The 99,966-nt window shown below is 60.4% G+C and carries 95 protein-coding genes and 9 pseudogenes; 66 read left to right on the plus strand and 38 right to left on the minus strand.

The window, feature by feature from the left end; translation table 11 throughout:
- From RBB16_RS04910 to RBB16_RS04930, 6 genes are all read left to right on the plus strand, one after another.
- Positions 1-1,991: Ig-like domain-containing protein (locus RBB16_RS04910; RefSeq protein ID WP_306045102.1), on the plus strand; the 1,991-nt coding region annotated here is incomplete at its 5' end.
- Positions 1,992-2,293: 302 nt separating this feature from the next.
- Positions 2,294-4,450: a type I secretion system permease/ATPase gene (locus RBB16_RS04915; protein WP_306045103.1), complete on the plus strand. Its 2,157-nt coding sequence runs from the start codon at positions 2,294-2,296 to the stop codon at positions 4,448-4,450.
- A 58-nt stretch (positions 4,451-4,508) separates the two neighbouring features.
- A complete protein-coding gene (locus RBB16_RS04920) occupies positions 4,509-5,393 on the plus strand; it encodes an IS256 family transposase (protein ID WP_306045104.1) in 885 nt (294 codons plus the stop codon).
- A 58-nt stretch (positions 5,394-5,451) separates the two neighbouring features.
- Complete coding sequence (locus RBB16_RS04925; RefSeq protein ID WP_306045105.1) at positions 5,452-6,471, plus strand: type IIL restriction-modification enzyme MmeI; 1,020 nt, start codon at positions 5,452-5,454, stop codon at positions 6,469-6,471.
- Positions 6,468-6,782, plus strand: coding sequence for a transposase (locus tag RBB16_RS20635; protein WP_371931213.1), 315 nt, complete (start codon positions 6,468-6,470; stop codon positions 6,780-6,782). The genes RBB16_RS04925 and RBB16_RS20635 overlap by 4 nt, the downstream gene beginning before the upstream one ends.
- Positions 6,783-7,018: 236 nt before the next feature.
- Positions 7,019-7,912, plus strand: coding sequence for a Hint domain-containing protein (locus RBB16_RS04930; protein WP_306045106.1), 894 nt, complete (start codon positions 7,019-7,021; stop codon positions 7,910-7,912).
- On the opposite strand, the gene RBB16_RS04935 is transcribed toward RBB16_RS04930, so the two are convergent.
- From RBB16_RS04935 to RBB16_RS04945, 3 genes are read right to left on the minus strand one after another with little or no spacing between them, the layout of a single operon-like run.
- Positions 7,793-8,104: a Hint domain-containing protein gene (locus RBB16_RS04935; RefSeq protein ID WP_306045191.1), complete on the minus strand. Its 312-nt coding sequence runs from the start codon at positions 8,102-8,104 to the stop codon at positions 7,793-7,795. The genes RBB16_RS04930 and RBB16_RS04935 overlap by 120 nt on opposite strands.
- Positions 8,105-8,157: 53 nt before the next feature.
- Positions 8,158-9,531, minus strand: coding sequence for an ATP-binding protein (locus RBB16_RS04940; protein ID WP_306045107.1), 1,374 nt, complete (start codon positions 9,529-9,531; stop codon positions 8,158-8,160).
- The gene (locus RBB16_RS04945; RefSeq protein ID WP_306045108.1) at positions 9,528-10,187 is read right to left on the minus strand and encodes a response regulator transcription factor; all 660 of its coding nucleotides are present in this window, start codon (positions 10,185-10,187) and stop codon (positions 9,528-9,530) included. Before RBB16_RS04945 ends, RBB16_RS04940 begins: the two co-directional genes overlap by 4 nt.
- Before the next feature lie 145 nt (positions 10,188-10,332).
- Between RBB16_RS04945 and RBB16_RS04950 the strand changes: the two genes are divergently transcribed.
- The 7 genes and pseudogenes from RBB16_RS04950 to RBB16_RS20645 form a co-directional block, all read left to right on the plus strand.
- Positions 10,333-10,617: a PepSY domain-containing protein gene (locus RBB16_RS04950; RefSeq protein WP_306045109.1), complete on the plus strand. Its 285-nt coding sequence runs from the start codon at positions 10,333-10,335 to the stop codon at positions 10,615-10,617.
- A 187-nt stretch (positions 10,618-10,804) separates the two neighbouring features.
- Positions 10,805-11,191 (plus strand): PepSY domain-containing protein, encoded by a 387-nt coding sequence (locus tag RBB16_RS04955; protein ID WP_306045110.1) that lies wholly within the window; start codon positions 10,805-10,807, stop codon positions 11,189-11,191.
- 38 nt (positions 11,192-11,229) lie between these two features.
- Positions 11,230-11,700, plus strand: coding sequence for a DUF2271 domain-containing protein (locus tag RBB16_RS04960; protein ID WP_306045111.1), 471 nt, complete (start codon positions 11,230-11,232; stop codon positions 11,698-11,700).
- A 13-nt stretch (positions 11,701-11,713) separates the two neighbouring features.
- The gene (locus tag RBB16_RS04965; RefSeq protein WP_306045112.1) at positions 11,714-13,921 is read left to right on the plus strand and encodes a PepSY domain-containing protein; all 2,208 of its coding nucleotides are present in this window, start codon (positions 11,714-11,716) and stop codon (positions 13,919-13,921) included.
- Positions 13,902-14,852, plus strand: a complete 951-nt coding sequence (locus RBB16_RS04970; protein ID WP_306045113.1) for an FAD:protein FMN transferase — start codon at positions 13,902-13,904, stop codon at positions 14,850-14,852. The genes RBB16_RS04965 and RBB16_RS04970 overlap by 20 nt, the downstream gene beginning before the upstream one ends.
- Before the next feature lie 465 nt (positions 14,853-15,317).
- Positions 15,318-15,763: pseudogene (locus tag RBB16_RS20640) on the plus strand (helix-turn-helix domain-containing protein); the annotation flags it as partial.
- Positions 15,764-15,766: 3 nt separating this feature from the next.
- Positions 15,767-16,033 (plus strand): annotated as a pseudogene (locus tag RBB16_RS20645) (transposase); the annotation flags it as partial.
- A 179-nt stretch (positions 16,034-16,212) separates the two neighbouring features.
- Here RBB16_RS20645 and RBB16_RS04980 read toward each other — a convergent pair.
- Complete coding sequence (locus tag RBB16_RS04980) at positions 16,213-16,671, minus strand: hypothetical protein (protein ID WP_306045114.1); 459 nt, start codon at positions 16,669-16,671, stop codon at positions 16,213-16,215.
- A 427-nt stretch (positions 16,672-17,098) separates the two neighbouring features.
- Here RBB16_RS04980 and RBB16_RS04985 point away from each other — a divergent pair, with 427 nt between their 5' ends.
- Together RBB16_RS04985 and RBB16_RS04990 are read left to right on the plus strand one after the other, a co-directional pair.
- On the plus strand, positions 17,099-18,004 hold the full coding sequence (locus RBB16_RS04985) for a Hint domain-containing protein (protein WP_306045115.1): 906 nt from the start codon (positions 17,099-17,101) through the stop codon (positions 18,002-18,004).
- A 9-nt stretch (positions 18,005-18,013) separates the two neighbouring features.
- A pseudogene (locus tag RBB16_RS04990) lies at positions 18,014-18,283 on the plus strand (hypothetical protein); the annotation flags it as partial.
- A gap of 288 nt (positions 18,284-18,571) precedes the next feature.
- On the opposite strand, the pseudogene RBB16_RS04995 reads toward RBB16_RS04990, so the two are convergent.
- Positions 18,572-18,712: pseudogene (locus tag RBB16_RS04995) on the minus strand (IS481 family transposase); the annotation flags it as partial.
- Between the two features lie 349 nt (positions 18,713-19,061).
- Here RBB16_RS04995 and RBB16_RS05000 point away from each other — a divergent pair.
- The 17 genes from RBB16_RS05000 (at position 19,062) to RBB16_RS05080 (ending at position 36,060) form a co-directional block, all read left to right on the plus strand.
- Positions 19,062-19,388, plus strand: a complete 327-nt coding sequence (locus RBB16_RS05000; RefSeq protein ID WP_306045116.1) for a hypothetical protein — start codon at positions 19,062-19,064, stop codon at positions 19,386-19,388.
- Positions 19,345-20,028, plus strand: coding sequence for a lytic transglycosylase domain-containing protein (locus RBB16_RS05005; RefSeq protein WP_306045192.1), 684 nt, complete (start codon positions 19,345-19,347; stop codon positions 20,026-20,028). The genes RBB16_RS05000 and RBB16_RS05005 overlap by 44 nt, the downstream gene beginning before the upstream one ends.
- A complete protein-coding gene (locus tag RBB16_RS05010; protein ID WP_100196091.1) occupies positions 20,025-20,315 on the plus strand; it encodes a TrbC/VirB2 family protein in 291 nt (96 codons plus the stop codon). Before RBB16_RS05005 ends, RBB16_RS05010 begins: the two co-directional genes overlap by 4 nt.
- A gap of 9 nt (positions 20,316-20,324) precedes the next feature.
- Positions 20,325-20,603, plus strand: a complete 279-nt coding sequence (locus RBB16_RS05015; RefSeq protein ID WP_045682577.1) for a type IV secretion system protein VirB3 — start codon at positions 20,325-20,327, stop codon at positions 20,601-20,603.
- Positions 20,593-22,977: a type IV secretion system protein B4 gene (locus RBB16_RS05020; RefSeq protein ID WP_306045118.1), complete on the plus strand. Its 2,385-nt coding sequence runs from the start codon at positions 20,593-20,595 to the stop codon at positions 22,975-22,977. The genes RBB16_RS05015 and RBB16_RS05020 overlap by 11 nt, the downstream gene beginning before the upstream one ends.
- Entirely contained in the window at positions 22,974-23,189 is a 216-nt protein-coding gene (locus tag RBB16_RS05025; protein ID WP_306045119.1) for a hypothetical protein, read from the plus strand. Before RBB16_RS05020 ends, RBB16_RS05025 begins: the two co-directional genes overlap by 4 nt.
- Before the next feature lie 4 nt (positions 23,190-23,193).
- Positions 23,194-24,360 (plus strand): lytic transglycosylase domain-containing protein, encoded by a 1,167-nt coding sequence (locus RBB16_RS05030; RefSeq protein WP_306045120.1) that lies wholly within the window; start codon positions 23,194-23,196, stop codon positions 24,358-24,360.
- The gene (locus tag RBB16_RS05035) at positions 24,357-25,154 is read left to right on the plus strand and encodes a type IV secretion system protein (protein ID WP_306045121.1); all 798 of its coding nucleotides are present in this window, start codon (positions 24,357-24,359) and stop codon (positions 25,152-25,154) included. Before RBB16_RS05030 ends, RBB16_RS05035 begins: the two co-directional genes overlap by 4 nt.
- A 14-nt stretch (positions 25,155-25,168) precedes the next feature.
- Positions 25,169-25,816, plus strand: coding sequence for a type IV secretion system protein (locus RBB16_RS05040; protein WP_306045193.1), 648 nt, complete (start codon positions 25,169-25,171; stop codon positions 25,814-25,816).
- Positions 25,813-26,514, plus strand: coding sequence for a TrbG/VirB9 family P-type conjugative transfer protein (locus RBB16_RS05045; protein WP_306045122.1), 702 nt, complete (start codon positions 25,813-25,815; stop codon positions 26,512-26,514). Before RBB16_RS05040 ends, RBB16_RS05045 begins: the two co-directional genes overlap by 4 nt.
- Positions 26,511-27,836 carry a TrbI/VirB10 family protein gene (locus RBB16_RS05050; RefSeq protein WP_306045124.1) on the plus strand — a complete coding sequence of 442 codons (1,326 nt, stop codon included), beginning with the start codon at positions 26,511-26,513 and terminating at the stop codon, positions 27,834-27,836. The genes RBB16_RS05045 and RBB16_RS05050 overlap by 4 nt, the downstream gene beginning before the upstream one ends.
- 1 nt (position 27,837) lies before the next feature.
- Positions 27,838-28,872 (plus strand): ATPase, T2SS/T4P/T4SS family, encoded by a 1,035-nt coding sequence (locus RBB16_RS05055; protein WP_306045125.1) that lies wholly within the window; start codon positions 27,838-27,840, stop codon positions 28,870-28,872.
- A 20-nt stretch (positions 28,873-28,892) separates the two neighbouring features.
- Positions 28,893-29,312, plus strand: a complete 420-nt coding sequence (locus RBB16_RS05060; protein WP_306045126.1) for a hypothetical protein — start codon at positions 28,893-28,895, stop codon at positions 29,310-29,312.
- Positions 29,312-30,337, plus strand: a complete 1,026-nt coding sequence (locus tag RBB16_RS05065) for a type IV secretion system protein (protein WP_306045127.1) — start codon at positions 29,312-29,314, stop codon at positions 30,335-30,337. Before RBB16_RS05060 ends, RBB16_RS05065 begins: the two co-directional genes overlap by 1 nt.
- Before the next feature lie 305 nt (positions 30,338-30,642).
- Positions 30,643-32,016: a TolC family protein gene (locus tag RBB16_RS05070; protein WP_306045128.1), complete on the plus strand. Its 1,374-nt coding sequence runs from the start codon at positions 30,643-30,645 to the stop codon at positions 32,014-32,016.
- A gap of 5 nt (positions 32,017-32,021) precedes the next feature.
- On the plus strand, positions 32,022-33,227 hold the full coding sequence (locus RBB16_RS05075) for an HlyD family efflux transporter periplasmic adaptor subunit (protein ID WP_306045194.1): 1,206 nt from the start codon (positions 32,022-32,024) through the stop codon (positions 33,225-33,227).
- A 1,507-nt stretch (positions 33,228-34,734) separates the two neighbouring features.
- On the plus strand, positions 34,735-36,060 hold the full coding sequence (locus tag RBB16_RS05080) for a ferredoxin reductase family protein (protein WP_306045129.1): 1,326 nt from the start codon (positions 34,735-34,737) through the stop codon (positions 36,058-36,060).
- A gap of 247 nt (positions 36,061-36,307) precedes the next feature.
- Here RBB16_RS05080 and RBB16_RS05085 read toward each other — a convergent pair whose 3' ends face one another.
- From RBB16_RS05085 to mobC, 3 genes are read right to left on the minus strand one after another with little or no spacing between them, the layout of a single operon-like run.
- Positions 36,308-38,278 carry a type IV secretory system conjugative DNA transfer family protein gene (locus RBB16_RS05085; RefSeq protein WP_306045130.1) on the minus strand — a complete coding sequence of 657 codons (1,971 nt, stop codon included), beginning with the start codon at positions 38,276-38,278 and terminating at the stop codon, positions 36,308-36,310.
- Entirely contained in the window at positions 38,271-40,619 is a 2,349-nt protein-coding gene (locus RBB16_RS05090; RefSeq protein ID WP_306045131.1) for a relaxase/mobilization nuclease domain-containing protein, read from the minus strand. The genes RBB16_RS05085 and RBB16_RS05090 overlap by 8 nt, the downstream gene beginning before the upstream one ends.
- Positions 40,606-41,193 (minus strand): plasmid mobilization relaxosome protein MobC, encoded by a 588-nt coding sequence (mobC, locus tag RBB16_RS05095; RefSeq protein WP_065267419.1) that lies wholly within the window; start codon positions 41,191-41,193, stop codon positions 40,606-40,608. Before mobC ends, RBB16_RS05090 begins: the two co-directional genes overlap by 14 nt.
- 552 nt (positions 41,194-41,745) lie before the next feature.
- Between mobC and RBB16_RS05100 the strand changes: the two genes are divergently transcribed.
- From RBB16_RS05100 to RBB16_RS05110, 3 genes are all read left to right on the plus strand, one after another.
- Complete coding sequence (locus RBB16_RS05100) at positions 41,746-42,465, plus strand: division plane positioning ATPase MipZ (RefSeq protein ID WP_306045132.1); 720 nt, start codon at positions 41,746-41,748, stop codon at positions 42,463-42,465.
- 10 nt (positions 42,466-42,475) lie between these two features.
- The gene (locus RBB16_RS05105) at positions 42,476-43,111 is read left to right on the plus strand and encodes a hypothetical protein (RefSeq protein WP_306045133.1); all 636 of its coding nucleotides are present in this window, start codon (positions 42,476-42,478) and stop codon (positions 43,109-43,111) included.
- Positions 43,112-43,269: 158 nt separating this feature from the next.
- Positions 43,270-43,440, plus strand: a complete 171-nt coding sequence (locus RBB16_RS05110; protein WP_306045134.1) for a hypothetical protein — start codon at positions 43,270-43,272, stop codon at positions 43,438-43,440.
- Between the two features lie 80 nt (positions 43,441-43,520).
- Here RBB16_RS05110 and RBB16_RS05115 read toward each other — a convergent pair whose 3' ends face one another.
- Both RBB16_RS05115 and RBB16_RS05120 read right to left on the minus strand, forming a co-directional pair.
- Positions 43,521-43,796, minus strand: a complete 276-nt coding sequence (locus RBB16_RS05115; protein WP_306045135.1) for a type II toxin-antitoxin system RelE/ParE family toxin — start codon at positions 43,794-43,796, stop codon at positions 43,521-43,523.
- A complete protein-coding gene (locus tag RBB16_RS05120) occupies positions 43,783-44,082 on the minus strand; it encodes a type II toxin-antitoxin system RelB/DinJ family antitoxin (protein WP_306045136.1) in 300 nt (99 codons plus the stop codon). The genes RBB16_RS05115 and RBB16_RS05120 overlap by 14 nt, the downstream gene beginning before the upstream one ends.
- A gap of 744 nt (positions 44,083-44,826) precedes the next feature.
- Between RBB16_RS05120 and RBB16_RS05125 the strand changes: the two genes are divergently transcribed.
- From RBB16_RS05125 to RBB16_RS05150, 6 genes are all read left to right on the plus strand, one after another.
- Complete coding sequence (locus RBB16_RS05125; RefSeq protein WP_007803312.1) at positions 44,827-45,153, plus strand: hypothetical protein; 327 nt, start codon at positions 44,827-44,829, stop codon at positions 45,151-45,153.
- Positions 45,150-45,524: a helix-turn-helix transcriptional regulator gene (locus tag RBB16_RS05130; protein ID WP_306045137.1), complete on the plus strand. Its 375-nt coding sequence runs from the start codon at positions 45,150-45,152 to the stop codon at positions 45,522-45,524. Before RBB16_RS05125 ends, RBB16_RS05130 begins: the two co-directional genes overlap by 4 nt.
- A gap of 3 nt (positions 45,525-45,527) precedes the next feature.
- Complete coding sequence (locus RBB16_RS05135; RefSeq protein WP_306045138.1) at positions 45,528-46,541, plus strand: ImmA/IrrE family metallo-endopeptidase; 1,014 nt, start codon at positions 45,528-45,530, stop codon at positions 46,539-46,541.
- A complete protein-coding gene (locus RBB16_RS05140; protein WP_306045139.1) occupies positions 46,542-47,225 on the plus strand; it encodes a C1 family peptidase in 684 nt (227 codons plus the stop codon).
- Positions 47,197-47,973: a hypothetical protein gene (locus RBB16_RS05145; RefSeq protein ID WP_306045140.1), complete on the plus strand. Its 777-nt coding sequence runs from the start codon at positions 47,197-47,199 to the stop codon at positions 47,971-47,973. Before RBB16_RS05140 ends, RBB16_RS05145 begins: the two co-directional genes overlap by 29 nt.
- Before the next feature lie 347 nt (positions 47,974-48,320).
- Positions 48,321-49,672 (plus strand): IS3 family transposase gene (locus RBB16_RS05150; protein ID WP_306045141.1). Its coding sequence is split into 2 segments (ribosomal slippage): positions 48,321-48,657 and positions 48,657-49,672, totalling 1,353 coding nucleotides; the frame shifts between segments, so codons are not numbered across the junction.
- A 501-nt stretch (positions 49,673-50,173) separates the two neighbouring features.
- On the opposite strand, the gene RBB16_RS05155 is transcribed toward RBB16_RS05150, so the two are convergent.
- The 5 genes from RBB16_RS05155 to RBB16_RS05175 all read right to left on the minus strand — a co-directional run bounded on the left by RBB16_RS05155 (position 50,174) and on the right by RBB16_RS05175 (position 58,619).
- Positions 50,174-51,349 carry a nucleoside triphosphate pyrophosphohydrolase family protein gene (locus RBB16_RS05155; RefSeq protein WP_306045142.1) on the minus strand — a complete coding sequence of 392 codons (1,176 nt, stop codon included), beginning with the start codon at positions 51,347-51,349 and terminating at the stop codon, positions 50,174-50,176.
- 188 nt (positions 51,350-51,537) lie between these two features.
- Positions 51,538-51,810 carry a WGR domain-containing protein gene (locus tag RBB16_RS05160; protein WP_306045143.1) on the minus strand — a complete coding sequence of 91 codons (273 nt, stop codon included), beginning with the start codon at positions 51,808-51,810 and terminating at the stop codon, positions 51,538-51,540.
- 84 nt (positions 51,811-51,894) lie between these two features.
- Complete coding sequence (locus tag RBB16_RS05165) at positions 51,895-52,827, minus strand: DUF2493 domain-containing protein (RefSeq protein WP_306045144.1); 933 nt, start codon at positions 52,825-52,827, stop codon at positions 51,895-51,897.
- Positions 52,828-53,187: 360 nt separating this feature from the next.
- Positions 53,188-54,216 (minus strand): toprim domain-containing protein, encoded by a 1,029-nt coding sequence (locus RBB16_RS05170; protein WP_306045145.1) that lies wholly within the window; start codon positions 54,214-54,216, stop codon positions 53,188-53,190.
- 8 nt (positions 54,217-54,224) lie between these two features.
- On the minus strand, positions 54,225-58,619 hold the full coding sequence (locus RBB16_RS05175; RefSeq protein WP_306045146.1) for a bifunctional class I SAM-dependent methyltransferase/DEAD/DEAH box helicase: 4,395 nt from the start codon (positions 58,617-58,619) through the stop codon (positions 54,225-54,227).
- 177 nt (positions 58,620-58,796) lie between these two features.
- On the opposite strand from RBB16_RS05175, the gene RBB16_RS05180 reads away from it, so the two are divergent.
- A complete protein-coding gene (locus RBB16_RS05180) occupies positions 58,797-59,093 on the plus strand; it encodes a hypothetical protein (RefSeq protein ID WP_306045147.1) in 297 nt (98 codons plus the stop codon).
- A gap of 237 nt (positions 59,094-59,330) precedes the next feature.
- On the opposite strand, the gene RBB16_RS05185 is transcribed toward RBB16_RS05180, so the two are convergent.
- From RBB16_RS05185 to RBB16_RS05260, 16 genes are all read right to left on the minus strand, one after another.
- Positions 59,331-60,032 carry an RES family NAD+ phosphorylase gene (locus RBB16_RS05185; RefSeq protein WP_306045148.1) on the minus strand — a complete coding sequence of 234 codons (702 nt, stop codon included), beginning with the start codon at positions 60,030-60,032 and terminating at the stop codon, positions 59,331-59,333.
- Positions 60,029-60,430 carry an MbcA/ParS/Xre antitoxin family protein gene (locus RBB16_RS05190; RefSeq protein WP_306045149.1) on the minus strand — a complete coding sequence of 134 codons (402 nt, stop codon included), beginning with the start codon at positions 60,428-60,430 and terminating at the stop codon, positions 60,029-60,031. Before RBB16_RS05190 ends, RBB16_RS05185 begins: the two co-directional genes overlap by 4 nt.
- Before the next feature lie 65 nt (positions 60,431-60,495).
- Positions 60,496-61,140, minus strand: a complete 645-nt coding sequence (locus RBB16_RS05195) for an antitoxin of toxin-antitoxin stability system (RefSeq protein WP_306045150.1) — start codon at positions 61,138-61,140, stop codon at positions 60,496-60,498.
- Positions 61,133-61,552 carry a hypothetical protein gene (locus RBB16_RS05200; protein WP_306045151.1) on the minus strand — a complete coding sequence of 140 codons (420 nt, stop codon included), beginning with the start codon at positions 61,550-61,552 and terminating at the stop codon, positions 61,133-61,135. The genes RBB16_RS05195 and RBB16_RS05200 overlap by 8 nt, the downstream gene beginning before the upstream one ends.
- 75 nt (positions 61,553-61,627) lie before the next feature.
- A complete protein-coding gene (locus tag RBB16_RS05205; RefSeq protein WP_306045152.1) occupies positions 61,628-61,825 on the minus strand; it encodes a hypothetical protein in 198 nt (65 codons plus the stop codon).
- 1 nt (position 61,826) lies between these two features.
- Positions 61,827-62,204 (minus strand): hypothetical protein, encoded by a 378-nt coding sequence (locus tag RBB16_RS05210; RefSeq protein ID WP_306045153.1) that lies wholly within the window; start codon positions 62,202-62,204, stop codon positions 61,827-61,829.
- A gap of 10 nt (positions 62,205-62,214) precedes the next feature.
- Entirely contained in the window at positions 62,215-62,706 is a 492-nt protein-coding gene (locus RBB16_RS05215) for a DUF6878 family protein (RefSeq protein WP_306045154.1), read from the minus strand.
- A gap of 101 nt (positions 62,707-62,807) precedes the next feature.
- The gene (locus RBB16_RS05220; protein ID WP_306045155.1) at positions 62,808-63,326 is read right to left on the minus strand and encodes a DNA repair protein RadC; all 519 of its coding nucleotides are present in this window, start codon (positions 63,324-63,326) and stop codon (positions 62,808-62,810) included.
- 108 nt (positions 63,327-63,434) lie between these two features.
- Positions 63,435-63,875, minus strand: coding sequence for a DNA repair protein RadC (locus tag RBB16_RS05225; RefSeq protein WP_306045156.1), 441 nt, complete (start codon positions 63,873-63,875; stop codon positions 63,435-63,437).
- 125 nt (positions 63,876-64,000) lie between these two features.
- Entirely contained in the window at positions 64,001-65,200 is a 1,200-nt protein-coding gene (locus tag RBB16_RS05230) for a DUF932 domain-containing protein (RefSeq protein WP_306045157.1), read from the minus strand.
- Positions 65,201-65,372: 172 nt separating this feature from the next.
- Entirely contained in the window at positions 65,373-66,668 is a 1,296-nt protein-coding gene (locus RBB16_RS05235) for a reverse transcriptase domain-containing protein (protein WP_306045158.1), read from the minus strand.
- Positions 66,669-67,109: 441 nt separating this feature from the next.
- Positions 67,110-67,514 carry a single-stranded DNA-binding protein gene (locus tag RBB16_RS05240; protein ID WP_306045159.1) on the minus strand — a complete coding sequence of 135 codons (405 nt, stop codon included), beginning with the start codon at positions 67,512-67,514 and terminating at the stop codon, positions 67,110-67,112.
- Between the two features lie 743 nt (positions 67,515-68,257).
- Positions 68,258-69,310, minus strand: a complete 1,053-nt coding sequence (locus RBB16_RS05245; RefSeq protein ID WP_306045160.1) for a hypothetical protein — start codon at positions 69,308-69,310, stop codon at positions 68,258-68,260.
- A 254-nt stretch (positions 69,311-69,564) separates the two neighbouring features.
- Positions 69,565-69,729, minus strand: coding sequence for a hypothetical protein (locus RBB16_RS05250; protein WP_010138195.1), 165 nt, complete (start codon positions 69,727-69,729; stop codon positions 69,565-69,567).
- A 388-nt stretch (positions 69,730-70,117) separates the two neighbouring features.
- A complete protein-coding gene (locus tag RBB16_RS05255) occupies positions 70,118-70,591 on the minus strand; it encodes a hypothetical protein (RefSeq protein ID WP_306045161.1) in 474 nt (157 codons plus the stop codon).
- A gap of 99 nt (positions 70,592-70,690) precedes the next feature.
- Positions 70,691-72,859, minus strand: coding sequence for a ParB/RepB/Spo0J family partition protein (locus tag RBB16_RS05260; protein WP_306045163.1), 2,169 nt, complete (start codon positions 72,857-72,859; stop codon positions 70,691-70,693).
- A 282-nt stretch (positions 72,860-73,141) separates the two neighbouring features.
- Here RBB16_RS05260 and RBB16_RS05265 point away from each other — a divergent pair, with 282 nt between their 5' ends.
- A complete protein-coding gene (locus tag RBB16_RS05265) occupies positions 73,142-73,390 on the plus strand; it encodes a WGR domain-containing protein (RefSeq protein WP_371931216.1) in 249 nt (82 codons plus the stop codon).
- Here RBB16_RS05265 and RBB16_RS05270 read toward each other — a convergent pair.
- Positions 73,366-74,088: a DnaA N-terminal domain-containing protein gene (locus RBB16_RS05270; RefSeq protein WP_306045165.1), complete on the minus strand. Its 723-nt coding sequence runs from the start codon at positions 74,086-74,088 to the stop codon at positions 73,366-73,368. The genes RBB16_RS05265 and RBB16_RS05270 overlap by 25 nt on opposite strands.
- Before the next feature lie 458 nt (positions 74,089-74,546).
- On the opposite strand from RBB16_RS05270, the gene RBB16_RS05275 reads away from it, so the two are divergent.
- The 4 genes from RBB16_RS05275 to RBB16_RS05290 all read left to right on the plus strand — a co-directional run bounded on the left by RBB16_RS05275 (position 74,547) and on the right by RBB16_RS05290 (position 77,727).
- Complete coding sequence (locus RBB16_RS05275) at positions 74,547-75,902, plus strand: AAA family ATPase (RefSeq protein ID WP_306045167.1); 1,356 nt, start codon at positions 74,547-74,549, stop codon at positions 75,900-75,902.
- A complete protein-coding gene (locus RBB16_RS05280) occupies positions 75,899-77,005 on the plus strand; it encodes a ParB N-terminal domain-containing protein (RefSeq protein WP_306045168.1) in 1,107 nt (368 codons plus the stop codon). The genes RBB16_RS05275 and RBB16_RS05280 overlap by 4 nt, the downstream gene beginning before the upstream one ends.
- A gap of 103 nt (positions 77,006-77,108) precedes the next feature.
- Complete coding sequence (locus tag RBB16_RS05285; RefSeq protein ID WP_306045169.1) at positions 77,109-77,336, plus strand: AbrB/MazE/SpoVT family DNA-binding domain-containing protein; 228 nt, start codon at positions 77,109-77,111, stop codon at positions 77,334-77,336.
- Entirely contained in the window at positions 77,326-77,727 is a 402-nt protein-coding gene (locus tag RBB16_RS05290) for a PIN domain-containing protein (protein WP_306045170.1), read from the plus strand. The genes RBB16_RS05285 and RBB16_RS05290 overlap by 11 nt, the downstream gene beginning before the upstream one ends.
- A gap of 48 nt (positions 77,728-77,775) precedes the next feature.
- Here the strand turns inward: RBB16_RS05290 and RBB16_RS05295 are convergent, their stop codons facing one another.
- Complete coding sequence (locus RBB16_RS05295; protein WP_306045171.1) at positions 77,776-78,672, minus strand: recombinase family protein; 897 nt, start codon at positions 78,670-78,672, stop codon at positions 77,776-77,778.
- Positions 78,673-78,897: 225 nt separating this feature from the next.
- Here RBB16_RS05295 and RBB16_RS05300 point away from each other — a divergent pair, with 225 nt between their 5' ends.
- The 10 genes and pseudogenes from RBB16_RS05300 to RBB16_RS05345 all read left to right on the plus strand — a co-directional run bounded on the left by RBB16_RS05300 (position 78,898) and on the right by RBB16_RS05345 (position 88,410).
- Complete coding sequence (locus RBB16_RS05300) at positions 78,898-79,965, plus strand: hypothetical protein (protein WP_306045172.1); 1,068 nt, start codon at positions 78,898-78,900, stop codon at positions 79,963-79,965.
- A 338-nt stretch (positions 79,966-80,303) separates the two neighbouring features.
- Positions 80,304-80,765 (plus strand): annotated as a pseudogene (locus tag RBB16_RS05305) (transposase); the annotation flags it as partial.
- Between the two features lie 36 nt (positions 80,766-80,801).
- Positions 80,802-81,560: pseudogene (locus RBB16_RS05310) on the plus strand (alanine:cation symporter family protein); the annotation flags it as partial.
- Positions 81,561-81,808: 248 nt separating this feature from the next.
- Positions 81,809-82,375 (plus strand): XRE family transcriptional regulator, encoded by a 567-nt coding sequence (locus RBB16_RS05315; RefSeq protein ID WP_306045173.1) that lies wholly within the window; start codon positions 81,809-81,811, stop codon positions 82,373-82,375.
- Positions 82,376-82,455: 80 nt separating this feature from the next.
- Positions 82,456-83,649, plus strand: coding sequence for a glycine C-acetyltransferase (locus tag RBB16_RS05320; RefSeq protein WP_306045174.1), 1,194 nt, complete (start codon positions 82,456-82,458; stop codon positions 83,647-83,649).
- Between the two features lie 8 nt (positions 83,650-83,657).
- Positions 83,658-84,686: an L-threonine 3-dehydrogenase gene (gene tdh / locus RBB16_RS05325; RefSeq protein ID WP_306045175.1), complete on the plus strand. Its 1,029-nt coding sequence runs from the start codon at positions 83,658-83,660 to the stop codon at positions 84,684-84,686.
- A 3-nt stretch (positions 84,687-84,689) separates the two neighbouring features.
- Entirely contained in the window at positions 84,690-84,968 is a 279-nt protein-coding gene (locus tag RBB16_RS05330; RefSeq protein WP_306045176.1) for a hypothetical protein, read from the plus strand.
- A gap of 136 nt (positions 84,969-85,104) precedes the next feature.
- The gene (locus tag RBB16_RS05335; RefSeq protein ID WP_306045177.1) at positions 85,105-86,739 is read left to right on the plus strand and encodes a Mu transposase C-terminal domain-containing protein; all 1,635 of its coding nucleotides are present in this window, start codon (positions 85,105-85,107) and stop codon (positions 86,737-86,739) included.
- Entirely contained in the window at positions 86,699-87,622 is a 924-nt protein-coding gene (locus tag RBB16_RS05340) for a TniB family NTP-binding protein (protein WP_306045178.1), read from the plus strand. Before RBB16_RS05335 ends, RBB16_RS05340 begins: the two co-directional genes overlap by 41 nt.
- Positions 87,619-88,410: a TniQ family protein gene (locus RBB16_RS05345; RefSeq protein WP_306045179.1), complete on the plus strand. Its 792-nt coding sequence runs from the start codon at positions 87,619-87,621 to the stop codon at positions 88,408-88,410. Before RBB16_RS05340 ends, RBB16_RS05345 begins: the two co-directional genes overlap by 4 nt.
- Before the next feature lie 31 nt (positions 88,411-88,441).
- On the opposite strand, the gene RBB16_RS05350 is transcribed toward RBB16_RS05345, so the two are convergent.
- Complete coding sequence (locus RBB16_RS05350) at positions 88,442-89,542, minus strand: XRE family transcriptional regulator (RefSeq protein ID WP_306045180.1); 1,101 nt, start codon at positions 89,540-89,542, stop codon at positions 88,442-88,444.
- A gap of 109 nt (positions 89,543-89,651) precedes the next feature.
- Between RBB16_RS05350 and RBB16_RS05355 the strand changes: the two genes are divergently transcribed.
- The gene (locus RBB16_RS05355) at positions 89,652-89,876 is read left to right on the plus strand and encodes a DUF2188 domain-containing protein (RefSeq protein WP_306045181.1); all 225 of its coding nucleotides are present in this window, start codon (positions 89,652-89,654) and stop codon (positions 89,874-89,876) included.
- 18 nt (positions 89,877-89,894) lie between these two features.
- The gene (locus RBB16_RS05360; protein ID WP_062564076.1) at positions 89,895-90,104 is read left to right on the plus strand and encodes a hypothetical protein; all 210 of its coding nucleotides are present in this window, start codon (positions 89,895-89,897) and stop codon (positions 90,102-90,104) included.
- Between the two features lie 296 nt (positions 90,105-90,400).
- On the opposite strand, the gene RBB16_RS05365 is transcribed toward RBB16_RS05360, so the two are convergent.
- Together RBB16_RS05365 and RBB16_RS05370 are read right to left on the minus strand one after the other, a co-directional pair.
- Positions 90,401-91,243 carry a hypothetical protein gene (locus RBB16_RS05365; protein WP_306045182.1) on the minus strand — a complete coding sequence of 281 codons (843 nt, stop codon included), beginning with the start codon at positions 91,241-91,243 and terminating at the stop codon, positions 90,401-90,403.
- Between the two features lie 236 nt (positions 91,244-91,479).
- Positions 91,480-91,908: a hypothetical protein gene (locus RBB16_RS05370; RefSeq protein ID WP_371931214.1), complete on the minus strand. Its 429-nt coding sequence runs from the start codon at positions 91,906-91,908 to the stop codon at positions 91,480-91,482.
- A 699-nt stretch (positions 91,909-92,607) separates the two neighbouring features.
- Between RBB16_RS05370 and RBB16_RS05375 the strand changes: the two genes are divergently transcribed.
- The 4 genes and pseudogenes from RBB16_RS05375 to RBB16_RS05390 all read left to right on the plus strand — a co-directional run bounded on the left by RBB16_RS05375 (position 92,608) and on the right by RBB16_RS05390 (position 94,708).
- Positions 92,608-92,850 carry a type II toxin-antitoxin system ParD family antitoxin gene (locus tag RBB16_RS05375; RefSeq protein ID WP_306045185.1) on the plus strand — a complete coding sequence of 81 codons (243 nt, stop codon included), beginning with the start codon at positions 92,608-92,610 and terminating at the stop codon, positions 92,848-92,850.
- A 5-nt stretch (positions 92,851-92,855) separates the two neighbouring features.
- Positions 92,856-93,176 (plus strand): type II toxin-antitoxin system RelE/ParE family toxin, encoded by a 321-nt coding sequence (locus tag RBB16_RS05380; RefSeq protein WP_306045186.1) that lies wholly within the window; start codon positions 92,856-92,858, stop codon positions 93,174-93,176.
- Between the two features lie 73 nt (positions 93,177-93,249).
- Positions 93,250-93,546: pseudogene (locus RBB16_RS05385) on the plus strand (transposase); the annotation flags it as partial.
- A 35-nt stretch (positions 93,547-93,581) separates the two neighbouring features.
- A protein-coding gene (locus RBB16_RS05390) for an IS3 family transposase (RefSeq protein ID WP_371931215.1) occupies positions 93,582-94,708 on the plus strand; the annotation gives its coding sequence in 2 pieces (ribosomal slippage) (positions 93,582-93,852 and positions 93,852-94,708; 1,128 coding nt in all).
- 3 nt (positions 94,709-94,711) lie between these two features.
- Here RBB16_RS05390 and RBB16_RS05395 read toward each other — a convergent pair.
- A complete protein-coding gene (locus RBB16_RS05395; protein ID WP_306045188.1) occupies positions 94,712-95,623 on the minus strand; it encodes an IS110 family transposase in 912 nt (303 codons plus the stop codon).
- Between the two features lie 88 nt (positions 95,624-95,711).
- Positions 95,712-96,192 (minus strand): annotated as a pseudogene (locus tag RBB16_RS05400) (IS5 family transposase); the annotation flags it as partial.
- 379 nt (positions 96,193-96,571) lie between these two features.
- On the opposite strand from RBB16_RS05400, the pseudogene RBB16_RS05405 reads away from it, so the two are divergent.
- The 3 genes and pseudogenes from RBB16_RS05405 to RBB16_RS05415 all read left to right on the plus strand — a co-directional run.
- Positions 96,572-96,966 (plus strand): annotated as a pseudogene (locus RBB16_RS05405) (transposase); the annotation flags it as partial.
- Positions 96,967-97,077: 111 nt separating this feature from the next.
- The gene (locus RBB16_RS05410) at positions 97,078-97,848 is read left to right on the plus strand and encodes an OB-fold-containig protein (RefSeq protein WP_306045189.1); all 771 of its coding nucleotides are present in this window, start codon (positions 97,078-97,080) and stop codon (positions 97,846-97,848) included.
- Between the two features lie 36 nt (positions 97,849-97,884).
- Positions 97,885-99,567, plus strand: a complete 1,683-nt coding sequence (locus tag RBB16_RS05415) for a flotillin family protein (RefSeq protein ID WP_306045190.1) — start codon at positions 97,885-97,887, stop codon at positions 99,565-99,567.
- The last annotated feature ends 399 nt before the right edge of the window (positions 99,568-99,966 follow it).

The raw sequence follows: 99,966 nt of genomic DNA on the forward strand, positions 1-99,966 counted from the left end.
CCTATACGCTGACAGACGCTGCCGGCAACGAGAGCGATCCGAGCGGCATCCTGCCGATCACGATCGACACGGGGGCGCCTGCGGCACCCGCGGCGCCGACGAGCTATGCGGACAATGTCGGTGCGATCATCGATCCTGCGAGCACGGCGGCGACGACGGATGACAGCCAGCCTGGGATCAACATCGGCGCCGGCCTGACGGATACGCCGACGCTCTATGTGGACGGTGTTGCCGTTGCGGCGACCTATGACCCTGTGGCCGGGACGCTGACGCCCGACGCACCGCTGGCGGATGGGGCGCATGACTTCACCTATACGCTGACAGACGCTGCCGGCAACGAGAGCGATCCGAGCGGCATCCTGCCGATCACGATCGACACGGGGGCGGTTGCGGGGACGCTTTCCTTTGCGAACCTTGTTGACAGCGGTGTTGCGGGTGACGGGATCACCAATGACAACACGTTCGATCTGTCTCTGACCGGCCAGGAGGCCGGTGCGACGGTTGCCTATGAAGTGTCGACGGATGGCGGCACGAACTGGGTGCCGACGACGGCAGCGCAGGCGGGGATCGCGGACGGGTCGTACCAGTTCCGTGCGCAGGTGACGGATGCGGCGGGGAACACGGCCCCGAGCAACGTGATCTCTGTGACGATCGATACGGGGCCGCCAGCGGAGCTGAGCTTGGAGGGCACAGCCTTCGGCGGCCAGCTGATCAACCCTGTGACGGTCAGTGGGCGGACGTATTACTACTGGGACAGAGATAATTCGGGAGGATCTTCCGGGATTAGTGACGGTTCAGACCCTGATTTAGCAACTCACAACGAACTCGACGCTCTCTTCAACGGAGGCGCAGATACGACCAATTCGAGCAGTACCGTGATAGTGACCAATAGTTCAGGTCAGATCATTACATTGCGGTTGCCCGAACTTGGGGATCCGAGCCATGTGGAGGGGACCACGACGAGTATTGGTGGGTATGAAGCGGATAACAATCCTGGTTATACGGGCCTTCTGGATATCTGGGACGAACTCAATATAGGGTTCACTACCAATGGTATCCCCGCCGGCTGGCCATCGGCCGTGTTTTGGTCAGCATCGTCGACGGGTTCAGAGGTGCATGCTGCTCTGAGCCTTACCACCGGCGCCACGAACAGCACAAACGACGCATGGTCTAGATTTGTGGCGCTGGAGGTGGTGGAGGTGGCCACGCCCGTAGCGATCGACATGGACGGGGACGGGCAGGTGGCTTACAGCACCGCACGGTTTGATGTGAATGGCGATGGCGAGATTGACGAAACCGGATGGGTTGCTGGGAATGACGGCGTGCTGTTCTGGGACCGCGAAGGGGACGGGCAGCTGCATGACAGCGGTCAGTACATCTTCGGCCAGGATACGGGATCTGACCTTGCCGGGTTGCGTCAGGATTTCGACAGCAACCAGGATGGCCTGTTCAATGCCGAGGACGAACGGTTCGCCGAGTTCGGCGTCTGGCAGGACGTGGATCAGGACGGGATGCTGGACGATGGCGAGATGCGGTTGCTGAGCGACCTGGGGATCGTCGAGATCGACCTTTACGGCGATGGCGTGAGTTCCAACCCGACCGATAACGTCCATGTTCAGGGGAGCTCTACCGCGACGCTGGCGGACGGTTCGACCATCGTGATCCAGGACGCGGCGTTCCTGTATATCGGGACGAATGAAATGGTGAGCGCGTCGCATGACGGCGATCCGGTTGTCTCTGATAATCTGGGTGTGTTGAGCGATCTTATCATTGATCTGGACGACGAAGACGATACCGGAATTCTGGATGACTTCGGGAACCTGATCGAGGCAGCGCAGGAGGAGAGCACGGACAGCCCTGTTAAACAGCTCACCGATGACTTCGGAAACGTCATCTCGGATGTCGCATCTAATACTGCTGGCGTGACCGACGCACAGATTGACACATTGAGCGATCTGTATTTCGACACGCTGCCGATGTCTGTTGTCTAACGATGGCAGCATGAACAACGACCCCTTCCCGGTGGCAGCATGGGATGGGGTCGTTATGATGCATCAGTGCCTGAATCTATCGGCCGAGAGGAACTCCACCTTCGCAATTGAACGGATCGAGGGAGCAGGTTGCCCAACTGATGCGGGCTTTACTCACGGAGCCCAACTTGGCCCCTTTCCTCACACTTCGAGGAAAAGGGGCCACTTTTGTTTCAAGTGAAGCCTAACGGCAAGAGATTCAACGACACGGAAAATGTTTCGTCCGTCACACCAACGATCAACGCCGAGATAGGAGAGTAATCTTGTCCAACAATGATGCGACGATTTTGTCATTCAAGTTTCCATTTCAGTCTCTTGAGGCGGCAACAGTCGCATACTTCTCAGTTCTTGATGTTCCGGTCTCCGTCCAGGATCTGACAGACGGGCTGCCCATCAAAGACAGTGGATTAACCACTGATTTGCTGGAGAGAGCAACGAGGCGAGTTGGATATCTTCCTGTCTGGTTTCAAGCAAAAACCATTAGTGAACATGACTTGCCCTGCTGTGTCGCGTTCGGCGAAGATGAGTACCTTGTGGTTATTGAGAAAAACGGTGAAAGCCTATATGTCCTCGATCCAGAACGTCCAGAAACATTCAGAGCCGTGTCCGAGGAGTTCTTTCTGGGACGGTTCAGCGGACGCGCTTTTTCACTTCGCGCAACAGTAGATCAACTGCAGAAAAAACATGTGTCGCAGCCAGCGCCAAAGCATTGGTTCTGGGGACGTCTGGTACTGAAGAAATCGACACTCTTTGATATTTTCATATCCTCACTGTTCGCTAACGTTTTAGCGGTCGTAACATCCCTTTTCGCAATGCAGGTATACGACAGAGTTATTCCCGGGCAGTCTGAAGCTACTTTGTGGGTCTTGGCTGGTGGGGTCGGGATGGCAATTCTTTTTGAGGCCGTTTTAAGAATTTCTCGCTCAAAGCTGATTGACCGACTTGGCCGAAGTTCGGAACTCGAAATTTCGCAAGATGTATTTTCCAGAGTGATTGGAATGAAGTTGGACAGTCGTCCTGCATCTCCTGGCGCAATTGTTAGTATCGTGAGAGAATTTTCATCTATCAGAGAGTTCTTCACTTCGGCCTGCGTTGGAGTAGTATCGGATCTACCGTTTGCCTTTGTCTTTCTTGCTCTTATTTACTTTATAGCCGGCAACGTTGTCTGGGTCGTCATAGCTGGATCAATCCTCATTATTATTCCAAGCATCGTTTTTCGCAAGAGGATGGCTGAGATCTCATCGGAAAATATGGGCGGTATTTCAGCAGCATCTCGATTGATGACCGAAGTTAGCTATAGCTTGGAGTCAATAAAGGTTAATCGAATGGAGGGCTTTTTCCAGCGTCAATGGGAAGAGATTCTGGAGCTTAATTCAGAAAAGACCAGTATTCAACGCAATTTGGGGACGATTCTGAATCAATGGGGGGGCTCAATGCAGCAAGTTACTTATGTTGCTGCAATAATAGCCGGGGTTTACATGGTTTTTGCTGGGGAGCTTTCCGTTGGCGCAATCCTTGCAATTAGCATTCTCTCATCGCGAACGTTGGCTCCATTCACACAATTCTCTCAGATTCTACTTCGATGGCAGAATATGAAGATTGCACTTTCTGCGTTAGACACTGTCATGAATTCCACGCAAGACGAACAACCAGACAAGCAGTATGTTCGAAAAAGTCGTCTCGGCGATAGTGTAGAATTGGATCAGGTCAGATTCGCGTTCCCCAATACAAAGATTTTGGCCTTGACTGTAGACAATCTCAAAGTGCCTTGCGGGGATAGGGTTGCCCTTATGGGGGCAAATGGATCAGGAAAATCTACGCTTCTAAAGCTTATTGGCAAGATTCACGAGCCAATTGATGGTAGAGTTCTAATAGATGGAATAGATGCAAGACAGATCTCTACGAAAGATATAAGAGGAAGCATCGGATATCTCTCTCAAGATGTTAAACTTTATAGAGGTTCGCTTAGGGAAAACCTGATTGGGTATAGGTCTGCACACGATGATGTGAGCTTGCTGGATGCCTTATCATTTGTTGGGCTTGGTGATTTTATTCGTCAACATCCTGAGGGGCTTGATCTCGAGATCTTGGATGGAGGCGATGGCCTATCAATGGGTCAGAGACAGTCAATTGGGCTTGCTAGGATCATCCTGCAGGATCCTTCAATTATTTTGCTAGATGAACCAACTTCTGCGATGGATCAAAGTATTGAGTCAGTCGTTGTCGAGAGAATTGGTAAGTGGATTGAGGGAAGGACGTGCATAGTCGCGACACATCGTCCTAGAATACTCTCACAGGTTAATAGGGTTCTTGTGCTTCATAACGGGCGAATCGTATTGGACGAACCGCGCGAAATAGCACTTAGGAAGCTCTCGACGGGAAATCGCGGCCTGGTTGTACCCACGGCTACCACTAGCTGATGGACTATCCTGAATTTTTTGCGCTGACGTGGTAACTGCTCGAAGAGGAGACCCACGTATGAGCCTCAATAAAGACTTGCAGGACCGCCTGATGGAAGGGCGTTCACCCGGTGACCTGTTTGGCAAGACCAGCATCCTAGCAGAACTGACCAAGGCGCTAGCGGAACGTGCGCTGAGCACGGAGATGGATGTCCATCTCCATGAAGAGCGCACGGAGGAAGCGCCTGAGGGCCGGATCCAGCACCCCAATCACTGCAACGGGCGTAGCCAGAAGACTGTGATCACCGACAGCGGCAAAGTTTTTCTGGACATCCCCCGCGACCGGAACGGCACCTTCGATCCGCTGCTTATCGCCGAGTATCAGCGCCGCTTTCCCGAGTTCGACCGCAAGATCGTCAGCATGTATGCCCGCGGCATGGCCACCCGCGAGACCCGGGGCCATATCGAGGGAATCTATGGCGTCGAGGCCTCGCCCGGCCTGATTTCCGCGATCACCGACGCCGTGATGGAGGAGGTCACCGCCTGGCAGATCCGCCCTCTGGAACCCTGCTATCCGATCGCCTTCATGGACGCGATCCGGGTCAATATCCGCAGCAATGGGGCGGTCTCGAACAAGGCGGTCTTCGGGGCCCTCGCGGTTTTGCCAGATGGCACACGCGACGTTCTGGGCCTGTGGTTTCAGGCCAATGAGGGCGCCAAGTTCTGGGCCAAGGTTATCAGCGCCCTGCGCAACCGGGGCGTCCAGGGCATCCTGATCGCCCTCGCGGACGGGCTGAAGGGCTTTCCGCAGGCCATCGAGGCGGCACTTCCACGGACCCGGATCCAGACCTGCATCGTCCATCTGTTGCCCAATGCCATGAACTTCGCCAGCTACAAGGACCATGATGTGTTACCCAACGCGCCCTCGGCCGTTGTCAGAGTTTCCGCCCTAAAGTTACTTTAAGTCTCCAGTTCTAGATGCAACGCATCACAGGAATTAGGCGAATAAAAAGGCGGCAGAGATGCCATCAGAAACTAATAATGCGATCGGGTCAGGTATCGCCAACTCCTGTGAGGGTGAATCTAGAAGAGCGTGCGCTGTGTTTGCCGGAATGGATGTTCTTGCTTGCAAGGGCGTCCATCTTCAGGGAGATGGATTCGTCCTCTCTAGAAGTGAGGCTTATGAACTGCGGCAGATGAGGGCCGAATCACGAAAGCACATCCGCCCGTTTTGCTCAGCTCCAGATATTATTAAGCACCCTCAAGGTAGATGGGTAATAGATTTATTTGGGCTAACTGAAGCTGAAGTTCAGTATCGGTTTCCTAGAATATATTGGCACCTATTCAGAACGGTGAAGCCGGAAAGAGATGTTCGCTCTCGTAGAAGTCCTGTTAATAGTTGGTGGTTGCATTCAGATCCTCGACCGAAACTCCGTGAGGCTATAACAGGGAAAAAAAGATACATAGTCACTGCTGAGAAGATGAAACATCGAGCATTCCAGTTCGTCGATGCATCAACACTGCCAGATGCGAGGGTTGTGGCAATAGCATCAGAGAGCGCCGCTCTTCTGTCATTGTTGTCGTCCAAGTTCCACATCTTATGGGCATCACATGCTGCGCACTTAAATAAGCAAGGGGAATACTGTAGCTCAAGATGCTTTTCTGGATTTCCTTTCCATTCTGTGAGTAATGCATATTTCAGCCGATTGGAGGAACTCGGAGAACGTCTTGATGAGTGGCAGAAGGAACTTCAAATTCAGAATCCCAAGGCTGGAATTGGCAGAATGTACTCAGAAGTTGAAGCCTATCGCCAACGACGGCAATCCACCAAATTTACAACAAACAAACCAATCGGCCGCAGCGCGCTTTTACTTGCTGAAGTCTTGGATGAAATTGATGTGACAACCGCTGAGGCTTTGTGTGTACCGCGGCACATGAAGAATCGAGAAATACTCGATTTTCTAATTGACCTAAGCGGCTCTGATGCCAAATCTCGCACGGAATTTTTTTTGGATACTCGGGATGATTGCAGGATTACATGAGCAAGACTATATCCATATCCTGTAAGGTCAGAAACCGGTCCTCCAACAACGCAGTACTCAAGCGCAGTTGCAGGTTGAAAGTTTGGCTTGATCCCGAGGTGAGCTGGCTTGCCATACAGATAGACAACTTCAGTCTCCTGCTAACCTCCAGCTTTGCTACGATTCAGAGGCGACTTTTCATCTTGGTCTTTCTCGGCACAGCCATCACTCAAACGACTGGATTCGTCGAGAGCCTGTTGCGCTTTGTCAGTGTGGAATGGCCTGCATTCGAATTCAGAACGCTGAGCAGTGCAGAAGTTCGTCGCTGTTAACAACCCACGTAGCAGTTTTCAGGGGACAGAACATATGGGGGTAGCCATCAATACCCACGATTTCAACAAAGTGAGACCACGATGGCAGATTTGGTTGAATGCGTTTTCGAAAGCTAGGGTAAGAAATAGTGGCGCTTATAACTCTTACATTTCCACCGGGCACATGTGCTACGATATCGAAATCAGGATTAACCTGGAGTGTTGTTGCCGTTAACACAAACCCAGTCACCGTTACCGTGGATGATGCCAATAATGATGGCTTTGTGTCCGGAGTTGAATGGGATGCCGCTATCAGCGGGGGAGGTAATGATACCGGATCGTCAAACTACCTTTTCGATGGTAACGGTTCATCCGGACAGCTCTATGCCACTGACGGAACAACCACTTTTATAATTGGGCAGGATGTCACCATCCTAAAGGCGGGGCTTTCGAATACGTTCGAAGCGGATGTCACCGATGTCATTTGCCTGACCAGGGGCACGCTCGTTCTGACCGATACGGGCTGGACAGCTATTGAAGAGATTGCTGTAGGACGAGGTATCGCAACAGCTGAGGGCGAGATCGAAAAGGTTCGGTGGATCGGCCGAAACCTACTCGGACTGGACGAGCTTAAGCGCGCACCCAAACTCCGGCCGGTTCGGATCACTGCCGGAGCACTTGGTCAGGGTCTCCCCTGGCGGGACTTGCTCGTCTCGCCGCAGCACCGAATGCTGGTTCGCTCAGCGATCGCCCGACGGATGTTCGGATGTGCCGAGGTACTCATTCCTGCGATCAAGCTAACTTCGCTCCCGGGTATCTACATCGACACAAAGATCGAGTGGGTGGAGTACTTCCACATATTATTGAATCAGCATGAGATCATCTTCGCAGAAGGTGCCCAATCAGAAAGTCTCTATACGGGTCCGCAAGCCCTAATAGCTCTTAGCTCTGATGCACGAGAAGAGATTTTGAGTATCTTTCCCGAGCTTAAAGATCAGTCCCATGATCCGCGGCCTGCACGGCATATTCCATCAGGGACGCGTCAAAAAAAGCTGATTGCACGGCACCGGACTAACAGACAGCCACTGCTTCAAGAAATCGAGGACGAACACATGACATGCGAGGAACGCGCGACCGAGTATCGATCGTAATCGCTCTGTTTTTCTTGATCTCACACTCTGTGCCCCGGCATCGCGGGTGATGATCCGGTCACCGGGGTAGAGCGCCTCGACCGGCAGGGCCCCGGCCAGGGTCAGGATCTCGGTTCCCGGCGGCAGCGCCGCGGTCAGCCCGTCATCCGCAACCGGCCCCCCGTTCGGGGCGCGCCGTGGAATATCGCTCATGGAATCGTCCTGCTCATGCCCGGCGATGATGCCCGCCTTGTGTTTCAACAAGGTTAACCCGCCACGGTCACAGACCCAACCTCTTTTTGTTCCCCATCCTCCGGGTCGGCCAGCCGGAATCTCACCTCGAACCCGTCGGCCGCCCCCGGGCGCGGCGACGCGAGGGACAGGCTGTGTCCGCTCCGCACCGCGATGCAGGCGACGATATAAAGTCCGAGTCCGCTGCCCTGCGCCGCCGGAGCGGCACGCTGGAACCTCTCGGTCAACTGGGCGAGCCGGTCGGGGTCCACAACCGGCCCGGCATTCGACACCACCAGATCGCCCCCCGCAGTCAGGGTTACGCCGACCGCTTCATACTGGTCCCCGTGGCGCAGCGCATTGTCCACGAGGTTGCGGCAGACGATGCCAAGAGCGTCGGCATCAAGGGTCGTGGGCACCGGATCCTTCGGCAGGTCGAGCACCAGTGCGGGCGCCGCGGGGCTGCGCTGCATGTCCTCCACCACGATGCGCAGGGCTGTCCTTGCGTCATGCGCGTCATCCGAACGCAGCCGCCTGCCTTCGGCGCGCGCCAGTTGCATCAGCCGCTCGGTGCGTCGCGTCAGGCGCTTCAGCGTCTGTTCTATATCCTGCGCGCGCTGCACCGCGGCGGGGTCGTGGCTTTCCCGGCTCAGCCGCTGCGCCTGGGCGATCGCTCCTGCAAGGGGAGTGCGCAGTTCATGCGCGGCGTTGGCCGCGAAGCTTCGCTCGGCCTCGAAAGCGTCACGCAGACCCGCCAGAAGCCCGTTCAGCGTTCCGGCAAGCGGGGCAAGTTCCGCGGGCAGATCGTCGGCGGGAACCTGGGACAAATCGCGCGCGCCCCGGGTTTCGAGATGCCTGCGGAATCGGTTCAGGGGACCGAGGCTGAAGCGCACTGCAAGCGTGATCGCCACCAGTGCGACCGGCAACAGAACCAGCAGCGGCAGGCCAAGGCCCATCCGGATCTCGCGGGCGACCGCCGCGCGATGGGCCAGAGGTTCGGCCACGGTGATGCGGATCGTCCCCTGAACCGCCGCGTCGCTATAGAGCCGGTGGGTTTCGGTCTGGGCGAATCCCGGCCCGTCATAGGCGGGGAAGTCCTCGGGCAGAGCGCCATGCGATTGCAGCAGGATGCGCCCCTCGGCGTCGCGGACGACATAGGTGAAGAATTCGTCGATGTCCCGGATCGAGGCCAGCCGCTGTGTGCCCACGGGATCTTCCCGGCCCACGATATCGGTCACGGCGAGGGGCAGGATGCGTTCGGCGGTTTCGCGCAGGGCGCTGTCGAAGACCTCGTCCATTTCGCCGCGCACGATCAGCGCAGTGCCCGTCGCGGCCAGCAGCCACAGCACCGTCAGCACCAGCCCGACGGACAGGCCGAGCCGGGCCCGGAGGCTTGCGGGCCATTTCATGGTCGGCCCAGCCTGTAGCCCATGCCGCGCTCCGTCTCGATGATGCCGCTGCCCAGCTTCTTGCGCAGCCGGCTGACATGGACCTCGATCGTGTTGCTTTCCACTTCCGCATCGAAGGCATAGAGCTTTTCTTCCAGTTGCGGCTTGGACAGCAATTGCCCGGGCCGGGCCAGCAGCGCCTCGAACAGTTCCCATTCGCGGGCGGTCAGCACCACCGGCCGGCCCTCGCGGTGGATGCTGTGCGCGGCAAGGTCGATCACCAGCGGGCCGAGGGTGACGATGGGGTTCGGGTTGCCGCTGTAGCGCCGCGCGACGGAGCCGATGCGCGCCGACAGTTCCGCCAGGTCGAAGGGTTTGACGAGGTAGTCGTCGGCGCCCGCGTTCAACCCCTCGATGCGGTCGGATACCTGGTCGAGCGCGGTCAGCACGATAACCGGCGTCACGTCGCCCCGGGCGCGCAGGGCCTTGAGAAATCCGATACCGCGCCCGTCGGGCAGCATGAGGTCGAGCAGGATCAGGTCGAAGGGCGCCGCGCGAAGTGCATCGCCCGCCGCGTCAAGCCGCTTCACCCAGTCCACCGACCGGCCGTCGGCCGCGATCTGGTCGCGCACCGCGGCGCCAAGAACCGTGTCGTCCTCTATCAGCAGGATTCGCATGCCCGTCCTCGTCTGTTCCCGATGCCCCAGTTTTCCCTGCACCGGCTGACGTCAAACTGACGCCCCGGCGCAGGCTTCTTCAGCTTGCCGTAAGATTCGCCACGCAGGATGCGTCCAGGCAGGTGTTCCACGAGGAGTGTGGCCCATGAAAAAGACAGTGACAATTCTCGGGTTTCTCGCGCTCGTTCCGGCAGGGGCGGCGCTGGCGGATGACGACTGTTTCGTGCCGATGGCCGAGTGGCATCCGCGCGACGCGGTTGCGCAACTGGCAGAGGAAAACGGCTGGACCCCGCGCCGCATCCGGATCGACGACGGCTGCTACGAGATCGACGGCCGCGACGCGCAGGGGCGCCGGATCGAGGTGACGATCCACCCCGGCACGCTCGAGGTGATCGAGTTCGAGTATGAAGACGAGGACGACGACGACTGACCCCCCGTGTCCCGCTGGCCGGGCATCATGACCCCGGTTCCGATATGACCCCGCTCCTGCGAGCGGGGTTTTTTCTGTCAGAAGGGCGGTTTCCTGACAGCAAGCTGAAGCGGGAATCGCCCGGCCGTCAGGAAACGATCAGGTCGGGCCCGCAGGGTGCCCTCATCACAGGATAGGAGACCCTCACATGAAAACGACCCTGACCGCCCTCGCCCTTATCTCGGTCCTGCCCGCAGGGGCAGCGCTGGCTGACGACGACGACTGCCGCGCGCCCCGCGACCGGTGGCAGCCGCGAGAGGCGGCGATGCAGCTTGCCGAGCAAAACGGCTGGAGCGTGCGCGAATTCGAGATCGACGACGGCTGCTACGAGATCGAGGGCCGCGACGCGGAGGGACGGGCCATCGAAGTATCGCTCGACCCCGAGTCGCTGGAGATCGTCGAACTCGAATACGAGGACGACGAAGACGACGGCGGCTACGCCAACAGCCGCAACCCGGCCCCCGCAGGCAGCGCAGCCCCGCCGCAGAACGGCCTGTTCGGAAGCGGCGCCGCGCCGCAGGTGCAAGTGAACTGAGCCCCTGCCGAACGCCTCCGAGATAAAGGACAGATCCGATGAAATCGCTTCTTGCAACCCTTGCGCTGACCACGGCGCTGACCCTTCCCGGCCTCGCCATGGCGCGGCAGGTCACCCTGACCACGACCCTCGCCGCCTATGGCGGCGACGGGGCCTATCTTGCCCTCTACGTCACCGATGCCTCGGGGGCCTATGTCGGCAGCCTGTGGATGGCCGGTCAACGGTCGCGCTACTATGCGCATCTGGACGACTGGTATCGCGCTACCGGGGGCGACACGATGCATGTGGACGGCATCACCGGGGCCAGCGTCGGGGCCGGGCGCCAGCTGGAAATCACGCTCGACCTGGCCGATGCGCTGTTTGATGCGGGCTACACCCTGCACATCGACGCCGCCGTCGAGGACATGCGCGACAGCCCCAACGAGATCGCCGTGCCGCTGACCCTGGACGGGGCCGGAACGCCAGTGCGCGGTCGGCGCTACATCGCCAGCTTCGCCTACGACATGTAAGGGGAGGAGGGCCATGATCCGCGCATTTCACCGCTGGCCGGGTCTTCTGGCCCTTGCCCTTGTCACTGTTCTCACCCTCAGCGGCGGAGCGCTCTCGCTCTTCCCGGCCGCCGAGCGGCTGTCTACGCCGCAGGTTGAGGCCGGGCTGACCGTCGCCACGCTCGCCGGGCGCATCCGCGCGGTCTACCCGGGGGTGGAGCAGATCCGCCGCGCGCCCTCGGGCCGGATCACGGCCTACTGGTTCGAGGGCGGCACGCCGGGCGCGGCGGTGATCGACCCGGAGACCGGGGCGGGCGTGGCCTCGGCCGATCCCAACCAGACCCTGCGCTGGCTGACCAACCTGCACCGGTCGCTGTTCCTGGGCGATGGCGGGCGGCTGACCATGGCCGCAGGCGCGGCGGCGATGCTGGTGCTGTCGATTTCGGGCGCGGCGCTGGTGGCGCGGCGCACGGGTGGCTGGCGGCACTGGTTCGCGCCCCTGCGCGGGCCCCGGGCAGGGCGGCTGCACGTGGAAATCGCGCGGATCTCGGTGGTGGGGCTGGTGCTTTCCTCCGTTACGGCACTGTGGATGTCTGCCGCCACCTTCGAGCTTCTTCCCCCGGGCGACGCGGGTCCTGCCTTTCCTGCCAACGTCAGCGGGGAAACGGGAATGCCGCCTGAGCGGATCGCGACCCTGCGTCAGACGCTGGTGACCGAGTTGCGGTCGCTGAGCTTTCCCTATCCGGGCGATGCCAGCGATGCCTTCGCGCTGACCACCTCCCGGGGCAGCGGCTATCTCGATCAGGGCACCGGCGATCTGCTGTCCTGGGAGGATCTGGGCGGATGGGCGCGCGTGAATGAAACCATCTTCATGCTGCACACCGGACAGGGTGCGGCGGGGCTGGGCCTGTTGCTCGGGCTGATGGCGCTGGCGGTGCCGGTTCTGGGCCTGACCGGGGCGTTGGTCTGGCTGGCCGGGTGGCGCGCGCGCCCGCGCATCCGTGGCAACCGGCCCGCGGCGCAGGCCGACACGATCCTTCTGGTGGCCAGCGAGGGCGGCAGCACCTGGGGCTTTGCCGCGACCCTTCAGGTCGCACTGACCGCGGCGGGGCAAAGCGTGCATGTGGCGCCGCTGTCCTCCCTCGCGCCGGAGCGCTACCAGAAAGCCGAGCGGATCATCGTGCTGGCCGCCACCTATGGCGACGGAGCCGCGCCCACCCCGGCGAAAGGGGCGCTGGAGCGTCTGCGGAAGCTTGCGCCCGTGCCGGGTGTTGAACTGGCTGTTCTGGGCTTCGGCGATCGCAGCTTTCCGGCCTATTGCGCATTCGCCCGTGCGCTCGAGGATACGGCGCGGCAGGCCGGCTGGCCCGAACTTCTGCCCTATGACACCATCGACCGCCAGTCGCCGCAGGACTTCGCCCGGTGGGGCCGGGCGCTTGGTGCGCGGCTCGGCTGTGCGCTCGATCTCGTGCACCGGCCCGACCGGCCCGCGAGCGTGCCGCTGACGCTCGTCTCGCGCCGCAACTATGGCGCCGAGGTGCAGGCCCCGGCCGCGATCCTGCGCTTCGCCCTGCCGCGCCCGACGATCTGGCAGCGGCTGACCGGCACCGGCTTTGCCCGGTTCGAGGCGGGCGATCTTCTGGGCATCCTGCCCGAGGGCAGCCCGGTGCCGCGGTTCTATTCGCTGGCCTCGGCGCGCCGCGACGGGATGATCGAGATCGTGGTGCGCAAGCATCCCGGCGGCCTGTGCTCGGGGCTTCTGACGGCGCTGGAGCCGGGCGGCACCGTGCGCGCCTTCCTGCGCCGCAATCCCGGCTTCCGTCCGGGCCGTGGCAAGGCACCGCTGATCCTGATCGGCGCGGGAACGGGGATCGGGCCGCTGGCCGGTATCCTGCGCGCAAACAGGCACCGCAGGCCCGCGCATCTCTTCTTCGGGATGCGCCACCCCGGAAGCGATTTCTTCTATGGTGAGGACATGCCCGCCTGGCAGGCGGACGGCCGCCTGACCCGGCTGGTCACGGCGACCTCACGCGGGGGGAGGCCCTGCTACGTGCAGGATGCGCTGCAGGCCGAGGCTGCCGAGGTCGCCCGGCTGATCCGCGATGGGGCCCGGGTAATGGTCTGCGGCGGGCGGGGCATGGCCGCGGGCGTGGCCGAGGCGCTGACCGCGATCCTCGCCCCGAGCGGGCTGTCGCCCGCGCGTCTCAAGGCGGAGGGGCGATATGTCGAAGATGTCTACTGAGCGCCAGCGCATCGCGCTGAACGGCCCCACCATGGGCACCCGTTGGCAGGCCACGTTCTTCGCGGGACCGGAGGTCGATCCCGCCCCGATCCGGGTGGCGCTGCAGGCGGCGGTCGACGACATCGACGCGCAGATGTCCACCTGGAAGCCGGACAGCGCCCTGATGCGCCTGAACGCTGCCCCTGTGGGGGCGTGGGTGCCGGTGCCGGTGCACTTGTGCAACGTCCTGCGCCTCGGGCTCGAGATCGGGCGGCTCTCGGGCGGGGCTTTCGATATCGGCATGGGCGATGTTGTGACGGCGTGGGGATTCGGACCGGACGCCGCCGCGCCCGACCGCATCCGGGCGGCGATGACGGCCCCGCGGCGCCCGGCGCATGAGGTGCTGGAGATCGACGGAACCCAAGTGCGAAAAACCGCGCCAATCGCTCTGGACCTGAACGGAATCGCAAAGGGCTACGGCGTTGACCGACTGGCTGAAACCATGGGCGCGCAGGGACTCTCCGATGCCCTTGTCGGCATTGATGGAGAGCTTCGCGCAACCGGGCTGCGGCCCGGCGGCGAGGGCTGGACCATTGCTATCGAGGCGCCGGAGCATGGGCGCAGGACGCCCCGGTCGATCCTGACGCTGCAGGACGGTTCTGTTGCGACTTCGGGCGATTATCGCCACTGGATCGAGGTCGGGGGGCGGCGCCTGTCGCACACCATGGATCCCGCCCGCGGCGCGCCGCTGACCGAAACGCCATCCTCCGTGACCGTCGTGGCCCGCAGCTGTGCCGAGGCAGATGCCTGGGCCACGGCGCTGATGGTTCTGGGGCCTCTGCGCGGTGCCGAACTGGCCGGGACGCGGGGCCTCGATGCCCTGTTCCTGCTGCGCGACGGCGCGGGGAGCGTGAGGCACGTCCCGGTTGGGCAGCTCTTCTCCGGCCAATGAAGAGTAATCTTCTCAAAGTACAGGGATGAGCTATGCTGCAGGAAAACCGGACTCCCAAGCCAGATCAAGATTTCTGCGTCTTGTGATTTAATGACCTCATTTTTCGTGCGGATTTAGAGCCTCGAGTGCAATCTATGAAATTGGGGGGCATGTAATTTTAGAGAGCCAAGGAGTTCGCGAATGGGGTAAAGCACGAGCACTCCTTGGCTTCGTCAGCAAGGATTGGCAAAGTGCAAGCTGACGTGACTGACACGAAATCAGTTTCGCCGGGTGACTTCCAGACACTTTTGTTTGGGTTTGACGGTTAGCATTGTGCTGTGGTGCATTATCATCGACTGCGTAGCCTTTCCGCTCAGGCACATTGAGCCTGTGTTCCATTGCCGACGACATGGTCGTGTCACGAATGCTGTGGAAGTTCCCTGACGGCGCGCTCCGGGCACGTAAAGGATCGGTGTTTCAGGCTGCGAGGTCAAGGATTTGAGGCGTGAGGCTCGTGATCTGAAAGAGGTCGTGGCCGAACAGGCGCTGGAATTGCGGCTGCTCAAAAAAAGCATGATCGGGGATGGGGGCGACGACGAATGAGGTATCCTGCCTCATAGAAGCTTGAGATTATCCGCTCGGTTGAGGCCTCACATCCACCATCCCGATAAACGCTGAAGATGCTCGGCATCCCCAGCAACACATACTACGACTAGTACGCCCGCTGGAGCGATGGCGGCCTCGGTGCGCTTGCCGACCGCTCACCCCGGCCTGGGTCGGTCTGGAACCGCATCCCGGACACGGTTCGCGGCGATTTTGTCGATTTTGTCCTGGAGCACGAGGACCTGACGCCTCGGGAGCTGGCGGTCAAATACACCGATGAGAAGCACTACTTTGTCTCCGATTCCTCAGTTGATCGCATTCTCAGCGCATAGAACCACATCAAGGCATGGGAAACCCATCTCGCATCAGACCGGACGCCGTGTTCGACGGCGAATGACAACCAGATGCGCCTGATGCTGCACGGCTGCGCATACGGTATCTGGTGGAAGCTCCGAGGCGCAATTCTGAAACGTTCTCAATGGCGCCGCGCGCAGTTCGACACATTGCGGCTGCACATCGTCAAGCTGCCGGCATCGTGCTCGCGACAGGGACTTCTCCAACTTCTCTTCGACGCCATCGCCCCTCCGAAAATCGCTTGAGCCAAGCGCTCCGACCACCCCGAAACAACAATCCTCGCATCCCGCGATCAAAGCTCCCGACCAGCCTACAAACCGGACGTCGTAATCAGGTGCCCTTAGCCGATCCACGGCAGCATCAACCGAACACATGAACGCCATATCACCGCGTCATGAATTATCCGGGCTAGGTGGTTTAGCTTTCAGTTCCGCCAGATGGCCTGCCCGAAGGACAGGTAGACGCCGCCGCTGGCCTGAGAAACCGGGATGCCGGTGCTTCGGCAGGTTGCAGGTTCTGACCGCATCGACTGGACCGTGCGAGCGCTGGTGAAGTAAGACACGTCGAAGGGAATATCAAGTCCCGACACATTGATCGAGGCGTCACGAAGCATCCCTCGCACAGTCGTTCTCAAGCGTGGGCTCGTAAATCTGCCGACACCGCAAATCGCTAGTTCTCCGCTCTGGGCAATGGCGCGCCAGAGAAAGGTGTAGACGATCCCAAGCTCGCCGGTAAAGCGGATATCCCCGTCGACGAAGCTGCCATCGACGTTCACTTCAAAAGTCTGGGCCTTGGAGGGCAGAGCTGCCGTGCCCAAAAGCACCATGGCTAGAATTAATTGAATAAAATGGGTCTTCGTCGGAAGTTTCATACGCATTGCCATGCCGCTCTCTGTCTTGGTATGCATTTGATAGGCCGTTCTCTCGCATGTGGCGCAATTATTAAGTTACCAACAGAAACTTGTTATACGTATTTCGCTAAAAAATGATATCCGCTTCCTTGAACAGGCTGCTTTCGAGGCGGCTCAACGGGGCGGTCACCTCATCAAAGCCACCTGGGAGTGCCATTTCACTTTGATTATAGCGCACTAATATGCTCTCGAGGATAAGTTACCTTTAGTATCAATTTTTTCCCTATGGTTCTGTTTTGGAATTGAGTAACGCTGGTTCCATATAAAACCGTGGAATGAAAAAAGTGAACTCACTGAACAGATTAGCCTGTGGGAAGGTGCTATGAAGCGGAGCGCCTAGGCGCATTCTCTTCTCGCTTGGCAAGGAAAATATTGATTGGCTTGAAAAGGGAATACTCGAATGGCCGCATATTCAGTTACAGTTAGAGAACGTTACGATGAACTCTCCGGGGCGAGCACAAACCCGAACTACAACATCACTCTGCTGATCGAAGATGACGGGACATTCACAAGCGGTGAACCGGTCACGCATTCCCCGGGCGGCGGTGGCGACAGCTTTACCTATGTCGGCACCTATGACGATGGAACAACGGTGTGGGGCGTCCTGCAGGAATCAAGCGGTGACTATATGCTGTTCAGCGGCGACGCCTCTGCGACACCGCCAGGTTCGATCGTAATCGCCAATATCACCACCGATCCGCTACTTGCCTGTTTTCATGCCGGAACGCTGATCGACACACCCAATGGCGCAACTGCGGTTGAAAGCCTGTCCAGGGGCGATCGTGTTCTCACTTCCGACGGCAAGGCCTGTTCGGTCAAATGGATCGGCCGCCAGACCATTTCCACGCGCTTCGGGCCTGCCGAGCGGTTGATGCCGGTGCGCTTTGCTGCCGGGTCTCTAGGCGATGGCCTGCCGCAGGCCGACCTGACCGTCACCGCAGACCACGGGATGCTGCTGGATGGCGTCATATGCCATGCAGGGGCCTTGGTGAACGGGACGACCATCACGCACGTTCCCTTGACCAAGATGGGAGAGACCTACACAGTTTATCATATCGAAACCGAGGCGCACGAGATCATCCTCGCGAATGGTGCTCTAGCAGAGACCTTCATCGACAACGTGAACCGCCGGGTCTTCGATAACTTCTCGGAGTTCGAGGCGCTCTACGGCGATGTGCCCGAGATGGAGGAATTGCCATTCCCACGCGCGATGTCTGCACGGCAAATCCCTATTCGCATTCGCGATGCACTGTTGGATAGGGGCAACGGAAAACTAGTCAAGCTGGGCTCTTATCCGACTGGGTGAGAGGAGTCCCTGCCTCCTTCCTATTTTTTCGTCTGGTGTGAGGGCGACTGGGCAAACGCTTTCAGCACCTCAGTGCGGATCGCGCCCACAAGTGGGCTAACACGCAGGCGGGTAGGTTTAGATTTGGGAGTTGGCCTGTCGACGCTGAACAAATGGGGGACGGCCCATTGGGATAGTAATGTGGTGTCGCATAAGGAGTTGGACCCTGCCCGTGAGAACCGTCTTTTCAAGGAGGAGGGGGATATCCAGAAAACCTTCCCGGGTCGCAGCCAGCCCGTGCGCGGTAAGTACAGCGTTTGCTGCGCACTATGCGAAGAGCAGTTGCCGATGGCTCATTGGTGGTGCCACATCAATTGGACGCTGCGACCCCGCATTGGGTGCCTTCTGCCGTCGCTTCTCGGCTTGGATGGGAAAGCAGGAGGCGATGACCGCGACCACTCGCAAGTTCGCCCTCCGGTTCTACAGCGCCATCCGCCACGGTATGGCCTATCAGAACCTAGAGGCTATAGCATACGACGAGAGGTGCCGATAGCGCGTTCTCGCCAACCTCCAGCCGCGCGCCAAGACCTACATGTCCAGTCCCGGAATCTGGTGGATCGGGTTGATGATGAATCTGTCCGGCTCTGAAGTCCTGAGGTTGCAGATGTATTCGTAGGGCGTGAGACTGTTGTGGGTCTTGAGCACACGGGCGAAGTTGTAGGCAGCGATGTAGCTCTCAAAATCAGGACGGAGCAGATCGGCATATTCTCGAATGTCTTCGGACCGCTCAGGCAGGAAGGGCCGTTCCGGCGCGGTACATGCATTGGCGATTTGGCCAATCGACGCGAGTGGCACAAAAAGACCAAGCAAACCGTATCGAACTGCACAAAACATGCGCAGGGCAAAACTCCTTTGCCACTTCAAATTCATGGTTTCGTGCGGTAGCTACCTATTGCAGCCAAAGACGGTTCGTCAACTCGAATAAATCGTCTTGCAGTCAATTATGTTGTATTGTATCGCCCGTGTGGAAATGTCCCCGCGGGCCGATACTCATGATGAGGAGGGCCCAGGGGAGGTCATGATAGAAGAAGCACCGAATGTGGTTACAGAAGACGGACTGCGCGGCTTGCTCGCCGAGGGCTACCTCATTGAGGTGGTCTGCACGGAGAGAGCAGAGAAGCGCCATAACAGCTGGTACGGCTCGTGGGTCATCCGCGCCGTCGCCACTGATGGGCGTGACGATAAGATGCTCGTCACCAGCCGAAGCGTCCTCAAGCTCCGCGACTTCAAAACCATCGTTGGCCTTGTCAGTTTCCTGGCCGACATGGGCTGTACGACCGCTAGCATCCCACTTGAAGAAGGTGGCCGCGAACGCCACGCCGCGCCTCCGGTCAAAGGCAGCTGACCGCGCGACTGCGCTCGTCGTTGCTTTGGGTACAGGCGTTTGTTCCGCGCCCCCGGCCCTGGCCGACGGTTTCATCTTTTCGGTTGGCCCAGACGGCCAATTGATTTCCACTTCTCAAGAGGCAAACGGGCGCCTTTTTCTCTTCGCAGAACCTCGCGTTCCTGACGCAACGAGCGAGACAGCGATCCCGGCTCGATCCGCCGCCCGCGCCACCCCAGAAATCCTCCATGCGATCGAGACCACGGCTCTGCGGTATGCCGGGCATGGTGCGCTGCGTCGCGCAGGGCTTTCAGTCACTGATTGGGCGCTCCTTTACCGGGCCAATATCGAAGTCGAGAGCGCATACAATCCCGGCGCCTTGAGCCCAGTCGGTGCCATCGGGCTTGGCCAGCTGATGCCCGACACTGCCCGCGATCTCGGCGTTGATCCCCATGACATCGCCCAGAATCTCGATGGCTCGGCGCGTTACCTGCTGATGATGCTTGAGCAGTTCGGCGATCCCGCGCTGGCACTTGCAGCCTACAATGCCGGTCCCCATGCGGTTTCCCGCCATGGCGGCATTCCCCCTTTTCGCGAAACCCAAGGCCATGTGGCCCGTGTGACAGCCGTGTTCCAGCGGCTGAGAGGAGACCTTTCGTGACGTCCAAACCTTCTATTGTTGCGCTCGGCGCGATGGCCCTCATCGTGCTGGCGGGCCCCGCGCTTGCCCAAAGCATCGACCTCTCGCCCGTGCAGACACTGCTGCAGGGCATCGTGGATGCGATCACTGGCCCCTTGGGCATCGTGATCGGCACGCTCGCACTGATCGGGGTCTTCCTCTCCTGGCTCTTCGGCATCCTCGATTTCCGCCAGGCGCTTTGGGTCGTGGTCGCAATCGCGGGCATCGCCGCGGCGCCCACCATCGTCGCCGCCATCTGGACGACCTGAGCAAGACCCATGTCCGACCAGTCCCGCGTGTTCATCGGCCTTCTGAGGCCACCCAAGCTGATGGGCTTGCCGATCATGTACGCCATGGTCTGGCTCTTCGGCTCGACGCTTCTGTTCCTCTGGGTGCAGAGCTGGGTGGTGGCTGTGTTCGCGGGGCTGGCCTGGCCGGCGCTCTGGAAGGCCGCAGACTGGGATCCGAACTTCCTCGATGTCCTGGTGATCACCCTGCAGGAAACCCCACCCACGGCGAACCGCAAGCTCCACGGGGGCGACAGCTATGCCCCGTGATGGAGTAGCCGATAACGTGGAAGGCGCCCTCGACCCGCTGACCGCGCTGCCTGCATGGGTCAAGGGCGAGAAGCGGCTCTCGTCCATGCTGCCTTACGTCAGCCTCGCGACCGACCGGACGATCCGGACACGCGGCAACGAGCTGATGCAGTGCATCCGGCTCGAGGGGGTGAACAGCACCACGAGCGAGGACGGGCATCTCGACCGGATCGGAGGGTTGCTGGCTGGCATCGTGGCACAGATCGGGACGGAGTTCTCTTTCTACCTGCACAAGGTCTCGAAAGCGGTCGACGTGACCCTGCCGCCCATTCCGGGCGAGGGGTTTGCGGCTGCCGTCGACAAACGATGGCACGCGCATCTCGGCCGCGCGGGTTTGCGCGACAAGACGCTGACCCTGACAGTGCTGAAGCGACCTGAGACCGGCAGCCGCTTGCCGTTCGGACTTGGGGCGTCTCGCTCGCGACATGCGGCCGACACCACCCGCCGCTTGCGCAAGCTCGACGAGGTTGTGGGGTTTCTGCTGTCCTCCTTCGATGAGCTGAAGCCCCGCCTGCTGGCCGCAGGCACCGGCGAGCTTCTGGGCTTCCTCGGTTCACTCAACACAGGCGAGGAGCACCCGCTCTTCCCCCGGTCGCGCCTCGGTGTGATCGCCGAGGACGTAGCCAATACGCGCGTCACCTTCCGCGGCACGACCATCGCACTCTCGGACGGTGCCGTCAGCGACAAGCTCGGGGCGATCTTTGCGGTGAAGAACTACCCGGCCAAGACCGATAGCCTGATGCTCGACGAGTTGAATCTGCCCGTAGACATGGTGGTCACACACTCTTTTGTGCCGATCAACGCCAACATCATGGCGGGCCGGATCAAGCGGCAGCTGCGGCTAATGCAGGCCGCCAATGACGGAGCCGTCAGTCTCGCCCAGGAACTGGAACTCGCGCAGGACGATCTGGAATCCAAACGCCTGATCTTCGGCGAGCACCACATGACCGTGGCGGTCTATGCGCGCACCCAGCCAGCGCTTGACGACATCGCAGCCGAAATCCGCAACATCTCCGCCACTTCCGGGATCAACCTGATCTCGGAAGCCTTCGGGGCGCGGGCGCATTTCATGGCGCAGCATCCCGGGAACACAGGCGCACGCAGCCGCAAGGCCGCAATCACGAACCACAACTTCGCCGATCTCGCTACCTTCCACCGCACCCCGCTCGGAAAGACAGGGCGGGAAGTCCCCTGGGGCGTGCCGATCACGCTCTTTCCGACACCCGAGCGCAGTGGTTTTCGCTTCAACTTCCACGAACAGGGCGCGCCGGATCGCGAGCCCACGGGAGGCCACACGCTGATCCTCGGCCGTCCCGGCTCCGGCAAATCCGTCCTGGCGGCTTTCCTGATGACCATGGCACGGCGGGCAGGTGCGCGGGTCTTCGTATTCGACTATCGCGCGGGCATGGAGATGGCCGTCCGCGCGCTCGGCGGCAGCTATTCGACCGTGCGGGCGGGGCGCCCCACGGGCCTCAATCCGCTCCAGACCGAGATCGACGTGCGGGGCCAGGCATGGCTTGCTGATTGGCTCGCGAGCCTCTTGGAGCGGCGCGATCGACCGCTAACCCCGGTTCAAACCAACCGATTGCAGGAAGTCGTGCGCCAGAACGCGAGCGCAGGACATGCTACCTTGCGAAACTGGTCGGATTTCGCCTCGCTGCTGGTCTCGACCGATGACGAGGGCGATCTCTTCGAGCGTATGCAGGAATGGACGGCCGAGGGTCGCTACGGCTGGATCTTCGGGGCCAATGCCGAGGACAGTTTCAGCATCGATGGAGACGTCGCGGGCTTTGACCTCACCGGCATCCTCGATTCCGAGAGCGAGCGGGAACGCATGGCGGTCCTGTCCTACCTCTTCCGCCGGGTCGAGCGGGTGATCGAGGACCGCAAGCCCACCATCATCGTCATCGACGAGGCATGGAAAGCCCTCGACAACGCATACTTCGCAGAGCGGCTCTCGAACTGGCTTGTGACCGCCCGCAAACAGAACGCCGTCGTCGTGATGATGACCCAGTATGCCAGCCAGCTCGAGCGCACGCGGACCGGCAAGACCATCGTGGAAGCTGTGCCAACCCAGGTGCTCCTGCCCAACATCCGGGCTTCGGCTGCGGATTACGCCATGCTTGGCCTCAGCGAGAAAGAACTCGACGTGCTTCTGGGCGTCGGCTCGGCCTCGCGGCTCGCGCTTGTACGCGACGACCGTGGTTCCGTCTTGATCGATGCCGATCTCAGCGCGCTCGGCCCGCTCGTGACCATCCTTGGCGGAATGGAGAAGGGCGAAGCGCTTGTCGGCGCCGATTATCGCGAACGTCCTGATTTCTGGAGAGTGACATGACCCGTACCATCATTCGCAGCGTCGTGCTGCTCGGGCTCGGCCTGACCCTGACAGCCTGTGCGCAGCATAACCCCCCGCAAGCCAACTGCTTCAATTTTCGCGAGGCTCCAGCGCAGGCAGGAACCGCCACTGCCACGATCTCGACCATGGGGGCGGAGGTCACGCGCCGCGACACAGCCTGCGATTTCGTGATGCTGGGGGCGGGCGGCTAATCGCATGTGGACCTGGCTTCCCCTCTCGATGGTCAGTCTTGCACTGGCAGGCTCCGCGGCGGGGCCGGTCGTGGCCCAAGGCGTGCCGACCTTCGATCTGCGCCTCTTCGCAGAGCGGCAGGCCATCCTTGAGCAGACCGATCGGGACCTGGCACTGCAGCAGGACCGGCTAAGCCGCGAGGAGGAACTGGCCGAAATCGAGCGCCAGCAACTCGCCTCCCTCGAAGGGCTGATGGATGCGATGTCCCTCGGCTCCGGCGATGTCGCAGGCACAGTGGCCGGACTCGAGGCGGGGCAGGGGGCGGTTGAGGACGTCGAGAGGGCTGCAGCCAGCCTTTATGCGCCCGAAGACAACAACCCGGCCGCAGCCCGGATGTTCGGCGACGCCCGGGAAGGGATCGAGGAACTGATCATCCGCGCCGCGCGCGACACGCACAGTCTGCCGGGCGTCAGCCGCGCGGGGCTGTCGCTTGTGCAGTGGCGCTGCCTGCTGCAGGCGCTGATCTGGCAGGAAAGCCGTTTCCAGATCGGGGCACGCTCCCCCGTTGGGGCTTTCGGGCTGACGCAGATCATGCCCGCTACCGCGAGCGATCTTGGCATCAACCCGGCCTATTACGACGACCCGTACCTGCAGGTCACAGGCGGTGCGCGTTACCTCGCGATGATGCTGAACATGTTCGATGGCAACATCATCCATGCGCTTGCCGCTTACAACGCAGGCCCAGGCAACGTGCAGGACTACGGCGGCGTCCCGCCCTTCGCGGAAACCCAGCATTACGTTGTGGTGATCCCACAGCAGTACAACAGCTACCTCGCCGCCGTGGGCGGTATCGATGCGCTCGGCACCATCGACCCGGTCCTTCTGGCGAATGCGAGTTTCAGCCTCTCGGCCCATGGGGCGGGGGTCTATGGGGATTATTCGCTGGTCTCGGTCCGTGCGGCCGCTTTGCGCGTTCAGGACATCATTACCCGCATCGGCGAGACCGAGGACCTGCACGAGGCTATCGCGCTCAATACCTATGCGCGCGCCGAGCTTGCGCGACTGGTCGCGATCCGGACCCGGATCAAGGCCGCCCGAACCGAGCCACTCAGTGCCGAGCAGATCGCCTTGGCGGCGGCCCAGGCTGCCGAGCGGCAATACATGGATTTCAGTCAGGAGGATTTGCGTTGAACCTGCGCCTGCCCCGTTCCCTTTTCGCCCGTAGCATCGCTTTGGCGTTTGCCCTCGATGTCGCCGGACCTGCCGCGGCACAGGGTGTGCCCACGGTGGACACCCAGAATATTGCCCAGGAAATCCGCCAGCTTCAGCAGATGCTGCAGGATTTCGGGATCCAGACCGATCTTCTGGATAATGCGCTGGCACAGCTCGAAGTCTTGCAGAACCAGCTCAACCAGCTCAACCAGATGTATACGTCGCTGACAGGGCCGCGTAACATCCTCGGTCTTGCAATGGGCGAGGATCTGGACGCGCTCCTTGACGCCGATTTTGAGAATATCTCAAGTCTCATCCGGGGCATCCAGACGGGCGACTGGTCGAACCTCATCGGTCTCAATGCCGGACCGATGCGCACCCAGATGGAGACAGCGCTAGCCAGTGCCGGGTTCGACGAGAACACCCTGAACGAAATCGCCACCAGTGGAACTCCCGGTGCGGAGGGCATCGCGACCCGGGCAACCACCGGGGCGGTCCTGTACGCCGCGGCCCAGAACAGCCATGCCGAAGCGGCGCAATCTCTTGAGAGGGTAGAGCGCCTCGTCGAGATGATCCCGGACATGGAAGATCTCAAGGCCTCGATGGACCATAACACCCGCGTCACGGCGGAACTTGCCATCGCCCTCACACGCATGTGGGAGCTCGAAGCCATCCAGACCCTTGGCGCCGGCAACGCCGGTCTCGTCGACGCGGCAACGATCGCCGAGGAACAGCGCTACATGGATTTCACGCTACCGGAGCTGCGGCCATGAGCGGCCTCGCGGAAATGAGTGCGCGCGAGCTTGTCGAAGAGGAACTTGTCTACGGTGCCCTGCGCCGTGAACAGCTGTGGAGGGCGATCGGATTTGGCGGGGCAGGTTTCGGTATGATCGGATGCCTGGCAGCCGCCGCTGTCGCACTGATGGTCGAGGCTGCGCCTCCCGTGGTTGTTCCTTACGATCCAGAAACCGGCATGGCGCTTCCGAACGCTGCGGTCGCCGCCGTGACGCTTGCCGAACGGCCTGCTGTGATCGAGGCGCAAATCTATCGCTACATTCTCGATCGCGAGACTTACAACCAGCTCGACAACGATCTGCGTGTCCGCCGGGTGCTGTCACAGTCCACCGGGACGGCCGAGGCCAGCATGCGCGCGATTTGGACCTCAGGGCAGGAGAGCTATCCGCCAACGCGATACGGGGGCGCGGCCGAGATGGCCGTCGAGATCGCCTCGATCACTCTCATTGGCGAGAATCGCGCTCAGGTGCGTCTCAGAAAGCGTCTGACCAGCCCGCAAGGGGTGCAGGACGGATCCTTCACCGTGACATTGATGTTTGAGTTTCAGCCGGAACGGAGCCGCTCCCTCGACGATGTCTGGCAAAACCCCTTCGGCTTCATCGTCACCCAATATGCCATCCGATCGGACCGTTCAGAATGACCCGCTTTCCCGTTTCCGCCCTGCTCCTTGCCGGCGTCTTGACCTTCCCATCCGGAGCAGCATTCGCCGAAGCAACCCCGCGTCCCGGGTCTCACGACACCCGTGTCCGCATGGCGACCTGGCAACCGGGACAGGTCTACCGGCTGGTCACCAGTCTGACGCGGGTGACCACGGTCGAGTTCGGTGAGGGTGAAACCATCCGCTCGATCATCGCCGGCGATACGGTCGGGTTTCAATTCGACGGTGTCCCGGGTGGCCGTGCCTTCGCCATCAAGCCGACAGCATCTGGCGTCGCCACCAACATCACCGTCTACACCAACCGCCGCTCCTACTACTTCCATGTCGTCGAAGCCCGAGAGACGCCGCATTATGTCGTGCAGTTCCGCTATCCTGAAAACCGCGTGCAACCCACCAGGGCGGTTGCGGCCGATGCGCCGAATGCGAACTATGCGGTCAGCGCCCGAGAAGAGTTCACGCCGACGGCCATCTGGGATGATGGTACCTTCACGTATTTCCGGTTCGCACGGAATGCGCCGGTGCCCGCCATCTTCCGATATTCGAACGGCAGGGAACGCGCGGTGAACAGCCAAGCCTTGAGTGACGGCGTCATCCGCGTGTCTGGCGTCAACCGACAATGGGTCCTTCGCCTTGGCGAAGAGGTGGTTTGCGTCCAGGACGCAGGACAGGCCACATCATGACCGAAGGTACAGAAGACCTCGCCGCGCGCCTCGCGGCTCTCGAAGGTTCGACAGGCAAAGCGAAGGCAAGCAAGCGGCCTGCGCCGCTTGCCGCGATCCTTGGGGTCGTCGGCATCGCGGCAACAGGCGGTCTGGCATGGGCTGCCCTGCAGCCGTCAGCAGAAGCACCAATGGCGACAGCCGCGCCGGAGGAGTTCCAGAGCAGCGGCCCCGGATTCGGAGATCTGGCGCCGATTTCTGCCCCGCAGCCCAGCCAAGCCCCGCCTGCGGACACAGGTCCGAGCGAGTCGGAACTCGCGCTGATGGAAAGTCTTGCGACATTGAGAGCGGAACTCGAGGACCTGCGCGCAAGACCGGCCGAGGCCGCGGATAGCGGGGCGGAGCAGGCGATTGCGGACCTGACGGCGCAAATTGCCACCTTACAGGAAGCATCCGCCGAGGCTCAGCGTGCCCTCGAGCGGCAGCTGACCGAGCGGGACCGCGAATTGGATCAGCTCCGCATGGACTTGGAACTTGCACAACTTGCGCCACCAGAGCCGACCTCATTGGGACCAAGTGAAGAAGAATTGCGGCTGGCCGAACTCGAAAGGCGTCGCGCAGCCGAAGCCGAGGCCCGCGCAGAGCGTATCGCGTCTCCTATGATCGCCTTCTCCGGGATCGGCGCGGGTGCGGATAGGGAGAATACGCTGGAAGCCGCACGTCTGAATGCAGATCAAGCCTTTGTTCGTTCGGGCGCACAACCTGCACAGGTGACACGTGCCGAAGTGATCGCGAACCCATCGAACACGGTTGTTCAGGGCACTATGATTCAGGCTGTGACAGAGACGGCCCTCGACAGCACACTGCCCGGCGCGATCCGCGCCATCGTCTCGGAAGACGTCCACTCTTTCGATGGAACGCGTATCCTGATCCCGCGCGGCGCGCGGCTGATCGGGCGCTACCGCTCCGATGTCGCACTCGCCCAATCGCGCGTCATGGTGGCATGGGACCGGATCATCTTGCCCGATAATCAGACCGTGCAGATCAGCGCCTTCGGTGGAGACGAACTCGGCCGTACTGGCACCACCGGGTTTGTCGACACCCGTTTCGCGCAACGCTTCGGCTCCGCCGCGCTGATCTCCTTGATCGGCGCCCTGCCTGCGGCTGCAGCGGGTCAAATCGACAGCGAGGCGGCGGCCGATGTTGCGAGTGATGTCGGCACCGACCTGCGCGATAGCACGCAAAGCGTTATGCAAGACTATCTAACGATGCGGCCTGTGATCCATGTCGATCAGGGGACACGGATCACGGTCATGGTCGATCGCGACCTCGAGATCTTCTGACATGGCTGCAAGTTATCTGGAAGCGTCGCTCGACCGTTTCGGTCCCGAGGCCCTGCGCGACGACACGATCGAGATCTGCATCAACCCCGACGGGCAGGTCTGGGGCGAGTTCCAGGGCGATCATTTCATGCGGGGCCTCGGCACGCCGCTCACCCAGACCGAGATCAAGGACCTCGGCAATCAGATCGCCTCGGCCGCCTCGACGACGCTCAGCACCAAGAAACCCATCGCCTCGGTCTCGATCCTCTACCGGGATCGTCCGATCCGGGCGCAGGTCATCCAGCCCCCCGCCGTCGAGGGCGGGTTCTCCATCTCGCTGCGGTTCTTTTCCTCCTTACCGCTGGAGGCCATCAAGCTTGGCTTCCTCTATGGCAAGGAGCGCAGCCTCGAAGGCCTGCGTCGCGAACGGAACGCCGCGCTCCGCGATGTGGTGGCCTCCGGCGACATCGATGCCGCCCTGCGCTTCTGCGTCGAGAACAAGCTCAACATGATCGTCTCGGGCGGCACCTCGACAGGCAAGACGGTCGCGGCGCGGAAGATCCTCTCCCTGATCCCGCCCGAAGAGCGGATCATTACCATCGAGGAGGCGGCAGAACTGCGCCCCGAGCAGCCGAATACCGTGACGCTGATTGCGGATCGGGATACCGAGGCCCGCAGCGCCGATGTGCTTCTGGCTTCGACCCTGCGCATGAGGCCCGACCGGATCGTGCTGGGCGAGGTCCGGGGCCGCGAGGCCATGACCTTCCTCGAGGCGATCAACACCGGGCATGGCGGCTCGCTCACCACGCTCCATGCCGAGACCCCGCAACTGGCCGTCCGCCGTCTCGCCATAGCCGCGCTCAAAACCGATGTGCCGATGACCTATGCCGACATGGTCGACTATATTGAGGGCTCGATCGACGTGATCATTCAGGCAGGCCGCCATGACGGTGCCCGCGGCATCACCGAGTTCTTCCTGCCAGGGCAGGCGAAGCATCCAGATCAATACACTGCCGGAACCGGGGTCACAAAGCGCCCAACGGTCGCGGCCGAATGAAGAATCGAAAGGAAACCTCCATGCGCCATACCATCCTCGCCGCAGCTGTCACCCTGCTGGCCGTTCCCCTCACGGCCCAGACCGCGCCGCAGGTCACGAACGATCTCACCGTGACCATCGCGCCCCAGCAATACCGGATCTGCAACGACCGGCCCGCTCGCCCGAACTGGATGGACGAGATTCACCCGCGCGAGGCCTACAAGGCGCTGACGTTGATGGATCTGTACGAACTGCGCGCATGGGAACAGATCGTCGATACGGGCAACTGCGGCTGCGAAGTCCGCTTCCCGGAATGGGAAGTAGCCTTCGCCGAGTACGAGGAACGGTTCGCAACAAGCACGCCGGCCGAGCATACTCAAGCGAGGCTGGCCATTCGTAACGAGCAGAACCAGATTGCCCGCGACGTCCAGGATATCTGCGAAGCGCAAGGCAACTGGTAATGAGCGTCGTCAGCTGGATGGTCGAAACCGCTGACGGTTTCCTTGTCGATGCAGCCGAGTCCCAGTTCGGGGCTGTGGCCAGCAATACCGGCACGATCGTCCTGCTGATGGTCACGCTCTCGCTGATCGGCGTCTGCATCAACATGGCCTTCCAGTTCCGAAGCATGGATGGGGCCAGTTTCTTCTGGTACCTGATCAAGCTGATGTTGATAGGGCTCTTCGCCTTCAACTGGGCCAACTTCAACGCGGTCGCCAATGCCGTGGTCGGAGGCCTCGACTATGTCGCCGGCGCGCTGGTGTCGTCTGTCGGTGGAGGTGGCGCAGGCGCAACCCATTTCGCGGGAGAGTTCGACAACCTGATTGAGCGCTTCGCGACATATTTGAACGCGATCGGCAGTAATCTGAACTGGATGACGGGCGCGATCCTCGGCGGCATCGGCCTGGTGCTCCTGAGCCTCCTTGGCTTCATGACTGGCATTGTCCTCATTTTCGCCAAGATGATGCTGACCCTGATGCTTGGCCTTGCGCCGATCATGATTGCGCTGTCGCTCTTCGATGCGACCAAGGATTTCTTCCACAGATGGGTCTCGACGACGATCAGCTACGCCTTCTACCCCATCGTCATCGCCGCCATGTTCTCGACCGTCGTCGGCATGGCGAATTCGCTTCTCGCGCAGCTAGGTGATCCGAACTCGGCAACCAACATCGGATCACTGGTGCCGTTCTTCGTCATGGTGTTCCTGGCCAAGGGGTTTGTGGCAGCAACACCCCTGATCGTGCGTGGCATCTCGGGAAACCTGATGGTGGTGGCCGCGCCCGCAGTTGTTGCAGGATCGACCGGGATGATGCGGGGGATCTTCAATACCGACGGCGTTAAGGGCAGGGCGCGGATCGGGGCACTTGCGACGGGTGAAGCGATCGGGCGCGGGGCAGTGCACGCTCCTGCCGCTGTGCGAAGCGCCGCGGCAACGGCAAGCGCGCAGGTGGTACGGATGGCCGAGAGGTCGAAGCGGTTGGGGCAATGAGGGCCTCCGGCCCACAGATGATTTCCTCAACTAGGACCGGAAAAACACATCACTGACTTCCTCACCAGGTGTCGGCGGAAATGCGCGCTGCTCGCCCCAAAAAAGTTTCTTTTAGTCTCTTTTTAACGGGGGCACGTATCTTGCAACACAAAAAGCGCGCAAACATGAGCTTAGGCTGCCGGCCGCCAACAGTCGTGTCGGCACTGAGTTCAGAGATCGAAGCGGCGGGGGCAGAGCAGAATGCTTGGGGTGTCTCGAAAATGAGACAGTAAATAACTAGGCATCAGACTAGAGAAGTATTCAATATGCCGGACTACAATCACAGCAGAGTTGTGCGCGCCAGCGCGCTGGCAATTGTGATCACCATGTCCGCTTGCTCGAACACTACCCTTTTCTCTGGAAGGCAAAACGTAGAGCTGCTCGATCGTGAAAGTGCCCCTGCGCCTTCGCTTCAGGAGGGTCTACTTCACGAAGACAACCCACCGTCAGGAATTCTCGAAGGCAGCTCACTATGGGATCTGGCTACTATTATTGATTCGGCCGCGATAGAGCGATCCGCTGCCTTACATGATGTACAGGCTGCAAGGGCTAACCTCGCAGCCACTAGATTTGAACGCTACCCGCAGATAAGGCCTTCTGCGTCAGTTCCTTTGACGGGCAGCGGTCAGCCACAGGCTGGGCTTTATGTCGATCAGTTGCTATGGGATGGTGGCAGAACCAGAGCTCAAATTGGGATTGCAGAACTCGATCTGTTCGAGGCGGAGACTTCTGCTTTTATCGAAAGGAATGACTTTTTAATAGATGGACTGTTCCACGTTTCTGATTATCTTCGGCTACAGGCTAGGCTTGATGTTAACAGAACCTACGAATTTGAACTCGTAAGGCTCATGAATATTGTTGAAGATCGTGTCGACGGTGACGTTTCAGATAGAGGTGAATACCTAAGATTGAACGCGATGCTTCAAGGAGTGCGAAGGCAGTTAGCATCCGATAGAGCCCTTCTGACGCAAGCCGAAAGTGAATTGAACCGAATAACTGGAACTTCAAGCTGGACTCAGGAGATTCCTTCACATTCGGAAGTTGCTGAAATGTGCAGAGTTGTTGGTAGAGATGGGCATTCCTTGGATGTCGTTCAGGCCCAGATAAATGCGCAAAGGGCTGAACTCCAACAGGCTGCTACTGCATCTCGAAGAGTTCCGCGCTTGGTGGCAGAAGCAGGCACTGCATATTCAGCAACTGGGCTTTCCGAACCTACTTTTGGAATCCGATTGGACGCCAGTGATCTCTTGGGATTCGGAAGAAGGCATATCATGAGCGCATCTGAATCAAATGTTTCAGCAAGTAGAAGAAATGTTGCCATCTCTGAAATTGAAGCCGATGCTCGGCTTGAAGCATGGCTCTCTGAGCATAACGCAAGAACTGTTGAAATTCGCCAATTAGAAGAGATTCACGAAAACAACCGCGAAACAATAGAACTATATCTGGAACAAGTCGAAGCAGGTGTCATTCAAGTATCTGACGGAATAGACTTTTACAGGGAGCAAGTGGAAACGCAGATCTCTCTTATAGAAGCACGAATGCACCAGTTTAATACTTGCTTGCAGATATCGTGGATGCAAGGCAGGCTTCTTTCCGCCCACATTGAACTGATGCCGTCAGATCTACTGACTTCGGATTGAAAGAAGTGTTTATGAGTCGAGAAAGCGCCGCGCTACGGGAAACCCGTATTCTACTCAGAAAGGATAGCAACGGCGCGCTCAACAGATCATCTATCTGGATTGTATCAGCAATCATTTTTGTTTTTTGCATCTGGGCCTCTTATGCTCCGCTTGACGTAATTGTTCGCGCGGAGGGTAGGGTTGTATCATCAACCAGCACACAGATTGTCCAGAACCTGGAAGGCGGCATTGTAGATCAAGTCTTTGTAAATGAAGGGGATGTGGTGGACCGCGGTCAAGTAGTGGTTCAAATGAGTGAAACAGAGTTTCGCAGTGCGTATGATGAGCTTCTCCAACAAAGTATTTCGCTGCGCCTGAGATTGTCACGCCTACAAGCCGAAGGAAGCCCTGGCGAAGGCTTCCACCCAGACGAAACTCTCATTGAACTTGCGCCCAACTTTGCCAGACTTGAAGAAGAACTATTCTTGGCTCGAAGGAACGAGTACGAACAGACAGTTGAAAACCTCTCGGAAGCATTGCGCCTTCGTTTGGAGGAAGTTTCGATCTTAGAGCCGATGGTTGATAGAGGCGCGGTGCCGAGAATAGACTTGGTGCGTGTGCAACAAGCTGCTCTGGACGCGCAAGCCCGCCTAGATACGTTCATACATGAATTTGAAGTTTCACGCGCAGAAGAAATGTCTGACGTACTAGTCCAGCTTAGCCAAGTTGAGCAGCAGATGCGTAACAGGGAGGATCAACTTGAAAGAACCAGCGTTCGGTCCCCGATTCGGGGGGTTATTAATTCCGTTGAGATTTCAACAATTGGTGGCGTTGTTGGGCCTGGGGATCCCCTAGTGGAAATTATTCCCCTCGGGGAGGATCTTCGGATAGATGGTCGAATTTCACCCAGAGATATTGGATTTGTGTTTGTCGGAATGAGTGCGACCGTCAGACTGACTGCTTTTGATTATGCAATTTATGGAACTCTATCCGGTACCGTTGTGCATGTTGGGGCCGATACTGTTGTTGATCAGCATTCCAGAAATGATAACCCATATTATGAAGTCATTGTTGAGTTGGATTCTGAGTCATTATTTGGACCAGATGGAGAAGAAGTCCTAATCCGGCCCGGAATGCTATCGGAGGTTGAGCTCGAGGCTGGAGAGAGAAGTGTGCTCTCCTATATCCTCAAGCCATTGTTTAGAGCAACGGATGCGTTTTCAGAGCGGTAGCTTTCTTGAGTGTAGGTGTGGTGTTCGCCTGATCTTCAATGACTGGATTACGCCCTACGAACAACATTCGTTCTGTACTGAACGACATTACGCATCATGTTTTTCCAGACCTGATTGCCTCCAGCCTTCGAAGAAACTCAGATAGGTCTGTAAGGCGTGTCAATCGATGGACGGGGGTTAATGTCCGCAGGGTAAGCCGAGATGCGTCTCTCATCCTGGGAGAGACGCAGATGGGTGGAGGGATGGTCGAGATCCCTCCACCCGAATGAGCCGCCGGAAGCGATGCCCGGCGAACAACAACAGCGGCAAGATAGGCGCAAAGCGAAGGGACAGAACATGTCTTTTTGTATCGAGAAGGAAATGACCGACCTCAACAGCAAGTTCAGCTTTGGTGGGGGCGGTAGCAGCTCTATTGGCGGGGGAGGAAATCGGTGGGGCAACCTCGCTGAAACAACGTGCCTCGCAGTGTCTGGCGCGGCTGCTACCGCAATTGGCGCTGCTGCGGGTTCCGCTATTGCTCCTGGACCTGGTACTGCAATCGGTGGCGCAGCCGGTGGCGTCTATGGCGCCAGCGCTGGCTCAGTTGTTTGTGATGGACTGAACGGGGTGGATGACTATCCCGGCGGGATGAACATGTCCTAAGATCTCCCCCCACGATAGCAAGCGTGGGGGAATTCACTGAAATGGAGTATATCAGATGAAATTCAAAGGACTACTGATCATCGCCGTGGCTACTATGGTAGCTGAGTTTGTATCGCTACTGCTGCTTGGAGATCTGACGCTATGGCAAATTGGTGTTCTTGGCGGAGTCAGTGCAATCTTCGGTATGATCGTCGAGAGGCTCCTTCGGAGATTCATCTAGCCGCAATTGGTCTGGCCTGTGCCGCATGAGGGCCAATTGTTGGCAATATGATGCATGTCCAGTTTCATTGAATGCTAGCCGATTCAGAAAATGAGCCGCTGGATACGAAACCGGGCGAACCACAACAGCGGAAAGACAGCAGTGCTCTGCTCACTAAAACCTGGAGGGAAGTCGGGTTTCAGGCCACCTAGGCGCGTAAGTTACTTGCCGTATCTTTTCTTCTGGGCCTTCTTGCTCGCCGGGTTGGGGCTTTCTGATGCTCGTTGGGCTGCCGAGGTAAGCGCCAAATGCGAAGCATCTGGGCTAGGGAAGATTGGACGAATAGATGAAAGACACTCTGTGTGCTACTGAGCGGGCTAAGGATTGTCCAGCAATTGATGTTCTTGATCACAGCCTAGGTAAGAAAGAGCAAGAAGCGCTGAACCTTCAGTGTGGGAGATCCGAAAATGTTGCAGGCTGGTGGGTTCTGCCGCTTGCCGTTCTTGGCATACTAACATGGTCAATCATCTTCTGGATCGTCATATGGCCTTAAGTCAGTCGCTGAGATAGCCACTCTGGACTCCAGTTTCCCAGAACCTTGATGGCGAATAGCTTCATGGGGTGCTCAGCTAGGAAGTGAGTCATTCATCAGGAGATGAATTCGCGATGAGATCCTTTGGATTACTGGTTGTTGCAGTCTCCTGCCTTATCCCCGGCTATCTCTTCATAAGACTCCCTGACATCACCGATCCCGTGGCGCTGTTCAGCCAGTATCTGGGCACGCTCGCGCTGATCCTCATGGCCTGGGCGCAGCTCATGGCAACCCGCGCACCCAGCATCGAGGCGCTGATGGGCCCGATGGACCGGGTCTATGTGCTGCACAAATGGTCCGGCATCATTGCCATGACCGCGATCCTGCTGCATGATACGATTGATGCCGACATGGACGGGATCGGCCGCGAAACCGCGCTGACCGAAATCGCCGAAACCCTGGGCGAGCTCAGCCTTTACGGGCTTCTGGTTCTGGTGGTGATCTCCATCGCCACCTTCATCCCCTATCACCTGTGGAAATGGACCCATAAGGCCATGGGTGGCTTCTTCATCGCCGGGACCATTCATTACCTCTTCATCCTCAAGCCCTTCACCAATGGCTCCGCGCTCGGGCTTTATGTCGGCGCGATCTGCGCTGCGGGCGTGCTGGCCTATGCGGTCACGCTGCTGCCCACTGCCCTGCGACGGTCGACTGGGTATCAGGTCAGCAATCTCCGCAAAACCGGCGGCGCTACCGAGATTACAATGACCCCCACCGCCAAGCCCCTGCGCTTTGCCCCCGGCCAGTTCGCGGTCTTCACCTTCGGGTCGCGCGGCCTGACGGAACCGCACCCGTTTTCCCTCTCGGCCCCTCCGGCGGCGGACGGCTCCCTTCAGATCACCGTGAAGGCGCTTGGCGATTTCACCCACCGACTGGGCCACGACCTGACACCGGGCACCCCGTTGCATGTGCAGGGGCCGTTCGGGCGGTTCCTGCGGCGCCCTCCCTCAGGATCGGCCGAAATCTGGGTCGCGGGTGGCATCGGCATCACCCCCTTCCTGGCCTGGGCCGAGGCGCTGCCCGATGACTTGCCCGACCGGGTCGCGCTCTTCTGGTGCGTCCGGTCCCGCTCTGCTGCCCCCCAGATCGAGCGGGTCGAGGCCGCAGCCAACCGCGTGGCCAACCTGACGCTCCATATCCTGTCTTCCGAGTCCGGCGACCGGCTGACCGCCGAGCGAATCGCGGCAACGGCGAATGGCCCCATCAAGCTCTGGTTCTGTGGCCCCGCCGGTCTGCGCCGGGCGCTGCAATCGGGCCTAGCCCGCCACGGGGTCAGCACCCGCGACATCCATTACGAAGAGTTCGAGTTCCGCACCGGCATCGGTCTCAAACGCCTGGCCCGATTTCTCTTAGCTAGACAATGCGCGCCAAACTCACGGATAGCCAAAACAAGAAGGTGATGATTGCGGAAAGGTTTGTCAAATTGATCCACTACAGCGGTTCGCTCGGATAGGGCATGGCATAGCTCTGCTTTCTAGCTGCCTGCCCTCCTGAGGCCTAGCTTTGAGGCCTCAGGAGTTGTTCACACAGCTCGGGGTGGGTCCCCGCCTAGGCATTAGCGCCTGTATCTGTCAGGTCGCAAAAGCCATCAGAAAAAGGCGACTCCTGTGACCTGAAAGATACAGGCGCGAACAATTTTTCGACCGATCACCCGTACATTTTAATGATTTCCCGTGTCGTCTGAACTGCAGCCTCAAGCTTTGACCTATCTGCATCCTTGATTCCGAAGCTAGCCGGATCGAACGACAACTGACCTGCTCCGCCGACGGGTGCGGCCGCTCGTGTCGCGCGGCCGAGTGCGCGACTATTTATTGCGAGCTTTTGAACCTTTGTATTCTTTGCCGGATCCTCTGACATCATCGGCGCGGTTTCGGGCCCCCGAGTCACCGCCCGCACCTCCTGCAGCTCCTGCTTCAGCCTAGCCACCGTCTCACGGGTCTCAGACATCTGCCGATCCCGCCGCAGCCCCTCCTCGTCCGGATATGGGAAACTCCCCGACTGCCCGGCGTGCAGCACCTTCAAAGCCGGGTCCTCGAAATACTTCACCCTTCTTGCCCGGATCGGCATCTGCGCGTCGATCACGAGGATGACCTCGTCGAGGTCCATGCGTCGGGCCTCATCCTCGGTCAGGAGCGGGGTGTCCTCGGTCCTCTCCGAGACGCTGCGTCCTTCGAACGGATTGCGTCCAACAGCGCGAGAGCGGGTCACCACACGCTTGGTGGTCTTGCCGACAGCTTGGCTCAGCTCCTCGATGGTCTTCTGCTCGGACGGGGTGAGGTAGAGTTTCACGCCTGCGCCCCCCTGCAGCGATCGGCGGGTGTTTTCACCATAGATCTCGTCCAGCGCCGGGATCGTCTGGGTCACGATGGCGAGGTTGCCGCCGAAGGAGCGCAGCGTCTTTATGCTTTCGGCGACGATTGGCATTTTCCCGAGCCGGTCAAACTCGTCGAGCATGATCATCACCGGCCAGGGCTCATCATCGCCGGGTTCCTGAGCCTGCAGCGAGGCAATCAGGTCCGAAAAGAAGAGGCGGATCAGCGGGGCAAGCGGGCGGATCATCTCGGATTCGACCACAAGATAGATCGCATGTGGGCGGCGGCGGATATCCCGGAATGAGAAGTCAGAAGTCGCGGTGGCCGCGTCGATCGCGCGGTTATCCCAAGTGTCGAGACCCGATGTCATCAGGAGGGAGAGGTAGGAAGTGAGGGTGTCGTTGTTGGTCGATGCCATGCGCTCGAAGATCAGCTTGGCCGAGGTGTTCTTCACTTCCTGAGAACGCTTCAAGTATTCCTTCTGCTTGTCGCCCCCCGAGGCTGTGATGCGATAGATCTCGCCGATGGTCGGCACGCCGCGCTCGAAGGCCAAAAGCCCGGACGCCACGAAGAGGTCGATACCCCCGGCCAATAGCCCGCTCAGCTTTTCGTTGTCGGTCTGCAGGAAGAGCTTGGCGGTGAGTTTCAGCTCCATCTGCTGCCGGTCGGGGTTGGTCATGGCCGCGATGCGCGCCAGCGGATTGTAGCGATGTGTCGGTCGGTCCCAGTCGGTCGGCGCGAAGCGGAAAACCTTGTCGCCCATGCTGGCGCGGAAGCGCGAGGTCTCGCGGAAGTTCTCGCCTTTCACGTCGAGCACCACGGCGGAGCCCTTGTAGGTCAGCAGGTTCGGGATCACGAACCCCACGCCCTTGCCCCGGCCTGTAGGCGCCACGATCAGCGCGTGGGGGAAGGTTTTTGAGACAAGGAACGGGCGACTGGATTTCGGGGAGCCAAGCTTGCCCAGAAGGAAGCCGCCGCCGGGCTTGGCAAAGAAACCGTTCCTCTTCATCTCGCTGCGGGTCTGCCAATGCGTCGTCCCGAAGCGAGTCAATGCATCCCCCAGAAGCGTGACGCTCAGCATCAGCGATGCCAGGCCGAAGCCGCCAAGGATGAGGTTCACCCAGAGGAAGTCTTTCGGTGCAGACTGAGACAGACCCCGATATTCGCGGGCAAGCAGGGTGACGTCGAAACGCGTGGGAGAAAGCCCATAGCGGAACATGACAAAGCCGGTCGCCACAACATAGCACATGGCGAGGCCGACCAGCACGAGGCTCAACACACCGAGGGCGATCTTGCCTTTATCCATGGGTGATCCCCTTCTCGCCATCTGCCGCAGCGTGGCGTGCGCGCTGCGCCTCTATCTGTTCTTCCGCCAATGCATCGAGAACGCGCTCCATCGCCGGGCCATGCGCAGTGACATCGCTGCTCTGGAGATAGGTCTTGGCGAGTTCCAGCTGGCGCAGCGGATCCTCGGTGAATGTGTCCAGGACGTCCGCGTTGCCAGCCCGCAGTGCGTCGATTGCGTCGGGGCTTAGCCGTTCGTTGACCTGCCGGACGATGTCATGGCGCTCTGCCTCGGATATCGGATCCCCGGCGTCGGCGTTTCGCAAAAAGGCCATGACGGTTGGCGCTGTCTCTTCCAGATACCGGCGCTCGGCGTAGTCTTGTCGCGCCTGGTCCTCGATCTCGAAACTGCGCTCGCTGATATAGGCACGCGACGCGCCGAGCGAACGAAGGTGATTGATTTCGTCCTGGACGGCCTGCCCGAATTCATCATCCGGCATCTCCGTGCGATAGCGGGCGAGGGTGCGGAGCTCTTCGGTGATCGGACCGAGATGATCCGAGGGATCCCGCAAGGCGAGGTCCATGTCGCCAGCATGCAGCGTGCGGTCCTGCGCCGATACCGCATATTGCGGCGGCATTCGACTGTCAGTTATCTGTTCCCAGGCCATTAAGGCCAGTTCGGCATGTTGCGGCGATTTCTGCGCGTAGGCATCGAACGCGGCGCGGGCCTCTTCAACCTCCACGGCACCTGCCCGCCGGACGGACGGGTCGTCGGAGAACGGATGATCGAAATCCGTGCGGCGGAACTGCGCCACCAGCGCCCTGAACGCCTGCCGCTCCGATGGGGCAAAAATGTCGGACCCGTCCTTCTCGAGATCACCCCCTGGTGCCGCCAACCGCTCACCGAGCACTTCCTCAGCGTCATCCACCTCGTCGCCCTCGGTTGGCGCGCGCAGGACGCGCACGTCAGTCAGAACATCGCCCAACCGAACATGCACGGCTTCCAGCCGGTCGAGCGCTTCTTCCCGGTCCGCAGATTTCTCCAGATCGAGGTCGCTTGCTTTGGCAATCCCCTGCAGATCCTGTGCCAACCACTGGCGTTCCAGTGCGGCATTGCCTGCCCCTTCCCGCAGGCGCGCGGCCACAGCCTCGGCATCAATGCCCGTGCCTTGCAACGCCTCGGCCAGCTTTGGTGCCACCTCTCCATCGTCAAGACGCGCGAGGTGATCTTCACTGGCGTTTGACCTTGCATAGATGCCGTCCCGGGACGGAGCATCGACCAGGGCGGCGGAGCGATCCCCGAGCGGGTTCAAATGCGCGACCGAGGCCAGAACGTCGGTCAGCTTGCGCTCGATCACAGGCCGCTCGGCCGCCGGCGCCCTGTCGATCGCCGTCTCGATCTGGCGAATGTTCTGAGAAAACTCGGTGATCAGCGTGTCGAACGCTGCTTCGTCTTGGGACATGTAGATGGCTCCGTCAGATTGAATCTGACCGCCACTGGCAAGGATGGTGCTGGCCCTCTCGAGCGCCTCGGACACGTCTTCGAAATTCGAACGGGACGCCTCCGCCGCGAGCCCGCGATAGATCAAAGCGTTTTGCCGGACGGTTTCCAGAGCGGCCGCCAGGTCAGCACCGGTTCTCTGGCGCTCGACAGGGGGACGACCTTCGTCGCGAGCCTTGTAGATTTCATCGATCTCGGCGCGGTAGGTCGTGACGCCGCGATCCAGACGACGCGTCGCCTCAAGGCGGATCCCATGAACTTGGGCCGCCTCGACCATCGCCTCGCGAAAGGCGTCGTAGTTGAAGTGATGATCCTTCCCGAGAAAGAACATTTCGCCATCCTTGCTGCGGCGGTTCAGAACGATATGCGCATGTGGATGCGCGCGATCTTGGTGTATTGCAGCAATATAGTCGAATTGCGAGCCCTCGCCTTGAAAGAACTTCTCGCAGACGGCCTGGGTGATATCGCGCACCTCTTCACCACTGGTCCCAACCGGGAATGCCATCAGCAGATGTGACGTATGGCCAAGCTTGGGGCTGTAGCGCTCGTTCCACTGGTTCTCGAACCGCCGCGCCACTCGGTTGATCTCGGCTTCCGAGAGCTGCTTCTTCCCGTCATGGGTGCCGCGACTGTCGAGGATATGGGTCGACTTTGTTGTGAGATATGTGAGCTGAGCCCGTAGCTGCGCCCCGGTGTGGCAGCCCCCTTTCGAAATGGCCTTGAAGATCGCTGGCGAATAGCCGCGCGCGGCCCGAACCATCTGCGCGTCCCTGGAAAGCCCCTGCCAGAATCCCGAAACTCGGCTCCAGCCGCGGTCAAATAGCGCCGGGTCGATGCCACGGACCCGGTCACTCCGCGCCATTCTCATCCCTCTCCGCGAGGCCCGCCAGGGCAGAGCTGATCTCAAGGTCCAGCAGGCTGCGCCGCGCACGCGACATCTCCTGGACCTGGTCGGCCAGATCGAAGACCAGACCCGCAAGGGCGCGGACGTCACGGTGACTTGAGGCCGGGTAGGACAGTCTCTCGCCCCGCACCTTGGCCTCGTTCAGACGTCGCGCGATCTGGTTCACGTTGTTGCCGACCCGGTTGAGTGCGGCGCCGAGGTTGCGCAACTCGTCACACATCTCGTCGTCGGGCAGGAAGACACCTTCGGCCGCCAGCATCAGGCGGCGCATGGCATCCGAGCGGTGCGCAATCCCGCGCCGCGACAGCGCCGCGTCGAACCGGCGCAGGTCGTCGTCCGAGACCCGGATCCCCACAACCCGCGATCGGCTGCCGTTCGCTGTCTGACGCTCATCCCGGTGGTTCACCACGTTGTAGATCGTCTTCAGGCTGACATCGTAGCGCGCGGCCAATGACGCCGCGGAGACGCCGTTCCGGCGCTCTTGGGCGATGGTCGATCGCTCGATCTCTGACAGTCTACGGCGGCGGGGCATTTTGAAGTTAACGTTCCTATTTCTTGCCAACTTCGTACAAGCCCGCCGACTCCCAACGCAAGTGGAGTCGGCCATAAGGGCTTGTACTCAATGTAGAAAATCGCCCTGCAGGGGCGATTTCCCGTCCTTTGTCAAATGGATCGCGCGTCGCGCTCATTGCACCACGCGATGCGGTCTCCGCATCGCGCATCGCGTCATTCGCGCCCCGTCTCTTGCACCCCGCAAGACGGGTTTTGCTGCGTGCTGACCGTCTCGCGTCACCCGCAGAACGACATACGCGAGACTGCCTCCCGTCGTCTGGAGCGCGCTATCCGTCACCTGCATTCCGTCCGCAGCACATCGCCAAGCGCATCCCGACATTTGGAGGGTGGGTGGTGCCCCGCGACGAATGCTGAAGGCGCCACGGCAGACGTCGCACGGTCATTGCAAAACGCCGTCCGCAGCATGCCAGACGCGGGTCGCATCACGACTTCTGCTTGACCCCTCCGCCACATGCGTTTAGCGACATTTTGGTATTATCGCTGCGATTCACTATTTTTGCGGAGGATCAGAATGCCGAACGAAAATCTTGTGGTCATCGCAGCGATGGCCCGGAAAGGGGGCAGTGGAAAAACGACGCTTTCGCGCGCCTTGATCAGCGCCGCGATCGCCGCCGGACGCAGAGTGATGTTGATCGACACGGACAGCACGAGGGTACTCGGGGCCTGGCATACTCGGGCGCAAGCCGGTGGGCTGAGTTCGCCGCTTCTCTGCTCGGCCACCGTCGAAAGCGTGGCGGGTGTCGAGGATCAGATCGATCAGGTCTACATGGCAGGCACGGCAGACTTCATCTTCATCGATACCGCAGGGGTCGGTGCCGAATGGTCAGACGGCATCGCGGTGCTTGCGGACCACATCGTGACGCCCGTCATGCTGTCGAAGTCTGATTTCGATGTCGGAGCGCAGACTTCTGATTGGTTTGAGAAACTGAAATCCCGTGTTGACGACCCCTCCAGCCTTCCGCGCCACCACGTCGTCCTCAACATGGTTGACCCGAAAACGACCCGTGCTGACGCCGCCCTGATTGAAGAAGCGCTAACCCGCTTTCCGGTGATTGAGACCGTCATGATGCGACGAAACACTTACAAGGAGATGGATCAGAAGGGGCTTCTCCACGCCTTGGCGCTGAAAAAGCAATCTGATCCAAACCCTCTGATGCGTCCACATGTACGTCATGTCGTCGAGGCGCTCGAGGAGGCGACGGACATCCTCAACAACATTCTTGCGGCGTGAGGACAGGCGATTGCGCAAGAAAATCCCGACCATCACCAGGCCCGACCCAGCCTACGCCGCCACCCTGCAACAGGGTGACCGAGAGGTTCCGGGGAAGCAGGCTCAGGAACAGTTCACTGGACCAAAGACATTCGCCACGGCCGCTGACGCTGATCTGCGTGAGTCAGAGCGTGAACCGGAAAGTGCCGTGGCGCCGCACCAAGTCACCGCGGAAAGCTCTGACCCGCATACCAGCCTGAGTGCTCCCGTATCGACCGCGACCAAGAACCCGACCCGGAAGATCGACATCAGGGTCAACGCACTCGAACGACAGGAAGCAGCGCTCCAGACTTGTGGTGTTGAGCCAGCACATGTGGTGCGTGCCGCCCTGCGCCGTGCAGTCAAAGGCTGGCAACTGTCGCCGGTCTTCGCGCCAGTCGCGGAGGAGCGGCGCACTCGAAACACGCAGTGGCAGGCCCGGACATCTCTGGCAGTCGATGCGGCCAGCCTGGGTGTCCTCCTCCGGGACCACGACCCCCTCGACGTCTTGAGTAAATGGGCCCTGATCCGCGGCCAGGTGGAACCACGCCTATGGGGCGAGATCGACAAAATCTTGGAAGAAATTGCTGTTCGTGCTGCATCGCCGCATGAACCGCACGCACCGTAAGATACCTATCTGAAAAGACAACTTGCATTTCAGTGGCAGGTTTACGCTGGCGCGTCACGATTCATATTGCACCTGCAGAAAGGCGCTATTAACAGGCCGAAAGCAATTTTTCGGCCTCCTGTTCACGCGTAGCGAGGTCCTGGATTCAGGAGCACATTTTGACCAAAGATCCCCGCCTCACTGGCGAACCGATCATGCACATCCTCTGCAAGAAAACCGGCAAGCTGGTGGGTTATCTTTACCAGTGGAACAATGGCGATCTGCAGCCAGCGTGGTTCGATAGCGAAGTTCAGGACGTCCTCTACAAGCCGATCGCGGACGCGGCGTAGGCTCGACCTGCGGGGCAGGGGGCCGGCCATTGGCGACGAGAACCAATCCGAATTGCCCAGAGTCTGCCCCCAAATGGCCCTCAGGGCCACTGCTGTGCCGCATGCAGGACACGGAGGACCGTGACCGCTGCTGGCGTTTCGGAATACACGACAAGATAATTGGGCCGAACGATCAGTTCGCGTGTTCCAGGCACTCGACCCGGTCGGCAGCGCTTCGGGTGGATGGTGAGTTGAGTGACCTTGGCGTGGATCTCATCCATCAGCGACCACGCAGCTGCTGGATTGTCATCCGAAATGTAATCGACAATCGCCATCAAATCTTCGACGGCGGTCGCTTTCCATTCAAGTTCTGGCACGGGATTTCCCGTCAATCAGTGCGCGCGCGTCTGCCATGACCTCATCATGCGAGGCGTTTGGCCGTTGATCGAAAATGGCTTCCTGAACCTTGGCGCGAAACCAGGCGTCATAAGCGTCGGGATTGGCGGCAAGTCCGGCGGGCAGCCCGCCCTCGGCGGCGACCCTCGTCAGCAGGATGCGAACAGCGTCAGAGAGCGTCAGCCCGACGCCGGCAAGAGCGTCCGCAGCCTGGGCCTTGAGCTGATCGTCGACCCGGACGTGAAGCATAGATGTGTGGGCAGGCATGATCGGTCCTCCTGTGCATGGTTAAATGTATCGCAAATGAGATACAATTCAAGATGTGCGTTGGAGCGCTGCAGTACAAGACGGAAGCATGGTCTGCGTATCGGCGGCAGATTGTTGCAAACCCGAAGGTCACGAAAATCGTAGCGGACTTCGGGTGGGAGCCTTTGAAACAGAAGGCTGAGCAGGAAGATCATGCTATCGCTCACAAAATACGGCCTTTATGAGCGATAGGCGTGCAATCTATCCCTCAGATGCAGGGCCTTTCCAATTGGTGGCCGGAGCCGCAATCGTTGATATCAGGATCAATAAAGCTCACCATAATCCAACTGCTTACCCGGCGGGAGTGAGCAATAGGTGCGGACATATATCGCCATTATCGCGAAGCCAACTGTCTGCTCATTGCACTGGTGGAGTTCGGAGGGCAGGGCCGGATGGCGGCTGGCAAAGCGTGAAAATCCGAAAATGTGTGACGAGGCAGTGCCACGTTTGCCCATAATCCGTTTTATGTAACATTACCCAGGGCGTGAGCTCACTTTGGTGGGCTTGGGAACGCGCTCGATACACTTTGTCACAACCGGGGCTTGTCGGGCAAATCTTTGTTTCCGCAGCACAGATTTCCCTTTGGTCGCATCCCGGAACAGCTCGGGGCGACTCCAGCTTGCCCGAAAGCGACTGGTGAACGGCCTTGCATGTTGGATTTTCCGACATTATATTGAGCGCGCGACAGCTATTCGGACATGGACGATGCAAACGACCACCAAGACGAAACTGTTTCCGAAGCAGGATCTGGAACTTGTGCTCCGTGACGAGCTCATGCTCGCGGCGGAGGCTGAAGCCAGCATGCACGGAATTGTTCTGCCCGCATCATCTGGGGTTGCGGCAGTCGCTCCTGTACCGATGGATTCTCTTGTAGTTGTGGAGCTCCTGTGTGCGGTTGAACCAGTGCTTGGCTTCACGCCGGCGGATGCGACGGTACGCACTGGCGGATACAACTCGGTGCAAGACGCATTGGATCACCTAATCCCGCGGCTGGAACAGCAGTGGAAGAAGAAGAATGGAGTGTCAGCATGAGCGCCGCGAAGCGGACGAACGACGATGACCAAGAAGCTCGGCAGGAGATGGGGGAGCGGCTGCGGGAAGCACGTCGGTATTTGGGTCTTAAGCAAGACGAGGTGGCCCAGTATCTCAAGATCCAGCGAACCGCGTTGTCAGAGATCGAGGCAGGAAACCGCCGTGTCGAGGCACTGGAGTTGAACCGGCTCGCGAAGCTGTACCGACAACCGGTCGCGTATTTCATCGGAGAAGACGATGCAGCTGGGAGTTTGCCGGTAGATGTAGCGCACCTTGCCCGACAAGCCGCAGACTTGTCTCGGCAAGACCGGGATGAACTGGGGCGTTTTGCCGAGTACTTGCGCGCCCGCTCGGCCGCAACCCAGGAGTAGCCAGTGGTTTCCAATTATTCGCAGGCAGTTCGCGGCGGAGCAGCTGCGGCGGCTCGAGCACACCGGCAACTAGGCGTGCGAGAGCGGCTCGAAACTTCAGGCGGTTCAGTCAACGTTTTTGCTCTCATCAATGAACTTGACGTGCCTTTGCTCCTCCGGCCGCTCGACGGATTGCTCGGAGCATATCTTAATGTCCCATCGCAAGGGATTCTCGTCACCACTCAGCGCCCCATGAGTATCCAGCGATTTACGGCCGCACATGAGCTGGGCCATTGTCTTCTGAACCATCAGCCCAGCCTCGACGATGAAGCGAGTATCCTCCGTCGAATGCCAGCCAATTTCGATCCGGGCCACGACTATCAAGAAGTCGAAGCCGACGCTTTCGCAGTCGCGTTTCTCATGCCCAAATGGCTGCTGGCCCTACACATGAGGCGGCAGAATTGGACAGTGCCAGACTTTCGACGTGCAAACGTGATTTACCAGTTCAGTCTGCGACTTGGGGTGAGCTACGAGGCGTTGTGCTGGACCCTGGTTCGGTACAGGATGATTTCTGCGAAGCAGGCCCGCGAGCTTTTGCAGACAAAGCCGAAGGCGTTGAAAGAAGCTCTCCTCGCTGATCATCGACCGACAAACTACCGGGGCGATGTATGGCTACTTACCGAACGCGACGCTGGAGCGCTGATTGATGGCAGTCGTAACGATCTATTCGTCCTCAAGCTGACCGAGCACAGCAATGGAGGATATCTCTGGAACATCCATCAATTGCAGGAAAGCGGATTCGCCATCGTCAGTAATGAAATCGAAGCGATCGAAACAGACAGCGTCGGTGATCCTGGAATACGACGCGTCACGGCAATGCCTCCAGAAGAGTACCGAGGTCGCCTAGTGTTGGATGAAACACGGCCCTGGGATCACAATCAGAGTTTCTCCAGGCTCGAATTGGACCTCGACCTGACAGGCCCCGAAGGTGAAGGCCTTTCACGTGCTGAGCGGCGCAGACTCCTGGAGGCCGCTTGAGTGACTGTGACGATAAACGTAGATTTACGGGCGAAATTTGGTCCCGTCAGGGATCAAGGTGAGCGACCAACTTGCTTGGCGTTTGCCGCCAGCGACGCCCATGCTGCATTGCGCAGCGGCTGGGATCCTCTGTCATGTGAGTTCGCCTTCTACCACGCACAAAAACGTACCGGGCGCTCTCCAAATAAGGGAGCATTTCTCGACGACATGTTGGCCGCGCTTCGCGATACCGGCCAGCCATCGGAAAGTGGATGGCCGTACATTCCGCGTTTGCCCACGGACCTGAGGCACTATCGCCCCCCATCATCCGTCGGAAGTTTGTTTGGGCGCGAAGGTCAGATGGCCAGCCACGAAGTCGATCGAGTTTGCGATGCGTTGGATTCCAACGTCCCTGCTATTGTTCTTTCCGTCCTGACGAGAAGTTTCTTTAATCCGCCATCGGATGGAGTCATCGACCAAATCACCGGGGACGCGGTTTTTCCAGCGCCGCGACATGCCGTTATCGCGGTCGGCTATGGGAAAGCGGCGGCGAAACGTGTCATTCTGGTGCGAAATAGCTGGGGACCAACCTGGGGTTTGAGCGGGTATGCTTGGCTAACTGAGGATTTTCTGGCTAAACACATGTATGCCTTGGCAATATTGACGGACGAATGCGATGTATCTGGCCATTCCGCCACAGCCTGATTGTGTAAGAACTTGGCGCGAAGCGGTTCGTTGCGTTGATAGCGAACCCGGACACGAGGCGCACAACGTCCTGATGTCTGTTGATGACCCGACCGCGGGGGCAAAGTTGAGCGACGCGAGCGTCAATGCCGTCAATGAATTCTTGCTCCGGCACGACAAATCCGTCCGGACCATCGCCAATACGATCTTTCCCGAGGCGCTCTATCACAGATATGGTGCCCCGGAATTCTTCGACCGGTTTCGCGACCGAGTTCTGCCTACGGTACGACGCAACGAAAGATGGTCAGGATACTATTTCGAGCGGATGGTCGATTGGCCTGGCGCCCCGGTCGGCAATCCGCTTTGGGACGTCGTCACGCGTATAAGGAACCCGGCGGTCAGGGCAAGAAACAAATTTGAACTCGCTCTCTTCGATCCTGCTCGAGACGTGGATCGGTCCCCTTACGGCGGGCAGTGCCTCAGTTTTCTCAGCTTCAAACTGTTGGCAGGGAATCCGGAGACGCTCACACTCACAGCGATCTACCGGAACCACTACTATGTCGAAAAGCTACTCGGAAACTTGATTGGTCTTGGCCAGTTGATGTCGTTTGTGGCCACTGAAGCCGGACTCAATGTTGGATCCCTTACTGTGCTGTCGTCACATGCGACAATCGACCTGCCACGATCAACCTGCGGGGGGACTACAACACGCGGCGAGCTTCGAGCACTCCTCGACGAGATTGATGGCCTGTCCGCAGCCATTACCTAGGCAAACTCAGCGAATGGCAGAGTTGCCGTTTCCGGTCGCCGGGCCGAACTTGAGAGATTGTATATTTCCTCGATGCCAGCAATGAACTCGCTTTGCCCACCATAGCTCGGATGGCGGACCTGAGAGACAGGAAGGTCCAAATCTGCAAGAGCTTCTCCCGCATCACGCCCAATTGCCACTAAGCGTTTTGGTTGGAGCATCTCCAGGAGTGCCAACAGAAATGGCCAGGTTGCCAAACGCTCCGTTTTGCGATGTGAGCGGTTGTCTGACGTCAGCGCTAATGGGACAGTTTAGGTTGATTTGATAAGAGAGGGTTTCTAGCACATCGTAACCACCAAGGCGTGGAGATGAGACAGAAACCCGGACCCAAGCAGAGCCACGTCGAGAAAGTCGTCAAAGACATCCGCCGTGCGACCCGCAAACAATATTCGGCCGAGGAGAAGATCAGGATCGTGCTGGACGGGCTGAAGGGCGAGGACAGCATTGCCGAGCTGTGCCGCCGTGAAGGCATTGCCCAGAGCCTCTATTACAGTTGGTCCAAGGAATTCCTCGAGGCTGGGAAGAAGCGCCTGGCGGGGGACACGGCGCGTGCGGCGACGTCGAGCGAGGTCAAGGATCTGCGCCGAGAGGCCCGTGACCTGAAGGAGGTCGTGGCCGAGCAGGCCCTCGAACGGCGGCTGCTCAAAAAAAGCATGATCGCGGATGGGGGCGACGACGAATGAGGTATCCCGCATCCGAGAAACTGGAGATCATCCGCCTCGTCGAAGGATCGCATCTGCCGACCAGGCGCACGCTGGACAAGCTGGGCATCCCCAGGACTACCTTCTATCGCTGGTATGACCGGTATTTGTCGGGCGGCCCCGAAGCGCTTGAGGATCGCAGTCCCAGGCCGTCACGGGTCTGGAACCGCATCCCAGAGCCGGTGCGCGAGAAGATCAAGAACCTGGCCCTGAAGGAAAGTGATCTGTCACCACGTGAGCTGGCCGTTCGATTCACTGATACGGAAAAGTATTTTGTGTCAGAGGCTTCGGTCTATCGCATCCTCAAGTCCTACGATTTGATCACCAGCCCGGCCTACCTGGTTCTATCGGCGGCTGACGAGTTCCGGGACAAGACCACACGGCCGAACCAGCTTTGGCAGACCGACTTCACCTACCTGAAGGTCATCGGCTGGGGCTGGTTCTATCTCTCGACGATCCTCGACGACTTCAGTCGCTACATCATCGCCTGGAAGCTTTGCACGACGATGAAGTCGGGTGATGTGACCGACACGCTCGACTTGGCGCTACAGGCGTCGGGTTGTGATCAGGCGACGGTTCTGCACAAGCCGCGCCTGCTCTCGGACAACGGCGCCAGTTACATCTCTGGTGAACTCGCCGACTGGCTGGAAGAGCAGAAAATGGACCATGTTCGAGGGGCACCATATCACCCGCAAACCCAAGGCAAGATCGAGCGATGGCACCAGACATTGAAGAACCGCATCCTGCTGGAAAACTACTATCTGCCCGGCGATCTCAGGAACCAGATTGACGCCTTCGTCGAGCATTACAACCACCGGCGCTATCACGAGAGCCTGCAAAACCTAACCCCGGCCGATGTCTACTTCGGGCGCGGCCAGACCATTTTGAAACAAAGAGAAAGGATCAAACGGAAGACCATCGAAACCCGGCGCTTGCTTCACCGCAAATCCGCCGCATAATCGCAACAACCAGATGAACCAGATCCTCTCTTAGCTCAGGCAGCCATCTGTCCCAAAATCCCTGACGACGGACATGTGAGCGGTTGGTCATGGGATCATCGGGCGCGTGCGGGTGAAGCGGAAACACATTCCACAGCATTACCGGCCTGCCAATTGACGAAAGAAGCTGCCATGTGACTGTCGCCGTACGTTCGGCAAGTGCCGGTCCTGTCGTGGCCCGAGCAAGGGTTATTCCCCCAAACAGATGTTCAGCCTCAGTGAGATGTGCTTCGTCGGTCAAGGGTACTCCGGTGCGCCGTCCCCCCCGGTACCCGAGGTCCCTTGCTATCCAGATAGTATCGGCACGGGCATTCATCGCTGCCTCAAGACACCGCTTCAGGTTCTCGCGCCGAGCGCGTGCAGCATCGACGGTATCGTGAATAGGGCAGATGTCGCTGTACGGATTAAAGGTGTTCGCCAGATCTACAGCGGCAAGTTCTTCGACAAAGGATTCTGGAGTGTTCATGTCAACGGCTCGATGTTTAGCCGCCGCTCTACGGCATCTAGGATAACAGTTCCACGGCGATGTTCGCGCAGATAGCGAAATGCTGCGTACCCTTGCAGGATGGCCTCTTCCCACAGCCAGGTCGGACAGTTCTCGGCTTCGTAGCCGCGAACGAACTGTCTGACCTGCTTCAATAGGTCGAACGGCAACTCCCCGGCCTTCAGGTCTTGAAAGAAATCCATCTCCATGGCCTGTCCGAAAATCCAGGTCGCGATCCCCTCCTCGATCAATGCGGCGCGGGCTCCGTCTTGGGCCTCGTCGATCTTTGGCCGACTCTTGCGTTTCAACCGAAAAAGGGAACGAGTGACCGGCGACCAGCCAAGGATAGCGACGTAGGCATAATGGAAGACATCATGGAACCTGTAGTCATCCGGTGTCATGGCGTTGTCCGTCAGTCGATCCCCGATATTGAGGCCGTTGCAGGTCTGGAAGACGTAGCGTTTGCCACCAACCTCCCGTTCAAAGATGTTGATCTTGAGGGTTCTGGGCAGCTGTTCTTCTGGGGGCACGTCCGCATCGAAGAAGGGCGGGTATGCCTTCTGGATGGGCCATCGGTCTGTCGTCTTTGCTCGATTCTTGATGGCCGCAGCTTCCAGTGTGACGCCCGCTTCATTGGCAGCGCGAATGAGTATCTCGAGAATCGCGACAAGTCGGGGTCCGAGGCGTCGGCGATCCCTTTGGAGCTCGTTGTTCGATTGATCGGCCATAAGAAGCCCGGTTGCAGCCGCCAACTCGATGAGGGTTGCCTCGAAAGCCGGTGACGGTGACTGTCCAGCGGTCAGTACAGACGGCTGCAAAGCCTCAAAGGTGAGCGGCTCTCCCGTTGCGGATAGCCAGTTCTCGCTATCGCTGGCAAGGTTGGTGACAATATCGGCGAACGAGATTTCTGCCCTAGCAGCAACTAGGTTGAAGTACCAAAGTACGTCGCCGAGTTCTTCTGTAACTGCAGCCGCGTAGGCGCGATAGGAGATCGGGTCTCTCTGCTTCTTCTTCACTTCAGAGAGAAGGCTCCCGACCTCTCCAAAGAGGCCAAGCAAAGGGAAGTTGAGGGAATCTGCGTCCCGCCGAAGGTCCGTCGCAAGCGCATCCGTTGAGAATTCCTGCACTGACAATGGAATGAAATCGTCTGACATCCGCCCTCCAAATGTGTGATGGCTGAATGCGGGGCCATCTATATCTTGTACCTGTCATTTGAATCGATTGCGGTCAGTCCGGCAAGAAAAAGTGACTTCGCGCTCATCGGACTTTCCAAGAACCGAAGCTAGGCACACCGATCGGCAAGGGCTGGAGCAATCAAGAAAGCAGTCTTCCGGTGCGCGGATCACATCTTGGATGACGACTGGTACCCACGCCGCTTCTTGGTCGCCGACAGCTTCATCAGCGCGTTCACCGCCATGCCCTCGTCCTCATGCTGCTCGACCAGCATCTGGCCACGGTAGCCAATCCGACCCCATTCCCGTACCAGACTCACGCCGCCGAAAAGATCGGGCTGAACGCTCATCCTGTAGAAGCGGCGCATGTTGAGAGACGGGTCGATCCGCTTGAGATCGACCGTTGTCGGGAACACTTCCATTTGCTGCGATATGTCGAACATGTTGTTGGCGCCTCTCGCCAGACCACAATATCAAGCGCTCTTCGACGTTTCCACAATGTTCTATCCCGGATTGAAGTCGGGGGCTCACGCCCCCTTCTCGAACTTCATGACCGGGATGCCAAGCTTCTTGGCCTTGTCGGCGAGGTTTTCCTGGATACCGGTTCCGGGGAAGACAAGAACCCCGACCGGGAGCACATCCAGCATCGCGTCGTTGCGCTTGAAGGGCGCGGCCTTGGCGTGCTTGGTCCAGTCGGGCTTGAAGGCCACCTGCGTCACGCCCCGGGCTTCGGCCCATTTGGCGGCGATGAGCTCCGCGCCCTTCGGGCTGCCACCGTGCAGGAGGACCATGTCGGGATACTTGGTCCGGACCTGGTCGAGCTTGCCCCAGATCAGGCGGTGATCGTTGAAGTCGGTCCCACCGGTGAGGGCGACCTTGGGACCAGCGGGCAGCATCACTTCGGTCTCGGCGCGGCGCTTGGCGGTTAGGAAGTCGCGGCTGTCGATCAGCGCTGCGGTCATGTGCTGGCGGTTCACCATCGAGCCGGTGCGGGGGCGCCAGGTGGATCCCGTGTGATGGACGAACTCGGATGCGGCGTGATCGCGCATCATGTCCATGCAGTTGCGCCGTTCGACGAGGGTCAGGCCTTCGGCCGTCAGGCGCTCGAGTTCGACGGACTTCACTTCGGAGCCGTCCTGCTCGCGCTGGAGGCGGCGCTGCGCCTGTTCGTTCTCGTCAAGCGACCGCTCGATTCGGGCCGTGGCGCGGTGGAAGAGGTTGACCTGGCCCCAGAGCACCTCTTCGAGGTCGGGTTCCATGCGGGTGTCTTCCAGGGTCGCGACGAGGGCATCGAAGATGTCGGCGACGGCGACCGCAAGGCGCTGCCCATCGGGCATCGGGCGCGGATCGGGCTCGTAAAAGGGGCGGTAGCCGTAAAGCTGCAGCTCGTCGAGCGCATGGGCGGTCTGGGATGCGGTGTGGGCAGGTTCATACGCGTCGTCGTGGGTGTGGATCGTCATCGGTTCTTGCCTCCGGGCCTGTCTCGTCCGCGCGTCATCCCGCGCGGCCTTCATGGGCAGACCCAAGCCGTCGGGGCGGTTGCCCCTTCACCCCGGCTTCACCGGGGCCGGAACAGCGTGGAGGAGGTCGGCAGGGAAGCTATTTGTCTCGCGATGCAAAGGCGGCTTCGCCGCCGGCGGAAATAGGTTCCCTGCCGACCTTGCAGGGGCAACCGCTTTGACGGCCTGCCCATCTCTTGAAGGCCGCTCGGATGACGGGTGGATGCGCAAGGCCCGGGATGGGGTGAGGACGACGATCCAGAGCCACGACTGGGATGCTGCCCCCTGCTCCGCACTCCCAGACCCCCTGCGCGATGCAGCTCAGCCCAATAGGCGATGCCGATCCTCTGGCCCGATCTGACCTGCCAGATGCTGGCGCAGCGCGTCCTTGCCGTTCGCCCGAAGATCATCGTTGAAATCCCCGAGCCGCGGTTCCAGCACATGGCAACTGATCCCGACCTCGGAGGCTCTGGCGCTCAACTTCTCTGCCGCGCGCTGCCCGGCCGGATCGCGATCGATCGCGACGTAAAGGCGCTTGAGCCCCTCCGGCAACAGGACCGCCCCGAGGTGACCCGAAGAGAGTGCCGCCCAGACGGGCAGACCTGGGATTGCTTCGGACAGGGACAGCAAGGTCTCGATGCCTTCGCCGACGACGAGGATGTCATCGTGCGGGGTGAGCCTGACAGCATTGCCGAGGAGGTGACCCATAGCCCGACGCTCTGGATTCACTGCCGCCTTCCCCTGTCCGTCAGGCGCCAGCCAGGTGCGATGCACGCCCTGCACGGCCCCTGCCCCATCGGTAACCGCCGCGATCATCGCCGGTCTGGGGATGCTCCGCGTCTGCCCCTCTTCCCGATGCCAGCACTTCGGGTGGAAGCGTAAGGCGCCGTTCGCCCCGAATTGGGTGATGCCTCGGGAACGGAGGTAGGTCTCAGCAAGCGTGCCTGTGATCGGGTTCGAGGCAGCAAACAAGCGCGCCGCCGCAGGAGTGCCACCGGGCGCCTTGGCGTTCCTCGGCTCTTGCCTATCCGGGACGACCGGCTGCGGACGGCCAAGATGCGCTCGGGCCTCGGCGAGAAGGTCCGGAAAGCGCGTGATCCCCGTCCGGGCGCGGATGATGTCCAGGAGATCGCCGTGCTCGCCGGTGGCGCCATCCGTAAACTTGCCGGCAGCGCCCGGCCCGGATGTCGGTCCGGTCAGGCGCACGAAGAGCGACCGGCCGGGGTTGTTCTGCAGATCGCCGACGATCCAGTAGGATCCTTCCCGCCGTCCGGCGGGAAGATAGTGGCGACAGACGCTCTCGCCGTTTTCCGCGAGGTCGCGGAGGATCGATTTTGATGAATTGCCCATGCACCTGCTCAACTTTTGCGTGCATGTAGCCCGACGACCGGGAACCGTGCAAGCAGGCGATCCAGAACGGCGACACCCTTCGCCGGCGCGCCATCGACCGGGCAAAACAGCCGCAGCTTCCAGCTGATGATTTCCGAGAAGAAGCCGTCTGCCTTGAGCCGGTCCTTGGCTGCCTCCGAAAAGCCCGAGAGTTCGATCCGGTTCGCGCCCATGACCCGGGATCGGTGCAATTCCATCCCTTCGGACAGGCGCACCACGGTCTTGCCCTCCAGAACGAGGGCATGGACCTGCGCGGCCGAGAGTTTCGGCGCATCGGCCGCCAGTGTGGATGCAACCCAGGCAGGCGAGACGCGTCGACCGATGATGCGCTGCCCGTCATCGGTCTGCAGGCGATAGACCCGGGTTTCATCCTGGGGGAGCTGCTTCCAGATCGGCAGCAGCAGACCTGCCACGATGTGCAGCGTAGAGTCCGAAAACTCCGGCACCTCGGCCAGTTCCGCAGTCCACGCCACAGTGAAGGCCGCGCGGTCGGCCTCGAGCCAGTGGGTGTCCTCCATGACCTTGGCCGGGACCGTGCTGGCATCAAGCGGGCGGATCAGGCGCAGGCGCGGCTCGATGGTGCCATCGTCCAGCATCAGGCTAGTGGCGGGCACCTGCACGGCAGCGCGGCCCGAACGGCTGTTGACCAGAAGCCGCGCCTTCGGGTCATCCAGCCAGTCGAGCGCATCCGCGAGGGAAGTCGGCATGTTGCGGCGCTTTTCCGCGATGGTCAGGAGCTGGGTTTCTGCACCCGAGCCAGGATGGGTGTAGATCACCCGCGCATCCGTGACGCGGAAGCTCTCGGCACGCAGCGTCTCGAGTCCAAGGTCATAGACCCCGGCGGCGATGGCGCCCTCGATCCGCTGATCGAGCAATTCCTCGAAACCCGCGAACAGGACGGCCTGCATGTCGATCGTCAGCGCCAGCAGGCGATTGAGGAAGGTCGTGATCGGCGGCAGGTCGTCCTTCAGCCCGTTGTCATCGGTCAGACTGAGCCCGGTCGCATCCTCGAAGGCCCCGAGCGAACATCCGGCCAGATCGCCGCGATAGATGCGGCGGTAAAGCTGGCGCAGGGCGTCGCGGGCGTAGGGCGACTCGAGGTTGTCTTCGGGCCGGAACAGCCCTTGCCCGCCGGTCTGGCGCTGGCCGCGCGTTATAGCGCCAAGCGTGTCGAGACGTCGCGCAATGGTCGACAGGAACCGCTTCTCCGCTTTGACATCGGTGGCCACCGGCCGGAACAGCGGCGGCTGCGCCTGGTTGGTCCGGTTGGTGCGTCCGAGGCCCTGAATCGCCGCGTCTGCCTTCCAGCCGGGTTCCAAGAGGTAGTGGACCCGCAAGCGCTGGTTCTTCGCCCCGAGATCGGCGTGATAGCTGCGCCCGGTGCCGCCGGCATCCGAAAAGATCAGGATACGCTTTTCGTCATCCATGAAGGCTTGGGTTTCCGCGAGGTTCGCGGCTCCAGCCCGGTTCTCCACCACGAGCCGTGCCGAATGCCCTTCGCCCTTCCGCACGATGCGCCGCGAGCGCCCTGTGACTTCGGCCACAAGTTCGGTGCCGAAGCGCTGGACGATCTGGTCGAGTGCACCCGGCACGGGCGGAAGCGAAGCCAGTTTCTCGATCAGCGCGTCACGACGCCGGACGGCTTCGCGGCACTCCACCGGTTGGCCGTCGCGCGTGACGGGGCGCGACGAAAGATTACCTTCGCTGTCGGTGAAAGGCTCGTAGAGCTGCACCGGGAAGGAATGGGCGAGGTAGTCCAGAACGTATTCCCTGGGTGTGATATCACAACGGATATCATTCCATTCGTCGGTTGGGATGTCCGACAGGCGGCGTTCCATCAGCGCCTCACCCGTCGAGACGATCTGGATGACCGCCGCGTGACCCGCAGCCAGATCTGCATCGATGGATGAGATCAGCGTGGGGGTTTTCATCGAGGTGAGCAAATGGCCGAAGAATCGCTGCTTGGCGGACTCGAAGGCGGACCGCGCGGCGGATTTCGCCTGGCGGTTCAGCGTGCCCGACCCGCTCGGCCCGTCGGCCGCGCCGGTAATGTTCGCCGCCTCCAGCGCCGCGGTCAGGTTGTTGTGGATGATGGCGAAGGCCCCGGCGTAGGCATCGTAAATGCCGTGTTGCTCCGGGGTCAGCGCGTGCTCCAGCATCTCGTATTCGACACCGTCATATGACAGCGACCGCGCCGTGTAGAGACCGAGCGCCCGGAGGTCGCGGGCCAGAACCTCCATCGCTGCGACGCCGCCCGCCTCGATGGCCTCGACAAACTCGGCGCGGGTAGCAAAAGGGAAATCCTCCCCGCCCCAGAGACCGAGACGCTGCGCATAGGCAAGGTTGTGGACGGTCGTCGCGCCCGTGGCCGAGACATAGACCACGCGGGCGTTGGGCAGTTTGTGCTGCAGGCGCAGACCCGCCCTACCCTGCTGCGAGGCCATGGTATCGCCGCGCTCGCCTTTGCCGCCGGCGGCATTGGCCATGGCATGGCTTTCGTCGAAGAGGATCACCCCGTCGAAATCCGCCCCCAGCCAATCGACGATCTGGTCGACGCGGGATTTCTTGGCACCCCGTTCTTCCGAGCGCAGCGTGGCATAGGTGGTGAACAGGATGCCCTCGGTCAGAGGGATGTCGCGCCCTTGCGCGAAACGCGACAGCGGCGTGACCAGCAGGCGCTCCTGCCCGAGCGCCGACCAGTCGCGCTGCGCATCTTCCAGCAGCTTGTCGCTCTTTGAGATCCACAGCGCCTTGCATCTTCCTCGGGCCCAGTTGTCGAGCAGGATCCCGGCCGACTGGCGGCCCTTGCCTGCCCCGGTGCCATCGCCGAGGAAGAAACCCCGGCGGAAGCGGATGGCGTTAGCGGCATCGTCCGGTGCAGCGGAGACCACGTCTCCGGTCTCATCGACGGTCCAAGACCCGGCGAGATATGCGCCGTGGGCTTCGCCGGTGTAAATCACGGTCTCGAGCTGCGCGTCTGACAGCGGGCCGTCGCGCAGGACGGCCGCCGGAAGCTTGGGGCGATACGTGGGTTTCGGCGGTGCGACAGAGGCCATGGCCGCCGATTGCACAAGCTTGGTCGGGTGTCCGGTCGCTGCGGGGATGTCGATCGCCTGCAAACGGAAGGTCTCGTAGATCGCATCGGACAGACGTGTCGCGTCCTCGGCGTTGTCGCGGAGTTCGTAGCTTAGGTCCTCGACCTCGATCTGCGCTCCAGGTTTCTCCGGTTGAGCCGCAGAGGTCGCGCGCGATCGGTTGACGGGCTTGCATGTTGTGGGGGCAGGATTTCCCGGGAAGAGGGGAGAGTGGCCCAGACCCGCATTTGCGGCCCGTTCCATCTCGAGGCGCGGCGGAACCTCTGCAGTGACCCTGGACATTAGATGCGCCACGTCGGGGGACGTGGGCTGGTGCAGGTCAGCGGTGATGCCGCCCGGCTCACCGCCGCGGCATTTATCGAAGACAGAAATCCGCGTCTCGAAGCTGGTGCCGTGCTTGGCGAAAACTGCGCCCGACACCGCGCCGGTGAAGATGAGATGGGCCGTCTCGGTCAGACGGCCGAAGGTCTCGGCCCAGGCCGGCGCATCCGGAGCGAAACCGGCCCCTGTGATGGCGACGAGCCGCCCGCCGGGGGCCAGCCGGGCCAGCGCCGAGCGCAGATGCCGTGCCGTCGCCTCGGTTGTCCGACCATCGACATTGGCCACAGCCGAGAAAGGCGGGTTCATCAGGATGACGCTCGGGCGCAAGCCTTCGTCGAGATGATCATCGATCTGCGCAGCATCGAACTTGGTGACCGATCGGCCCGGAAACAGCAACCGAAGAAGATCGGCGCGGGTGTCCGCCAACTCGTTCAGAGCCAGAGTGCCGCCGGCGATCTCGGCGAGGATCGCCAGAAGCCCGGTCCCGGCAGACGGCTCTAGGACAAGATCATAGGGCGTGATCTGTGCTGCCGCCACAGCCGCGAGCCCCATGGGCAGCGGCGTCGAGAATTGCTGAAAGCGCTCCATCTCTTCCGACCGCCGGGTGTGCGTGGGCAAGAGGCCCGCCACCTTGGCGAGGATGGGCAACAGCGCCGCAGGCGAACCGGCCCGTGCCAGCAGCGCGCGGCCGAATTTCCGCAAGAACAGAACCAGCGCCACCTCGCCAGCCTCATAGGCGAGCTTCCAGTCCCAGACGCCATCGGCATCGGTGCCGCCAAAGGCGCGCTCCATCTCGCGGCGCAGGCGCAGCGCGTCGATCTGAAGCCCTTGCGCCAGATCAGGTTGCAGCGCTTCGGCAACAGCAACGATCGCAGGGGCAGGATTTGCTGCCAACGGAACAACGAGCGCAGGCAAGGACGCCTGCGCAACAGGGGCAAGATGGGTCATCGGGAATCTCCGGAATGAAGGATAGGATCAGGCCCGGACACCCTCTCTCGGGCACCTTCAGGCCTGATCTTTCCCGGCCCCTCTCTCCCTCTCGCACCAAGGCGTTCCCGATGCTTTGCTTGATTTTGTTCCCGTTATGTTCTATATTCAGAACCAAGCCAGAAAGGGGGTTCCACCGTGGAAAGCACCACGCACGCCCTGCCCGCGACGCCCAAGCAGATTGCCTATGCGCGGTCGCTCGCCCTGCGCAATCGGACGCTCCTGCCCTGGGAAGTTCAGCAAGACCGGCGATCTTTGAGCGCTTGGATCGAGGCTCAGGCCCGGCTGAAGCCGGTATCGGACATGGACCGGCTGCCCACCTCCAGGCAGGTGGCCTTCGCGGAGAAGCTCGCCCGGATCAAAAGGCGCGCCGTTCCGGACGAATGCTTCCGCGACAAGGGGCTCATGTCGAAGTGGATCGACGGGAACAAGTGACGGTTGTCAGCTAGTGGATGGCTTGTCGGCGCAAGAATCCACCAGAGTTTCCCTCCGCCTACGAAACGCTGTTCGTAGTGTGTCGGTCGGTGGGGGCGGACAGTCCAACGCCTCAAAGAACGGCTGATGGTCACATGGCTTCAAGTTCGTGACGTCCGCGCTGTTGTCGTTTGCCTGTTTCATTTCTTCGGACCCCCAAAGGCGCATGCGCTGTAACTTGTCAGCCGACGTAACTTGTCAGCCGACGGCCGCAATCGAGTAGTGCGGTGTCCCATCCCACACGAGATCCCAAGACGCGCCCGGACGAACGTTCTGAATTGCGTGGGGCTCGAAGCAGACAAGGCAATTACCGCCCGGTGCAGGAGCCCGGACCGAAGGGTAAATCAGGCCCTTGGATCCACCCCGACGCAGATGTTGTGCCAGGCTTTGGCCCTCGGGATACCCGACAGCCGGATCCGGATGCAGCGCCGGATGACCTGCCTCATCGGTCATGTCGTCGAAGACGCCGATGAAGTCGGCCAGCAATTCCACATAGCGAGCGCTGTCGTGGAAGCTGCCGGCAAAGCCGAGTTCGCGTGTGCGGTGCCAGGCCACTTCGCTGACAGAAACCATCACGTCCCATGCGCAGTACCACGCGCCGCGCTCCTCGGCGTTGAAGCGATTTCCGCCGGCGCGGGTGTAAGTGAAGGCTGCGTTGACGTGACTGTCCCCATAGATGCGCAGATCGCGGCTGCGGCGTTGCCAAGCGAGTTCGCGCGGGTCCAGATGCGGGTTGTGCCCGCGTTCGGCCTGTAGACGTCCACTGGTCAGGCCCTCGATCTCTGCCAAGATCTCCATCTCGTCATCCGTATCGACGAGACCGCGCAGCGATGGTGGCTTGTGGTAAGTGGCGGGCAGGAGACGAACGAGACCGCGATCGGAAATCTCGGTCTGCTTCATTCCCCACCACGCAACGCATCAAGATAGGTCCGAACCGCGAGGATCTGCGGCAAACCCCCGTCGATGGCGGTGTCGACTGGTCGGCTTCCACCAAAGAGCGGCCCCTTGTTCGGTCGGGTGAACCAGCTTTTTGCCAGAGGCTCCGAGAAGTAGAGTTCGAGCGACTTGAAGATGCCAATTACAGCGCTGAGCCGCAGCAGTTGGTCCTTGGTGAGCTCTCCGGCGAAATCCGGCTTCTTGGCGCGCTTCCACGTGCTCTCTGACATGTCGGCAAGGCCAGCTGCTTCCTTGAGACTGAGACCCCAAGCATCGGCTACGCGTGCATAAGCTTTCAACGCGACGGCGTTGATCTGTGCGGGTTCCCGGATTTTCTCTGCAACGTACATGGCGTCCTCCATTGGCCTCAATATAGTCCATATGGACTTACTGTAAAGATCAAATGAACCTTACGCTTTGATCACTGTTACCCGAACCGCCGCCCTCCTTCCGTGAACGTATACGCGTTGACGATGATCCCCTCCTCGATGGCCTCGTCCGAGGTCAGATGGTTGAATTCAGCCTCAAGCTGCCGGTAGAGCCAGCGGGCCAGATCGCGGAGCGCCTCGGTCACGATATCTTCCGCATCCTCCGTGGGCGGCTGCCACCTCGGGCTGTCGCGGGTGACGTCCACCGACATGGTGTATTCGTGGTAGTAGCGGCCCCGATGGCTGACCTCGGCGGCAAGCTGGTAGAAGTTCCGCCGCTGGATGGCCTGGAGCCGGTCGGCGACTGCGTGCAGCGTCGCGTCGGTCGGAGCGTAGTCCCGGATGCGCGTGGCCCCGCCCTTGGCGTGGGACCAGTAGCCCTCGAACGACGCCCCATCCCCCTGGCTCCAGAAGCCGGAGAACCAGATGCAGGGCTTGGCCCGCGTCCCGCCGCCCATCAGACGCACGGGCGTGGTCTTCAAGCGGATGCCGAGGATTTCGCAGACCCGCTCAAAATCCTCGTAGACCGCGTCCCACCAACCGTCATGGGGGCCAAACTCGCGATACCAGCTGCGCGCCTTGTCCTTGGCGGCCTCCGAGAGTTCGGGGAACTGGTAGACGGTGGTGCAGATGAGCTCAGGCATCGACGCCCTCCCCATTCAGCGCGGCGGCCAGCCATTCCTGGCTGCTGTTCCAGCCGAAGGATTTGCGTGCGCCGAGATCAATGACATGCGCGCCACCGCCGAAGGCGTCGAGGCGCGGCCGGGAGCAGGTCAGGGCATACTGGAACCCCCAGAGGCCGGTAAGGTCGAGGTCGTCTGCCAGGCGCAGCACGAAGCGGATGACCGCCTCGACATCGCCGTACTCGCCGTCATGGATCCAGAGGGCGCTGCCCTCGGGCGCGTCCTGGCGCGCGATGTCGAAGCCTGCGACCCCCGGGTCGTCGGCGTCTTGATCCGCAGCGCAGAGTTCCTGGAACAGCACGAGCGCGTGGGCTGCCTTGTCGGGGGTGCCAACGTCGAGCAGGCACGAGAAATGGGTGAAGTAATCCGCCATGGGGACCTCCTGAATGGGAAAAACCCGGCTGGGCGGCCAGGCGTTGTGTTGGAATGAAGGGGTGGTTGGGGGCGATCAGCCGGTGGGACTGTCGCCCGTCGCTTGTCGCGCGGCATGCGCGCAGAGCATTTGCCGGTAGAAGCGCTTGCGCGCAGCCCGGAAGCCGCGCACGGCGCGCGTGTCGGGGTGCAGCGCCCGGACCGCTGCCCGCAGGACGGCGAAGGGCGAAGCCGTCAAAGGAAGGCCGAGGCGCTGATAGGCCGGATCGGTCATCTCAGGCGACCTCGACCACGGACGAGGCGAGATGCGGATCGACCAGCGCCTCGATCCGCGCGGTCCGGCCCATCCACGGCTCGGGCCGGATCGCCTTCACCCAATCGGCGAAGCTCGGGATGAAGCCGAGGTCTTCCTTCACATGCTGTTCGCCGATCCAGCGGGTCGGGATGATGCGCCCGGTCGAGAGCGTGAGAATCTGCCCGAAGATCGTCTCGGCCATGAAGATGCCCTCGGCATGGTGGCGCAGCGCGCGGTGCCGAAAGTCCGCAGTTATGGATTTCGATGCGTCAAACCAAGCATGTAGGGCCAACGTATCCTCGACCGTGCCGCCCCATTTCTTTACCGAGGACAGGGCATGGTGGTAGGGATGTGCCATCGACACCCCCTCAGAATTCGTGGGTGTAGAGTTCGGACGACGTGAAGCGTTCGTTGAACTCGAGATGTATGCAGCGAGCCGCGGCGTCGAAGCAGAACTCGCCCCAGGCGCCATCGTTGTTCTCCCAACCGCCATGAGTGTCGGAGAGTAAGTCGTAGGCCAGCTGCTCAACGACATCTTCCAGCGAGAGCTGCCGCATCTCGACCTCGGGGTCGTCCCAGGTGAGCGCCGCATAGGCGATCTCGGTCGCGGGGAAATCGACGGGATTCTCGCCCGACCAAGCGCCGATGCTTTCGATCTGGCCGCTGTCGCCGGCCCCATCGAAGGTCACGGTGACATGGGTGATGCCGGCGGCTGTGAGGCCGTCAAACAGGCGATCCTTGTTGCCGGGGCGCAGCGCTTCGATCCGAGCGGCACGCGCGGCATGCGCCGCGAAGATCTGGCCCATATCGACGGTCGTGGGGGCCATCGGCGGCGCGAGGGTGGGTTCATTCAGGGTCATCGGATGTCTCCTGTAGGGGAAAGGGATCGGAGCCGGTCCGGGCGATCTCTCTCCCCCGGACAAGCTCCAAATCCCCCCTGCCCTTCTCTGCCTCTCGGGCCTCACGCAGCGACCTGCAGCGCCCGGGCGGCGAAGGCGCGCCAGAGCGGGTCGACGAGACGCCCGTCCAGAAGATCGGCGCGGTGGCGCAAATGAGCCGCCAGATCGGACTTGCCCCAGGCGGACGCGCGGCCCGCCTGCGCGCGCAGCTGGCTTGCCTCGGTCACGACGCCCCGCGCCTCGACCCCGCTCGTCACCGGGTGGCACCATGCGACGGCGCTGTCGCTAGCGGCCCCGGCCAGTACAAGGCGCTCGTCGCGATCGAGGATTGCCAGAAACTGGGGCGTGGCATCCGGGGCCATCCCCTCGGCATGGTCGATCGCGCCCCGCATGGCCTCCGCCAGCGTCGCGAAGCGAGCGAGGACCAACGGGGCGGCCCGGCCCGACATGAGTTCAGCCGGTGCGCGGCGCGACAGTGTCAGGGCGAAGGGATGATCGGGATCGGTGTCGCCCAAGGGAAAACGCGGCGGGATGCCCCGCGCGTAGACGGTCGGGTGGATGGGCACGTGCAGATCGAACATGGGGGGATCTCCGACGGCGCGGGAAGCCTCTCTCCCCGCTTCACCGTCAAAGACCGAACCGCCGCCCTCTTCCTCGAAGGGGCGACGGTGATGGGTCTGGCGGCAGCGTCAGAGCTTGCCGAGCGCCCGCAAGCTCAGCTCCGTTCCGGCCCCGACGATGATGTGGTCGTGCAGCGTCAAACCGAGATATTTGCACCCCTTCTGGATCTCCTTGGTCATGCTGAGATCGGCCTCCGACGGCGTCGGATCGCCCGATGGATGGTTGTGGATCAGGATCAGGGCACTGGCGTTCAGCATCAGCGCCCGCTTGATCACCTCGCGCGGATAGACCGAGACATGGTCAACCGTGCCGGTCGAGAGAAGCTCATCGGAGATGATGCGGTTCTTGCGATCGAGGTAGAGCACGTGGAAGCGCTCGATGGGCCCTCTGACGCTGAACGCGCAGTAGTCCATCAGCGCCTGCCAACTGCCGATGACCGGATTCTGGCTGAGGTATCGGCCAAGAATGTCGCGGGCTTCGAAGACGATGGTTTCTTCCTGGGGAGTCATGGGCGTCTCGCTGACTGGCATGCGCCGAGGCCCCCTACCCTTTCGGGGCGGGGCCAGTGGCGTGCTTGTTGAAGGGAAGTGCGCGACCGCCGCGAATGCATGCGGTCGCTGTGTCGAGGTCCGCGTCAGCCGACCCGGTCGAGGAGCCTCTTGGCGCGCCCTTCCATGTCGAGGCGGGCATCCTGCTGGGTCTTGTCGCGCGCAAGCCGCGTGATCCCCTGTACGAAATCGAAGATGCTCTCGGGCGGGCGGCCCTCTTCCATCAGCACCTTTTCGATAATCTTGCCGGATTCGGCCTTCGAGAAGCCGCGCTTCCTCAGGAAATCCGCACGATCCTCGTCGCTGCGCGCCACGATCTGTTGTCGCGCAGCCTTGATGCCGTTCACGAAGCCCTGCGGCGAGGAGTTGGCAAACCGCGTCAGCGCCGGGGCCGCCTCATGTGCAAAGCGGGAGGCCGCGTATTTCGAATGCCGAATCCGGATCTCCTGAAATTCCTCGACGCCCCAGAGGTTGCGGTTCTGGCACACGGCACGCAGGTAGAAGCTCGCCATGCCAAGCGTCTTTGCCCCCACCTCGGAGTTCCAGCAGTAGAAACCCCGGAAGTAGAGATCGGGCGAGCCATCCGGCAGCTTGCCCGCTTCGATCGGGTTGTGATCGTCGACAAGGAACAGGAAGACGTCGCGGTCCGAGGCATAGAGCGTGGTCGTGTCGCGGCTGATCTCGACATCGGGGTTGTAGACCCCGGTGGACCAATCCAGCACACCCGGCACCTTCCAGCGCGTATCGCCCGTGCCATTGCCCGCGATACGCTGCACTGCCTCGACCAGTTCATGGTCATGGATGCGGCCGTAGTCGGGACCGGTCACGGCGCGCAGTTCGGTCCGGCCATCCTCCGTCTCGAAGGTCTTCACCTGCTCGGCGCGGTGGTTGGTCAAACCGTATTGCAGGTTGATCCCCGCCAGCGGCGCGGGCAACTGCCGCAGGTAGGAGGCCGGCGCGCCGACAATGCTCGCAAGCTGGCCGAAGGCCCAGTGCGTGGGCGCGACCGGCTCATGCGCTTTCGGAAGAACCAAGTGCAGCCGCTCTGCACTGTCGCGCGCAGCCTCGACACGGATGTCGGCGGTTTGCACCACCCGGCTGCGGCTGCGCTCAGAGCGACCCTTCACATTGGCCCAGAGATCGTCGAGCGACAGGTACCGCTCGTCATCGGGCCGGTTAAACCATTCGGACGACACCCGCCCGTTCCGCTCGCCCCGGCTCACATCCACTTTCCAGCCACCGGCCCGCGCCGGCTGAACCGGATCCATAACTTCCACAACGCCCATCGGCTATCTCCCGCGACAGGCGCCGGGAGCCACTCTCCCAGCCCTCAACCCGTCACCGGGAAACCGGCACTCCTCTCACTCTCGGAGGCCGGCTCCGCCGCGTTAACTTCCGCGTCGATGTCAATGCACTATCGGGAAAACGCAATCGGGTCCAACATGCGGAGGAGCAAGTCTATTTGATCTTCTTGAGTTCCTGGATCTCACGGAGCGCGGCACGTTCAAACCGCCTGATCTGCTGAGTGATCTTTTCGTCATCGCCGAATGCGGAGGCGCTGCGCCGCCCATAGGAAGAAAAGTTGCGTACGATCCGAACACCTTCGTCGTCACGCACCTTCAGGTGGGTGAAACGGCGATACAGGCGTTTGGTGTGTGCCTTAGTCGATTTTCCAGATGCGATGTTTCTCTCCGCGATCTTGCGGGTTCGGCGCATCGCCCTTCGCATCTTTCGCCACTGCCGAGCGAGGGAGCTTTCTCGAATGGCTGGCCCCTCTTCGTGGAGCGAGAAGCCTAGGTATTGTGCTGCTTTTCCCGCTACGACGCCCGTACCCGTGAACTCGGTCCTTTCGGTCTTGTGGGGAGAGATATCCAGCTTCTCTGCCTTGATGAGATCCATGGTTTTGGCTTCGGCTGCTGCGGCGTGAGCAGGGGCGCAGATCACCAAGATGTCGTCCGAATAGCGGCGATACAAAGCACCGATGCTGTCGCAGAAAGCGTGCGCTGCCGCGTCGAAATCAATCATGTACAGGTTCGAAGCTGCTGCGCTGATGGGGGTGCCCTGAGGGATGCCTCGCCGATGCCCCTTTGCCAGTTCGGGGTTGGGGTGAAACTTGATGCCATTGGCCTTGAGCTCTTCGACACTGGCGATCCGGTCGCGGCTTTTCTCCTTGAGCCGGGAGGAGAACGTGGCGTTCGCCTTAAGCTCTTCCATATCAACATAGTGGAACGCGGTGATCGCCCGAAACACGCGCATCCAGTGTTCGGGCAGCGAGGTTACGCCCAGCACTGCCTTTAGGCGGCGTTTCAGGAGCGTGTGGTCAAGGTTGTCGAAGAAGCTGCTGACGTCGAACGCCAGTATCGTGACGGGGGCATGGGTCTTGGCAAACGCAAGCACTTCCGCCGAGAAATCGTAGTTACTACGCCCGAGTGCACGATAGGCCAAAACGCTATCGGAGAGGCCCGCGGCGTTATAATGGGCGTCCAGCAACTTATTCATCTCGCTGGCGTGGAACGAAAGTATACAGGCGTCCCGGTGCGATGCGTATTTGATCGGGCGGTCCTTCGAAGTGATCGTCCGCTTCCCTGTCTTCGGGCACTTCTTGTAGCGTTTCTCGGATTTCGTGTAGTGCAGGAGTGGGAGGAAGGAGTGCTTGAGCACGAAGTCCGGGTCCATTGCCTTGCCAGCGAACTTCTCGCCAACGGGAAGATCGAAATGGCGGTAGCCTCTAGACTTAAACCAATCGAGCGGCATTCAGCCTCCTTGTCGCAGAGTTCGGAGGACTGGCCCTGACCCTGGGCTCCGGTTTGTTAGGCCGGGCGTCCCCCGAACGCACGCCACCTTCTGTCAGCGTATACGTTCAGCGTCTCACTTCCGAACGCCTCGCAGACACGGGTCTCGAAACGCGAGGTGGTATAATGTAACCGTGGAGGTCCGAGCTATGCTCAGTGTCTCATTCAGTCTGGCTCTGGTCGCGGCGATGCTGTTCGGCATCGTGCTGCCAGGTCACCATAAAGAAGTTGACAAGTTCAACGGCCAAACCCGTGGGCCATTTCCCGCGGGCAATAACGATTTGGTGAGCGAGTGTCGGCAATTCAAGGTTGCGAAAAAACAATTTTGCCAATCAGCGTTGGTGTCAGCAGTTGGAAAACCCGGCAAGCTTCCCCGCCGGGCCCGAGGGGGAGACCCCGTTCCTCAGAACGGGATCTCATCGTCGCGGTCGACCAGCTCGGGGTTTTCGTTCTTGGTCGACTTCGGGCGGCTCAGGAAGTCGACCTTTTCGGCGATGATCTCGCAGCCGTAGCGGTCGTTCCCCATGCTATCGATCCACTTGGTGTAGTGGATGCGGCCGTGGACGAGGACCTTCATGCCCTTTTCGCAATGCTCAGCGACCGTCTTGCCGAGACCGTTGAAGCAGGTGATGCGGTGCCATTCGGTGTCCATGACCCGGTAGCCGTTCTCGTCGCGCATCACACGGCCTTCCGAGAGGCGGGGACGCGAGGTGGCGAGGCTGAAGTTGGTGATCTTGGTGCCGCTCTGGGTGGTGCGGACTTCGGGGGTCTGACCGATGTTGCCGGCGAGGATGACGATGTTCTGCATGATAAGCTCCTGTGTTTCCTGTCTTCGGGACCGTCCCTTCGACAAGACCCTGAAAAAGCCCGTCGGGTGACGCGTGCACGGTGGACAGCATGGACACCGGACACCCCCAGAGGACCGGGGTGGAGCGGGCAGGCCGCCAAAGGCGGCCAACACGGCCCGGACTGACGCGGGGTTGCGCGCAGGAGACCGAACGGGATTAGGGGATTGCCAGTCGAAGGGATGGCCCAGGAGACAGAGAGATGCGGGGAGCCCATGCCAGACCATGTCCGCTTGCCAATCGGGACTGTTTGACCCAAAGCCCAGCACCCCACCAGCGGCGCAACTGTCGATCACGGGCTCTTGCCCCCTGCCCTTCCCTACTTGGAAATGAATGGCCTTGCCGCGACGGGCTATCGATACCGGAATACTCAGGACACGAACCGCACCCAATAACTTATTGCGATCTCGGGACGTTGTCGCTCAACGCGTACAGAAAATGCAGAAGGAAGTCGCCGGGGCATTCTCCACGGTCTTGGATTGGCAGATGGCCAAAGGTTGCACCAAGGCGGAAGCCATCGCCACGGTATGGACCACTTCCTGGCCGAACTGATCGGGGGGAATGGAAACCGCATGTGTGCCGGTATCGTCGGATTTCCGGCGCCCTGAGCTTTTGGCGCCGACCTAGCCCGGTCACTACGGCTGTTCGTCGATGTGGCGGCGATAGATTGACGGCCGTCGACATGACCGCGCGGAAAACTCCGGGTTCAGTCTGGGTTGGACGGATCAACTGCGTCCAACTCGAAAATCGTTGCCTCGGGTTTTGGTCCCATCACACGCGTTGGCAGATTAGGCGCAGGCAATTGCCCTCTGTGGTGCCCCTTCACCAACACAACCTTACCGCTGCGATAGCGACGCTCATGTTCGCTCACCCAATGGCGAACAGGGCCGCTTCGCCCGTCCTGGACCTCACGCTCGAACTCAAGGCGAGCCTGCCGCTCCTGCATGTGAGCCGCGGCCTGCGGACCAATGCGGATTGTAAAATGGGATTTCTGCGCGCCTAGAACCCAGGACTTCCCGAACTTTCGAGCAGTCTTTGCATCCTTGGCTGTGAACGTCTCGTTTTCCGTGGGAATGATGCCACCCAAGTCCTGGGAAACCAGCATCGCAAAGAGCGCGTAGGGGATGAAAAGATCGTAACCTGTTTCAACTTGGTGCACCGTGCGCCGACCGTTGAGCATTTCCTTCGTATCACCGCTCCGCACACGAAAATCGACCATGGAACGGCTCAATTCGACTTCGACGTTGTCGTAGTTCAAATCGCCTGTCGGAGTTCGCTTCACAAGCAAAGCGCAGATTGGGTCGACGACCCGCGAATTCTCGCGGCGATGGAACATCGTGATGCGCAAGTGACCCTTGTTTCGATCATCGATGAGATAGCCGCGTAGACCAGTGCCTATGGGTTTGTCGTCATGTCTCGTTACAGGTGAAGCCCGTTCAAAGCGCGCGACACCCAGCTCTCGATCATCAAATTCGACCCAAACAACGTCGGCGGGGAGCTTTACCTCACCCAGAATGGCCATTGCGGGAAGACCGGTTTCCGAAGCCTGCTTGGCGACTGCGTCATGAAGCGTATCGGCATAGGCTGCAGCCATATGGTCGAGCAGGTACACTTTCGCCTGCTGCAGGGCATCGAGCGCATACTCGCGAAAAAGCCTCAGATCCTCGGACGGCGTAAAGTGCCAAACCAGGTCGTCAGCAGGAGCCGATTTACCCGCAAGCGATGAACCGTATAAAGAAATCAATGATTTGTAGAGCATGCGACGTAACCTGAACCAAATACAACGCAGTTTCCGACGAACCCTGACGATGTTCAAGCTGCATTCATTGCACTGCAATTGACCGCTGATGTCTGGGCAAAGCCAGATTGGCTGACGCTCGAGCATGATCTCTTAATGCAAAGGCATGCCGACCATTGTCGGCTCATTTTGCCGGTCGGCCGAAACGGTGGACAGGCGAAAGGCCCGGATCGGTGCCTTGCTCCGAACCCGAGCCGTCTTCGACCCCGTGGGTTTCACGCCCACGGATCGATCTCACCCACCACCTGAACTTCGTCGCCGTCGATTTCATCGGCGGGGACGGCGCCATAGGTTCCATCACCGGCCTGGAAGACGACGATCGAGACCATGAGCGTGGCGGCGAGAGAGGCGGCGAAGGCGTGAGCATCTTTGCGGGACATCTGTTTGGCTCCTGTCTTGGAGGCGGAGGACCATCCCCCGCGCGACAGGACCCCGCAGGCCCGAAGACTGGCTGACATCACCGGGTGCGTTCGGCTCGTCCGAATCCACCCGGCGGCACGGGCTCGCCCGTAGTCCGACCCCTCGCGGGTTGATCTCGAAGACGGGATTCGGGGCAAGGAAGGGAATGGCGAGCGGGGGATGGTGCGACCGCTGACTGGAGCCGTATGTTCCGCTGATGCTATCGCTGCCAGCCTCCCGGGCAGGCTTTTCAATGAATACGTCATTCCGTGTTGGATTGGATCCTATGGTGCCCCGCGATTTCGCGGGAAAGGGTCGTGATGGGTGAGAGGCCCGCGCTTTGGCGGGCCCCTTGGGTTCTACATGGGTTCAGGCGGCAAGCTCCGCGCCCCCTGCCCTATCGCCATCCTCGCTGCCGACGATCTCCAGCCGCGCGTTGCGATAGCCTTCTTTGGCGATCCAGAGTTCGGCAGCCGTGACAGACTCGGCCAGGTGGAGCAGCTCCGTGCAACCGCCGAAATCCAGCAGAACACGCACCTGCCCGGGCTGTGGTTCCTCAGCGACATCGAAGGTCAAGGCGCTGTCAGCCGAATGCGTTCGCATGATCGTCACGAGAATGACCCCGTCCGAAGAGAAATTCCCCTCGTGCAGCGTGAACGACGCCGGCGCAGTCCAGGTCGGATAGGGTCGCGGTGGCTCCTTCTTGACAAGACGGCCAACGCCGTTCGAGCGCTCCCAGGCCGCGAGCTTCTTTGTGAACCGCGCGGGCGGTTTCGGACTGTTGTCGGTGTAGCGAATGAGCGCCCCCAGGGGCGCGGTGTCGAGAATGGTCGTTGCAGACATGATTCCTCATCCTGAATGCGCGATTTCGCATTCATCTTATTGATATTGTTATATTTTATTTAATTGAGGGCGGGTTTCCCCGCCCTCGGATGGCGCGGATCACTCCGCAGCCATCATCGATGCATCATCACCCGGCAGGTCAGCGGTGAGGAAGGCGGGAAGGTCGACATCCTCGGCCTGGCCGGCGTCGGAAACGGGTTCAGACGCCCCCTGCCCTTCCGCACCGTCGAGTGCTACCAAGTCGTGACGGCGAAGAACCTCCGGCAACCAGCCGCTACCTTTCAGCAGACGCTCGGCTTCGGTCGCCATCTCGCCCTTCTTCAAGTGATCGAGGAGTTGCGCCGTCCCCTCCCCCTTTGCCTCGCACACGGCCTCGAGGATCCGTGCCTTGGGCACGCGGTTCAGGTAGGTATCGGCCGTCGGCTCCCAACCCGCCTCGACCATGTCGAGTTCGACCGCCTGTGCGACCAAGTCGGACTGGGTCATCCGCTTGGTCAAGCCGCTGGCGGAGATACCGGTACCATAGGGGTTCACCTTCTCATGGAGCGCGTTGATCCCGAAGCTGAGGCAATGCGCGAGCAGCGAAAGCCGGCTCCCTTGATCGAGGGAAGCCAGGTAATCCCAGAGAGCGGCATCGTCGCCGAGCGGCAGGTCGGCCTCCCACTCCGCATGACGATCGTCAACCAGCTTGGCCACCACGCTGTCCTTCAGATCGCTCGCCTGCGCCGACATATAGACGTGACGCACCGAGGCCTCGAGGCAGCTGCCGGCCGAACTGGACGTCCGGAAGGTGTCATTGACGAGCTTCAGGAGCAGCAGCGTCAACGCGACGTCAGGTGAGCGCCCGACAGCTTCCCGCAGTGCCAGTGTCCGGTGCGCCGTCAACTCCATGACCAGCCGCTCAGGCAAGGGCTTCACGGCTCTGTCGTCCTCGTCGTCGGGGACGTTGGCGCCAAGCGCCTGACCAGCAGAGGTGATCACCGTGCCATGGCCGACACCATCCGCGCTGCTCGCCGCTGAAAGCTCAGCGCCCTGCCCGTCTGCCGCCTGTTCACCGCTGTGGACGTCGGCATCTTCCCGAAGCTCATCCTCGGGCCGCACGAAGCCGCGATAGACGGTAAGCTCGCCATAGCGATCAAGCGTCACGAAAGCCCCTGCCCGCGCTATCTCCTCACCGTCGAAGATCAGCGGCCGGGCCTCGAGCTTCTCCATCGAGACTTCCAATTCGCCAAGACGCGCGTCGGCTTCTTCGGGGAACTCATCCTGGCCCTCGTATTCCTCTTCGAGCGCCCGGTACTCGGCAAGCAGCTTAGCATGGGCCGCGCCTTCGTCATCCGTCATCGGCGCCGGATCTCCGCTCAGCCGCCGCAAACCGTGGCTGTAGCCATAGGGCAGGTCGAGCGAGACCTCGATCCATTTCCAACCTTCGGTCGCGATCGCTTCGGCTTCAGCCTGAAGCTTCTCGCTGACCAGACGATCGAGAAGGGCAGGGTCTTCCAGCCAGCCGCCGTCATCGCCTTGGAAGAGGTCATGCAACATGGTGCCACCAGCAGCCTCATAGGCCTCGACGCCGACAAAAACGGCACGAAGATCGGAGGCCCGCACCGAAGTTTCCGTCAGCATGCGTCGGATCTGATAAGGCTCCTTGTTCCAGGACGACTTGATCGCATCCCAGACTTGGATCTGGCGCTCATGATCCGGATTGACCGTGAAGGCCATCAGCTGCTCCAGCGTCATTTCGTCCTCGGCGTAGAGCTCGAGCAGGGCAGGGGCCACGGCGGCGAGTTTCAGGCGTTGTTTGACCACCTGCGACGTGACGAAGAAGGCGGCCGCGATCTCTTCATCGCCTTGACCCTTCTCCCGCAGCGCAACGAATGCGCGGAACTGATCGAGCGGGTGCAGGGCAGCGCGCTGCATGTTCTCAGCGAGCGAGTCATCCTCAGCGAGGATCGCGGACGTGGCATCCCGCACGATGCAGGGAATGGGTGTCGTCTTGGCCAGGCGCTTCTGCTTCACCAGCAGCGACAGAGCCTGAAAGCGTCGGCCGCCAGCGGGGATTTCGAACTTGCCGGTCTCGGACCCATCGTCCGCCAGAACGGGCCGGACGCTCAGGCTCTGCAGCATCCCGCGGCGGGCGATGTCTTCGGCCAGTTCCTCGACCGAGATGCCGGCCTTGATGCGCCGGACGTTGGACTGGCTTAGCACGAGCTTGTCGAAGGGAATGTCCCGGGACGGGGACAGGGTGACTTTCTGGGCAGATTTCGCCATCAGATCTTCTCCACGACGGGCGCCGGAAGCCACTCTCCCGATCTCACTTCCCGTCAACCCTCAAACCAACAAACCTTTCCCTCTCCCGACCGTCCTAGAGTTTCGCAGTGAACCACCGGATGGGCAGCTGGACTGTGATCAACGGGAAAGCAGGCATCATATTTTCGACCATCACCGATCTGAATCGAAACCGTTGTATGGATTCCAATTCGTCGTTGGACCAGTCTTGCAGACCGTGGGACAATCCTGGCCATGACCGGTCGGCTGCCTCTGCCTATTTACATGACCCGCCAGGATCCATCACGGAATATGGCGCGGTTCTACGTTGTCTCCCTCGCACCCACATTGTTCGGGGAGGTGTCTCTGGTCCGAAATTGGGGACGGATCGGATCAAGAGGTCAAATGATGGTGGAAACCTTCCCAACCGCCGACGCAGCACTCGAGGCTTCTGACCGATTGGCGCGCGTCAAGCGGCGCAAAGGGTATCACTCCCCCTGCCCTACTGGTCAGGTCCCGGCCGCCACGATCTGAACTTCGTGGATCGTCCTGTCCTCTGCCGTCAACGCCGCCAGAAGTCTGGTCACGAAATGAGTTCGGACATAGCTTGCGTGAAAGCGCGACGGTGCTAGAAGAGTGAAAGTCCCGCTTTCGGCCTCAAGTGGCTTTAACGGGGCGAACCAGGCGCTATAAATCGCCGGATCCTGCGCCTGCAGCCGATTTGCGGCACCGGCCCAGCCTGTGCCGTCCTCGGGCGGCGGCGAATAATCCCGACGTAGCGGCACGACATTTGTTTCAGAAGGTGCTTCGGGTGTGGGCGCGTCGGTCATTCGGGCCACGAAGTCAGGGCCTATGGCTTCCCAGTGCGGCATCGTCGCGCGCAGCACCGTGGCAAGATCGATCCTGTACTGCGCAACCCTGCCACGCGCCGCTGGAATCGTGACGACGATCCAGCCGAGGCCGCGCATATGAGCCATCTCGCGCTTGGCCGTGCGTTCGGTCACGCCCCACATTCTGGCCATCTCCTTCTGGCCCACGGCAAAGAAACCGCTGCGCCAATTGAACCTGGCGGTGATCAGCAGTGAGAGGCGGAGAGCCAGTCGGGCCTCGACAGCGTCGCCACGGCTGGCAGTGACCAAAAGTGCACTGATGATATCATACTTGAGTGCCGCGGCACCGGGTCCAGTGATCTGTTTAGAAAGGGCGGGAAACCCCGCTTGTCTCTGTGTCACGCCGCGCTCCTGCCCCGGTGTCGTGCGATATCTGCCTCTGGGAAAGCTATGCCCCATCTGGTGTGAGGCTATTCTCAGACGCTTTTCCCGATCTTGCAGTGATTAGCGTTCGAAAGTGCGGATTTGTCAAGGATTCGAATCCGATGGCCCAAATCCCAAATCCTTTTTCGAAAGAAAACTGGTATCGGTTGGTATTGTGGGACGTTTAGGGCGTCCCGTTATTGTCCCTTGATGTCCCCTCAACATGTCGCCATCGGGAGAATGGTGTCCCCCTAAATACGCCCATGAAGTCGGGGTGGTCGGTGTCCAGCCTCCGTTCCTCCGATTCGGGTTGGCGCCTAGCGCGACCGTTGTTTCCTTGACCGAGCGGTTCAACGCGCCCATAGAATATCGAACTCGACAAAAAGAGCAAATTCGGCGTAAATCAGGAAAACGAAACAATCTACGTCCGAGGGATTATGCTTACTCACTCCGATCTTCGAACTCTTCAGGCCAAGTCACTTAAGATGCAGGGCTGGATCCGTCAGCAAACTTTCTCTCCGGAGAAGGTTAAGACGCTGCGCCGTTTTTCCTCGTGGGAGGTGTCTGAACTGATTTTCGGCATGAACCAGTCAACCTTCCGGGGTAAACTGGCTGCCGACCCCACCTTACCCGCGGGTAAGGTGGAGCCTGACGGGCGGCAGCGCTGGTTCACATTAGAGGAGGTGAACGCCCTGCGTCGCAAGCTCAGGCCACGCGGCAAACCGTTGATGCCCGCGCGTCCGCAGGGTCGCGCCTTCCGCACTGCCATTGCCAATTTCAAAGGTGGCGCCGGCAAGTCCACCGTGGCGCTGCATTTCGCCCACGCCGCCGCGCTGGATGGGTACCGTGTGCTCTGCGTCGACTTCGATCCGCAGGCGACGCTCAGCCATTCGATGGGATTGACCGATGTCAGCGAAGAGCACACAGTCTGGGGTATCATGGCGCGCGATCTGGTGCGCGAGACCGAGGCCCAGAACAATGCGCCTCGCGGGGCGGCTAGCGGTGCCGCCCTGCCCCGCCGATCCATTCCGGCGAGCATCACCGACTTGGGCTTGCAGGATCTGCGCTTGAGCGACTTCATCCAGCCCACAAACTGGCCCACGATCGATCTAATCCCCTCTTGCGCTAACGCGGCCTTCGTCGAATTCGCCTCCGCCCAATATCGGCATCTAAATCCGGAGTGGTCCTTCTTTGCGGCTGTCAGCCGGTTTCTAGACCAACTTCCCGATGACCAGTGGGATCTGATCCTGTTCGATTGCCCGCCTGCCATTGGGTACCAGTCAATGAACGCGGTCTTCGCCGCGGACATGCTTTATATCCCCTCCGGCCCGGGCTATTGGGAATACGACAGCACCACCAGCTTCATCGGGCAATTGAGCGAGGCGCTCGAGGATCTGTCGCACGGGTTCGAGGGCACCTTATCCGCGGGTAAGATCGCGCTGCCCAAGGCCTTCCACGATATTCGCTTCCTGCTGACGCGCTACGAGCCGGGCAATGATCTGCACCGGGCGATGTTTGAAGCTTTTGGTAAGGTTTTCGATGATAAGCTTGCGCGCCACCCGGTCGAGATGACCCGCGCGGTGGAGCAGTCGGGACGGTTCCTAAGTTCAATCTACGAAATGGACTACCGCGACATGACCCGCGAAACCTGGCGCCGCGCCAGGGCCAGCTTCGACCGCGCATATGGCGAATTCAAAGAGACGATGCTGCCCCATTGGGAGGCGATGGCGACGGGCACCTTATCCGCGGATAAGGTCGCTCCCGCGCCGCTGGCCGTAGGAGATGACGCATGACCCGAAAAAGACGGATGTTCGATATCGAGATGCCCGAGGAAGAGGTGGGGGTGGTTGAGGCCCCTGCCCTTTCGGAACCTCAGCGCCGTGGCCCGATGGCCAGCGCCATCGCCGAAAACGCCGAGGCGCTTCAGGCCCGCAAATCCGCCGCCGAGGCCATCCGCGAGGAAAACGACGCGCTGGCCCATGAATACGTTGCCTTGCGCGAAGCGGGACATGTGGTGCAGGCGGTGCCGCTGGAGGATGTGCATTGCCACATGCTGGTGCGCGACCGCCTACCCGGTGACGACATGGAACTGGCCGAGCTTGTGACCTCGATCCGCGACCTGGGTCTATCGAATCCGATCCGAGTGCTGCCGCGCCCGGACGGGCAGGGGGTTGAACTGGTGCAAGGCTATCGCAGGCTGCGTGCTTATGGCCAATTGCTGGAAGAAACCGGGCAGGAAGAGTGGGCGTGCATCCCGGCGCTTGTGTTGCCGGGGGCGGCGGATATCGCCGGGCTCTATCGGCGCATGGTGGATGAGAACGTGATCCGCAAGGATCTGTCCTTTGCGGAAATGGCCTATGCTGCCCAGAACTACGCCGCCGACCCGGCAACTGAGGCCAATGATCTGAGCGCGGCCATTGCTGCGCTGTTTCAATCCGCGCCCTATTCCAAGCGCAGTTACATCCGCTCCTTCGCACATCTGTTGGACACGATAGGTTCGGCGTTGAATTTTCCGACCGAGATCCCCCGCGCCCTGGGCGTGGACTTGTCGCGGCGGCTGAAAGACCACCCGGAGCTTGTCGAGATCATCCGATCTGAGGTGACTGCAATGGGCGACAGCCGCAGTATCCGCGATGAATTGGACGTGCTGCGCCGCCATTCCAAGGCCGACGAGTATGATGTTCCGTCAGAACCTACGGTCGTCAAGCCCGCGAGCAAGGCAGGGCGGGGCGGTGCAAAGGCCAAGACCACGTTTCACATCCGCAGCGCGCACGGCCAGATCAAATGTACGGCGGGTCAGGGGCGGCTGGAAATCAAGGTTGACCGCGACTTTACCTCGATCGACAGGGCGCGACTGGAGCAGGCTATCGCCACTCTGGTTGATGGGTTGGGCTGACCTTATCCGCGGGTAAGGGTTGGCCCCGGCCTGCGGCGGTCTTGTTTTGGGTCCACGCGTGATCTACATTACGTCATGTATATCCACGCTCCTGGAGGGTGAGATGCAAGTCGCAAAATGGGGCAATTCCCTCGCGGTACGTTTGCCGGCGGAACTGGTGCGTGAACTAGGCCTGAAAGAAGGCGATCAGATCGATTTGATCCGGGACGATGAGGCCGTGAAGGTCCGGCGCCAGCCGCGCGCGGAAGAGGTTCTAGCCGGCCTGCGGCGGTTTCGGGGCAGTCTGCCTGCCAACGAGCGCTTGAAGCGCGCCGAGGCTCATGAGCGCTGAGTTCGCCGACACAAATATCGTTCTCTCCCTCCTTGATGACGGCCCGAAGGCGGATCGTGCCGAGGCCATCTTGGGCCAAGGGCCGCGTATCAGCGTTCAGGTCTTGAACGAGGCCCTGGTGAATTGCCGGCGCAAGGCGGGCCTGAGTTGGGATGAAACGGGTGCATTCTTGGCGAGTATCCAGGTGCTGTGTCCGGTCGAGGAACTGACCATGCGAACACATGAGGTCGGTCGCGCGCTGGCGGAACGGTATGGGTTCTCGGTCTACGATGCGATGATCGTCTCAGCGGCCCTGATCGCTGGCTGCACCACGCTTTGGACGGAGGACATGCAGGATGGCCTCCTCGTGGAGGGCCGGCTTCGGATCATCAATCCTTTCGCCCAAGTCTAAAGTGCTTGGAACCATGCAAGTCTTCCACTCAACGGAAGATTTACAAGGTTACATCGTCGTTTGTTTGAGCAGCCCCAGCTTTTCAGCGCGATCCAGCAGCATTCTGACCGAGGACGGCTGCCAACGGCTGCGCCCGCGCGGGGTGCGCTCGCGCATCGCCTCCAGCCGGTCGCAGATTGCCTGCAGGGTGATCTCGGGGTCAGCACCTTTGATAGCTGCGACAATCGCCGGAAGGCGATCATGGGTTTCGCGACGTCCGGCGCGGCCAAGCACTTCATCGGGCAGAAACCCGTCGCGCACATATGCCTTCACAGCGCGGAGCAGGCGGCTTTGGGTCCAATGACGATCATGGGGCAGGGGGGCATTGATAATCCGCAGGACGTCTTCCCAAGCCATATCGGGGCGCAAATGGCGCACACGGGGCACCCAATCCTGCGCGGTCTCGTTGAGGCGCTCCATGTAGCCGTCCTGCCGCGCCAGCCGCACCTTGCGCAGCGCGGCGGGGTCCTTGGCGCGAAGCCCTGGGTTGCCACCTACGCGCCCTTTGGCGCGTGCCGAGGCAAGCCCAGCCTTGGTACGCTCGCGGATCAGAGCACGTTCAAACTCGGCCGCAGCGCCCAGAACCTGCAATGTGAACTTGCCCTGCGGGGAAGCGGTGTCGATGGGGTCCTGCAGGGAGCGGAAGAAAGCTCCCTTGGCCTCCAGACGTTCGATCACCTCCAGCAGATGCGAGAGGGACCGCGCCAGGCGGTCGATGCGCACGACGACCAGCGTATCGCCCTTGCCGATCCGCTCCAGCACGCGTGCCAGCACCGGCCGCGCGCGATTGCCGCCCGAGGCGTGCTCTTCAAAGATCTCGACGCAGCCCGCAGTTTGCAGGGCCTCAGACTGGGGCAGGGGGGTCTGATCCTCTGTGGAAACACGGGCGTAGCCTATCAGGGGCATGAAAAAGGGCCGTTTGCAATTTAATATATTGCCAATAAACGACCGTTTGTAAATGAATGCAAGTAGGCGCTCTCTCGTCGTGCTCGTCCAAAAAACCTTGGTTTCCTTGCGCTGAGCGCGATCTGAGAAGTTTCACCGGCAGTCGCGCGCGCATACTATATAAAGAGCGAAGGCAACCGCCACAAATCACTTGGGTAATGTGCAAAAGAACAGTATATTGCACATATGAAGACTCATGCATCTGCTTTTGTTGATGATTTCAATGACCCGCTCGTCACCATCGAGGAGGATGGAGAAGCTCACGAAGAGGATCTCTGGTTTCTGCCGGGACCACTCGAAGAAGAACCGGATGATTTGCCTCCCGGGCGACGGGCAGAACCGCCCGACACTGCTGTCATCAAAGACTGGGCAAAGGCAGAAGGCTTTCACGCTGCGCGACTGGCACGGGTTGCTGGACGCTTGGGCGCTCTGGATGACCGGCTGCTGCGCGGCCCGGAAGGCTGGCGGCACCGACTCGCTCTTGTCGAAGCAGCGGACCTTAGCTGGTTCGCAGGGGATCGGGTGAGTTCTGATCGTCTGGCGCTCTGGATATCGATGCGGCTGTCAGGTGCACAGGATGACCCAAATGCACTGGCAAGAGTTGGATGGGCTGTTCGGCGCCTGACAGGCGGTCCCGGACCAAAAAGTGACTTGGCGGCCTTCCTGGATCGCCGCGATCCCGAGAACATTGAAGACAGCGCTGAACGTTTCGAGGATCGCGCGGGTGGATGGCTGGACGTAATGACAGCCGCAGCCGATCTACACCCAATCACGAGGGCTTGCATGGGGTTTCATCTCTGGAGTCTGGCGGGCCTCGGACAGCACGGCGACCTGATGGAAGCCGCCGTCACGGCGTCCAGGATCGCGGCCGGCGACAGAAACGGCGCCGTCTTCGCACCGTTGGCTATGGGCGGGGCAGGGGGGTTGCGAGGATCGGGCTTGCCACCCGAACGATTGGTCCGCTGGTTGGATGGGATGAACAGCGCAATTCTAACGGCGATGCGTCATCTAGATGATACCCAGACATGGGTTGCCCGGGCGGAAGTAGCCATGTCTCAGCTTTCCGGACGAACTTCGGCCGCTCTTCGTTCGGTGTTGACAGAGTGGCCTTTGGTGTCAGCCCCGATGGCAGAGGCTATAACAGGCGCAAGTCGTGCGGCGGTTCAAAGGAACCTCGCCTGGATGGAAGAGAGAGACCTGCTCCGAGAAGTGACCAAACAGGGACGCTTCAGAATGTGGCGGATCAAGAACTAGTTGTTGAGTCCCGGTATCTCCGTGACGGCTAACCACAATCCTGCATACACGTTGACCGATCGGGGGCGGGTTCACACTTTTTGTCGGCACGGTTGAGATGCCAATCGTTGACACGACGCCCGTCATCCCGCCTTCCGACCCCCGGCCAGAGGCCTGAAGCTCTCAGTTCTGGAAACTCACGCTGCTTGCCGTGACAGTATCGCCCCGTGCGGCAGGTCACCTGTCTCGACATACCGCCAAAGCACCACGGCCAATTTACGGGCCAGCGCCACCAGCATCACGCGGCGCACGCGCTGACCCTGCCCCCGGGTGCGTTGCCCATACCACTGCGCCAAGGCCGTCTGGGGTTTCTCTACCTGGTTGCCATCATGGACTGGTTCACCCGCAAGGTGCTGGCCTGGCGCATCTCGAACACGCTCGAAGCCGACTTTTGCGTCGAGGCGCTGAACGAGGCGGTCCACCGCTTCGGCCCGCCCGAGATCATGAATACCGTCCAGGGGTCGCAGTTCACGTCCTTCGCCTGGACCGACCGGCTGAAACGGATCGGCACCCGGATCTCGATGGACGGCAAGGGCCGGTGACTCGACAACATCTTCATCGAACGGCTCTGGCGGTCCCTGAAGTATGAGTGCGTCTACCTCCACGCTTGGGAGACCGGTTCGCAGGCCAAGGCCGGCGTTGGCCGATGGATCACCTTCTACAACCACCAGCGGCCCCACGCCGCCCATGGCGGACAGCCGCCCGCCGTGGTCTACTTCAACCAGATCGAAACCGACCGGCAGGGGCAGAGAGTAGCTTAAATTATCCCGGAAACTGTCCAAGCGACGGGGAGTAGCTCAGTTGCCACGGCGCTGGTTATCATTGCCATGAACGCCGACAAGATCGGCTGGGCCTTCGGACAGATTTTTGAGGGTGCCTTCACAGGCGTTGGCGTTGCCGGCGGGATCACGGGCGCACTGATCCAGGGGTTCCGCCGCGCTGCGTTCTCAAACGAGGCTGGGGTCGGCTCAGCCGCTATCGCGCACGCAGCCGTCCGCACCAAGGAACCCATCACGGAGGGGTGCGTTTCGCTTCTTGAGCCCTTTATCGACACAGTGCTGGTGTGCACCATGACTGCGCTGGTGATCATTATTACCGGGCAACTCGCATTCGACGCGACCGCTGGAGTGTATTTGCTGAACGATGCGAGAACCGCCATCCGCACACTTTTAGGGGAAACGGGCGTGGCTTTGACGTCGACAGCGTTCTCGACGTCGTTTGGATGGTTTCGGTATATTCTGTCTCTGGCTGTGATCCTCTTCGCGTTCTCCACCATGATTTCCTGGTCCTACTACGGGCTGAAGGCATGGACCTATCTGTTCGGAGGAGGAAAAGTGACCAGCCTGATCTTCAAACTGGTGTTCTGCGTCTTCGTCGTGATTGGCGCCTCTGCCAACCTTGGCCCAGTGATTGACTTCTCGGATGCAGCCCTCTTCTCGATGGCCGTCGTGAATATCTTTGCCCTGTATCTGCTGATGCCAATCGTGAAACGCGAACTCTCATCCTGTCTGAGGCGGCTACGCTCGGGGGAAATCCAGCGCACCGATAGCGTCTGAGCCTCAAGTTTCAGCTCCTGAACGGACCAACATCCCCGGCGAAGATTGTCCGGGGATGTCTTCTTTGAGCCACGGCCACGTGAGAGCCTCGGATAGCTCAGACGGGGCTTCTTCTCGGTTCGGAACACCGAAGGTCCATGATATTCTGACATGCCCTCCCACCGACACGATAGCGGAATAGCCAATTGCTATATTGGAATCTTGAAGCTGACGGATTAGTCTTCCCGATAACGTCATGGAGGCAAGGTTTGAACAAGAATGTGGAGATCGCCTCACGTTTGGCGGCAAGACTAAAGGATGAGCGAACCGCGAAAGGTCTCAGCCTGGATGCGTTGGCGAAGTTGTCAGGCGTGTCCCGCTCGATGCTTAGCCAGATCGAGCGGGGCGAAAGCAGCCCGACCGTCGCCAGCTTGTGGAACTTGACCAGAGCGCTGAACGTAGACTTCGCAGCGCTCCTGGACGATGAGGAAGAGCACGCCCCCACGATCCGCGAAGTCATGAGCGCGGAAAACACGCCCGTTATCAGAAACCGCTCGGCAGGGTGCGAGATTCGCATACTCAGCGCTTCGGACGAGGTGGGCGGCACAGAGGTCTACGATATTCGGTTCGAACAGGGAGCATCGCTGGACAGCACGCCACACAAGTCAGGCTGCGTCGAGAGCCTGACGTCTTTGAACGGCGATCTGACTGTTACCTCCGGCGACTCCGCCGCGAACATCTCGACGGGCGATACGATCCGGTACGCAGCCGATGTTGACCACTCGATCACGGCCTCTTCATCGGCCCGGGCGCTCCTGATCGTGAAGAACGCATGATTCCTGTGTAGCGGAAGGATTCCGTCATATTGACATTTCGACTGTTTAACGGATATTAATCCGTCAAACCGGAGGTTGCTGTGACTCAATCATACCTAGACAGGCTCTCTGTCACACTCGACCAAATCAAGGCCGATGGCCTCTACAAGCACGAACGGAGCATCAGCTCCCCGCAAGCGGGCAGAATTAATGTGGAGCAGACGGACCGTCAGGTCATCAACCTCTGTGCCAACAATTACCTGGGGCTGGCGAACCATCCCCGGCTGATCGCAGCCTCCAAAAGCGCCATGGACCACTACGGTTATGGCATGGCGTCCGTACGCTTCATTTGCGGCACTCAGGACATCCACCGGGATCTTAAACAGGCCCTGGCTCAGTTCCTCGGCAAGGATGATTCCATTCTGTTCGCTTCGTGTTTTGACGCGAACGGCGGGGTGTTCGAGCCTCTTCTCGGCCCCGAAGACGCGATCATATCCGACAGCCTGAATCATGCGTCGATCATCGACGGGATCAGGCTGTGCAAGGCACGGCGATATCGCTACGCCAACAACGACATGGCCGGCCTCGAGGCGAAGCTTCAGGAAGCTCATGACTTTGGCACCCGGACCATGATGATCGCGACAGATGGCGTCTTCTCGATGGATGGCACGCTGGCACGGCTGCCAGAGATCACCAAGCTGGCGCGAAAGTACGGGGCGCTCGTCATGGTCGACGACTGCCATGCGACTGGCTTCATGGGGCCACACGGCGCGGGCACACCAGCCCATTTCGGCGTCGATGTGGACATCCTCTCAGGCACACTCGGCAAAGCGCTCGGCGGTGCTGTCGGTGGATACATCGCAGGACCCCAGCCTGTAATCGACCTGCTCCGCCAACGCGCACGCCCCTACCTGTTCTCGAATTCGCTTCCCCCTGCCGTGGTCAGCGCGGCCCTCGAAGCTCTGACCCTCGTTGCCGAGGGCGATGATTTGCGGGCACGGCTGTTTGAGAATGCTGCCTATTGGCGGGCAGGACTGACAGACCTCGGATTTGATTTGCTGCCGGGCGAGCATCCTATCATCCCCATCATGCTTGGCGACGCGCGGCTCGCGCAAGAGATGGCCTCAAGGCTGTACGAGCTCGGCGTGTATGTTGCCGGCTTCTTCTTCCCCGTCGTGCCACAGGGGCAGGCTCGCATTCGGACACAGATGAACGCAGCGCTGACGAAAGAAGACCTGGATACTGCCCTGGCCGCATTCGCGACGGCGGGCCGAGAGATTGGTGTTATCAAATGAGCGGACACATGAAATGCCTGGTCAAATCCAAAGCTGAGAAGGGTCTTTGGATGGAAACGCGCCCGATCCCGACCATCGGGCCGGATGATGTTCTGATCAAGGTTCGAAAGACAGGTATTTGCGGGACTGATGTGCATATCTGGAACTGGGATGCCTGGTCGCAGAAGACCGTTCCTGTTGGCCTGATCACCGGTCACGAATTCGCCGGTGAGATCGTGGAGCTCGGGCGCAACGTCGAAGACCTCAAAGTCGGGCAACGATGCTCGGGGGAAGGCCACCTGATCGGAAAGGTCTCCCGCCAAAGCCGCTCCGGCCGGTTTCATCTGGACCCTGAAACAAAAGGGATTGGCGTCAACGTCGATGGCGCATTCGCCAAATACCTGTGTCTGCCAGCTTTCAACGTTGTGCCATTGCCGGACGCGATCCCGGATGAGATCGGGGCGATTCTGGACCCGTTGGGCAATGCAGTCCACACGGCCCTGAGCTTTGATCTGATCGGGGAGGATGTACTGATCACTGGCGCTGGTCCGATCGGTATCATGGCCGCGGCCGTATGCCAGCATGTGGGCGCACGTCATGTTGTGATAACCGATGTCAATCAGGACCGGCTCGACCTGGCCAGGAAAGTAACCGATGTCATTGCGGTCAATGTCGCCAACACGGACCTGCGCGAGGTCATGGGCCAGCTCGGAATGAAGCAGGGGTTCGATGTGGGCCTTGAAATGTCCGGGAACTCTGCCGCATTCGACCAGATGGTCGACGCGATGGTCATGGGCGGACGGATTGGAATTCTTGGAATTCCACCGGGGAAATCTCAGGTCGATTGGAGTCGCATCGTGTTCCGGTCGTTGACGTTGAAAGGCATCTATGGCCGCGAAATTTTCGAAACATGGTACAAGATGATCGCCATGCTGGAAGATGGCCTGAAGATTTCCGACGTGATCACGCACCGTTTTCCCGTCGATGATTTTGAGCAGGGCTTTGAGGCCATGCTCTCGGGAAAATCCGGTAAAGCTGTCTTGGACTGGGAGGCCTGAGTCATGAGATATATTTCCACACGCGGGCAGGCACCGACCCTCACCTTCAAAGATGCTCTTCTCAAGGGGCTGGCGGAGGACGGCGGCCTCTACGTTCCCGAGGCGTGGCCGCGTCTGACCGAAGAAACCATCAGGGCTTTCCGCGGTAAGCCCTATGCAGAGGTGGCCTTCACGGTGATGGCACCTTTCGTCGATGGCGAGATCGAGGATGATACTCTGCGTGCGTTGATTCAGGACGCCTATGCCACCTTCCACCACTCCGCGACGACACCTGTCGCGTAGCCCTTAATTGTGAGATGAGAAATCCAACGAAATCAACGGCTGTGCTTTGCCCTTAAATATGAGATTTTGCCTTTTATTCCGATATTTTTACCCTTAACCCTGCGACAGGGTTCACAGACATGTGCGGCAATTTTCGATGGATGATGATGGCGAAGACTCCGTTGCTGTTGGTGCGGAAGATTCGCGCAGGGCCGCCGTGCTGCGCCCGCTTGTCCAAGCATATCTTAAAGGAACTGACAGCCTGGAAAGTGGCGTCAATGACGCCGTTTGGGAGCTTGGTGTCAGCAGGGCGACGGTCTGGCGCTGGATAAAGCGGCTGGTCGAAGAAGGTGGACGCACCAGTGCCCTGGCTCCGCGGAAACGGGGCCGGCCAGTCGGTACGGCCTTGATATCAAGCAAGGTCGAAGCGGTGATCGAAGAACATCTTCGCCGTTATTTCTTGCGCCGGGAGCGTTCGAGCCTGTCGCGCGTCGTGACAGAAATCCGTAGCGCGTGCTGGCAACAGGGCTTGCAGGCGCCGACACGGCGGACGGTTCAGCGTCGTCTGGATGCGATGGATGCCCGCGAAGTTGCAAAGGCACGAGAGGGAGCAAAGGCTGCCCGCCAGAAATTTGCGGCCGTCATCGGCGAGAACAAGGCCAGTGTGCCACTGGAGATCATACAAATTGATCATACGCCGGCGGACATCATTCTTGTCGATAGCTTTGAACGCCAACCAATTGGGCGGCCTTGGGTCACCCTGGCGATCGACATCGCAACGCGGATGGTAACCGGATACTACACTTCTCTCGAGGCGCCTTCGCGATTGTCAGTAGCGCTTTGCCTGACACAGGCGGTGGCCCCCAAGGCGGAACTTCTGGCGGAATTGGCGTGCAATATTCCTTGGCCCGCACAGGGCAAACCGCTCAGCCTGCACGTCGACAATGGCCGCGATTTCCGGTCGCGGGCCTTTCGTTCGGCATGCGCGGAATGGGGGATCGATCTGGTCTATCGGCCGCCGGGAAGTCCTCACTTCGGAGGTCACATCGAACGTTTGATCGGGACGATGATGGGGGCCGTCCACCTGTTGCCGGGAACAACGCAATCCTCGATCGCGACCAAGGGCGACTATGATGCCGAAGGCATGGCCACGATGACGTTGAGCGAATTCGATCGTTGGTTTGCCCTGGAAATCTGCCGATACAATAACAGCATTCATTCAAGTCTTGGCTGCACGCCCGTTGCCAAATGGGAGGCGCTCTCAGCGGAGATGTTGGGCGACATCCCCTTCGAGATGGACGCCTTTCAGGTGAGCTTCCTGCCGAGCGAACTGCGCAAGGTCAGGCGTGACGGCATCCATCTGTTCCAGATACGGTACTGGTCGGATGCCCTTGCAGGCCACATTGGGCGCGGCGATGGAAAGGTGGTTGTTCGCTACGATCCTCGCGATATCTCAATGATCTGGGTTGAACTGGAAGATGGCCGATATGTTGAGGCGCGGTACAGAAACCTGGAATTTCCGCCCGTGTCACTATGGGAATATCGCGAAGCCATGAGGAATGCCCGCGCCCTTGGCAAGTCCGGGTCCAATGAGCTGGTCCTGGCTGAGCTGATCCGACAACAACGCCAGATCGAGGCTGAGAGCCGGGGCCTGACGAAGGCCGAACGCCGATCCCGTGAAAGAAAAGGGACATTGGAGGGCACCGACTCGGCTGTCGCGACAACCGAAGGGCTGCGCCCGATCGATACGGGTGATACATCGCGCCCATTGTTCAAGGTGGAGAGATGGTGAATTGAGGGCAGGGACAACTGAGGAAGACGGTCGGATCGCCCTCATTCAATCAGACATCTGGATCGGCTTTCCGCGGGCCGAACAGGTGTTGGACCGCTTGCGGGGTCTGATCGAAGCGCCACGGCAAACCCGTATGCCTAGGCTTCTTGTGCATGGTGCCTCCGGGATCGGCAAGACGATGATCGCCCGAAACCTGTCGCGCAAGTACGCACCAGACTACGATCCTGCGTCAGGCATTACCCGCACACCGCTGCTGCTTTTGCAAGCGCCGCCTGCGCCTGACGAACGGCGGTTCTACCTGCACATCCTGGCCGCCGTCGGCGCCCCGGCGACGGCACTGAGCGCCCGCGCTCAAAATGTGGCTTCCCTCGAAGTCCGCGTCATCGCGCTCCTACGCGACCTTGGCCTTCGGATGATCATGATCGACGAGGTTCACAACCTCTTGGCCGGGACCCACCGCGAACAGCGCCGCTTTCTCAATGTTCTGCGGTATCTCAGCAATGAACTCGAAGTATCGCTGGTCTGCCTCGGGGTCAGCGAGGCCGTCGATGCCATCCGTGGTGATATCCAGCTTGCCAGGCGGCTGGACGAACATCACCTGCCAAACTGGCGCGACGATGCCGAGTTCTCGGACATGATCCAGACACTCATCGCGGCAATGCCCCTCGAGAAAAAATCCAATCTGAAGGTCAAGTCACTCAAGCAGATACTTGCGCTGACCGGCGGGGTGACCTCGCGCATCTTCGCCCTGATCAAGGATCTTTCCATCGACGCCATTGTCACAGGTGAGGAATGCATGACCGATGACGCGATCGCGAAATGGACGCCGGTTTGGTCGCGCCATGCGAAAGCCCATCGGCGGCTCGAGAAGTCCGAGGTGTGAAGCCGCACCCGCTGCCAAAGACTGTCGCGCCGCTGCCAGACGAGTTGTTGTCAGGTTGGTTGTCTCGGCTGGCCGCGGCCAACTACTGTAATGACGCGGAACTGCTGGCTCACATCAAAATCGATACCGCGCATGGCACCGTCTTGGACTTCGACGTCGACGCAGCTGCGGTGCAGAAGATTGCCAACGCCACACGTATCGACCCAGATATCGTGCGGTCTTTGACCTTTCCGACAAGGACGCCACGAGAAGCCTTGCTGACGGCCCAGATACCATTCCAGCATTGCCCGCAATGCGCCCGAGAGGGCCTTTCGCTCAAGCATTGGAGGCGGGCCTGGGCATTTGACTGCCAAGTTTGCGGGACGAGACTTGTGCAGACCCTTGGCAAATACCGTGAGGAACAAATATCCGGAAAACTGATATTCCGAGCGCGCCGCGGGGCAGGGATGCTTGAGTGCGCCGCGCGATCACGCGGCCCCAAGCAACTTCGGCGCGCGATGCGAGCGGTCACCTTTGCCATGTCACTGATGAACTGCCACGGGGGGCCGTTGTTCGCTCTTCAGAGCCACAGACCAGAAGTAAGGCTGTTTTGCCTCGCCGCAATCGCTGCCGCTCGATCTCAGCCCTTGGCTAAGGCAGCCATCGTCAGCAAAAGCATCGACGACTATGCAAGGGTTGCTCTCTTGCGCGCCTTCGAGAAGGAGCCTCGATTGCTTGCTGCGGTTGATCAAATCGAGCAAAGGCGCGCGAAAAGCGCCGGCCCCATGACAGCCGCATCTCACAATTAAGGGCAAAAATTTTCGCCAAACGCGCCCCGTCTCAGATTAAAGGGCAACGCGACAACTGGTCACGCGGCCCCCTGATGTCACGTTCGACAACGCTCAAAGGGAGCCCGAGCATCTGGGCAGCGCGAACAGGCGAAATCAACTCCTCGCCGAGCGCGCGCCAAACGAGGCGCTCGAAGCGTTGCGGCTTCTCGAAGGCTGCGAAACCCTCACCGGGACCGATAGGCTCCGGCTCTTCGCGCCGCCAGCTTCGCGCATAGGTCTTGAACGCATATTCCACAGCGCTCTTCGACAGAATACCCACTTGGCCGAGCCGCACGAGCATCGCGGCGGCAGAGACTCCGTAGGTGCGCTTGAGCCGCATGATCTCTATCCAGGTCATGCCGTGACGGTTTCGGCCAGCTTCCTCTTCGAGATGCTCACGCGGAATGAGGAACGCCCCCGCAAAGCGGTGCATCGAGGGTTCCTTCTTGAGCGCGGCATTGCCGGTTTCGGTGATGATCCGGTGCGCGAGTTCATGGGCGAGATTGAAGCGCTTGCGCTCGACATTGGTGTGCCGCGAGACGACGATCACTTCAGTCGGCGCGCCCTCCGCCCGTTCGACATGACAGGCCAGCCCGTTGATGCGTTCCGGGAGATCGGCCTCGATGACCTTGAGCCCCTTGTCTTCGAGCAGGGCGGTCATACTCGGGATCGGGTCGATCCCGAGCTTCCATACCTTCCGCACTTCCCGCGCCTTGGCGTCGATGGCTTCTTCATCGGCCACCTTGTCCACGCGCAGCGCGGCGAAGGGGTCTTCAGCCGGATGCAGGTCGAGGATGTCCTCGATGGCGAGATAGTCTTCGAGCTTCTCGATAACGATGGCTTCCGCCATCGCGCGATCCTGCGCCGAGGCAGTCGAGTTCTTCCGCCACTCGACGCTTTCCAGAGCTTCGACCTGGCCACCGACAAGAAAATCCAGCGACACGCCGAGCGCCTTTCCGAGGCCGACCAACACCGACGAGGACGGCATCATCTTGTCCGCTTCGTATTTGCTGATGGCCTGCGCCGACACGCTTGGGGTCACGCGGTCGGCGAGAGCTTGCATGGATAGGCCAGCCCGCTTGCGGGCAAGCCTGAGCCTTTGTCCGAACATGGTCCTCTCCCGGCGGTTGTTGTTTTGGTTGATAAGCGACATTTTATGGTATATAGTTAAACACAAAGTTGGCAGGCTCGTCAACCGAAATCGACACATGGAGCTTAAAATGTCAAAGAAAATTCAGCATGTTGTGCCGCATCAGGGCGGTTGGGCAGTGAAGGGGGCGGGCAACTCCCGCGCGTCTTCCGTCCACGGCACGCAGCGCGAGGCCATCGCGGCCGCGCGAGAATCCGCCATGCGCCAGGGCAGCGAGATGCTGATCCACGGCGAGAACGGTCGTATCCGCGAGCGTAACACCTACGGCAACGATCCCTTCCCTCCGAAGGGCTAACAGAAAAGGAACGACGCGATGGCTCGCATCGAAATGCGGTTCAATGGCCGCAAGATCACCTCCGCCGCCCAGCTTCAGCGTGAGCTGACGCGCAGCATGGAGAAGCACGTCGAAGACAGCCTTAAGAAAGCTGCCGGTCCCGGCGTGCGGATGAAGAAGACCCGCGAAGGCTACAGCTTCGAGGGCTCGCCCGAGCAGATCGAGCGCATGAAGAAGCGGCTGCGCTGACGTGGCCGTCGAAGCCGCCCACAGCGTCTTCACCTCCCCAACTGGATTGCCCTTTCGGCTGGCAATCATCAACTCCGGTCGCTGAACCGCCGCTTGTAGCGGGAGACGGGAGTCCTTTCTCAGGCAACCGCCGTTCATACGACATTCAGGCCATCCCTTCCGGTTTCGGCCCCTCGGATAGGAAGGCACATGGCTTCAAGCCGATGCAGTGCTTCAAGAGCTCACTGCGCGACCACACCGGTAATTGCACCCATAATCTGGCTGAATCCGAGCTTGATTGGCCAACTGAGTGAAAGTCACCGCGCAATCTCCCCTGCCAACACCGCTCTTCCGTGCACCGCCAAAGTTGCTGAAAACCTCTGACACCCAAACTTGTGGATCACATCCAGTACACGCGCTTCGTAGGCAGCGTGTCCGATCAAGCGACACAAGTCGGACGCGTGGAACTGGCGGTTCGCAGTTGGTGCGGCTTGCATCTGTCTCAGCAATTCGCGTTCTTTGCGGCCCGTAATTGGTCTCGCGGGCGGCTTGACCGCGGGACGATGTGGAGTTCCCGAAGAATTTCGCCATCGTCGCATGAAGCCAAGCAGGAAGCCGGCCGGCACCTTTCCGTTGCCTCGGGACCGGTTGAAGGCGAGGAAGCGATCCCAGATGACCTGGGTGTCGATGTTCCAGCAAGGCAACGTGGCCTTCGCTGCTTTGATGAGCTCTGCCCAACTGGTCTGGAAAACGTTCGAACTCGCGGTGATATCGATCAGCCCTGAGAAGATAGTTTTGTTATTATTATCTCTAGATAGTGATGTGTCGCCTTCACCTGACACGAGATCATGGGTTTCACTCTCCTCGTCGAAGGCGGAAAACCGAAAAATCCAGGGCGCGAACTTGCCATTCGGCTTCGCCCGCTCGAGCTGCAACTCCGACGTCTCAAGTTCGCTCAAAAGAACCGAAAGATATTGTCGTGAGACACCCATCTTCTCCGCTAGGGCAGAGAGGGTGAAGGCTGCCGTTCCGCGCGACAAACCGTTGTAGCCATCCTTCCAGGCGATGGCATCGAGGATGAGGGTAGCAAGCTTGTGCGCAGCAACAGAGAGATTTGTCTGCGTGATCCGTCGCAGGATCAGGCCGGTCGTAGGTTCCATGGTCGAGGTCTCCTTGGAGATCCGACGCCATGTCGTGAGACAACAACATTCTTGCCAGCAAAACAACTTTGCTGGTTGCAGGTGTTTTAGCGGTGCGCTAGGAAACCCTTGTTCACGGAGTTTTCTAGCACGGCGTCAGGCTTCACGGTCTGGCGTCGTCTCCTTTTTGGGGGTTTTGCACTGCCTTCAGTGCGGGGTTGTTAGGACGCGGGCGGCAAGACCGCGCGCAGATTTTGTCAGTAGCGAACTTCTTCAGAACCATAGTTCCCGGCGTGATCACGCCAGTCGACGAAGACGGAGCGGTAGAAGTAGCTGCCACATCCATTCGGGATGCTCAGGCCGGACGCGGCTGGCACCTGGCCCACGTTGGATCTTGTCCATCGGTAATCGCCCTGCACGCCGTAGGACCCAAATCGCGTCGAGTCGCTGCGATTGCAGTCGCCATCTCGGTTTTCGTGCTGGCGGTACTGGATGTGATACACGCGAATGCTTCGAACGAAGTCAAAGGCGTCGCCCGAGATGTCGATGTCTGCTTGTTCATCCGCCTGGACGCGGACAAGGGGGATTGGAGTCGATTCCTGCGGTTCGGGCGGATCGCGGAACGTGATGTCATAAAGGCGTTCCATGGGTGACATCGGGTTGGGATCGTTGAACGACACACCCATCGGACACCGCCAGATTTGCAAGGGCGGTTCGATCGGCCATGGCGTGATCCGCCGAATGAAGACCGCTCTAGCATGCGCGCAGGGTGCGGAGGCAGGCCAGCCCCCCGCAAGGCAGAGGAGGATTGCACAGTCCACCTGATAGGCCTGAGCCGGACCTGACGAGGCCATTAGTCCGGATATGCTTAGTGCCGTGGCTGTTGCCACGCTGTGGATCACGTGCTTCATGATGCCGACTCCATCTATAATGGTGCATCGATACGAAACAACATTAATGATAGCAAGGAGATTTGATTGATGGTTGCGCACGATTGTTCGCTTGTGCCGTTTGACGGCTTCCAAGATATGACGCCGGTGTTGGCTGTTTCGGCGTCTTGAAAGTGGCCAAAGTTGCGGACCCCTTTCATGTAAATCTCCAAACAAACATCTGTAATAAAATACAAATGTGGCGGTCCAATACGGCCAAGAAAGCGGTCACGGCAGAACAGACGGTATGAGCCCTTCAAACGGCGAGTCGCAGCGCTCATGGTCTCGGGACGGGCAGTATCGGAAAACTGTCCCGCCTGGTTCCCCGGCTGGAATCCGGGCGCAGAAGGACGGGATGGAGCAACCATCCGGTATTGGTGCCTATGCTGGGATCGAACATGCGCTTGAAGATTAATGACAGTATCTGATATGATTGAGCATAGATAGGAGAGTCTGATGCCAAACGTCCACCTGACCGAACCGATGCAGAAATATGTGCAGGCGCAGATCGAGTCCGGCGCTTACGCCAATCTGAGCGAAGTCGTGCGTGCCGGCGTAAGGATGCTGATGGAGAAGGATGGCGCCCGGCAATTCTATGTCCTCAAGGCCGACCTAGAGGAGACAGCCACCCTGGCAGAAAATGGGGATTTCGCCGAGTTCGATGCTCAAGCCTTCGAACCGGATGCGTTTGATCGCTGACCCGCATGACCATTCGACTTTCCGATCGGGCCAGAGCCGACCTTGAAGAGATCCGTGCCTACACCGTTGAAGCTTGGGGCAGGGGCCAATGGCTCGCCTATTACCGTCAGTTGGTCACCGCCTTCGAGCGGATCACTGGCGATCCCGACGCGGGCCGGGACAGGAGTCTCTTAGTTCCGGGGATGCGGTCCGTCAGCTGCCAACGTCACGTGATCTTCTTCAAGCGGCTCGATGCGACGGATGGTGCGGCAGTCATCCTGCGCATCGTGCACCAGCGCCGCAACATGCCCGCGCTCGTCTACTACGAGGATCTCGACGGCGGCTAAGCCATGCGTTTGGCGTTGTTGCACAAATCGGTATGGGATTCACTACATGAATCCAGCATGATAGCTGGTAGACATGAGCAGTTGGGCCCCTACGAAGCACAAGACCACGAACTGGTCGGCTAATAATGAAGCACTGTGTCAGCGGGGATCGCTGACGATCTGGTTTGATACTGACATGGAATGGATCCCTCCGCCTACCGGGAAGCGCGGTCGCCAACAGAGCTTCAGCGATGCCGCAATCCAGGCCTGTCTGACTATGAAGGTTCTCTTTGGCATGCCACTGAGACAAACGACCGGATTCGTGCAGAGCCTGCTGCAGCTGGTCGGACTGGGCTGGTCTGAAGTGGTCCCAGAAAACTGGACAGTCAGCTAAGGTGTATCCCAACCCTTTGAAGGGATACGAGAATGGCGAAGCGCCGGAATTTTACAGATCAGTTTAAAGCCAAGGTGGCGTTGGAAGCGCTGCGTGGCGACAAGACCGTGCAGGAGATCGCGGCGAAGCACCAGCTTCACCCAAACCAGGTCAGCACTTGGAAGCGGCAGGCTATCGACGGGATGGCCGATGTGTTCTCTGGCGGCAAGCAAAGCGGCCCGACAGAAGCAGAGGTCAAAGAGCTGCATGCCAAGATCGGGAGGTTGGCGGTCGAGAACGATTTTTTGTCCGAAGGGCTGAAGCGATGAGCCCCGAGAAAAAACGCGCGATGATCAAACGGGATCACCCCGAGCTGAGCATCAGCCAGCAATGCAAGCTGGTGCGGCTCAGTCGGTCTGCGTTCTACTACTCGCCTGTCGGCATCGACGCGAACACGCTGGTGATGATGAAAGAGATCGATCGCGTCTTCACCAGATACCCGTTCTTCGGGTCACGCCAGATCGCGGCCTACCTGCGCCGGGAAGGGATTGTTGTCGGGCGTCATCGCGTCAGAAGGCTGATGGCAAAGATGGGCTTGGAAGCAATCTACAAACGGCCCAGAACCAGCCAGCCGCATCCCCAGCATCCGGTCTATCCGTATCTGCTGAGGAAGATGCAGATCGACCGACCGAACCAAGTCTGGTGTGCCGATATCACTTTTGTACCGGTGCGGAACGGGTTCTTGTATCTGGTCGCGATCATGGACTGGGCGTCGCGCAAAGTCCTGAGCTGGAGTCTGTCGAACACGATGCACGCAGACTTCTGCGTCGAGGCTTTGCAGGAGGCAATCGCCAAATACGGCCCGCCCGAGATATGCAACACGGATCAAGGATCGCAGTTCACCGGATCGGCATGGATCACGACGCTGACCACGGCAGGCGTGCGCATCTCGATGGATGGGCGGGGCCGCTACCTCGACAACATCTTCATCGAACGGTTGTGGCGGAGCCTGAAGCAGGAGGCGATCTATCTCGAAGAGATCAGGGATGGCTTCCAGGCCAGGCGCGTCATCAAGGACTGGATGGCATTCTACAACACCGAGCGGCCCCATTCCGCGCTTGATCGGCTCACGCCCGACGACGCATATTGGGCAGGATTGGGAGAGCAAAAAGCAGCATGAAACTTAAACCCGATACACCTTAGAAACGCTGCAAAACTGTCCGAAAAGCTGGGACCACTTCAGTCGCGACATTGCGCCGATAATCAACAGGCGTCTGATATCGGCTTGACCGGCCTTCGTCATGCGACCAAGGCGCTCCTTGCCTCCGGAGGAATGCTGCCGAGGAACAAGGCCCAACCAAGCCGCAAAGTTGCGCACGGTTTTGAATTCCACCATGTCGGGACCAAACGCTTCGACTGCAACGGCCGTCAGCGGTCCAACACCCGGCATCGTCTGTAGCCGGCGTGCTCTGTCTGACTGGATGGCCAGCGTCTTGAGCTTCGTGGTGCGCTCAATGATACGCGCGGTTTTCTCTGCGATCTGCCCGAGCAGGTCCAGGCATTCTTCGCGGATCAACGCGTGCAAGTGGACGGTCTCATCCTGCACAAGCGCCGTCATGCGATTGAGGTGGGACATGCCGACCGGAAACACATAGCCGTGCTCATACAGCAGAGCCCGTAAGGCGTTCACATCAGCGGTCCGCTGATGCACTAGGCGTTCCCGGCCGCGGAAGACCGCCGCGCAAGACTGCTGCTCGACTGTTTTGGACTCCACGAAACGCATCTCAGGCTGGCGTGCCGCAATGACAAGCGCCTCAGCATCGGCCGCATCATTTTTCTGCCGCTTCACAAAAGGGCGCACATATTGCGGTGCGATCAGCTTTACCTCGTGCCCAAGAGCTTCCATCTCACGGGCCCAAAAATGTGCGCTGCCGCACGCCTCGAAAATCACCATGCTGGGCTCTTGCTGCGCCATGAACGCGGGGAATTGCTTCCGCGTCAGTTTCTTGCGGAACTGGACCTCTCCCGTTCGAAGGGCACCATGAACTTGAAAAACTGCCTTTGCCAGATCGACCCCGATCATCATATTCTTCATCTCGCCGTCCTCCTTTGCGCGTGGCGTTGAACACCACGACCTTGGCACATTGCGATGCCGTCTAGGGAGGGCGGCAACCACTCCATCTGACTTGTCCGGCAGTGACGAACAGGTTGAGGGGGCGGCCCTCGCTGTCGCAGATGGCATGCAATTTGGTGTTCATGCCTCCCTTGGTCCGACCAATCAGGCGTCCACGCCCCCCTTTTTCACGCCCATACTGGTCGCTGTTCGGTGAGCCTTGAGAAACGTTGCGTCGATCATCACGGTCTTCTCTTCGCCATGCCCGGCGGCCAGACCCGCCATCATTTGGGCGAAGATGCCCTTGTCGCTCCCGTTGCCTGGCAGGGCATGCTCTGCATGCCCGAGAGGAGGCGCTTCCACCGGCTGTAGAGCGTCTTATGCGGTCCGTAGGCTTCAGGCGCGTCACGCCAGCGCAAGCCATTGCGATTGATGAAGATAATCCCGCTCAACACACGTCTGTCATCGACGCGTGGCTTGCCGTGGGACTTGGGGAAGAAAGGGGAAAGCTTGGCCATCTGCTCGTCAGTCAGCCAGAAAAGGTCGCTCATGTCACCGCTCCGTTTTCCGTGCCGTGAATCACGCAGCGCTCGGGAAATCAATGCATCCTGACCCTTCTGTATTTGTTCTCTGCTAAACTGGCCCCGTCACCGGCCCCGGCCAGGGCCGATGGCGGGGTGGTGCCGATGCTGAGGGGTATCTTTCTTCATGGGCGAGGCACAGCAGATCGACCATCTTTCGGCTGGCGTCGCGGCAAGGCACGGCGGCGGATAACCTGGTCCAAGCCGCTGCGTATTTCGAGCGCGGGAACAGCCCGTCGTGACAGACTGAGCCTGCCAATGCTTGGGGCTTTCGGCGCAGGGAGTGGATGACATGCCGACAGTTGAAGTAATAGACGCGTAGGCCGTCCTCACGACCGCGCCGCCGCAGGTGGGCAGCGGAGCGATTACATCGGCACGCGCGCACTATCCTAACCACCGTCTTATTTTGGATGGCGTTCTCTGGATCGCGCGGATGAACGCTCCTTGGCGTGATCTGCTCGAAGAATTTGGCAAGTGGTTGAGCGTTTACCGGCAGTTCCGACGTTGGACAATGATCGACAGCACCGTGATCCGCAACCCTCATCAGGCTGTGGGCGCTAAAGAGGGACTCCGCGACAGGGTTTCGACCGTTCTCTCTACTCGCTGCGTAAACTGGTCGAGCGGTGCTTCAACAAGCTCAAGAATGCCCGTCGTGTCGCTACCCGCTATGACAAAATCACAGAGAGCTTTCTGAGCTTAATCGACATCACGTCGATCCGCCTCTGGCTACGCCATTTGTCAACATGGCCCAGATATCTGCCGAAAATGGATAGAACGTCAAAAGTTACCGACAGTCTGTTTGATTGCTCCTGATACGGTTCTTATTCTAATAAACAGGTCCTCTTGAGGTAAGGTATGAGTTCTTTATTCTTGGCACCCAACATGGTGCCCTATACCCTGGCACTGGCCCTTCTGTTCGGCCTCTTCCTGCTGGAACTGGTTTTTGCGCTGCTCGGCGGCACCCTTCTGGGCGCGGGTGGCGGCGAGGCCGATCTGGACGCGGCGGATTTCGCTGCCGAACCTTTCGAGATGGATCTCGACCTTGAACCGGGCTTCGACCTGGAAAACGGGCTCGATTTCGATTTTGCGGGGATGGAGGCGGAGCTTGCCGATTATGACCTGCCCGCCTTCGAAGGCGATCCGGTGGCCGAGGCCGCGCCGGAGCCTTCGGGCCTCTTGGCCTGGCTTGGCATGGGCAAGGCGCCTTTCGTGCTGTGGCTGACCTCGCTGCTGCTTGGCTTCGGGCTGACCGGCACGGTGCTGGTCAACGTGGTTTCGGGCAGCCTCGGGTTCGCTCTGCCACTGGTGCTCAGCCTGCCTGTCGCGGGGTTTGCCGGGGTCTGGTTCGCGGGCCGGTTTGCAGCTGTCTTCGCGGCGATTCTGCCCAAGACGGAAACGCAGGTCCTGTCGCGCAGCCGTCTGGCGCGGCGCCGGGGCGTGATCACGCAAGGCACCGCCCGCCGGGGCCACCCGGCCGAGGTGCGTGTGACCGACTACTGGGGCAACCTGCACTATATCCGCGCCGAACCGCTGGCCGATGCGGATGTGCTGGAACGCGGCACCGAGGTTCTTGTCCTGCGCCACCGCGAAACCGGCGGCTACCGGCTGATCGCATTTTCCGGGTAATCCGCCCGTCCATTTCAAGGAGAGGAGATTTCGACCATGGATCTCAAGACCATCGGCATCATCGTGGGTGCCGTCCTTCTGTTCATCGTCCTGATCGGTCTGGTTCTGGGCCGTCTTTACAGGCGTGCCACGCGCGAGATGAGCCTCGTCAAGACCGGCGCCGGCGGCAAGCGCGTGATCATGGACGGGGGCACCATCGTGGTGCCGCTGCTGCATGAAATCAGCCCGGTCAACATGAAGACCCTCCGGCTGGAGGTGCAGCGCACCGGCGAAGGCGCACTGATCACCCGCGACCGGATGCGCGTCGATGTGGGGGTGGAATTCTACGTCTCGGTCAATGCGACCGAGGAAGGCATTTCGCGCGCCGCGCAGACGCTCGGCGACCGCACCTTCTATGTCGACCAGCTGCGCGACATGATCGAGGGCAAGCTTGTCGATGGCCTGCGGTCTGTGGCCGCGCAGATGACCATGGACCAGTTGCACGAAAACCGCTCGGAATTCGTGCAGGAGGTGCAGAATGCCGTCTCCGAGGACTTGCTGAAGAACGGTCTTGAACTGGAATCGGTATCGCTCACCGCGCTCGACCAGACGCCGTTTGAGGCGCTCGATGAAAACAACGCCTTCAACGCGGTCGGGATGCGCAAGCTGGCCGAGGTCATTGCCGTGTCCAAGAAGGAACGCGCGCAGATCGACGCCGAGGCTAACACGGCCGTGCGTCGCGCGGCGATGGAAGAGGCGCGCCAGCGGCTCCAGATCGAACGCGAGGAACAGGAGGCCGCGATCCAGCAGGAACAGGAAGTCGCGACCCTGCGCGCCGCGCAGCAGGCCGAAATCGCCCGCCGCAACGAGGTGGCCGAGAAGGAACGCGAACAGGCGCGGATCGAGCGGGAACGCGAAATCCGTGCCGCCGACATCGCCCGCGAGCGACTGATCCGCGAGGCCGAAATAACCCGCGACCGCGAACTGGAAGTGGCCGATCAGGAACGCCAGATCATCATCGCCCAGAAGTCCGAGGAAGAAAGCCGCGCCCGCGCCAGCGCCGACGCCGCCCGGGCAGAGGCCACGAAAGCGCAGGAATCGATCGAGACCGCGCGCTCGGTCGCGCAGGCCGAACGGCAGAAGCAGATCGCGATCATCGAGGCACAGCGCGAGGCGGAACGCGAAGCAACCCGCATCAAGCTGGCCGCGCAGGCGGAAAAGGACGCCGCCGAGGACCGCGCCGCCGCCCGCCGCGAGGAGGCACAGGCCGATGCCGATGCGATTTCGATCCGCGCCGAGGCCAAGAAGAAGGACATGCTGGCCGAGGCGGAAGGCAAGCGCGCCATCGTCGAGGCGGAGAATGCGATTTCCGAAGCCATTGTCGAGATGAAAGTGGCGCTGGCCCGGCTGGAGGCGCTGCCCGATATCGTCGCGCAGATGGTCAAGCCCGCCGAGAAGATCGACTCGATCCGCATCCACCAGGTGTCCGGCCTCGGGGGCGGCGCGTCGGGCGGTGGTTCTGGCGAGGGCAAGGCACCTGTCAATCAGGCGATGGACTCGATCCTTGGAATGGCCCTGCAACTGCCCGCGATGAAGAAGCTGGGCGAGGATCTGGGGATTTCCATGGAGGGCGGTCTGGCCGACGTGGTGGATGCCGCCATGGGCAAGGCCGCGCCGTCCGCGTCGGAGCCCCCGGCAGAACCGGAGGCCAAGGCCGAAGCGCCGCAGCGCCCCGCGTAACGATCTATCAGGATGGATGAACGGGGCCGTTCCGCAGGGGCGGCCCTTTCGCATGAGGGACTCAGATCCCCGGCAGGTCCAGCAGCAGCGCGGCGTGATCCGAGGCATGCGGCCGGTGGCGCATTGTAGCCTTCTTGCTATGGCCGCCTGACGCAGGGAAACGAACGTGACATCGCGCCACATGATTAGTCGGCACGTCCACATCCGACAGTTGAGCGGTGGTGTTGACCTCCAGCCTGGAGGGGGGCTGTAACAATACAGTGTAGGCTGCGGCCGGTGGCGCCACTCAGATTTTAGCCTTGTGTTTGCGAGGCTGTGGGGCTAGGCGGTGTTGACAAAAGGGGTTCCCAACGCGCGTTGAGCGTGATTCAAGCTGGTATCTACGATGGAGACCAGCTT

It is taken from the genome of Nioella sp. MMSF_3534 (assembly GCF_030732985.1).
Classification (GTDB): domain Bacteria; phylum Pseudomonadota; class Alphaproteobacteria; order Rhodobacterales; family Rhodobacteraceae; genus Nioella.

Bases quoted from the DNA above. Each gene is read 5' to 3' on its own strand.
- RBB16_RS04920 (WP_306045104.1), top strand. From the start codon at position 4,509: ATGAGCCTCAATAAAGACTTGCAGGACCGCCTGATGGAAGGGCGTTCA.
- RBB16_RS04925 (WP_306045105.1), top strand. From the start codon at position 5,452: ATGCCATCAGAAACTAATAATGCGATCGGGTCAGGTATCGCCAACTCC.
- RBB16_RS20635 (WP_371931213.1), top strand. From the start codon at position 6,468: ATGAGCAAGACTATATCCATATCCTGTAAGGTCAGAAACCGGTCCTCC.
- RBB16_RS04935 (WP_306045191.1), bottom strand. From the start codon at position 8,104: ATGAGCGATATTCCACGGCGCGCCCCGAACGGGGGGCCGGTTGCGGAT.
- RBB16_RS04940 (WP_306045107.1), bottom strand. From the start codon at position 9,531: ATGAAATGGCCCGCAAGCCTCCGGGCCCGGCTCGGCCTGTCCGTCGGG.
- RBB16_RS04945 (WP_306045108.1), bottom strand. From the start codon at position 10,187: ATGCGAATCCTGCTGATAGAGGACGACACGGTTCTTGGCGCCGCGGTG.
- RBB16_RS04950 (WP_306045109.1), top strand. From the start codon at position 10,333: ATGAAAAAGACAGTGACAATTCTCGGGTTTCTCGCGCTCGTTCCGGCA.
- RBB16_RS04955 (WP_306045110.1), top strand. From the start codon at position 10,805: ATGAAAACGACCCTGACCGCCCTCGCCCTTATCTCGGTCCTGCCCGCA.
- RBB16_RS04960 (WP_306045111.1), top strand. From the start codon at position 11,230: ATGAAATCGCTTCTTGCAACCCTTGCGCTGACCACGGCGCTGACCCTT.
- RBB16_RS04965 (WP_306045112.1), top strand. From the start codon at position 11,714: ATGATCCGCGCATTTCACCGCTGGCCGGGTCTTCTGGCCCTTGCCCTT.
- RBB16_RS04970 (WP_306045113.1), top strand. From the start codon at position 13,902: ATGTCGAAGATGTCTACTGAGCGCCAGCGCATCGCGCTGAACGGCCCC.
- RBB16_RS04980 (WP_306045114.1), bottom strand. From the start codon at position 16,671: ATGGCAATGCGTATGAAACTTCCGACGAAGACCCATTTTATTCAATTA.
- RBB16_RS04985 (WP_306045115.1), top strand. From the start codon at position 17,099: ATGGCCGCATATTCAGTTACAGTTAGAGAACGTTACGATGAACTCTCC.
- RBB16_RS05000 (WP_306045116.1), top strand. From the start codon at position 19,062: ATGATAGAAGAAGCACCGAATGTGGTTACAGAAGACGGACTGCGCGGC.
- RBB16_RS05015 (WP_045682577.1), top strand. From the start codon at position 20,325: ATGTCCGACCAGTCCCGCGTGTTCATCGGCCTTCTGAGGCCACCCAAG.
- RBB16_RS05020 (WP_306045118.1), top strand. From the start codon at position 20,593: ATGCCCCGTGATGGAGTAGCCGATAACGTGGAAGGCGCCCTCGACCCG.
- RBB16_RS05025 (WP_306045119.1), top strand. From the start codon at position 22,974: ATGACCCGTACCATCATTCGCAGCGTCGTGCTGCTCGGGCTCGGCCTG.
- RBB16_RS05030 (WP_306045120.1), top strand. From the start codon at position 23,194: ATGTGGACCTGGCTTCCCCTCTCGATGGTCAGTCTTGCACTGGCAGGC.
- RBB16_RS05040 (WP_306045193.1), top strand. From the start codon at position 25,169: ATGAGTGCGCGCGAGCTTGTCGAAGAGGAACTTGTCTACGGTGCCCTG.
- RBB16_RS05045 (WP_306045122.1), top strand. From the start codon at position 25,813: ATGACCCGCTTTCCCGTTTCCGCCCTGCTCCTTGCCGGCGTCTTGACC.
- RBB16_RS05050 (WP_306045124.1), top strand. From the start codon at position 26,511: ATGACCGAAGGTACAGAAGACCTCGCCGCGCGCCTCGCGGCTCTCGAA.
- RBB16_RS05055 (WP_306045125.1), top strand. From the start codon at position 27,838: ATGGCTGCAAGTTATCTGGAAGCGTCGCTCGACCGTTTCGGTCCCGAG.
- RBB16_RS05060 (WP_306045126.1), top strand. From the start codon at position 28,893: ATGCGCCATACCATCCTCGCCGCAGCTGTCACCCTGCTGGCCGTTCCC.
- RBB16_RS05065 (WP_306045127.1), top strand. From the start codon at position 29,312: ATGAGCGTCGTCAGCTGGATGGTCGAAACCGCTGACGGTTTCCTTGTC.
- RBB16_RS05070 (WP_306045128.1), top strand. From the start codon at position 30,643: ATGCCGGACTACAATCACAGCAGAGTTGTGCGCGCCAGCGCGCTGGCA.
- RBB16_RS05080 (WP_306045129.1), top strand. From the start codon at position 34,735: ATGAGATCCTTTGGATTACTGGTTGTTGCAGTCTCCTGCCTTATCCCC.
- RBB16_RS05085 (WP_306045130.1), bottom strand. From the start codon at position 38,278: ATGGATAAAGGCAAGATCGCCCTCGGTGTGTTGAGCCTCGTGCTGGTC.
- RBB16_RS05090 (WP_306045131.1), bottom strand. From the start codon at position 40,619: ATGGCGCGGAGTGACCGGGTCCGTGGCATCGACCCGGCGCTATTTGAC.
- mobC (WP_065267419.1), bottom strand. From the start codon at position 41,193: ATGCCCCGCCGCCGTAGACTGTCAGAGATCGAGCGATCGACCATCGCC.
- RBB16_RS05100 (WP_306045132.1), top strand. From the start codon at position 41,746: ATGCCGAACGAAAATCTTGTGGTCATCGCAGCGATGGCCCGGAAAGGG.
- RBB16_RS05120 (WP_306045136.1), bottom strand. From the start codon at position 44,082: ATGCCTGCCCACACATCTATGCTTCACGTCCGGGTCGACGATCAGCTC.
- RBB16_RS05125 (WP_007803312.1), top strand. From the start codon at position 44,827: ATGCAAACGACCACCAAGACGAAACTGTTTCCGAAGCAGGATCTGGAA.
- RBB16_RS05130 (WP_306045137.1), top strand. From the start codon at position 45,150: ATGAGCGCCGCGAAGCGGACGAACGACGATGACCAAGAAGCTCGGCAG.
- RBB16_RS05145 (WP_306045140.1), top strand. From the start codon at position 47,197: ATGTATCTGGCCATTCCGCCACAGCCTGATTGTGTAAGAACTTGGCGC.
- RBB16_RS05155 (WP_306045142.1), bottom strand. From the start codon at position 51,349: ATGTCAGACGATTTCATTCCATTGTCAGTGCAGGAATTCTCAACGGAT.
- RBB16_RS05160 (WP_306045143.1), bottom strand. From the start codon at position 51,810: ATGTTCGACATATCGCAGCAAATGGAAGTGTTCCCGACAACGGTCGAT.
- RBB16_RS05165 (WP_306045144.1), bottom strand. From the start codon at position 52,827: ATGACGATCCACACCCACGACGACGCGTATGAACCTGCCCACACCGCA.
- RBB16_RS05170 (WP_306045145.1), bottom strand. From the start codon at position 54,216: ATGGGCAATTCATCAAAATCGATCCTCCGCGACCTCGCGGAAAACGGC.
- RBB16_RS05175 (WP_306045146.1), bottom strand. From the start codon at position 58,619: ATGACCCATCTTGCCCCTGTTGCGCAGGCGTCCTTGCCTGCGCTCGTT.
- RBB16_RS05185 (WP_306045148.1), bottom strand. From the start codon at position 60,032: ATGAAGCAGACCGAGATTTCCGATCGCGGTCTCGTTCGTCTCCTGCCC.
- RBB16_RS05190 (WP_306045149.1), bottom strand. From the start codon at position 60,430: ATGGAGGACGCCATGTACGTTGCAGAGAAAATCCGGGAACCCGCACAG.
- RBB16_RS05195 (WP_306045150.1), bottom strand. From the start codon at position 61,140: ATGCCTGAGCTCATCTGCACCACCGTCTACCAGTTCCCCGAACTCTCG.
- RBB16_RS05200 (WP_306045151.1), bottom strand. From the start codon at position 61,552: ATGGCGGATTACTTCACCCATTTCTCGTGCCTGCTCGACGTTGGCACC.
- RBB16_RS05205 (WP_306045152.1), bottom strand. From the start codon at position 61,825: ATGACCGATCCGGCCTATCAGCGCCTCGGCCTTCCTTTGACGGCTTCG.
- RBB16_RS05210 (WP_306045153.1), bottom strand. From the start codon at position 62,204: ATGGCACATCCCTACCACCATGCCCTGTCCTCGGTAAAGAAATGGGGC.
- RBB16_RS05215 (WP_306045154.1), bottom strand. From the start codon at position 62,706: ATGACCCTGAATGAACCCACCCTCGCGCCGCCGATGGCCCCCACGACC.
- RBB16_RS05220 (WP_306045155.1), bottom strand. From the start codon at position 63,326: ATGTTCGATCTGCACGTGCCCATCCACCCGACCGTCTACGCGCGGGGC.
- RBB16_RS05225 (WP_306045156.1), bottom strand. From the start codon at position 63,875: ATGACTCCCCAGGAAGAAACCATCGTCTTCGAAGCCCGCGACATTCTT.
- RBB16_RS05230 (WP_306045157.1), bottom strand. From the start codon at position 65,200: ATGGGCGTTGTGGAAGTTATGGATCCGGTTCAGCCGGCGCGGGCCGGT.
- RBB16_RS05235 (WP_306045158.1), bottom strand. From the start codon at position 66,668: ATGCCGCTCGATTGGTTTAAGTCTAGAGGCTACCGCCATTTCGATCTT.
- RBB16_RS05240 (WP_306045159.1), bottom strand. From the start codon at position 67,514: ATGCAGAACATCGTCATCCTCGCCGGCAACATCGGTCAGACCCCCGAA.
- RBB16_RS05245 (WP_306045160.1), bottom strand. From the start codon at position 69,310: ATGCTCTACAAATCATTGATTTCTTTATACGGTTCATCGCTTGCGGGT.
- RBB16_RS05250 (WP_010138195.1), bottom strand. From the start codon at position 69,729: ATGTCCCGCAAAGATGCTCACGCCTTCGCCGCCTCTCTCGCCGCCACG.
- RBB16_RS05255 (WP_306045161.1), bottom strand. From the start codon at position 70,591: ATGTCTGCAACGACCATTCTCGACACCGCGCCCCTGGGGGCGCTCATT.
- RBB16_RS05260 (WP_306045163.1), bottom strand. From the start codon at position 72,859: ATGGCGAAATCTGCCCAGAAAGTCACCCTGTCCCCGTCCCGGGACATT.
- RBB16_RS05265 (WP_371931216.1), top strand. From the start codon at position 73,142: ATGACCCGCCAGGATCCATCACGGAATATGGCGCGGTTCTACGTTGTC.
- RBB16_RS05275 (WP_306045167.1), top strand. From the start codon at position 74,547: ATGCTTACTCACTCCGATCTTCGAACTCTTCAGGCCAAGTCACTTAAG.
- RBB16_RS05280 (WP_306045168.1), top strand. From the start codon at position 75,899: ATGACCCGAAAAAGACGGATGTTCGATATCGAGATGCCCGAGGAAGAG.
- RBB16_RS05285 (WP_306045169.1), top strand. From the start codon at position 77,109: ATGCAAGTCGCAAAATGGGGCAATTCCCTCGCGGTACGTTTGCCGGCG.
- RBB16_RS05290 (WP_306045170.1), top strand. From the start codon at position 77,326: ATGAGCGCTGAGTTCGCCGACACAAATATCGTTCTCTCCCTCCTTGAT.
- RBB16_RS05295 (WP_306045171.1), bottom strand. From the start codon at position 78,672: ATGCCCCTGATAGGCTACGCCCGTGTTTCCACAGAGGATCAGACCCCC.
- RBB16_RS05300 (WP_306045172.1), top strand. From the start codon at position 78,898: ATGAAGACTCATGCATCTGCTTTTGTTGATGATTTCAATGACCCGCTC.
- tdh (WP_306045175.1), top strand. From the start codon at position 83,658: ATGAAATGCCTGGTCAAATCCAAAGCTGAGAAGGGTCTTTGGATGGAA.
- RBB16_RS05330 (WP_306045176.1), top strand. From the start codon at position 84,690: ATGAGATATATTTCCACACGCGGGCAGGCACCGACCCTCACCTTCAAA.
- RBB16_RS05335 (WP_306045177.1), top strand. From the start codon at position 85,105: ATGGATGATGATGGCGAAGACTCCGTTGCTGTTGGTGCGGAAGATTCG.
- RBB16_RS05350 (WP_306045180.1), bottom strand. From the start codon at position 89,542: ATGTTCGGACAAAGGCTCAGGCTTGCCCGCAAGCGGGCTGGCCTATCC.
- RBB16_RS05355 (WP_306045181.1), top strand. From the start codon at position 89,652: ATGTCAAAGAAAATTCAGCATGTTGTGCCGCATCAGGGCGGTTGGGCA.
- RBB16_RS05360 (WP_062564076.1), top strand. From the start codon at position 89,895: ATGGCTCGCATCGAAATGCGGTTCAATGGCCGCAAGATCACCTCCGCC.
- RBB16_RS05365 (WP_306045182.1), bottom strand. From the start codon at position 91,243: ATGGAACCTACGACCGGCCTGATCCTGCGACGGATCACGCAGACAAAT.
- RBB16_RS05370 (WP_371931214.1), bottom strand. From the start codon at position 91,908: ATGGGTGTGTCGTTCAACGATCCCAACCCGATGTCACCCATGGAACGC.
- RBB16_RS05375 (WP_306045185.1), top strand. From the start codon at position 92,608: ATGCCAAACGTCCACCTGACCGAACCGATGCAGAAATATGTGCAGGCG.
- RBB16_RS05380 (WP_306045186.1), top strand. From the start codon at position 92,856: ATGACCATTCGACTTTCCGATCGGGCCAGAGCCGACCTTGAAGAGATC.
- RBB16_RS05395 (WP_306045188.1), bottom strand. From the start codon at position 95,623: ATGAAGAATATGATGATCGGGGTCGATCTGGCAAAGGCAGTTTTTCAA.
- RBB16_RS05410 (WP_306045189.1), top strand. From the start codon at position 97,078: ATGAGTTCTTTATTCTTGGCACCCAACATGGTGCCCTATACCCTGGCA.
- RBB16_RS05415 (WP_306045190.1), top strand. From the start codon at position 97,885: ATGGATCTCAAGACCATCGGCATCATCGTGGGTGCCGTCCTTCTGTTC.